Genomic DNA, 115,343 nt, shown 5'->3' with positions numbered 1-115,343 from the left:
CTACAACAGCACCGGCACGCAGACTTTCAATGGCGGGACGCGGCTCTTCTCCGACACACTTCTGTCGAGTTCCGGCGGCGGCAACATCACCTTCAATTCGACACTGAACGGCTCGCCTGTCCTGACCGTCAACACCTCCGGGACAACCGCTTTCAACGACACGATCGGCCTCTCGACCCGGCTCGGCGGCCTGACCACGGACGCCGGCGGCACGACCGCGTTCAACACCGGCGTGGTCAGTGGAGTCGACATTCAGGGCGATGCGCATTTTGGCGACAACGTCACCGTCTCCGGAGGCGGGCAGATCTGGGCGCTCCGCGGCAATTCCACCTTCGACGGGACGCTGATCGGCGACGTCGACGTTATCCTCAGGGCTTTCGACACGATCACCTTCAATGACGCGGTGTCGTTCAAGGGCCTTCAGGTCACCAGCGGAGGTCAGACCAACCTCAACGGCGGCTCGGTGACCACGACGGAATTCGGGCAGGCCTATTTCAACGATGTCGTTCTCGGCGCGGACACGACGCTGACCTCGAACGACTATGTCCGGTTCCACAACGCACTCGATGGCGCCTACGATCTGACCATCAACGCGCCGGGTGTAACCAATTTCCGCGGCGTGATCGGCGGAACGACCGCACTCGCCAGTCTGACGACGGACGCAGCAGGCACAACCCTTCTGGAAGGCGGTGCGCTCACGCTCTCCGGCAATACGCTGACCTTCAACGATGCCGTGACGCTGGGTGTCGACACGCTGATCACCGATGCCGGCGACGTGACCTTCAACAACACCGTCGACGGCGCTCACGATTTGACGGTGAATTCGGGCGGTACGGTCAGCGTCAATGGATTGATCGGAAGCACGACGGCGCTGACGTCTTTCGCGGCAAGCGCCGACGCCGTGACCATCGCCGCGACAGGCGGAATTGCCGCCGACAACGGTGCCATCGATCTGTCGGCCGACAGCATGAGTATTGCGGGCGCCGTCAATGCGGGCACCGGCATTGTCACGCTTGCACCGGTGACTGCCGGCGAGACCATCAGCCTCGGCACCGAGACCATCGGAAGCCTGAGCCTCACCGATACGGAGCTTGACCTGGTCACGGCTGGCATACTGCGCATCGGCAGCAGCGATGCGGGCAGCATCACCTTCAACGACACGATCAGCCCGGCCAACACGAGCACACTGTCGCTGATCACAGGCGATGAAATTCTCGACCTGAATCCCGGTGTCGATGTCCAGGTCTCCAACCTTGCCATTCAGTCGGTCAACGGGATTGCCAACAACGAGATTCTCGAAACCGAAGTTGACACAGTTGCCGCGCTCAACACGACCGGCGGCGGCATTGCGATCCTGGAGACAAATAACGGCGGCGACCTGACTATCGGTACCGTCGACGGCGTCGTCGGCCTGCGCAACACGGCTTCCACCGGGTTCAGCCCGTTATTGGCCATTCAGCTGGAAACGACGAACGGCGATCTCACCGTCAACAATGATATCTATACCTCTCGCCGCAACATGTTCCTCGTCGCCCAGCAGGGCAACGGTGGGGCGGGCGACAGTACCTTCATCAACAACGCCAACATCATCGACGCGGATTCCGGCATTAGTGCGAGCAACGCCAAGATCGATATCCGTGCCAACAACATTGAGCTGAACCAGGGCAGCACCATCTCCGCGGTGAACCGGGTGATCCTCGAGGATGATCCGTCTTCTACCGCAACCGTTGCCATCGATCTCGGCGGGTCGGATGGGGTCAATACACTGGGCCTGACCGATGCCGAACTCGACACGGTGACGGCACCCGGCGTGCTTCAGATCGGTCACTCAGGCTCGGGCGATATCACCATCACCGACGCAATTACCCTCGACCCTGCAAAGGTCGGAGCTTTGGAGTTGCGGACGGGTGGAAGCATCATCGACAGTAACGCCGCCGATCCGGACATCACCGTCGGCGACCTGACCATTGTGAGCGCGACCGGTATCGGTGCGGCCGACGATCTTAATGTCGATGCGACGTCGGTGACCTTTACCAACTCCACCAGTGGCGATGTGAACATCACCAATACGGGTTCGGTGACCGCAACCGGCACCAGCGCTGTCGGCTCGATGGCAATCGGCGCTTCCATCTTCAATGTCGCCAACAGCGCCAGCGTCACCGCAAGCGGTTCGATCTTTGTCGATGCGCCGACCGTCAACCTCGACGGCAATCTGACGGCACCGAGTGGCATCACCGGCACGGCGACGTCCGTTAACGTGCTCGGCTCGACCGGCGGGGCGGAATTGAACGACGCGGTTGACGTTGCCGCCATGGGTGCGACCGTCAATGTTCTGGGCGGGACGTACAACACGATCGGCGGTGTGGTCCTCGATGTCGCCGGGCTGACGATGCAGAACGTCGACGACGTCAGCAATCCGGTCAATATCGTCAACGACGCGGTTGTCGTTCCGGCGAGCCCGGGCTTCACCGTCAGCGCCGACGGCGTGACCCTGAACGGTTTTAGCTATTCCGGAACCGGTGGCGATCCCGCGATCCTGCTGACCGCCGGTGCGGATAACGTCACCATCGAGAACGGTACCGTTACCGGAACGGCCGCGGGCGGTGCGGGCATTCTGATCGACAACACTGTCACCACCGGCCTCGGTCTCACCGTCGACAATGTGACGATGAGCGGTGTTACCGGAAGCGGGATTGAGTTTGACAATGCGCTCAGCGGCGCCGATATCCAGATCCTGAACAGCGCCATCTCCAGCGATAAAACGGCAATTCTCTTTAACGGGAATATATCGAACGCGAGCCAGGTCACGATTCAGGGCAATAGCCAGATCGCGGCGCTGGTCGATGCCGGTGGCAATGACGACGGGATCAAATTCCTCGGCGACATCTCCGGAGCCTCCACACACATTCTGATCGAGGACAATACAGACATCAGCGGTGCGGATCGGGGGATCGCGTTCAGCGGCTCCGTGACGGATGCATCCGTCACCATTCGTGCCAATACGATTGAATCCCTCGATCTCGACGGCATTCTTTTCGATGCCTCGCTGACCAATGCGACCATTCTCATAGGCGGCGCCAGTGCGGCTGACGGCAACAGTATCGCCGCCGCTCAGGACGGAATGGACATCGACGTCATCTCCGGCGGATCGTTCACGATTGCCAACAACAGCCAGATCGTGGGTGCGGCCGGTGACGGTATCGAGTTCGAACAGCAGATCTCCGGCGGTGCGCAGGTCAATGTCAGCGACAACACGCTGATCCAGGGCCAGTCGCAAAACGGTATCGTCTTTGAGAGAAACATCAACGGCGCCTCGATGGTGACCATTGCGGGCAACACCGACATCATCGGCAATCAGGACGGCATTGCCGTTCGCGGCAATATCACCGGCGGCAGTGCGTTCACCGTTGGCGGAGCAACGTCTGCACAAGCGAACGGCATCCTGGGTCTTGGTGACGGTATTCAGATCGGCGAACTCGACGGTGGATCGGTTTCGATCCTGAACAACACCGGCATCTCCGGCGTTGGCGGGGACGGCATCAAGTTCTCCAACAACATTACCGACGGAATGATCGAGATTTCCGGAAACGGCCCCATCAACGGCTGGTATTCGGGGATCCTGTTTACCTATGACGGTCCGGCGATCATCGACAATTCCATGATTTCGATTGCCGGCAACACGGGCATCACCGGTCAACTGGACTCCGGCATTCTTGTCGATGCATCGCTTATCAACGGCACGCAGTTCGACATCACCGGCAACACGAATGCGGGCATTTCACCTCTGCCCGCCATTGGCGGTTTCTTCAACGGGATCGAATTCAGTGGCGATATTTCCGACAGCGGCGTGCTGATCAACGGCAACCAGCAGATCTTCGGAGGCTATAACGGCATCCTGTTCGGACCGCCCGAGGGGATCGGCAATATCGACAATTCGGTTATCACCATCGCCGACAATACCGCGATCGACGGCACGCTCGTGGACGGTGTCCAGGTGGCGTCCCGGGTGACGGGCGGCTCCGAATTCAGCGTGGCCGGAAACGACGCGGTCACCGGCGGCGAGACCGGTCTCGACTTCCTCGGCGTGGTGCTCGACAGTACCGTCAATGTGGCGGGCAACACCTCCATCGAGGGTACCATCGATGACGGTATCTGGTTCTATCGCACCGTCCGCAACTCCTCGGTGAACATCGGTCCGGCAACCATCGACGTCGGCGGCACCGCCACGACCTATGGCGGCAACGGCACCATCTCGGGCGGCACGACCGGCATCGAGACCTGGATCCTGAACAACACCGATTTCACCGTCGCCAACAACACCGAAATCACGGGCGGCTCGTCCGGTATCGATTTCGATGCCCCGGTTCGTGTCGGCTCGACCGTCAACATCGTCGGCAACACGTCGGTCAACGGCGGGGACGGCGGCATCGCCTTCTGGGCGCCGGTTACCCACTCGACCGTGAATATCGCCGGCAATGACGAGATCCGCGGCGACACTTACGAAGCGATCTACTTCGACTACGGCATCCGCCATTCGACCGTGAACATCGGCCCGGCCACGGTTGCCATCGACGGCACCGCGACCAGCTTCGGCGGTAACGGCACGATCCGGGGCGGGGACGACGCCATCGAGTTCATGTACATCCTCGACTCGAACGTCACCGTCGCCGGCAACACGTCGATCGAAGGCGATGATGACGGCATCGATGCCAATGACAAGATCGAAGGCGGGTCCACGCTGACCATCGCCGGGAACGGAAGCATCACCGGTCACGGTCTCTTCGCCGACCCCGGCAAGGGCATTACCATCGACGGTCCCGTGACCGACAGCACCGTTGCGGTGACCGGCAACACGACGATCCTGGGCGAAACCGGTGACGGTCTGCTTTTCTACAGCCCGGTCACCGACAGTATCGTGACGGTCGCCGGTAATGGCGCGATCACGGGTCAGGACGGCCACGGCGTTACCTTTGCCGGCCTGATCGATCCGTCCACCGTCGACATCAGCGGCAACACCCTGATCAACGGCATGAACGGCAACGGCATCGATTTTTCCGGCGGTCTGATCGATACGAATGTGACCATCGGCCAGAACGACCAGGTGACCGGAAGCCAGAACGCGGTGTTCTTCAACGGCCTTTCGGGCTCGACGATCTCGGTCAGCGATACCTCCGGCACGGGCGGAACCAACGGCTTCCTGCTGACCAACTATGGCCAGGGCGGATCCGCGAACACGCTGTCGTTCGCCAACTCGAGCTTCACCGGAACGACCGGGGCCGGGCTGTCGGTTATCAACGGCGACTTCTCGCCCGCACTGGACATCGACATCGCCTCGACCGGCGGCAACACTTTCACGGGCGCGCCTTCCATGTATCTGTCCGGTCCGCGTCTGTCGCTTGTCGGCGATACGCTCGGCGATACGGCCTTCAACGCGCCGGGCGGCGGCAACTTCATCGTTCTCGCCAATGGCGGTCTGTTCGAACCGGCCCGGCCGACGATCATCGACGGCAACAGCGCGACCTTCGACGGGGTTCCGGTTCCGGCTAAGTCCCTGCCGGCGCTGATCCAGTCGGTCGAGGACCGGATCATCGACTTCGATGACGACATGACGCTGGGCCAGATCTTCTTCCTGCCGCTGACCCCGGCCGACGTGATGAACCTGCAACAACGGCTCAACGAATTCTTCGGCTTCAGCATCGGCGATATCGAGACCACGAACATCCAGGCGCCGGGCGACTGGATCCTGCGTCCGCCGTTCCCGTGGATCCGGCCTTACGGCAATCCGGTCGACCGGACCTACCGGCTGGGCGGCTGCCGCCCGGTGCTGGACGATGCGGGGCGCATCCGGAGCTATGCCTGCGCATCCTTCATCGACGGACCCTATCCGCACATGTACATGAGCGCCCTGCCGTTCGACGTTGCGGCGGCAAACTAGGAACCCGCCGCAGAGGCGAACGGCCGGAAAATCCGCAGACGGCGGCGCTGCCGCGCCGCTGTCATGTACCGCCGCGGATTAAGGTTAAATTAGTCTTTCATTTGCGGTTTGGCGCTCATGTTGAGACCTTGCGCCGAAAGCTCCGGCACCGGGGGAGGCCAGACACGTTTTTCCGGTGCCCGCGGGCCGATCAGGAGGCATGAGATGTTTAGCTCTCTTTTTAAGGTATTTACCGGAACCGTAGCGGCGGCATTGATCGTGGCTTTGTCGTTCACACCGTCCTTCGCGGCGGAAGACGCGGATACGCCCTCGCAGACAACCGCGACCTTCGGCGACTGGACCGTCCAGTGCCGTCTTCTCGACGACAAGTCGACAAAGCTCTGCGAGATGCTGCAGGCCATTGCTGCGAAAGACAACAAGGGCCTGCTGGCGAAGATTGCCGTCGGCCGGCTTCCGGGCAAGGAGGCGATGCGGGTCGTCGTCCAGCTGCCGCTCGCCGTTCATCTGAGCAGTCCGGTCGAACTCCGCGTCGGTGACAAGGTCGCCGTCAATGCTGCCTATGAAACCTGTTATCCCGATTTCTGTATTGCCGGCGCTTCCTTCAGTGACGATGCGGCCCAGATGTTCAAGAAGGCCCAGGCGATGACCATCGTCTTCAAGGACCGGTCCGGTGCGGCCAAGGGCGTTCCGGTTTCGCTGAAGGGCTTTACCGCGGCCTTCAAGAAGACATTCGATACGCCATCCTGACGACGGCCTGGCCTGACCTTAATCGCGAAAGGCGGCGGCGAAGGGTTCGGGAAGGCCGAATTCTTCCAGAGCCCGCATGCGGCCGTCCGTTGACATCTTTCGGGCGGTCCTGGTCACGATCCGCAAAAGGGCGTCCGGATCCTTTCCCCTGGCGAAGGGCGTGAAGTACCAGCGCAGGAAGACAAAGCAGATCACGTCTTCCAGGCGCTGGACATCCGGATCCCGCTTCAGGCTTTCCTTGCGCAGCATGCGTTCGGCGGCGGCAATGTCTTCGGCACCGTAGCCGGCAGCGGCCATCATCGCGGCCACGCGGGCGGCGTGGCGCCGGCCCTGTTCGCGCCTCCAGGCGTAATAGCCTTCCCGGCCGTCCGGATAATCGCTTCGCGGCAGCAGCCAGCGTTCCACATGCTGGCCCCGTGCCGCGATCCTGAGCGCGTCCCGCGCATCCGGGAACAGCCGGTCAAGTTCTTCCGACATCCGTTCGCCATACAGAAGGGCGGCGGGACGACCCGCCTCGCGCGTCGGGTCTTCGGCATTGGCCTTGTCGATTGCGGCGATGACCGCTTTCAGGCGAATTTCGTTCGAGGGCATTCGTGCTTGGTCCCGACCTGCCAGATTTTCGTCAGCATAGCCCCTTTTTCAGGATAGGCATGAGGAATTGGAAAGGTCCCGGATTTGACGCCGGACGGCGGCGGTCAGAGGCCGGTTTCCTTGTCGACAGTGAGTGCGTCGAGAACGAGATCATGCAGACGCGAGGCCAGCGGATTGATGATCTGGTTCTTGCGGGTGATCAGGTAATACGGGTTGATGATGATCGGCTCGCGCAAATCGATCGCGGTCAGATTTCCGGCGGCAGCGCCGGTGCCGAACAGGTCCGCGACCTCGCGCGAGATCGGGGCAATGGCGTCGGAGGAAGCGAGATAGGCGATCATGACCAGGAGGGAGGTCGTGTTGACGATTTCGTCCGGCAGCGGAATATCCTCGGCGAGGAACGCCTCTTCGACCGCGCGCCGCATGGGCGTGTGCGGGGCCTGGATGACCCATTCGTAACCGGCCATCTCGCGCAAGCCGACCTGGCGGCCATGGGCCAGCGGATGATCCCGGCGGACGAGAAACCGGATCACTTCCACCCGGCCGCGGCGGATCGAGAATTGCCGTGCATCCGTGCCGGCCGGTATCCGGGACAGCACGAAATCGTATTCGCTCTTCAAAAGGCCGTCGATCAGAACGTCGCTCGGCGCGACGTCGACATGAATGTCGGCACCGGCCGCCGTCTTCTTCAGTTCCTGAACCGCCGGCACGACGAAGGCGACAGCGCCGCCGGTCACGGAGCCGACACGGGCGGTTCCGGCGCGCCCCGATCCCACTGCATGGGCTTCCTGCAGGGTCTGGTCCAACCCGTTTAGGAGGCCCATTGCGTTGCGCGCCAGGGTGTCGCCGACCGGGGTGGGCGTCATGCCCTTCGGGTGACGGACGAAGATCCGGGCGTCGATCAGGCGTTCGATGCTGGCCAGCATGCGCGAGGCGGCCGGCTGGGTCATGGACAGCCGTTCGGCGGCTAGGGCGAGCTGGCCGGTCTCGTGGATCGCCTGAATCAACCGGAGATCCTTAATCTGCAACCGATTGGTTAAATTCAGCATGATTTAGTTATCAGTTTTGGTATGCAGATTGTCAATCTAGGCATTTGCAATGCATGTAGCGACGCCGTTTAGTCGGCGCAGGATCAATGGGATCCGGCGCAAGCGCCGCCTGTGGGAGAGACATATGCAGGTGGCGCGCGTCAAAAATTCGGGAGGATTTTATGAGAAAGCTGATTTCCCTGCTGGCTTCGGCCGCGCTTGGCGCAGGCCTGCTGACCGCCCCTGCATTCGCTCAGGACAAGGGCACCGTCGGTATCGCGATGCCGACCAAATCGTCGGCCCGCTGGATTTCCGACGGCAACTCGATGGTGGAGCAGTTTACTAAGGCCGGTTATGAAACCGATCTGCAATACGCCGAAGACGATATTCCGAACCAGCTTGCCCAGATCGAGAACATGATCACCAAGGGCGTCAATGTGCTGGTGATCGCGGCCATCGACGGCACGACCCTGTCGAACGCGCTTGAAAACGCGGCCGCCTCCGGCATCAAGGTGATCGCCTATGACCGCCTGATCCGCGACAGCGGCAACGTCGACTACTACGCCACCTTCGACAACTTCAAGGTCGGCGTGCAGCAGGCGACCTCGCTGGTCAACGGCCTGAAGGAACGTTTCGGCGACGGGCCTTACAACGTCGAACTGTTCGGCGGGTCTCCGGACGACAACAACGCCTATTTCTTCTACAACGGCGCCATGTCCGTACTGCAGCCGCTGATCGATGCCGGCAAGGTCAATATCGTTTCCGGCCAGATGGGCATGGATACGGTCGGTACCCTCCGCTGGGACGGTGCCGTGGCACAGGCCCGCATGGACAACCTTCTGTCCGCCTACTACACCGACAAGCAGGTCAACGGCGTGTTGTCGCCCTATGACGGCCTGTCCATCGGGATCCTGTCCTCCCTCAAGGGCGTGGGCTACGGCTCCGGCGATCTGAAGATGCCGATCGTCACCGGCCAGGACGCCGAAGTTCCTTCGGTCAAGTCGATCCTGGCGGGCGAACAGTACTCGACCGTGTTCAAGGATACGCGCGAACTGGCCCGCGTGACCGTCGGCATGGTCGATGCGCTGCTGCAGGGCAGCGTGCCGGAAATCAACGACACCGAGACCTATGACAACGGCGTCAAGGTCGTTCCCTCCTACCTGCTCGAACCGGTCTCGGTCGATGCATCGAACTGGGAAAAGGTGCTGATCGGCTCCGGCTACTACACGATGGATCAGATCAAGTAAGCTCAAGGCTTCACGACACTCCCGCCCGCGTGGTCGCACGCGGGCGGACGATCCTGACTGCACATTCAGAGCTATCAAGGCCTATCGAGGCCAGGCATATCGAGGGTAGGCGATGACACCCCTGCTGGAGATGCGCTCCATCACCAAGACATTTCCGGGCGTCAAGGCGCTCGATGCGGTGAACCTTTCCGTCGCCGAGGGAGAGATCCATGCGCTGGTCGGCGAGAACGGCGCGGGAAAATCCACGCTGATGAAGGTTCTCTCCGGCGTCTATCCCGCCGGCAGCTATGACGGCGAAATTCATTACGACGGGCATCTGGCGTCCTTCGGCGGGATCAAGGACAGCGAATCCGTCGGCATCATCATCATTCACCAGGAACTGGCGCTCGTGCCGCTGCTGTCGATTGCCGAGAACCTGTTCCTGGGCAACGAGTGCGCGCGCAACGGTGTCGTCAACTGGCGCGAGACCTTCCAGCGGACCGAGGGTCTGCTGCGGAAGGTGGGGTTGGCGGAAACTCCCTCCACGCTGGTGGACAGCCTCGGCGTGGGCAAGCAGCAACTTGTCGAGATCGCCAAGGCGCTGTCCAAGGACGTGCGGCTGTTGATCCTGGACGAGCCGACGGCGGCCCTGTCGGAAAGCGACAGCCAGGCGCTTCTCGACCTGCTCCTGGAACTCAAAGCGCACGGCGTCACCTCGATCATCATCAGCCACAAGCTGAACGAGGTCCGCCGTATTGCAGACAGCGTCACGGTGATCCGGGACGGGGCGGTGATTTCCACCATGGATGCGCGCACCGAGGACATCACCGAGGACCGGATTGTGCGCGACATGGTCGGGCGTGACATGGCCCACCGCTATCCCGCGCGGCAACGGCGCGCCGGCGAACCGCTGATGGAGGTGCGCAACTGGAACGTCTGGCATCCGGAACATTCCGATCGCCAGGTGATCCGCAACGCCAACCTGACCGTGCGTGCCGGCGAGGTGGTCGGGATCGCCGGGCTGATGGGCTCCGGGCGGACCGAACTGGCCATGAGCATTTTCGGGCGCAGCTACGGCCGCAACATTTCCGGCGAGGTGCTGATGCGCGGCAAGCCGGTCGACGTTTCCACCGTTGACCGGGCGATCGGCGCCGGGCTTGCCTATGTGACCGAAGACCGGAAGAGCCTCGGGCTCATTCTGGACGAGACCATCGAGCGCAACATCACGCTTGCCAACCTGCCCGCTGTATCCGGGCGCGGCGTCATCAGCGAGGCACGCGAGACCCAGGTCGCGGAGAAATACCGCGAGGCGATGAATATCCGCACGCCGTCCGTGTTCCAGAAGGTAGTCAACCTGTCGGGCGGCAATCAGCAGAAGGTCGTCCTGTCGAAATGGCTCTTTGCCGGACCGGACGTCCTGATCCTCGACGAGCCCACCCGGGGCATCGATGTCGGGGCGAAGTTCGAGATCTACAACATCATCAACGAGCTTTCGGCGGAGGGCAAAGGGGTCATCATGATCTCGTCCGAGATGCCGGAAATGCTCGGCATGTGCGATCGCATCTACGTCATGAACGAGGGCGCCCTCGTCGGCGAAATGCCGGCGGAAGAGGCCAGCCAGGAGCGCATCATGTCGCTCATAGTCAGGGTATAGGGGAGAAAACGGATGGAAACGGCACAGGCGGCCGAAGGCCATACCGGGAAGGCAAACGGGATTGGTGCTTATCTGGCGAAGCATCTGCGCGAATACGGACTGCTGTTCGCGCTGATCGCCATCATGGCGTTCTTCCAGATCGTCACCGACGGGACGTTGCTGCGCCCGGTCAACATCACCAACCTGTTCCTGCAGAACAGCTACATCATCATCATGGCGCTGGGCATGCTGGTCGTCATCGTGTCGGGCAATATCGACCTGTCGGTCGGCTCGGTGATGGGCTTCATCGGTGCGCTTGCCGCGGTGATGATCGTGGAACTGGACTTACCCGTTTACATGACCATTCCGGCCTGCCTCATCGTGGGTATGGGCATCGGCGCGGCGCAGGGCTATTTCGTCGCCTACTGGAAAATTCCCTCCTTCATCGTGACGCTCGCGGGCATGCTCGTCTTTCGCGGCCTGTCCCTGTGGCTGCTCGAAGGCCAGTCGGTCGGCCCGTTCCCTAAAAGCTTCCAGTTGCTGTCCACCGGCTTCATTCCGGATATCTTCGGCATCGGCCGCCCGAACGGCACCGCGCTTGCCGCGGGTCTCGTCGCCGTTGCCCTGATCATCTGGCTGGGCGTGCGCGACCGGACCCATAACCGCCGCTACGGGATGGAACTTGAGCCGCCGGCGTTCTTCTTCGTCCGCAATGTCATCGTCGCCGGTGCGCTCTTGTTCATCGCCTACAAGCTGTCGACCTTCCGCGGGCTGCCGAACGTGCTGATCTCCATGGTCCTGCTCACGGTGATCTATGCTTTCGTCACGGAGAACACGACCCTCGGCCGCCGGATCTATGCGCTCGGCGGTAACGAGAAGGCGGCGAAGCTGTCGGGCATCAAGACGGAGCGGCTGACCTTCCTGGCGTTCATCAACATGGGCATGCTTGCAGCCCTTGCCGGCCTGATCTTCGCCGCACGCCTGAACACCGCGACACCCAAGGCGGGGTTCGCCGTCGAGCTGGACGTGATCGCCGCCGTCTTCATCGGCGGGGCATCCATGTCCGGCGGGGTCGGCAAGATCGTCGGCGCGGTGGTCGGCGCCTTCATCATGGGTGTGATGAACAACGGCATGTCCATCATGGGGATCGGCATCGACTACCAGCAGGTCATCAAGGGGCTGGTGCTGCTCGCCGCCGTCTTCTTCGACGTCTACAACAAACAGAAACAGGGCTGACGGTGATGTCGCCCGATGCCCGGGCGACGCCGCTGCCGCAGACCCTCAAGGGTGATCACATGAGTTTCAAGCCGGCACAATGGCCGCGCAAGCTGCGCTCGCAGGAATGGTATGGCGGGACCTCGCGCGATGTCATCTACCACCGCGGCTGGATGAAGAACCAGGGCTATCCGCACGACCTGTTCGACGGCCGCCCGGTGATCGGCATCCTCAACACCTGGTCCGACCTGACACCGTGCAACGGCCATCTGCGCGAACTGGCGGAAAAGGTGAAGGCCGGTGTCTGGGAGGCCGGAGGGTTCCCGGTCGAGGTGCCGGCGTTCTCCGCGTCGGAAAACACCTACCGGCCGACGGCGATGATGTTCCGTAATCTGGCGGCCATGGCTGTGGAAGAGGCCATGCGCGGCCAGCCGATTGACGGCGCCGTTTTGCTGGTCGGTTGCGACAAGACCACGCCGTCCCTGCTGATGGCCGCCGCCTCCACCGACCTGCCGTCGATCGTCGTCACCGGCGGGCCGATGCTCAACGGCTATTTCCGCGGCGAACGGGTCGGCTCCGGCACCCATTTGTGGAAGTTCTCCGAAGCGGTGAAGGCCGGGGAAATGACCCAGGAAGACTTCCTGGAAGCCGAGGCGTCCATGTCCCGCTCTTCCGGCACGTGCAACACCATGGGCACGGCCAGCACCATGGCGTCCATGGCGGAGGCGCTCGGCATGGCGCTTTCCGGCAATGCGGCGATCCCGGCCGTCGACAGCCGCCGCCGGGTGATGGCGCAGATGTCCGGCAGGCGGATCGTTGAGATGGTCAAGGACGACCTGAAGCCCTCCGACGTCATGACCCGGCAGGCGTTCGAGAACGCTATCCGCACCAACGGCGCGATCGGCGGCTCCACCAATGCGGTGATCCATCTCTTGGCGATTGCCGGACGTGTCGGCATCGATCTGACGCTGGACGACTGGGACCGCCTCGGCCGCGACGTGGCGACCATCGTCAACCTGATGCCGTCGGGCGAATATCTGATGGAAGAGTTCTTCTATGCCGGCGGCCTGCCGGTCGTCCTGAAGCGGCTGGGAGAGGCCGGCATGCTGCACAAGGATGCGCTGACCGTCTCCGGCGGGGCGATCTGGGACGAGGTGAAGAACGCGGTCAATCACAACGAGGACGTCATCCTGCCGCTGGAAAAGGCGCTGACGCAGCATGGCGGGATCGCGGTGCTGAAAGGCAACCTCGCGCCCAAGGGGGCGGTGATCAAGCCGTCGGCCTCTTCGGCCCACCTGATGAAGCACCGGGGCCGGGCCGTGGTGTTCGAGGATATCGACGACTACAAGGCCAAGATCAATGACGACGCGCTCGATATCGACGAGACCTGCGTCATGGTTTTGAAGAACTGCGGACCGAAGGGCTATCCGGGCATGGCGGAGGTCGGCAACATGGGCCTGCCGCCGAAGGTTCTGAAGAAAGGCATCACCGACATGGTGCGCATTTCCGATGCGCGCATGTCCGGAACAGCTTATGGCACCGTCGTCTTGCATACCTCGCCGGAAGCCGCGGCAGGCGGTCCGCTCGCGGTGATCCGCAACGGCGACATGATCGAACTCGACGTGGAGGCGCGCCGGCTTCATGTCGATATCCCGGACGAGGAACTGGCCGAAAGGCTGGCGGCCTGGGTGCCGCCGGCGGATCAGGCGCCTTCCGGTTATGCCTGGCTGCATCAGACCCATGTGCAGGGAGCGGACACGGGCGCCGATCTCGATTTTCTCAAAGGCTGCCGCGGCGCGCCTGTAGGCAAGGACTCTCACTGATGGCATTGAAAGTGGCACTCGTTGGGATCGGCAAGATTGCGATCGATCAGCACGTTCCGACGATTAATGCATCCGCGGACTGGGACCTGGCTGCGACGGTTTCCCGGCATGGAACCGTTGAGGGCGTGGAAAGCTACAGTGATTTTTCCGCGATGCTGAGAGACCGTCCTGACATCGAGGTCGTGTCTTTGTGTCTGCCGCCGGTGCCGCGTTTCGACTATGCGGCCGAAGCGATCCGGGCAGGGCGTCATGTGATGCTGGAAAAGCCACCGGGCGCGACCCTGTCGGAATGCCGGATGCTGGAGGCGATGGCACAGGACGCGGGCGTTTCGATCTATGCGACCTGGCATTCGCGGGAAGCGGCCCAGGTGGCGGCCGCCAAGGCCTGGCTTTCGACCCGGCGCCTGCGCAGCCTGACCGTGACGTGGAAAGAGGACGTGCGCCGCTGGCATCCGGGTCAGGTCTGGATCTGGAAGGCGGGCGGTCTCGGCGTGTTCGACCCGGGCATCAATGCGCTTTCCATCGTGACGGAAATCCTTCCCGTTCCGGTGCATCTTTCCGCAGCCGAGCTGTTCTTCCCGGAAAACTGCGAAACCCCGATTGCGGCGGACCTGGCATTCGTCCATCCGGACGGCGCCGAGGTCACGGCGGTGTTCGATTTCCGGCAGGAGGGTGAGCAGATCTGGACCATTTCGATAGAAACGGACGACGGCAGCCTCGAACTTGCTGACGGCGGCGCGAAGCTTGCCATCGACGACATCGTTCAGGCGGAAGTCCATGAAGAGGGCAACCCGTTCGCCGGCGAATATCCGCGTCTCTATGCACGTATGGCGAAGCTGGTGCGCACCGGCGGGATCGACATGGATCTCTCGCCCTTGATGCATGTGGCGGATGCTTTCCTGCTTGGCCGGCGGGTCACCGTCGAACCGTTCATCGAGTGAAGCCATGGCGGGAAGCAGCACCATAACCGCACCGGACTGGATTGCCGTCGACTGGGGCACCAGCACCTTGCGGGTCTGGGCGCTCGGACGCGAGGGAGAGGTGCTTGCAACGGCGGTGTCCCAGGAAGGCATGAGTGGTCTTGCACCTGCCGACTACGAACCTGTTTTGATGAGCCATGTCCGGACCTGGCTGCCGGAGACGGCGGCACGCTCCGTGCCGGTGATCGTCTGCGGCATGGCCGGAGCGAAACAGGGATGGAAGGACGCGGGTTATCGACAAGCGCCCTGTGCCGTTTTCGCTGGTGGCGAGATGACCCGCATTCCGACAAGGGATGCAAGACTGTCGGTCTCCATTCTTCCCGGCGTTTGCCAGATGGAACCGGCGGATGTCATGCGTGGTGAGGAAACCCAGCTTGCAGGACTGGCAGCAACCCTCGGTCCGGTGGATGCGACCGTCTGCCTGCCCGGGACCCACAGCAAATGGGTTCGTCTCGAAGGCGGACGGATTGCCGGCTTTCGGACCTTCATGACAGGTGAACTGTTTTCCGTGATCGCCGGCCATTCGCTCCTGCGCCATTCGATTGCACCCGAGGGCGAGAACGCGGCCGCCTTCGCAGAGGCGGTCGAGGATATGCTGGCCGATCCGGCCGGGCTCACCGGTGCCCTGTTTGCAATCCGCGCGTCCGGACTGGTGGGAAAGGCGGACGGGGCAGCCGCACGCTCCCGCCTGTCCGGCTTGCTGATCGGTGCGGAACTTGCGGCGACAAGGCCGCAGTGGGATGGGAAACCCGTTCATGTCGTCGGCAGCGGCGCCCTGATCGATGCCTATGCCAGTGCACTCGAGACGGCAGGGGCGAGCCCTGTGCGCGAAGATGCGGAAGCCCTGACGCTGGCCGGTCTGAAGCAGGCGCGCGCGGCAATGCTGGAGACCCAGTCATGACTCGGAAGCTTGTCGCCATCCTGCGCGGGATCACGCCCGATGAGGCCCTGGATATTGGAGCCGTCCTGCTGGAGGCCGGGATCACGATGATCGAGGTGCCGCTCAATTCGCCGAAACCGTTCGACAGCATCGGCCGGCTTGCGAAGGCCTATGGCAATGACGCCCTGATCGGCGCGGGAACGGTGATCGATCCGGCGGATGTGGAACGGGTGCGGGACGCGGGCGGGAAACTCGTCGTCTCCCCCAACTGCGACCGGGACGTGATCGCGCGGACTGTCGCGCTTTCCATGGTGTCCATGCCGGGGGTGTTCACGCCGACGGAGTGTTTCGCCGCGATCGGCGCCGGGGCGAAGGCGATCAAGCTGTTTCCGGCGTCTCTCGCCGGTCCGGACGGGCTGAAGGCCCTGAAGGCCGTGTTGCCGGAGGCGGTGGATGTCTATGCGGTCGGCGGCGCGTCCGCCTCGAATTTTTCCGATTGGCTGAAGGCGGGAGCGGCCGGGTTCGGCATCGGCACCGCCCTTTACAAGCCCGGCGATACGCCGGATGCGGTCGCTGCAAAAGCCCGCGAGATCGTGGCCGCCTATGACGAGGCCGCCCCTGATAGTTCTGGAGAGTGAATGACATGAGCGATGTTCTTGCCGGGATCCTGCCGGTTGCGCCAACTCCGTTTCACGACGATGGCCGTGTCGATGAAGACGGCATGCGCCGGGTCATCGACTGCATGATCGACCAGGGCGTCGACGCCATCTGCATCCTTGCCAACTATTCGGAACAGTTCCTGCTTTCCGATGAGGAACGCGCGCTGCTGATGCGGCTCAGCCTGGAACATGCGGCTGGCCGGGTGCCGGTGATCGTCACCATCAGCCATTTCTGCACCGACATCGTGGTGCGCCGGGCTCGGGACGCAGAGGCGATGGGCGCTTCCATGCTGATGATGATGCCGCCTTATCACGGCTCCGGGCTGTTCCCGGCGCCGCAGGGAATTTTCGAACATTTCGAGGCGGTCAACAACGCCGTTTCGATCCCGATCATGGTGCAGGACGCGCCGCTTTCGGGCGTCAACCTGTCGGTCGACCTGCTTGCCCGCCTGGCGCGGGAGCTGGAGCAGGTGTCCTATTTCAAGATCGAATGTCCCTTTGCCGCCGACAAGCTGGCGGCCCTGATCGACGTGGCGGGTGCTCATATCAAGGGGCCGTTCGACGGCGAGGAAGCGGTCACGCTGCTGGCCGATCTCGATGCGGGCGCGACCGGCACCATGACCTCGGCGATGTTTCCGGAAAAGATCCGGCCGATCGTGATCGAGCACCGGGCAGGCAATCTCGATGCGGCGCTCGCGCAGTGGCAGGCGTGCCTGCCGCTGATCAATCACGAAAACCGCCAGTGCGGCTTGCGGGCCGCCAAGGTCATCTTCAAGGAGGGGGGCGTGATCGGTAGCGATCATGTGCGGCATCCGCTGAAGCCCATGTCCGACCGCACCAGAACCCGCCTCCTCCAACTTGCCCGCGACCTGGATGTGATGGCGCTGTCCTGGGGCAAGTGAACACGCGCAAAGGAAGTTGACGACCGTGATGACCATGGCCCAAGCGATAACGCAGAAACTGCCCGCCGAGTGCTGCGAGCTCGGCGAGGGGCCGCATTACGACCGGTCAACCGACACGGCCTGGTGGTTCGATATCGTCGGCCGGAAGCTGATCGAATACCGCTTCGCGGAGAACCGGTCGCTGGTCCACGACCTGCCGCGCATGGGCAGTATGATCGCGCCCGTCGACGCGGAACGTCAACTGCTGGCCATGGAAGACGGGCTCTATCTCAGGACCAGGGCGGACGGTAGGCTGAACCTGCTCGCGCCGCTGGAAGCGGACAATGCCGTCACCCGGTCCAATGACGGCCGGGTTCATCCCTCCGGCCGGCTGTGGATCGGCACCATGGGCAGGAACGCCGAACACCAGGCCGGCAGCATCTACTGGTTCGACGGCAGCGAGCTGCGCCGGCTCTACGGCGACATTTCGATCCCGAACTCCATCTGCTTTTCGCCCGACGGGCGGACCGGCTATTTCGCCGATACCGCGCTCAACACGGTGTGGCGGGTCGCCCTTGATCCGGCGACCGGCCTGCCTGTGGGCGAGCCGGAGGCCCACCTGAGCGAAAAGGATCTGCCGCTCGGGGGAAGCTTCGACGGTTCGGTCATCGATGCGGACGGGGTGTTGTGGAACGCGTCCTGGGGCGGCGGGTCGGTCTCCGGTTTTGCGCCGGACGGGTCTCTCGTGCAAACCTTCGAGGTGCCGGCGGCCCAGACCACCTGCCCGTGTTTCGTGGGACCGGATCTGGACCGCATGCTCGTCACATCCGCCTGGCAGGGGTATTCGGCGGCTTCGCGCGCGGCCGATCCGGGTGCTGGATACACCTTCGTCATTGACGGCGATTTCAGGGGACACGCGGATGTGGCGTTTCAACTTCGCCATGAAATCGAACATTCGAAATGAGAGGCATCACATGCTGACAGGAAAACACCTCATTGCCGGCAACTGGACCGGTGGAGACGAAACCTTCACCTCGCAGCCTGCGCATGGACCGGCCCACGCCTTTTCGGTCGGAACGGCCGCCGATGTGGATGCGGCCGTGACCGGCGCGGAAGAAGCATTCTGGTCTTTCGGATATTCATCGCGGGAAAGCCGTGCGGCTTTCCTCAACGCGATTGCCGACGAGATCGAATCGCGCTGCGATGCCATCACCGAGGTCGGCACCCAGGAAACCGGCCTGCCGGAAGCGCGCCTGAACGGCGAGCGCGGACGGACGACCGGCCAGTTGCGGCTGTTCGCATCCCATATCCTCAAAGGCGACTATCTCGACAAGCGCCACGACGAGGCGCTGCCGGACCGCCAGCCGTTGCCGCGTCCGGACATCAAGATGGTCCAGCGCCCGGTCGGTCCGGTCGCCGTCTTTGGCGCCTCGAATTTTCCGCTGGCCTTCTCGACCGCCGGCGGCGACACCGCCTCGGCCCTTGCCGCCGGCTGTCCGGTGGTGGTCAAGGGACATCCGGCCCATCCGGGCACGGCGGAACTCGTCGCCCAGGCGATCGATGCGGCGATCAAAAAATGCGGCGTTCATCCGGGCGTGTTTTCCCTGATCCAGTCCAACGGCATCGAGGTCGGTGAAGCGCTGGTAAAACACCCGCTGATCCAGGCGGTCGGCTTTACCGGTTCCCTGCGGGCCGGGCGCGCCCTGTTCGATCTGTGCGCGGCGCGTCCGACGCCGATCCCATTCTTCGGCGAGCTCGGGTCGGTCAACCCGATGTTCCTGCTGCCCCATGCCCTGAAGAACCGCGGAGCGGAGATCGCCAAGGGCTGGGCCGGGTCGCTGACCATGGGAGCAGGGCAGTTCTGCACCAATCCGGGGATCGTCGTTGCGCTCGACGGCGACGATACGGATGCTTTTTCCGCTGCGGCCACGACGGCGCTGGAAGCCGTCAATGCCCAGACCATGCTGACCGACGGCATCGCTTCGGCCTACCGCAAGGGCCGGGACCAGGTGGCGAAGACGGCCGGGGTCCGGGAACTGATGACCTCGACCTGCGATCTGCGCAACGCGACGCCCTATCTCTACCGGGTGTCGGGTGAAGACTGGCTCGACAACCATGTGCTCGGCGAAGAAGTCTTCGGCCCGCTCGGGATCATCGTGACCGTTTCCGATTTCATCCAGATGCAGGCGATCGCCCGTTCTCTGCAGGGGCAGCTGACTTCTACCATTCATATGGATGATGCGGACATGGACGAAGCGAAAGCGCTGATGCCGGTGCTGGAACGCAAGGCGGGCCGCATTCTGACGAACGGGTTTCCGACCGGTGTGGAGGTTTGCGATGCCATGGTGCATGGCGGGCCCTATCCGGCTTCGACCAATTTCGGCGCCACGTCGGTCGGCACACTCGCCATCCGACGTTTCCTGCGCCCCGTCTGTTACCAGAACATGCCGGACGCGTTGTTGCCGGCGGATCTGGGGTAGGCCTGGCGGCGGTCGGGCCGGGGGCGGTTTAGAGGAAAATCGCCCCTTTGGCACCAGCCGCCTTCCGGGACTTGAAAACCTGTCCGCCGGTTCTTCGGACCGGGATAGAGGACACTGAAATACCGGTGCAGCCGAGCTCGGCTTGCGGCCGGCGTTGCCGTTTTTTTGGCTGCTCGAACCATGCCTTAAAAACCGCAGAAATCATTGCAATTAAAGGCGATTTTGGTCTCGCCGCCCCTTTACAAAAATCATAAAGTATTACTTAATAACGATTGTGAGAATTATAATCTCTCGTGGAGGAAAACGATGAAACTCAAGGCATTGCTCATTGCGAGCGTGATGGCGCTTGCCCCGGCCGCTTCGATGGCGGGCAACATGACGGTCGGCTTTTCGCAGATCGGATCGGAATCCGGTTGGCGCGCCGCCGAAACGACGGTGACCAAGCAGGAAGCCGAAAACCGCGGCATCAATCTGAAATTCGCAGACGCCCAGCAGAAACAGGAAAACCAGATCAAGGCGATCCGGTCGTTCATCGCCCAGGGCGTCGACGCCATCCTGCTGGCGCCGGTGGTTGCGACCGGCTGGGACGAGGTTCTCGAAGAAGCCAAGGATGCCGAAATTCCGGTGCTGCTTCTCGATCGGACCGTGGATGCGCCGAAGGATCTCTATATGACTGCGGTGACCTCCGATCTGGTTCACGAAGGAAACGTGGCCGGCCAGTGGCTCGTCGATGCCATGAACGGCAAGCCGTGCAACATCGTCGAACTGCAGGGTACGACCGGGTCGTCACCGGCGATTGACCGCAAGAAGGGCTTTGCGGAAGCGATCGCAGGCCATGACAACCTGAAGATCATCCGCAGCCAGACCGGCGACTTTACCCGCAGCCAGGGCAAGGTCGTGATGGAAAGCTTCCTCAAGGCCGAGGACGGCGGCAAGAACATCTGTGCGCTCTATGCCCATAACGACGACATGGCCGTCGGCGCCATTCAGGCGATCAAGGAAGCCGGACTGAAGCCGGGCGAGGACATCAAGATCGTCGCCATCGATTCCGTTCCGGACATGCACCTGGCGATCGCCCATGGCGAAGCGAATGCGACCATCGAGCTGACGCCGAACATGGCGGGACCGGCCTTCGATGCGCTCGAGGCCTATCTCAAGGACGGGACCGTTCCTCCGAAGTGGATCCAGACCGAGTCCAGGCTCTACACGGCCAAAGATGATAATATGGCCATCTACGAGAAGAAGAAGAACCTGGGATACTGATCCTGCGGATGTGCCGGGCGGCGGGAGACCGCCCGGCACCGACAATTGGGGGGTGAGACGACCCTCGGGGGGAGCCCGATATATGGCTGAGGACATGCGCCCGGTGCTTCACTGCACGGGCATTTCGAAATTCTTTCCCGGCGCCATCGCGCTGGATGAGGTGGAACTGGAACTTTATCCCGGCGAGGTGCATGCGCTTCTGGGTGAAAACGGCGCCGGCAAGTCGACGCTGATCAAATGCCTGACCGGCGCCTATCGGCGGGACGGCGGAACCATCCGGCTTGACGGCGAGGAGATCGCGCCGCAAAGCACCCAGGCCAGTCAGGACCTGGGCATCGGCACCGTCTATCAGGAAGTCAATCTGCTCCCCAACCTGACTGTCGCCGAGAACCTCTTCCTCGGCCGCCAGCCCATGCGACGCGGCTTCATCTCGCCGCGCCGGATGCGGGACATGGCGCGCGAGACGCTTTCGGAATTCGGCCTTTCGATCAATCCGGACGAGCCGCTTTCGGCCTATTCCGTCGCCGTCCAGCAGGTGGTCGCGATCGCACGCGCTGTCGCCCTGTCCGGCAAGGTCCTGATCCTCGACGAGCCGACGGCAAGCCTCGATCACGACGAAGTGGAACTCTTGTTCTCGGTTATCCGCAAGCTCAAGGACCGGGGCCTGGCGATCGTCTTCATCACCCATTTCCTGGACCAGGTATTTGCCATTTCGGACCGTGCCACGGTCCTGCGCAACGGACGCGTGGTCGGCACGCGGTTGCTTGGCGAAACCTCCCAGACGGAAATCGTCACCATGATGCTGGGCCGGCAACTGGAAAGCCGGATCCATGACCGGGCTCCCGCCGAAGCCGGCAAGACCCTTCTGCAACTGTGCGACTTCGGCCGCCGCGGCATGATCGACCCCTTCGATCTGGATGTCCGCGAAGGCGAGGTCGTGGGTCTTGCCGGTCTTCTGGGATCCGGGCGAACGGAAACCGCGAACCTGATCTTCGGCGCCGTTCAGGCAGATCAGGGAACGGTCTTGCTGCGAGACAGGAAGATCGGTCTTGGCAATCCGCGGGCTGCGATCGCGCATCGTTTCGGCCTTTGCCCCGAGGATCGCAAGACGGACGGGATTGTCGGCGATCTGTCGGTGCGTGAAAACATCATTCTGGCCCTGCAGGCCCGCCAGGGCTGGTTCCGTCCCTTGCAACGCGCCAAGGTGAACGAGCTGGTCGAGGCCTATATCAAGGCGCTCGACATCCGGCTGGCCAGCCCAGACATGCCGATCCGGCTGCTGTCGGGCGACAATCAGCAAAAGGCGCTGCTGGCGCGCTGGCTGGCGACCAACCCGGATTTCCTGATCCTGGACGAACCGACCCGCGGTATCGATGTCGGCGCCCATGCGGAGATCATCGCCCTGATCGAGAAACTGCGCGAAAACGGCATGGCGCTCCTGGTGGCCTCGTCGGAACTGGAGGAACTGGTTGCCTATTCCACACGGGTGATCGTCCTGCGCGATCGCCGTCACGTTCGCGAACTTCGGGGCAAGGAGATCACAACAGCGAATATCGTGCGGGCGATCGCCGACGAAACCGTTGAGGAGCCTGCGTGATGCGTCAGACCCTGCGTTCCGCATTCAAGCGCACGACACCGCAGCTTCTCATTCTGGCGGTGGTGCTCCTGCTCAATTTCCTGGTGTTCCCGGATTTCTTCAGCATCAAGTTCCAGCATGGCCGGCTGTTCGGCAACCTGATCGACGTCCTGAACCGGGGCGCGCCGACGGCACTCCTGTGCATCGGCATGACCCTGGTCATCGCCACAAGGGGGATCGACCTGTCCGTCGGCGCGGTCATGGCGATCGCCGGCGCCGTTGCCGCCTCGCTCGTCGTCGACGGGCACGGCTGGGGCACGGCGCTGATCGGGGCGCTCGCCGTCGGTTGCCTGTGCGGGCTCTGGAACGGGGTGCTGGTCGCCGTGCTTCGGATCCAGCCCATCGTTGCGACACTGGTGCTGATGGTGGCCGGTCGCGGGATCGCGCAGCTCATCACCGAAGGCACCATCCTGACCTTCGTCAATCCGGGGCTGATCCAGCTCGGCGCGGGGACTGTCGTGGGTATCCCGACACCGATCCTGATCTGGCTCGCCCTGGGCCTTGCCGTGACGGCCGTGGTCCGGCGTACCGCACTTGGCATGTTGATCGAGGCCATCGGCATCAACGAGGGCTCTTCGCGCCTTGCCGGTATCAACAGCCGCGTGTTGCTCGTCTGCGTCTACCTGATTTCCGGCTTCTGCGCGGCGCTGGCAGGCGTGATCGTGGCGGCCGACATCAAGGGGGCGGACGCCAACAATGCCGGGCTGTGGCTGGAACTCGACGCCATCCTTGCCGTCGTCATCGGCGGCAATTCCCTGCTGGGCGGCCGGTTCTCCATCATCGCGTCGCTTTTAGGCGCGCTGATCATCCAGTCGGTGAATTCCGTCATCCTGCTTTCCGGGATGCCGCCGGAATTCAACCTGGTGATCAAGGCGCTGATCATCATCGCGATCCTGGTCATCCAGTCACCGACGGTGAAACACGCGCTCTACATCATCCGCGCGTCCGCCCAGCCCATCGTGCCGCCCGAGACACCGAAAGAGCTGAAAGAAAGCACGCAATGATCCGTACGACCCATCTTCCGCTCGCGGTGACCGTCGCCACCTTCCTTCTCGCTTATACGCTGTGCGCCTGGCAATTTCCTGCGATGCTGTCCACGCGGGTGGTGGCCAATCTTTTGACCGACAATGCCTTTCTCGGGATAACGGCGGTGGGCATGACCTTCGTCATCCTGTCCGGCGGCATCGACCTTTCGGTCGGCTCGGTTATCGCCTTTACCGGCGTGTTCCTGGCCGTTATCCTGCGCGATACGTCGATCCACCCGGTCGTCGCCTTCGCCCTGGTTCTGCTGGTTACCGTGTCCTTCGGCGCCGGGATGGGCGCGATCATCCATTACCTGGAGATGCCCCCCTTCATCGTCACGCTGGCGGGCATGTTCCTGGCCCGCGGCGCGGCCTATGTGCTGTCGACGGACAGCGTGCCGATCACCCACGAATTCTACGACACGCTCCAGTCGCTTTACTGGAAGGCGCCGGGCGGTGGACGGTTCCGCCTGATCGGCGGCATCATGATCCTGACCTTCGTGGTCGGCGCTATCGTCGCCCACCGGACCAGGCTTGGCCAGAACATCTATGCGATCGGCGGCGGCCAGGCGACGGCGCGGCTGATGGGGGTTCCGCTCGCCCGGACCACCGTCAGTATCTATGCCATTTCCGGCGGACTGGCGGGGCTCGCAGGGATCGTGTTCTCGCTCTACACCTCGGCCGGCTATTCGCTGGCGACCGTGGGCGTCGAACTGGATGCCATCGCCGCGGTCGTGATCGGCGGGACGCTTTTGACCGGGGGAACCGGTTTCGTCGCAGGCACTTTCTTTGGCATTTTGATTATGGGGTTGATACAAACCTACATCGTGTTTGACGGGACATTGTCGAGCTGGTGGACCAAGATCGTGATCGGAGGTCTGCTGTTTGCATTTATCCTGCTGCAGAAGGGACTGACTTGGGCAACGACAGTGCGCAGAAAACCAGCGATCGATTTCGCCGCGCAATCATGACCTTCGTCGCCTCGGGTGGGCTCGGCAGCCGGATCGGCAATCACACGGCGCATGTCGTGGAACAGCTGGGCCGGGCCATCGTGGCCGGTGAATACCCGCCCGAGACCATGATCCCGCTCGATCCGGACATTTCTGAAATGTTCGACGTCTCCCGGACAGTGGTCCGAGAGGCGAAGAAGACGCTGATCGCGAAGGGCCTGATCCAGTCCAAGGCCAAGGTCGGCACCCAAGTGCGGCCTGCCGAACAGTGGAACATGTTCGATCCGGACGTGCTGCGCTGGCATGCGGCGCTGAAAAACGCCGGACCATTTCTGGACGAGCTGTTCGAGATCCGGCTGATCTTCGAACCGGCGGCGGCCGGGCGCGCGGCGGAACGGGCCACCGAAGAGGACTGCACCCGGCTGTTCAAGCTGGTCGACGACATGGAAACGGGCAATGACAGGGCGGCCATTGCGGTCGCGGACCTGGAATTCCACAAGGCGGTGCTGAAACTTTCCGGCAACCGGTTCCTGCAGTCCCTCGGCGACCTGGTGCAGGCCGCACTCTTCTCCCTGTTCAAGTCAGATATCCGGGAGCGCAACCCGGACGAGGCGGCCGAATTCGTCCAGAACCACCGGGCGATCGTGCGCGCGATCGCCGCCGGCTCCGCCGAAGAGGCACAGGCGGCCATGCATGCAGTCATCCTGGCCGGCCAGCGGGGTCTGGTGTCTTCCCTGAAAAGGTAATCGCCCGATCCGTCTGGGACCCTAAAGGACGGCGGTCAGCAGATTGTCGACCTTGGTTCCCTCCCGATAAAGGCCGCGTACGGCCACGGCGGCAATGATCCCGGTCGCGGCCCCGCCGAGGATGTCGGTGAAATAGTGGGTGCCGACGTAGACGCGTGAAAAACAGACAAGGAGGGCAACCGCGAGAAACGCCAGTCCCCGCCGCTTCGGGCCGTGTAGAAGAAACGCGGCGGCGATGGCGAAGGTTGCCGTGGCGTGGTCGGAGGGGAAGGACCAGTCGCCGCTTCGCTCGATGATGAGCTGGCTCACCCCGGCATCATAGGGCCGCACGCGATGCACAAAGAGCAGAATGACCTGATTGATGCCGAGCCCGATCAGAAACGACAGACCGGCCGCGATACAGGTATGGCGCACATGAAGCCGGTCCTGGCGGCTCCACCATTGTGCGATGACGATCAGGATCAGAAACGGCACGCCGTAACTGGTGAACGCGACCATCGCCGCATCCAGCACGGCGCTGTGGTTGGAAAGCGAATTGATCCATTGGGTGATTGCGACGTCCATGAAGGCGGCCTTTATTATTGATTTCTTTTAGGTGGGAAGGTGATGGAGGGTGAGTTCGATCCGGGTTGCAAAATTGACCGCAATGACGATCGATACGGTGTTCCTTCAGCGTGCCTTTGTCATCTTTTCAGGCGAAACCAGAGAGATTTCAAAAGGCGCTCCTGTTTCGATCATGAGCTCTTGGCCTAGCACCCGCCGGCGCTGGTCAGGGCCGCGCTTTCGATTGTTTCGGCGGTTCTCTGGTCGACGACGCCGGTGACCGGGATGTTGTACTGGGTCTGGAAGGACTCGACCGCCTTCGTGGTGGTTTCGTCGAAGACCATGTTCGGAAACTGAAGAAAGTGACCGAGACGGTTGAGCTTGGTTTCGAGTATTTTCACCCGGGGCGACAGGTCTCCGGCCTGCAGCGCCACGAAGGTCTGCTGCGGGGAGACCGCGCATTCCTCTCCCGGTTTACCGATCGGGGACAGGGCGAAAATGCTGCTCAGCGTCAGACCGTCGGCTTCCATGACAGGCGGCAGCAGCGAGTCAGGTCCCCGGGTCATGTCATAGCGCAGGCCGACGGCTTCGGCGAAGAGGCGGCCGTCTTTCGCCATCTGGAGCCGGAGCTGGCCACCGTCGCATTCGATGCCGCAGACAATCTCGCCGCCTGTGGCGGTGCAGTTGGCGGTAAAGCCATAGGTATCGTTCGGGACACCCCATTGGCTGAGCTGGAAGTCGACGAAGGTATTCCAGCCGTTCTCGTTTGAAGCCGACCGTCGAAAGGAGATGCGAAGGTCCTTCACAGGTCCTTCCTGGCGGGAATAGGACGCGCCGTAGCATTGGCCGGTCTTGGCCATGATATCGGGATCGTCTCCGGCACGGGCCGTTTCGGAGCAGAACAGGCTGCCCGCCAAAGCCGCCGGAATGAACGGCAGCATCATGGATTTCATCACCGATGTTCGGGTCATCGCCAATTTCCGGTCAATACGAAGGGAGCCCAGTAGGCCGGGTGGGAAAAGCCGGGATCAATGCCGTCGGCTGTCTCCCGGAAATTCTCATTGAACCTTTGCGCGGTCTCGTAGACCACGCTCCGCGTGGTGAGGTTTGCCGGGCTGCCGACATCGCCGTGGATGAACTCCCTTTGCACCATGGCAAGGGCCTGGGCCTTGGACATGTCGCCGAGTTCGCGCAGCTCATAGAAGCGCTGCATCAGGATCGCCGTGGAGCTGTCGGCCACGGGCCAGAGGCTGGCGATCGTCGACTTCGCGCCCCGGTCGCCGGTGATCTTGGCGAGGCTCTCGATTTCGCGGCCGTCCCTGTCCGGGTTCGCCCGCCCGGTTTCGCAGGCGGACAGGGTCAGCAACTCGACATGGTCGAAATTGAAATCCTTCGGGTCGTTCTTGATATCAGCGAGGCTCAGATGCTCGCCGGTTCCAAGCAGAAGGAAAGAATCCTTGTCGCTGTCGCCGAGACTGAAGTGCGATGAAATATGGACCACGCCAAGTCCCGACCGGGCGTTCTCGCCAATCCGGAGCGACTGGATCAGCGCCGGCTTGTTGAACGCCTTGTCCATGTAAACCTCGCCGTCGAAGAGGCCGAAGTTGTTGTCGCCCTTGATGATGCCGTCGAGCTCGACTGCGACACCCGGCAGGGCGAGGAAGTTCTCCGTCTCCTGGGTCATGCCGAGACCCGCAAAGGGGACGTCCGTGGTTTTCTGTCCGGAAATCTCGCTTTCGCTGCTGGTCAGAAGCGAAACCGCATAGCGTTCGATCAGGTATTCGCTGCCGTCATAAAGGCTCTGGTAGGGCAGGTACCTCAGCCGCTTGTCCAGGGAGACGAGCAGCATGGACGGTTGGGCGGCCTTCAGGTCCTGTTCCAGAGGCGCGAAGAGCAGGTCATACAGTTCCCGGCTTCGCTTCTTCGGATCATAACCGGGGTCGCTGACCACCGCATGATATTCTTCCAGCTTTTCGTTCAGGCCGGCTTCGGTGAAGGGCGCGCCGTTCCAGGTCCTGATCGTAAAGCTCTTCCGGTCGGAGGGCGTGGTCAGGATGATGTTGAGGCGGTCCGGCATGACCAGGTAGTGGATTGCGACCGCCTTTTCCGTCAGCTTGCCTAGCAGGGTCTTCTGGATCGATTCCGTTTCGGCAAGCGCTGCGGCCGGATCGGCTTTTCCTTTCAGGTTTGCCGCCGCCTCCAGGATCCGTTTGAGGCCGCTTTGATAACCGGCTTCGGCCGCCTGAAGGCGGGTCTGGATATCGGCAAGCTGCGCGGCTTCGGCCTGGGTGAGGCCCTGAAGCTGCTGTTTGGCGAGTAGCTCCTCCCTGCGGCGGACGTCCGTCACCGTCGGCAGCTGCAGGGCGTCGAGGGCGTCCTTCAGTTCCTGTTCTTCCGCCGAGTAGGGAAGCTGGCGGAAGGAATCGCCGGTGAAGTCGTTGTCGCGGCCTGCGAACTGGAAGGCCTCGAAATCTTTCAGAAGCGACAGCACGAATTCGGCTTCGCTCAGCCGGTTCTGGCGCACCAGGAGATCGGCGAGCCAGCGGTAGTTGTCGGCGACGAGATCGCGGAAGCAGCCCTGCAGCCGTTCGGGGATCGTCGACAGATCCCTTCGGATATTCTGAAGCTCGTTGATGGCGTCTTTTGCCAGAACCAGGGCGATGCCGTCGGCGCCGAGGCCGAAGACGCGCTCGCTGGCCTTGGACAGATGACACACGGTGGTCAGCTTGCCCTGAAGCGGACCGGATCCAAGGCCGACGACCTGGTCGAGCTGCCGTTCGGCAGCCAGTGCGGTCAGTTCCAGCTCAAGGGACTTGTTCGTATCGCCGGACGTCTGCAGCGCGGAGGAATAGACGCGTGCCGCATTGACCAGCGACATGCTGAGGCCGCCGCGTGCCTTGACCGCTTCGAAGGTTGCCTCTGCGGCGGAAATATTCGGCTGAACCGGGGCCGGGGGAACGGGTGGTGCCGCGATAAGCCGGAGATAGTCGCGCGCCTGAGTGTCGCCGTTTCGCGCCAGCAGGTTCAGGTATTCGGTAAAGCCTTTGGGCAGGGTCGACATGTCGGAGGGATCGCGCCGGGCGATGAGACGGCGAAGGGTCGGGGCACGCAGGTCGTTCGGATCGAGGCGCAAGCCTTCCTGATCTGACGTTTCCCTCGAAATGATCGAGGAAGTTTCCAGCTGCAGGTCCTTTTCCGCCCTCAAGCCGCGCGCCAGCGCGCCCTTGAAATCGCCATAGGCAGCGAGCGCATCGGTAAGCGCAATGGAGTCCGTCTCCTCAAGACGCTTCAGGCCGACGGCGACCAGATCGGCTCCAAAGGCGCCGGATGCCAGAAACTTGGCGGCTTCGTCGCAGTAGGACGGGCCGTTGTCCGACGGCTTGCACAGGTCGGCGAGCACGCTCTCCACGAAAGAGGGCAGCAGCTCCGGCTGCCCCTTGGTCTTCAGCCGGGCCTTGCCGCTTTCCACCACCAGCCCGATGAAGGCTGCGATATCCGCATCCCATCCGAGCGAGATCTTGCCGTTCTCATCGGCATTGGCGCGTATCAGGCCGTCGATCCCTTCGCGCCCGCTTTCGGCCAGGTCGGGGAACTTCTGGAGGAGGCGATAGAGAACCACGCCGGACTGTTTCACCTTGGCGTCGCGCATGAGGCGCAGCCACTTGGCCGCTTCGGCGTAGTCGATTGCGCCGCCGCAGTCGGCGCAAAGATACATGCTTGCCAGCAGCCCGGCGAAATCCTGTTTCCGTTTCGCCAGATCCTCGATCAGTTTCTTGCCCTCGGGGCTTGCCAGGGCAAGGCTGCCGGCCATGATCCGGTTGGCGACCAGGTCGGCGCCCGCGAAGGGGACATACTCGCCCGCGTCCTGGGCGAAGAGGCGTTTGTACCATTTCAACGCCTCTTCCGGCGCTTCCGGCCGGTCCCGTTCCGCCCGCCGGGCCAGCAGGTAAAGGGCGAAGGGGTCGTCCTTGCCGGCGGCGAACTTCAGAAGCTCCTGGACATGGGTCTGGTCGGCGGTTCCGCCATTGCCGTAGCTCAGCATGAAGGCCAGATGCGAAGCGGCATAGGGCAGGCTCCGTGACGCGGCCTCGAGCAGGACCCGGGCCTGGTCCGTCCCCTTGCCCAGTACACTTGCACCGTCGAGCAGCCGGACCGCGAGCATGTACTGGACTTCGGCGGGTGCGGTTTCGGCCACGATCCGCAGCGCTTCGGGATATTTCATCACCAGATGTGAAAACCGCGCCAGACCGGTCCTGCGCTCCAGGGTCAGCGTAAGCGAACTGTCGAAGACCATCGGGCCGGAGACCGCTTTCGAGCGATAGTCTTCGCTCCAGGTATAGGTCCGGATCAGGTCTTCGGTCAGCGGTTCCACGCCGTTGCCGGTTTCGATGGCCGTTGCATAGCGCTGGTAAAGAGACGGATCACGAGCTGCAGCACTTTGCCAGAAACCTGCGGCCTGGTCGTTCCGCGCAACGCCGATCCCATATTTGAAGATCTGCGCCAGCCTGCCAGCCACCGCGCTGTCGTTTTCCCCGTAGCTCTTGCCCATGACGGACAGGGCAAGCTGCTGCTGGAACGGTGTCCACTCGCCGGCCGCCGCAATCCGGTTCATCGCGTTTTCTAGCGTGGGTGTCCGTTTGCGGAGCCAGCCGCCGAAACCGTCGTCGACAAGAAATGGCAGAACGGCGATCCGGGCACCCGGTCCTTGCGCGCCGTTCGGGCCGCAGGCCGCATCCGAAACCGGAACGGCCGCCGTGTCGATCAGGTCGCTCATGGTCGGGGTGAAGTTATCACCGATCTGCGGTTTTCCGATCGCAGTCAGCAACTTGTTCCAGCTTGATCTGCTGGACGGACCGAAGGCGCCATCCGGCTCGGCGCTTGCGCACCCGTTTATCAGGGTCAGCTGCTGCGCGGCCTTCAGGTAGCCGTGGTAGACGGAGTTGAAGTTTTTCTGCTGCCCATAAAGGCTGTCGATCCGTTCGCCGAGAGCGATGTAGAGGACACCGCACACGCTTGCGCCATGGGTCGCAATATCATTCTCCAACCTTGTGACGGCACTGTCATTGGCGGAGACAGTCGCCTCGATCAGGTCGATATTTCCGGGATCGCCGGCCGGAAAATCGTAGCTGATGTGTGAGCCGAGAGAAGGAACGCCGGCGTTGCGGGCAAGGTCATCGATCTTGCGGCCGGTCCAGGCCGACACGAGCTTCAGGGCGCGGTCGGCCTCTTCGTTCTTGTCCTTGGCCGCGGGCATGCACGGGAGGGTCGCCAGTGCCGACGTGATCCGTCCGATGCCGTCCTTTGTCGCATTCTGGAATCCGTTTTCCCGGGAAACGGGTTTTGGCGCTGCACCCCCGGAGTTCAACGTTCCGCCAATCGCGGCGACCGCGGGCTCGGGCGCTCCGCCGTTGTTTTGACGGACACTTGCGACAATCGATGGGGCTGCGGCCGCAAAGTCCGGCCGGGCATTCTCCTTGAACCTGAAATGCAGCGCCGAATAGCAGTCGCAGTCATCGATGCGGATGTAAAACGAGGTGACCGTCTCGTCACTTGCCGGGTTATGGATCGAGATCGAACACTCGTTGGTACTCGCGTACCGGTCAGAGGCCTCGCTGAAGCCGTACTTCACCCAGTTCCGTTGCCGTTCGTCAATCAGGGCCGTACAGTCGCCATAGCTGTCCTGGATCAGCCGGAGATTGCCGCTGACGCCGCCGATCTCGAACTTCCGGTCGACGCCGTCTTCCCTGAAGGACGCACCGGAGGGGAGGCTCGCGGAAATGTCGTAACGGTGGCCGTTTCGGTAGACTTCAAGGGCCTCGGCAGAGAGGCTGAAATAAAACAATGCACACGCGGCAATGACTGCTTTGATCAACACGGTCAGTTCTTTCTTCTGCCTGTCCGTTCTGACGACGACCCGTTGAGCCGATACTAGTCAGCCGCCAAATCCCGATGAATTGAAGCGGGCTGTCTTCAGATTGGACCATTAGACGGCGAAAAAGGCCAGCTATTTGAAAATGCTAAAATTTGCAGAGCAACCCCTGCTCGAAAAAGCATTGCGATAAAACAGGACTATAGGAGCAAAGCGCAGGCCGGCCCGCAAGCGGAAAAAATCATGGTTCGGCCAAGTCCGTGATCCCGTGCCGACCATGGCCGCAATTGGAAACTAAGACTGGTGTACCATAAGAAATGTCAGCATGGGACAGTCCGTTCCATTCTGACGGCGCTTGCGTGGGTTTCAACGAAGCCCGCATCAATGATTTTCTAATTACGCTGATGTGAAAAATGGCTGATCTGAAATTGACGCTTGAAAGCACGATCACTTGCCCCGAATGCGGGCACGTCGCCGTCGAAACGATGCCCACAGATGCATGCCAATGGTTTTATGAATGCAAGTCCTGTGGCGCTGTTCTCAAACCCAAGCCGGGCGACTGCTGCGTCTATTGCTCGTATGGAACGGTGCCATGTCCACCCATTCAGGCGGGAAATTCGTGCTGCGGCTAGGCGGGATGCGGACCAGCGCGCGGGCCGGTGGGCAAGCTGAAAAATACCGGGTCCGGTCGGATTGAGGCTCGTGGAGTCTGTCAACCAAACAAGACCGGGTGACTCAAAAGCCACCCGGTCTTGCTGATCGCTCTCTCCGCCGAAGCTTACTTCGCGGCGACGATGATGATCTCGACCTTATAGTCCGGCGTTGCCAGTTTGGATTCGCCGCAGGCGCGGGTCGGCGGGTTGGTCGGGTCGACCCAGGCGTCCCAGACCGCGTTCATTTCGGCGAAGTCGGCCATGGAATCGAGCCAGATGGTCGTCTGCAGGATTTTGGACTTGTCGCTGCCGCAACGTGCCAGAAGATCCTCGATGCTTTTCAGGATGGCCTGGGTCTGGGCGGTCACGCTTTCGCCCGGTGCGCCGACCTGGCCGGCGAGATAGACCGTGTCGCCGTGAATGACGGCCTGGCTCATGCGCGGGCCGGAATCGAGGCGGGTGATGTCGGACATGATGTGTTCCTTAGTCTTGAGAAAATGCCGGGAAAGAATCAGGCGAAGCGGTTCGGATCAAGCGCCTTGATCACGTCCCGGTCAAGGGGTGAGGCGCGGCCCAGGCACAGGTCCGCGGTCAGCTGCGACAGGGCCGGCGCGGTCTGCACGCCGTAGCCGCCCTGTCCGGCCAGCCAGAAGAAGCCTTCGGTTCCCTGTGCAAAGCCGACGACCGGGGTGCGGTCGGCGACGAAATTGCGCAGGCCCGCCCAGCTTCGTTCCACCCGGGTGACCGGCATGGTGACCGCCTGTTCGAAACGGTAGAGGCCTTCCGCCAGCACCATGTCATCCGGCCAGGCATCGTGCGGCTCGACCGGATCCTCGTCGGCGGGCGAGACCATCAGCTTGCCCGCATCCGGTTTCGCGTACCAGGCCTCAGACGCACTTGCGACCAGCGGCCAGCGGGTCACGTCCAACCCGTCCGGGACGGGCAGGATAGCGGCGGAGCGGCGCATGGGTACAAGGCCGACCTTTGCCACGCCGACGAGGCCTGCGACCGCATCGGCCCAGGCGCCGGCGGCGTTGATGACGACGGGGGCCTCGAAGGTCCCGGCCGGCGTTTCGGCGGTCCAGGCGGTTCCGGACCGGGTGAGGGCGGAGACCGGCGCGTCGGTGACGATCTTCGCGCCGTTGCGCCGGGCGATGCGGACAAAGCCCTGCAACAGCCGGTCGACATCGATGTCCTGCGCGTCGCGTTCAATGGCTGCGGCCGCGATCGGTTCCGGGCGCAGCAACGGAAACAGGGTAACGGCGTCTTCTGCCGAAATGCGCTCCATGCCCTCCGCGCCATCGAGGTAACTGTCGAAATTCGAAAGCTCGTCCTCGGTGGCGATCAGAAGTTCGCCGCGCGGGGTCAGTAGGCTTTCCTCCGATATGCCTTCCGGCTCCTTCAGGACCGGTTCGGAGGCGGCGTTCAGGGCGCGTAGCGTCCGGTTGCCGTAGTTGCGGATGAAGATTGCCGCCGAACGGCCGGTGGAATGACGGCCGGGCGCGTCTTCCATTTCCAGAAGGATCACCTTGGCAGAAGGTGCGAGCCGGGCAGCCGCGCCCATTCCGGCAATGCCGCCGCCGATGATGATGAAATCCGCCTTTTCGGTCATGCGCTTTTGTATCCGTTCAGAACGCTGGTGAGATTGTGCCCGAGTTCTTCCGAGAGATAGCCGCCTTCCTGAACGAAGAGAACCGGCAGACCGAGGTTTGCAATGGCTGCACCGATCCGGGCGAAGCCGGGGATGGTGACCGCCAGTCCCTGGAACGGGTCGTGTTCGGAGGCATCGAGGCCGAGGGCGACGACAACCACGTCGGCGCCGAAGGCGCGGATATGGGAGAAGGCCGTATCGAGGGTTTTCAGATAATCGTCATCGCCGGTTCCGCGCGGCAGCGGCAGGTTGAGATTATAGCCGCGACCGAGGCCTTCTCCCCGCTCATGGGCATGACCCCAGTAGAACGGATAGAAGCGGATCGGGTCGGCATGGATCGAGACGGTGAGAACGTCGTCGCGCTCGTAGAAGATGCCTTGCGTGCCGTTGCCGTGGTGAACGTCGACGTCAAGGATCGCGGGCCGGTGGCCGAGCTTTCGCAGATGTTCGGCCGCGATGCCTGAGTTGTTCAGGAAACAGAAGCCGCCGGCCAGATCGCCGAAAGCGTGATGGCCGGGTGGGCGGCTGAGCACATAGACGGCCTGTTCGCCCCCGTGGACAAGATCCGCCCCCGACAGGGCGCTCTGTGCCGACCAGTAGGCGGCCTGCCAGGTACCTGCCGCGATCGGGCAGGAAGTATCGGCCTGATGGAAGCCGGCCTGACCAACGGCGGAGCGGGGGTAACTTGCCGTGCGCCGGTCCGGGTGGACGTTGGGGATCACCTCGTCGGAGGCTCCCTCGATCCGGCTCCAGCGGGTGTGGATCGTCTCCAGGAAGACGAGATATTCGGCGGAGTGAAGGGCGGCGATCGGGCCAAGCCCATGATCGTCCGGTGCCTGGAAGGAACAGCCGGCCTTCCCCGCGCCGTCCTGCAGGACCTCGATGCGGCGCGGCTGTTCCGGGTTGGGATAAAGCGTCCCGTTGGCCATGAAATGCTTGGGATCGTGCACCCATTGCCGTTCGTCGAAAATGGCTTTCATGGTGTTTCCTTCAAGTCTTTCAGCGCGGACCCGGCGAGTGTCAGATAGGTCTCGTTCGGATCGTGGGAGAAACCGAGCCGGTCGTAAAAGGCGCGTGCGGACGGATTGTCCTCATAGACGGCGAGCTTGAGGAAGCCGACGGTCCAGTCCTTTGGGGCCGCTTGAAGGGCTGCAGCCAACAGCCGTTTGCCGAGGCCGCTGCCGCGGGTTTCGCCGGAGACCCAGAGATCGGAAACGTAAAGGCCGGCGGAAGCCCGGACCGTGGAGAAGACCGGCGAATAGACGATGACGCCGACGACCGATCGACTGTCTCCCTGTTCCGCCAGCAGCGCATGGAACGCGGCCGACGGGCCGAAACCGTGCCGGATCAGGTCTTCCGTAGACGCCCCGTGATCGTCGCCGATGTCGTCCGACAGGCGCATCAGGGCCGCATTCAGCTTTTCGGCATCCGCCTTTTCGGCGCGCCGGATTGAAATTGTGTACATGCCTTAAAAAGCCGTCCTGTCGGCACCTTTCAGACCGAGCAGATCGCGCGCGTCACCCGGCGTCGCGACCTCGCGTCCGAGCCGTTCGACGATTTCCCGGATCTTGGTCACCTGTTCCGCATTTGACCTGGCCAACTCGCCCTTGCCGATAAAGACGCTGTCTTCCAGACCGACGCGGACGTGACCGCCCATGGCGGCGGCCATGGTCGCAAACGGGATCTGCTGCCGGCCGGCGGCGAGCACGGAAAACATGTAATCGTCGCCGAACAGCTTGTCGGCGATCCGCTTCATGTGCTGCAGATTTTCCGGGTCCGCGCCGATGCCGCCGAGCACGCCGAAGACGAACTGGATGAAGAAGGGCGCCTTGACCAGCCCCCGGTCGGCGAAATGGCGCAGCATGTAGAGATGGCTGACGTCATAGCATTCGAATTCGAACCGCGCGCCGCGTTCCTGGCCGAGACGGCTCAGGATCGTCGCGATATCGCGCGGCGTGTTCTTGAAGACAAGGTCGTCGGAATTTTCCAGGAACGGCTTTTCCCAGTCGTGTTTCCAGTCGTCGTAGCGGGCGGCCATGGGATAGAGCGCGAAGTTCATGGAGCCCATGTTCAGGGAGCACATTTCCGGTTCGGCCTGCGTGGGGGCGGCGAGGCGTTCGTCGAGCGTCATGACCGCGCTGCCGCCGGTGCTGATATTCAGAACCGCGTCGGAGCCCTGCTTGATCACCGGCAGGAAGGCCATGAAATGCTCCGGCCTTGCCGATGGCCGGCCCGTTTCCGGATCGCGCGCATGAAGATGCAGGATCGCCGCACCCGCTTCGGCAGCACCCAATGCCTGGCCGGCGATTTCCGGCCCGGTCACCGGCAGGTAGGGCGACATGGTGGGCGTGTGGATGGAGCCCGTGATGGCACAGGTGATGATGATCTTGTTGGTCATTTTCTATTCCGGTCAGCCGGCCTGAAGCCGGCGGTCGACAACCGTTTCCAGGAATTCGGCGAGCGATGCGTCGAGGGTTTCGATGATTTCGCCCACATGGGCGCTGGTGGCGATCATGGGCGGGCAGACCAGGAAGTGGTCGCCTTCGTAGCCGCCGCGGGTCCGGCGCGAATAGATGATCAGCCCCTTGTCGTAGGCGATGTCCACCAGCGTGTTATAGGCGTTCAGGTCTCGCGGCAGGGGTTTCAGGGTTTCGGGATCGCTGACCAGTTCGAAGGCAAGCAGCAGCCCCTTGCCGCGGACGTCGCCGATGACCGGGTATTTCGCCATCAGGCTTTCCAGACCCGCCTTGAGTTCGTCCCCGATCCGGGCGGCATTTTTCACCATGCCTTCGCGCTCGATTTCCTCCAGCACGGCAAAGCCGGCGGCGCAGGCGAGCGGATTGCCGGCATAGGTGAAGCCGTGCAGGAAGCCGCCGTCGTTGAGCACGTTTTCCACGATCCGGTCGCTTGCCACCATGGCGCCGAGCGGGGCGTAACCGGCGGCAAAGCCTTTCGAGATGACGAGAATATCAGGCGCCACGTCCCAGTGCTCGGCGGCGAAGAACTTGCCCGTCCGGCCGCCGCCGGACATGACCTCGTCATGGATCAGGATCACGCCGTATTGGGTGCAGATCTCGCGGATGCGTTTCATGTAGCCGGCCGGCGGCACCAGCGCGCCGGTCGAGGCTCCGCCCACCGGCTCGACGATGAAAGCGAGCACCGTCTCCGGACCTTCGGCAAGGATGCGTTCTTCCAGCATGTCGGCGTAGTGACGGCCGGTCGCCTCGTCGTCCGGGTCCAGCCGGTCGAGATAGGCGCGGGGTGCGGCGATCTTCGGCATCGGCTGCATCATCGGGTCGAAGGGCGCGGCCAGCGGCGCATAGCCGGTCAGCGCAAGCGCGCCCAGGGTGCAGCCGTGATAGCTGGGATAGCGGGAAATCACCTTGTAGCGCTGGCTTTCGCCGGTCGCGATCGCGTTCTGCCGGGCGAGCTTGATCGCGCTCTCCACGGCTTCCGATCCGCCGGAGACGAAGAACACCTTTTCCATGCCTTCAGGGGCAAGGGAGGCGGTCTTCTCCGCCAGTTTTTCCGCCGGCTCGGTCTCGAAATGCAGCCGGTAGCCGAAGGTCGACTTTTCCATCTGGCGGCGCATGGCTTCCAGCACGTTGGGATTGGAATGGCCGATATTGCAGACCATGGCCCCAGAGGAGCCGTCGAGATAGCGCTTGCCGTCCACGTCCCACATGTAGACGCCGCGGGCCTGGTCCAGCGTGGGCCGCCTCAGGCGGCTCTGGTAGAAGAGATGGGATTTGCCAGATTTCGACATTTCTTAGGTTTCCGGAAGTGCCGCGCAGTCGCGTGGCCTGAAGCGAAGGCTGACGGTCTCCCCTTCAGCGAAGGGGTGGTCGTCGATCATGTTGATGGCCTGGAGCCGGTGGTCGCCGATCCGAAGGAAATAGCGCGCGGCCTGTCCCTGATAATCGACGGCTTCAACGGAGCCGGTAAGATCTATTCGATCATCCTTGGGCGCATTGGAAGACGCCACGATCAGTTTTTCAGCCCTGAGCACCAGTTTTGCAGAACCTTCGGCGGAAAGATGCGGTGCGCGGTCCCGGGGCACCTGGATCGGTCCGATCCCGTTGACATCGAGCGCAACCGTTGAGCCGTCGAGACCGGTGCAGCGTCCGTCGAGGATGTTGGACGTGCCGAGGAACCGGGCGACGAATTCGCTCGCGGGGGTGTTGTAGACTTCTTCCGGCGCGCCGACCTGTTCGACGACGCCGTTCGACATGACGACCAGCTTGTCGGACATGGCAAGCGCCTCGGACTGGTCATGGGTGACGAAGACCGTGGTGACGCCGATCTGATGCTGGATGCGCTTCAGTTCCACGCGCATGTCCTCGCGCAGATTGGCATCGAGCGCCGACAGCGGCTCGTCAAGCAGGAGCACATCCGGCTCGATCACGATCGCCCGGGCGAGAGCAATGCGCTGCTGCTGGCCGCCGGAGAGTTCCTTCGGGTAGCGGTCGCCCACATGGGGCAGCTGCACCAACTCCAGCGCGTCGCGCACCTTCTTCTGCGCATCGGCCTTGGAGACAGACCGGTACTTCAGACCGAAGGCGACGTTCTCCGCCACGGTCTTGTGCGGAAACAGGGCGTAGTTCTGGAACACCAGCCCGAGATTGCGCTTGTGGATCGGAACGTCGTTGATCCGGTTGCCCTTGATGGTGATGTCACCCTCGGTCGGATCGAGCAGGCCGGCGATCATGCGCAAGGTCGTGGTCTTGCCGCAGCCGGAGGGGCCGAGCAGGGTGACGAAACTGCCGTCGGAAATGTCCATGGACATGCGGTGAACCGCGGTCACCTTGCCGAAGCGTTTCACGATATTGGTCAGGGATACAGCACTCACAAGCGTTCTCCGCATTGTGGGGAAAATGGCCTCCCGCGAGTTGCGGGAGACCAAGTTTGCGGGAGGAGGGGCTTAGTAGCCCTTCTGGATCCGGCCGAACATCTTCGACCATTCCTGCTCGTGTCCGTTCCAGTAATCCGGCTTGGCGAAGGTGAGACCTTCCAGGGTGCCTTTCGGATCGAATGCGGGCAGGGTCGGGATTTTCTTGCCGAGATCGACCTTGGTCGGGTCGAGCGCGGGCGGATAGTTCTGGCCTTCCGCGACGGCGATGGAGGTTTCCGGCGCCAGCATGAAGTTCAGCAACTCCTCGCAGGCTTCCATCGGCGAGCCCTTGATGACGAACAGGCACTCCTGCCAGCCGAAGCCGTTGGGCGGGTCCATGTAGCCGATGTCGTGGCCCTGTTCCTGCAGCGCGTAGATGCGGCCGGACCAGCCTTCGGTGACGTAGATTTCCTCTTCGGCGAGAAGGCTCATCAGTTCCGCACCGGAGGTCCAGTATTTCAGGGACAGGTCGCGGTGCTTGCGGATGGCATCCCAGATCGCATCCATGTCGGTGGCGCCGTTCGGGTCCTGACCGGTCTGCAGGGAGGCGTACCAGATGCGGGTGCGCCAGTCGCTCCAGCCGGCGATCTTGCCCTTGTACTTTTCGTCGAGCAGGATCTTGGCGCCCTTTTCCTTCATCTCGTCGTCGGAGATGTACTTGCGGTTATAGGCAAGACCGGTGGTGCCGTAGTCGTAAGGCACGCAGGAGAGCTTTCCGTCGGTCACGGCGCGGAAGACGTCGACCAGTTTCGGAATGACGAACTTCAGGTTCGGGATGTTGTCCTCGTTCAGCACCGAAGACAGGCCGAGATTGTGATAGCGCGCATAGTCGAAGACGCCGGAGAGGTGAGCGATGTTGTATTCGCCCGGTTGGCTCGCCTTGACGCGGGAGAGATATTCGTCGCCGCCGCCGAAGGTGCCGTCGACGACCTTGATGCCGGTCTTCTTGGTGTAGGGATCGAAAGCGTATTTGCGGAAGGCTTCGGAGACGACGCCGCCCCAGCCGTCGAAACGGACCTGTTCGGTTGCCGCCAGCGCCTGGCGGGCGAAGGGCGTTTGTACGCCATAGGCGAGGCCGGCCGCGCCGATCAGGCCCAAAAACTTGCGGCGGTCCAGGTCGCCGTTCAGATAACGTTCGCGGAGGCGTTCGTAACGTTTCGTGTTGTCCATTTTATTCCCCATTTCCGGTTGGTTTTTAATGTCTGTCTTGTGCGTTGCGCGCGGTTCTAGCTGCCGCGCTGGAGAGCCATGCGCCGGGCAACGGCCATGCCGAGAAGCGGCAGCCCGACGGTCAGGAAAATCATCACGGTGCCGAGCGCGTTGATCTCCGGAGAGATGGAATTGCGCAGCATGGCGAAGATCTGGGTCGGCACGGTCTCGACGCCGCCCGGCTTCCAGAACAGGGTGCCGGTGATGTCGTCGAAGCTGATGGTGAAGGCGAAGAGCATGCCGGCGAAGACGGCAGGCGCCAGCAGAGGCAGCGTGATCTGGAAGAAGGCCTGGATCGGATGCGCGCCGAGGCTGATCGCGGCTTCCTCATAGTCCCGGCGGATGCCGACGAGGCGGGCCTGAACCACCAGAATTACGAAGGGCATGGTGAAGATCACGTGGCCCATCAGGAGCAGCAGGAAGCTCTTGTTGAGCGACAGGGCGTTGAGAAACAGAAGCAGGGCGACGGCCAGCACCACCTCCGGCACCAGGATCGGTGCGATCAGGATGGTGGAGATCAGGTTGGAGCCCGGGACCCGGTAGCGGATCAGGGCAAGGCTGGCGAGCACGCCGAGCATCGTCGACACCAGGGCGGTGAGCGATCCGAGAAGGATGGAAGTCTCGAAGGCTCTGAGGATCGCGTCGTTGTTGGCGAGTTCGACGAACCAGTGAAAGGAAAATCCGGTCATCGGGAAGCTGCCGAACTGGCTGGCGTTGAAGCTCAGCATCACGACCACCGCCACGGGCAGGAACATGAAGATATAGACGAGCAGCGCCCATCCGCGGATCAGAAGCCAACCCATCAGCCGAGCCCCTTCATCAGTTGTCCCATGCCGAGGAAGTGGTTGTAGATCAGGACCAGCCCGCCCAGGATCGCCAGCAGCATCAGCGAGAGCGCGGAGCCGAGCGGCCAGTTGAGCTGGGTGATCACCGCCTCGAACACCAGATTGGCGAACATGGCGTCACGCGGGCCGCCGAGCACTAGCGGCGTGATATAGGTGCCCGCACTCAGGACGAAACACAAAAGGCCGCCCGCCGCGAGGCCGGGCAGGGACAATGGCAGTGTGACTTCCAGAAAGCTCTGCCAGCGGGTGGACCCGAGCGAACAGGCCGCGTCTTCCAGGGAGATGTCGATCCCTTCCAGCGCCACATAGACGTTCAGGATCATGAACGGCAGCAGGAAATGCACGAGCCCGAGGATGACCGTGGTCTCGTTGTAGAGCATCTGGATCGGTTCGTTGATGATGCCGAGCGTCTGCAACAGCCAGTTCAGGGCGCCAGAAACACCGAGGATGTTGATCCAGGACATGGTGCGGATGATGTAGCTGATCCAGAACGGCAGCATGAGCATCAGGAGCAGGATCGCCTTGTTGCCCCGGGAACGGGCGATGAAATAGGCGGCCGGATAGCCCATGACCGCGCAGACGACCGTGGTGATCGCGGCGATCCGGAGCGTGCTGAACAGGATGTCCCGGTAGAACGGATCGCCGAGCGCTTCCTGCCAGTTGTCGAGATAGAAGCCCACCTGGTCGGCGCCGGTCGCCGTTCTCAGCCAGAACGAATAGACCACGATGAAGGCGAGCGGCACGAACAGGAGCAGCGTGACCGATGTCAGCGCAGGCGCCAGCAGGATCCATGGCTGACGCCTTTCGCGCGCCTCGATACCCATCGCCGCCTCCCTCGTCAAAATTACCTTGACGGGAAGGTGACAAGAGACGCTTCATAGAACAAATAGATAATGGAAATTCTGACTATAGATCTGATCTATGACCTTGCTTCCCAAACCCCTCCATCCGGAACGGCTTGCTCGCGACCTGGACTGGAACCTGCTCAGAACCTTCATCGTCCTGGCTCGCTCCAGCAGTGTGACGGAGGCGGCCGACCGGCTCCGGCTCAAGCAGCCGACCGTTTCAAGCGCGCTCAAGCGTCTCGAGGAACGGATCGGAAAACGCCTGATCAACCGGTCTCCGGGCCATTTCGAACTGACGGAGGCCGGCCGGCTGCTGCACAAGGAGGCGGTCGATATCCAGGGTGCGATCCTGCGTCTGGGAACCCTGATGCGGGATGTTTCGGACGAGGTTCGCGGCCATGTGGACATCGCCATGGCGAGCCACGTGGTCAGCCCGCTGTTCGACGAGACGCTCCGGCAATTCCACCAGATGCATCCGGCGGCGACCATCTCCATCAACGTTTCCGCCAGCAAGGATGCCCTGGAAGCGGTGACGGGGCGGCGGGCTTCGCTTGCCGTCTGTCTTGTCCGGACCCGGAACCCGAAGCTGGAATATACGCGCCTGTTCCGGGAGTTCTTCGGCCTGTTCTGCGGTCCGTCCCATCCCCTGTTCGGCCGATCGGACCTGACCAAAGCCGACCTTGCCGGCCAGTCCTCGGTCAGCTTCGTTACCGACCGGCTGGAGGATGCGCTGAGACCGGTGACCCTGATGCGTGCGGAAGCCGACCTTGACGACCGCGTCGTGGGCACCTCCGCCAATCTGGAGGAAGTCCGGCGGATGATCCTGGCCGGTCTCGGCATCGGGCCGCTGCCGGTGCATGTGGTCCGACGGGATGTGGAAGATGGCATGCTCTGGCAACTGCCGCCCTACGAGAATCTGCCGGAAATCGACGTTCACGTGGTGTGGAACCCGAAGGCGAAGATGAACCGCGCAGAAACGGCCATGCTCGATCTGTTGCTGGAGCAGATCAAGCAGAGACCGATCGAGGAACGGACGTACCTTTGACGGCTAATTAAACTGACCAGAGTTGAGGGGCGGCGTTGGCCTCAGACGCTTAACGTTGCCTCGACCGCCCGTCTCCAGGCGGCGTAGGCGCTCTCGCGGTCTTCTTCGGCCATAAGCGGCTCGAAGGTTCGTTCCAGTTGCCAGTTACGGGCAAACTCGTCCTGTCCCGGATAGACGCCGGCCTGCTGGCCGGCGAGCCAGGCCGCCCCGAGGGCAGTCGTTTCGGTGATCACCGGACGGTCGACCGGAACGCCGAGGATATCGGCGAGGAACTGCATCGCCCAGTCCGAGCCGGTCATGCCGCCATCGACACGCAGGGTCTGTTCCACGTCCGTCGAACTGTCCCAGTCGGCACTCATCGCCTGCAGGAGATCACGGGTCTGGAAGCCGACGCTTTGAAGGGCGGCGCGGGCGAATTCCGCAGGCCCGGTGTTGCGGGTCAGGCCGAACATGGCGCCCCGGCAGGTCGGGTTCCAGTAGGGGGCGCCGAGCCCGACGAAGGCCGGGACGAGGATCACGTTCTGGCTCGGGTCGGCCGCATCGGCAAGGGTGTGGGTATCGGCAGCATTCTGGATGATCTTCAATCCGTCTCGCAGCCATTGCACCACGGCGCCGGCAACGAAGATGGAGCCTTCGAGCGCGTAGGTCGGCTTGCCGTCAAGCTGGTAGGCGATGGTGGTCAGGAGCCGGTTCTGTGAGGTGACCGCCGTCTCGCCGGTGTTCAACAGGGCGAAGCACCCGGTGCCGTAGGTCGATTTCAACATGCCCGGCTTGAAGCAGGCCTGGCCGACGGTTGCCGCCTGCTGGTCGCCGGCGACGCCCAGGATCGGGATAGAGTGCCCGAAGATGCTTGTCTCGGTCACCCCGTAGTCCGCACCGCAGTCCTTCACCTCCGGCAGCATGGCCATCGGGATGTCGAAGAGATTGCAGATCGTCTCGCTCCAGCGGCCCTTGTGAATGTCGTAGAGCATGGTTCGGGCGGCATTGGTGGCGTCGGTCGCATGCACCCTGCCGCCGGTAAGCTGCCAGATCAGCCAGCTGTCGACCGTGCCGAACAGGAGCTCTCCGCGGGCGGCCTTTTCACGGGCGCCGTCGACATTGTCGAGGATCCATTTCAGCTTGGTGCCGGAAAAATAGGGGTCCGCCAGAAGTCCGGTCTTGGCCGTGATCGTCGCCTCGTGGCCCTGGTCCTTCAGGGTGCGGCAGAAATCGGCGGTCCGGCGGTCCTGCCAGACGATGGCATTGTAGACGGGCCGTCCCGACGCCCGCTCCCAGACAACGGTGGTTTCGCGCTGGTTGGTGATGCCGATGGCGGAAATGGCCGAGGGGGCGATACCGGCATTCTGAATGGCATCGCTGCAGGTGAGGACCGTGGTCGTCCAGAGATCGCGCGGGTCGTGCTCGACCCAGCCGGAAGAGGGAAAATGCTGCGCGAATTCTTCCTGGGCGGTCGCGACCGGTCGCATGTCCTGATTGAAGAGGATGGCGCGGCTGGAGGTCGTGCCCTGGTCGATCGCGAGAATGTGGCTCATCTGCAGGTCGTCTTAATGCCCGTTAAGGGGGGTGGGGAGGCCGAGGCCCGTAGGCCCCGGCCAGGGAGGTTACTGTTTTTGCCAGCTTGCGACCAGCGTGTCGTAGTCGACCGTGATCGGCTCCGGCTTTTCGTTGGCAAGCTTCGGCTTCGGAGCGCCCTCTCGGCTGAGCCAGACTTCCGGATCTTCCGGTTCGTTCAGCTTCGGTCCGAGATCGCCCTGGACGCCGGCGCGTTCAAGACGCTGCAGGACGCGTTCCTGCTGCTGGCACAGGCTGTCGAGGGCTTCCTGGGCGGTTTTCGCACCGGACGACGCATCGCCGATATTCTGCCACCACAGCTGGGCCAGCTTCGGATAGTCCGGAACGTTGGTGCCGGTGGGCGACCAGCGGACACGGGCCGGCGAGCGGTAGAACTCGATCAGACCGCCGAGCTTCGGAGCGCGTTCGGTGAAGCTCTTGTCCTGGATGGTGCTCTCGCGGATGAAGGTGAGACCCACGTGGGACTTCTTCACGTCAACCGTCTTGGAGACGACGAACTGGGCATAGAGCCATGCGGCCTTGGCCCGGTCGGCCGGGGTCGACTTCATCAGCGTCCAGGAGCCGGCGTCCTGGTAGCCGACCTTCATGCCGTCTTCCCAGTATGCGCCGTGCGGGCTCGGAGCCATGCGCCATTTCGGCGTGCCGTCGTCATTGAGAACGGCCTTGGCGCCGTCACCCACCATGTCGGCGGTGAAGGCGGTGTACCAGAACATCTGCTGGGCAACCGCCCCCTGCGACGGAATCGGGCCGGCTTCGGAGAAGGTCATGCCCGCTGCTGCCGGCGGCGAGTACTTGTCCAGCCACTGGGTGTATTTCTCAATGGCATAGACAGCCGCCGGAGAGTTGGTCGCGCCGCCGCGGGCCACGCAGGATCCGGTCGGCTGGGACTTGTCGTTGACGCGAATGCCCCATTCGTCGACCGGCAGGCCGTTCGGCTCGCCCTTGTCGCCCATGCCGGCCATGGACATCCACGCATCGGTGAAGCGCCAGCCGAGCGACGGGTCCTTCTTGCCGTAGTCCATGTTGCCATAGACGGTCTGGCCGTCGATGTTCTTTCCGGTGAAGAACTCGGCGATGTCCTCATAGGCCGACCAGTTGACCGGAACGCCCAGCTCGTAGCCGTATTTGTCCTTGAACTCGGCCTTGATCTTCGGGTCGGTGAACCAGTCGTAGCGGAACCAGTAGAGGTTGGCGAACTGCTGGTCGGGCAACTGGTAGAGCTTGCCGTCCGGACCGGTGGTGAACTTGGTGCCGATGAAGTCGGCCACGTCCAGTCCCGGATTGGTGACGTCCTTGCCTTCGCCTGCCATCCAGTCGGTCAGGTTGCGGGCCTGCTGGTAGCGCCAGTGGGTGCCGATGAGGTCGCTGTCGTTGATGTAGGCGTCGTAGATGTTTTCGCCCGACTGCATCTGGGTCTGCAGCTTTTCGACCACATCGCCTTCACCGATCAGGTCGTGGGTGATCTTGATGCCGGTAATGGCCGTGAAGGCCGGCGCCAGCACCTTGGATTCATACTCGTGCGTAGTGATGGTTTCCGACACCACCTTGATTTCCATGCCGGCGAACGGCTTGGCGGCGTCCACGAACCACTGCATTTCCTTTTCCTGGTCGGCGCGCGACAGCGTCGACAGGTCGCCGATTTCCGAGTCCAGGAACTGTTTGGCCTCGTTCATTCCGGCGAAGGCCGGTCCGGTGAGCACCCCGAGGCTCAACGCGAGCGCCGTTGTCGATTTCAGTAGCAAGTTCATATTTTCCTCCCACGTGTAAACTGTGGTTTTGATGCGGCGGCCTGAGGATTGCCCGTCCCCGGACCGCCGGTTTTTCCCCTCAACTACACCCAGCGGAAAACCGCCGCGGCATAGATCAGGCAAACGATCAGCGCATAGGGTTGCGATACGCCGACAAGTCCGAGCCAGGCCAGGTTGATGAAGGCCGAACCGAGCAAGGTGATGAAGAGACGATCTCCCCGGGTCGTCTCTATGCGGAGCACGCCGACCCGCGGCGTTTCCGGAAACCGGATCGCCAGCACCGTGAAGGTGACGAGCAGCAATGCGATGACTGCGAAGAAAATCGCGGTCGGATATGTCCAGGCCATCCATTCCATGGGTCTGTCTCCTCCGGTCAAACCCGCCCGAGGGCGAAGCCCTTGGCGATGTAGTTGCGGACGAAATAGATGACGAGCGCGCCGGGCACGATGGTGAGCACGCCGGCAGCCGCCAGCACGCCCCAGTCGAGGCCGGAGGCGGAAACGGTGCGGGTCATGGTGGCCGCGATCGGCTTGGCGTTGACGCTGGTGAGCGTCCGGCTCAACAGCAGTTCCACCCAGCTGAACATGAAGCAGAAGAAGGCGGCGACACCGATGCCCGACGCGATCAGCGGCATGAAGATCTTCACGAAGAAGCGGCCGAAGCTGTAGCCGTCGATATAGGCGGTCTCGTCGATTTCCTTCGGCACGCCGCGCATGAAGCCCTCCAGGATCCACACCGCCAGCGGCACGTTGAACAGGCAGTGGGCCAGCGCCACGGCAATATGGGTGTCGAACAGGTCGATGGAGCTGTAGAGCTGGAAGAAGGGCAGGGCGAACACGGCCGGCGGGGCCATGCGGTTGGTCAGCAGCCAGAAGAACAGGTGCTTGTCGCCCATGAAATTGTAGCGCGAGAAGGCGTAGGCCGCAGGCAATGCCACGGTCACGGAAATCACCATGTTCATGACCACGTAGATCAGCGAGTTGACGTAGCCCATGTACCAGCTCGGATCGGTCAGGATCGTCGCGTAGTTGGCGAAGGTCAGGTTCTGCGGCCAGAGCGAGAAGGTCGACAGGATCTCCGAATTGGTCTTCAGGCTCATGTTCAGGAGCCAGTAGACCGGCAGCATCAGGAACAGCAGGTAAAGGGTCATCACGACCGCCTTGCTGTTGATCCCCGGCAGGGCGAGGCCGCGCGTGGCGGCAGGGCTGACGGCAACGTCGGTCATTGGACGCGCTCCGCTTTGTCGAGATTGGTCATCACGGTGTAGAACACCCAGGAAATCAGCAGGATCACCAGGAAGTACATGATCGAGAAGGCGGCCGCCGGGCCGAGGTCGAACTGGCCGAGGGCCATCTTGACGAGGTCGATCGACAGGAAGGTGGTCGAGTTGCCGGGGCCGCCGCCGGTGACGACGAAGGGCTCGGTGTAGATCATGAAACTGTCCATGAACCGCAGCAGGATGGCGATCATCAGAACGCCGCGCATCTTCGGCAGTTCGATGTACCAGAAGATCTTCCAGCGGCTCGCCTGGTCGATCTTGGCGGCCTGGTAATAGGCGTCCGGGATGGACTGCAGGCCGGCATAGGCGAGAAGCGCGATCAGCGAGGTCCAGTGCCAGACGTCCATGACGACCACGGTCGCCCAGGCAGCAAAGAAGCCTTGGGTGTAGTTGTAGGGGATGCCGAGCGCTTCCAGCGTGTAGCCCAGAAGTCCGATGTCGACGCGGCCGAAGATCTGCCAGATGGTGCCGACCACGTTCCACGGAATGAGCAGCGGCAGCGACATGACGACGAGGCAGAACGAGGCCCAGAAGCCGCGCTTGGGCATGTTCAGCGCAACCAGAATACCGAGCGGAACCTCGATGGCCAGGATGATCGCCGAGAAGGCCGCCTGGCGCCCGAGCGCATCCCACATGCGGTCGCTTGCAAGCAGTTCCCGGAACCATTCGATCCCGGCCCAGAAGAACTGGTTGTTGCCGAACGTGTCCTGGACGGAATAGTTCACCACGGTCATCAGCGGGATCACCGCGGAGAAGGCGACGAGCGCCAGAACCGGCAGGACAAGGAACCAGGCGCGCTGGTTGACGGTCTTTTCCATCACGCGGCCTCCCCTTCGACACGCCAGCCGTCGGCATAGACGTTCACCCGTTCGGGGACGAAGCTGATGCGGTTCATGTCCGCGCTGACCTGTTCGTTCTCTTCGGCGATGATGTTGATGTCGTTGCCGAAGAATTCCGCGCGGACGATCTTGTGGCGGCCGACGTCCTCGACCCGGCGGATCTTCACCGGCAGGCCCTCGCTCTGGGAGAGCCGCGCGAATTCCGGCCGCACGCCGATCTCCACCTTGCCCTCGAGCTTGCCGTATCCCTTGCTGAGCGGCAGCCAGGAGCCGTTGATATAGGCCCGGTTTCCCTCGATCTGCGCGGGCATGACATTCATGCCGGGCGAGCCGATGAAATAGCCCACGAAGGTGTGCTCGGGCGTCATGAACAGCTCTTCCGGCGTTCCGATCTGCACCACGCGGCCGTCGTACATCACGACAACCTTGTCGGCGAAGGTCAGGGCCTCGGTCTGGTCGTGGGTCACATAGATCATGGTGTGACCGAACTCGCGATGGAGCGACTTGAGCTGCGTGCGCAGCTCCCATTTCATGTGCGGATCGATCACCGTCAGCGGCTCGTCGAACAGGAGCGCGTTGACGTCTTCGCGGACCATGCCGCGGCCGAGGCTGATCTTCTGCTTGGCGTCGGCGGTCAGGCCGCGGGCCTTGTGGTCGAGCTCGGCCTCCATGCCGATCATCTGTGCAATCTGCTGCACCCGTCCGGCGACATAGGCGGCGTCCGCGCCGCGGTTCTTCAGCGGGAAGGCCAGGTTCTGGCGCACGGTCATGGTGTCGTAGACAACCGGGAACTGGAACACCTGGGCGATGTTGCGCGCCACGGTCGGCGCGCCGGTCACGTCCATGTCGTTGAAAAGGATACGGCCCTGGCTCGGTTTCAGGAGGCCGGAAATGATGTTGAGCAGCGTGGTCTTGCCGCAGCCGGAAGAGCCAAGCAGGGCGTAGGCCTCGCCGTCGTTCCAGACATGGTTCATTTCCTTCAGGGCGTAGTCGTCCTCGCCTTTTGGATGGGGCAGATAGGAATGCGCCAGATTTTCAAGGGTGATCTTTGCCATGGTCCCGTTCTCCTCAGGCCGCCAGGGCGTAAGCTGCGGGCGCGACCAGATGGCCGTCCTCGCCGAAAATGTAGACATGGGCCGGGTTCAGCCAGACCTTGAGCGGATTGCCCAGTTCCAGGTCATGAACGCCCTGCAGGAGGCCGACCCAGCGCTCGCCGTGGTGGTCCAGATGGACGAAGGTTTCCGACCCGGTCAGTTCGGTGACGGCGAGACGGGTGGTGAACTCCATGGCGTCCGGTGTGTGCTGGAAGATCTCCAGGTGGTTGGGACGGAAGCCAGCGGTGTAGCGGCCGTCTGCAAGTTCGGCGAGCTTGCCGGCGGCAGGTGTCGACTGGCCGTCGCCGAACATGAGCTTCCGGCCGGTCTTGGAGATCTGCAGGAAATTCATCGGCGGATCGGAGAAGACCCGCGCCGTGGTGGCGTCGACGGGCCGGCGGTAGACGTCCGGCGTCGGGCCGAACTGGGTGACCCGGCCTTCCCAGAGCGTGGCCGTATTGCCGCCGAGCAGCAGGGCTTCTTCCGGTTCGGTCGTCGCGTAGACGAAGATCGAGCCGGCTTCCTCGAAGATCTTCGGGATCTCGACGCGCAGCTCCTCGCGCAGCTTGTAGTCGAGGTTGGCAAGCGGTTCGTCGAGCAGGACGAGACCGGCATTCTTGACCAGCGCGCGGGCAAGCGCGCAGCGCTGCTGCTGGCCGCCGGACAATTCCAGCGGCTTGCGCTGGAGCATGGGCGTCAGCTTCATCAGGTCGGCCGTCTTGCGGACCGCGGCGTCGATGTCCGCTTTCGATTTTCCAGCAAGACGCAGAGGGCTGGCGATGTTCTCGTAGACCGTGATCGACGGGTAATTGATGAATTGCTGGTAGACCATGGCGACATTGCGCTTCTGGACCCGGACCCCGGTGACGTCCTCATCGTTCCAGAAGACACGGCCGGTGGTCGGCGCATCGAGGCCCGCCATGAGGCGCATGAGCGTCGTCTTTCCCGACAGCGTCGGGCCGAGCAGGACGTTCATCGTGCCGTTTTTCAATTCGAGGTCGGTGGGGTGGATGTGGGTCTGGCGACCCGCCACCTTTGACACCCCCTCCAGTCTCAAAGTCATTGTCGTCCTCCCAGACTATTCCGCCGCCGCTCTGCTCCGATGCGCGGTTTCGTTCTTCATCCATGCATCCAGCGTGGCGATCTCGTTGTCGGACATGCGCAAACCGAGCTTGCTGCGCCTCCACACAACGTCCTCGGCCGTCCGTGCAAATTCCTTTTCCATCAGCCATTCGACTTCGCGCGCCGTCAGCGTCGCACCGAAATCCTGCCCCAGGTCTTCCTTCGCCGTCGCAGATCCGAGCACCTGCCAGGCCTCGGTGCCGTAGGCCCTGACCAGGCGGCGCGCCCAGAAGTCGTTCAGGAACGGAAAGTCCGTCTTCAGGCGGGCGATCAGCGTACGAACGTCGCCGACGGGGAAGTCGCCGCCGGGCAGGGGAACGCCGGCCGTCCAGGGTCCCTTCCGGTCGGGGAAATAGCGGAGAATTTTCTCCAGCGCGCCTTCCGCCAGCCGGCGGTAGGTGGTGATCTTGCCGCCGAAGACGTTCAGGAGCGGCGCGCCGCCGGCATCGTCGATCTTCAGCGTATAGTCGCGGGTTGCGGCCGTGGCGGACGAGGCGCCGTCGTCGTAAAGCGGCCGGACCCCGGAATAGGTCCAGACGATGTCGTCGACTGTGATGTTCCGTTTGAAGTACTGGTTGGCGAAGTCGACCAGATACTCTTGTTCCTCGGGCGTGCAGACCGGATCGACCGACGGATCCGGGTGTTCGGAATCCGTCGTCCCGATCAGGGTGAAGTCGGTTTCGAAGGGGATTGCAAAAATGATCCGCCCGTCGGTTCCCTGGAAGAAGTAGCACTTGTCGTGTTCGTAGAGACGCCGGGTGACGATATGCGAGCCGCGCACAAGGCGGACGCCTTCGCGGCTGTCGACCCGGATCGTGTCGTGGATGATGTCGCCGACCCAGGGGCCGCCGGCATTCACCAGCATTTTGGCGTGGACCCGGCGGGTCTTGCCGCTGTCGGTGCCCTCGATCTCGATCTCCCAGTGATCGCCGACCCGTTCGGCGTTGGTCACTTTCGTGCGGACGAGGACCTTCGCGCCGCGGGCGACCGCGTCGCGGGCGTTCAGGACGACGAGCCGGGCGTCCTCGATCCAGCAGTCGGAATATTCGTAGGCTCGCTCGAACCGGTCCTGAAGCGGCGCGCCTTCCGGCGTGTCCTTGAGGCTGAGCGAGGCCGTGCCGGGAAGAAGCTTGCGGCCGCCGAGATTGTCGTAAAGGAACAGCCCCAGGCGGATCAGCCAGGCCGGGCGCCGGCCCTTCATCCAGGGCATGACGATGTTCAGGATGCGCGAGGTCGGCGTTGAGCCCTCGAAGCGCATGTCCGCGTAAAGCGGGAGGACGAAGCGCATGGGCCAGCTGATATGCGGCATGGCGCGGAGCAGGGTTTCCCGCTCGATCAGCGCCTCGCGCACCAGCCGGATTTCGAAATATTCGAGATAGCGCAGGCCGCCGTGAAAGAGCTTGGTCGATGCGGAGGAGGTGGCAGAGGCAAGGTCGTTCATTTCCGCCAGGACGACAGACAGGCCCCGCCCGGCCGCATCGCGTGCGATTCCGCACCCGTTGATACCGCCGCCGATAATGAACAGATCGCAGGATTGGCTTTCGCCTGCCGACTGCGTCACTGAGGCCTCCCACCCGAAAGTTAACGGCGTGATCGAACCACAGGGAGTTGCGGCGAGTCAATCGAATTTGTTCGGGATTTTTCGTTTTCTTTCCTTATGATCGAAAAATGTGCGACTCTACTTGCGTCATTTCGAAAAAAGAGAACTTTCCTGGTTGTGGCGGAATTCCGCGTATCAGATTTCAACGTCGGCACTGCTCTGAAGGCAATTCCGGGTTCGGATGACCGGTAAACCTCGCGAAACGGATCAATTCTTGCGTTGAATAGAAAAAATTCGCATAGTATTCGCGAAAAAGGGAAAATTGCATGTCTCAGGCATTCAGGCTGCCGGAAATTCTCGAAATCGCGCGCGCCGAAGGAAAGGTGACGGTCGAGGGACTGGCGGAACGTCTGGGCGTTACGGTGCAAACGATCCGCAGGGACCTTTCCGAACTGGCGGATACCGGCAGGCTGGAGCGGGTCCATGGCGGGGCCGTGCTGCCCTCGAGCGTTTCCAATATCGGTTACGAGGAACGCCGGAACCTGAACGATGCCGGCAAGGCGGCCATCGCCCGGGCCTGTGCCCGCGAAATTCCCGAGGGCGCGTCCGTGTTTCTCAACATCGGTACCTCGACGGAAGCCGTCGCCCGGGAGCTGCTGCGCCACCGCAGCCTGATGGTCATCACCAACAACATGAACATCGCCAACATCCTGGTTGCCAACAAGGATTGCGAGATCATCGTGGCTGGCGGCGTGCTGCGTCGGTTCGACGGCGGCCTGATCGGCAACCTGACCATCAACACGATCGAGCAGTTCAAGTTCGACCTGGCCGTGATCGGCTGCTCGGCGCTGGACGAGGACGGCGATCTCCTGGATTTCGATATTCAGGAAGTGGGCGTCAGTCAGACGATCATTGCCCGCTCGCGCAAGACCTATCTCGTCGCCGACCATTCCAAGCTGAAGCGCAGCGCGCCGGCGCGGATCGCGTCTCTTGCCGATGTGGATGCCTTCTTCACCGACCAGCCGCTGCCGGATCGTCTGGAAGCCCGGTGCCGGGAATGGGGCGTCGACGTGCATATCGCCGACTGACCGGAAACGTCCGGCGACTTCTTCGCCCTCGGGTCAGGCCGTCATTCGCCTTCGACCAGCCTTGTCTTCTGCGGCCAGAACGCGAAATACCCCCTGATCGCCGAGGCAACCTCGATCGGGTTTTCATAGGCCCAGCCGAGTTCCTCGCCCTTGAGCGCGATGTAGCTCGCATCGCCCTTGAGTGGGCAATGGGTCGATTTTTCCAGCCGGTCGAAATCCGCGACGAGGTCGTCGCCGGGGACATAGACCACCGGATCGTAGAGGCTCTTGCCGACCTCGATCACGCGCAGCGCCCGGGCGCTGTCGGCCAGAAGCGTGTCGCCCGCATAGATCCGCAGCCGCCGGTTAACGGGCTTCAGCACCATCAGGTGGCCGGGATTTGCCGGATTGCGGATGGCATCGGCGAATGCAGCGGAAAATTCCAGGGACTCGGACATGACTGGCTCCCTTCAGGTCATCAGACATAAATGGGAGCCGCACGCCTTCGGGTCAAATGCCGAAGCGGTCGCGGAAACGGTAGATCAGGACCGAGGGGGCGAGGAACCAGGGATTTCCGGTATAGAGCGGACGGGTCGGGAAGGAGATACGTTCCAGCGCGGAAGGTACGGTTTCCGTTCCCACCGCCTTTCGCCCCATCCGCATGCCCAGGTAACTCGCCATGCCGACGCCCGAGCCGCAATAGCCCATGGCATGGTAGAGACCCTTGTCCTCACCGCAATGGGCAAGCGTATCGAAGGTATAGCCGACGAAGCCCATCCAGGAGTGGCTGATCTTCACATCGCGCAGTTCCGGAAACAGGGCGACCATGTCCCGGTGCAGCTTGACGGCGCTCTTCCTCGGGTCGGTCTCGCTCAGGGAGACGCGCCCGCCGAACAGCACCCGCTTCCGGTCAGGGGACAGGCGGTAGTAGTAGACCAGCTTGCGGGTATCGGAGAGCATCCGGTCGGTCGGAAACAGCCGGTCGACCAGGTCTTGTGGGATTTCCTCCGTGGCAATCACATAGGACCCGATCGGGATGATCCGCCGCTGATGATGCGGCGAGACCGGGCCTGTGTAGCCGTTCGTGGCAAGAATAACCTTGCCGGCTTTGACAGGCCCGGCGGCGGTCGCGACCATGAAACCGGTGCCGAGGCGTTCCAGGGAGACGACCGGACAATGGCTTTTCACCTTCGCACCGGCCTCCAGAACCCGGGCGAGCAGGGCCGGGTGGTACTTGCCGACATCGATGCTGCAATGACGGGGAAAGACCATGCCGCCGTGATAGGCCTCGGTGCCGAGTTCGCTCGCCATCTCCGACTTGGGGACCATGAAGGCGTCCGTCGTCCAGACCTTGTGGCCGGCCGCGCATTCCTTCGCGAGCTTGTCGTAGAGATGCGGCATGTGCGCGCCGTGGAAGCGGCCGACCGGGCGGAAATCGCAATCGAGTGCCTCGTCGCGGACAAGGGCGTGCATGTAGTCCAGCGATGCCTGGCCTTCCTCGAGAACCGCGGTGGCGATCTCGGATCCGTAGCGGCGTTCGAGGGCGGAAAAATCCGGCTTGATGCTGGTGGAGACCTGACCGCCGTTGCGGGTGCTGCAGCCCCAGCCTGCCGCCTCGGCGTCGATAATCAGGGTGGACAGGCCTTCGCGGGCGGTTTGCAGGGCCGCGTTGAGGCCGGTGTAGCCGGCGCCGATCACGACGACATCCGCCTCCGCCGGCAGCTCCGCGGACCGGAAATCCGCCGCGCGGCCGGTCTCCCACCAATAGGGTTCGGCCTTGAAGTCTTGCGAGAAAAGGTCTGCGGCCTGCATCGGCTGTGTTCCTAAGAAACCTGGTGATCTTCCAGGATAAGATCGGCACCCTTTTCGCCGACCATGATCGTCGGGGCATTGGTGTTGCCGGACGTTACCGTTGGAAAGATGGAGGCATCAACCACCCGGAGATTGTCCACCCCGTAGACCTTGAGCCGGGCATCGACGACGTCCGTCTCCGGGTCCGGCCCCATCCGGCAGGTGCTGACCGGATGGAAGACGGTGGAGCAGCGGTTGCGGATATCCGCCACCATGTCCTCGTCGCTTTGAACCTGCGGTCCGGGCGCAATTTCGCTTTCGATGACCGCCTGCATGGCGGGGGAGGATGCGATCTTGCGCATCAGCTTGCAGCCTTCCACCATTTCGGTGACGTCATGCTCCGTGCTCAGCGAGTTCGGGTGGATTTCTGGCAAATCCATCGGGTCGGCGGAGCGGAGCGTAATGTGTCCGCGGCTGGAGGGACGTGTCGGCTGGAAGCCGAGCAGGAAGCCGGGAAACGGGTCCGGGTTCATCAGCGGGCGCTTGCCCTTCGGGGCCTTGGTGTAGCTCACGGGCGAAAAATAAAGCTGCATGTTCGGCCGCTTGCAGTCCGGGTTGGACTTCACGAACCCACCCGCCTGATTGACGCTCAGGGACAGAGGCCCGCGGCGAGTGAGGACGTATCGGGCCCCCTGCAGAAGCTTGCCCCACCACGGGTAAAGCAGGGTGTTCAGGGTCGGAACCCTGGAGCGGTAGAGATAATCGAGGCCGAGATGATCCTGCAGGTTCCGGCCGACGCCGTTGCGGGCAACCGCGACGTCAATGCCTTTCGCCTTGAGATCTTCGGGACGGCCGATCCCTGAGAGCATCAGCAGCCGGGGCGAGGTCACCGCGCCGGCACTCAGGATGACCTCGCGCCGGGCGGTGACGGTTTCTTCCCGGTCGCCCCGGCGATAGGCGACGCCGGTCGCCCGTTTTCCGTCCAGCAGGACCCGGGTCGCATGGGCGTGGGTCACGATGGTGACGTTGGAACGGCGTTTGACCCTGGGCAGATAAGCGCGGGCCGTCGACATCCGGAAACCGTTCTTCGCGGTGATCTGGTACAGGCCGACGCCTTCCTGGTCGGGACCGTTGAAATCGGGATTGCGCCGGAAGCCGGCCTGTTCGCAGGCGTCGATGAACGTGCCGCACAGCGGGTGGACGTCCCGCTTCATCGAGGAGACGTGGACCGGGCCGCTATCGCCGCGATAATCGTCGGCGCCGGCCTCGTTGGTCTCGAAGCGCTTGAAGACGGGCAGGACGTCGTTCCAGCCCCAGCCCGGGTTTCCGAGCGCCTCCCAGTCGTTGAAGTCGTCGTGCTGGCCGCGGATGAAGACCATGGCGTTGATCGAGCTGGACCCGCCCAGCACCTTGCCCCTCGGCCAGTAGCCCTGCCGTCCGTTCAGTTCCGGATCCGGCTCGGTGCGATACATCCAGTTGATCTTCGGATTGTAGAAGGCCTTGCCGTAGCCGATCGGCATCCAGATCCAGAGGTTCTTGTCCGACCCGCCGGCCTCCAGCAGGCAGACGCTGAATTTGCCGCTTTCCGACAGGCGGTCGGCCAGAACGGAGCCGGCCGAGCCGGCACCGACAACGACGAAATCGAACTCACGCATGGGGCGCCTACCGGACGGTCTTGTCGCGTTGAACGAGGATGGAAACGAGGGCGAGGAGTCCCGAGCCGATGATCAGGGCGAAGGAGACGGCGTTCAGGACCGGGGTGGAACCGACCTTGGCCACCCGGTCGTACATGGTGATCGTCAGCGGCGCTTCCGAGCCGACCAGGAACAGGGTGGTGTTGAAGTTCTCGAAGGAGACGAGAAAGGCGACGATGCCGGCCGCTATCATCGCCGGGCGCAGGAACGGCAAGGTGATGGTCCTGAGCACCCGGGCGCGGGAGGCGCCGAGGTTGAGCGCGGCTTCTTCCATGCTTTCATCGAATTTCTTCAAGCGCGCGGTGATGACCAGCGAGGTGATGGTGGTGATGAAGGAAAACTGTCCCATGACCACCAGGAATATGCCGGGTCTCAGCAGTTCCAGCTCCATGTCGAAGCGGTTTTCCAGAAAGTTCGCCGTGTTGCTGGCGAGCACCAGGATCGAGATGCCGAGGATGACGCCCGGGATCACGAGCGGCACGATCATCAGGATGTAGAAGAAGTTCTTGGCCGGGAATTGTCCGCGCACGAACAGGAAGGCGTTGGTCGTTCCGACGGTCACGGAAAGCGTGGACACAAAGGCCGCGATCACGAAGGAATAATAGATCCCGCGCAACAGCCGCCGGTCGTGGAACATGCCGAGCTTGGGCTCGCTGTCGTTGAAGAACCAGTCGAGCGTGAAGCCCTGCCAGGGCAGCGCGGGAAAGACACTGTCGTTGAAGGCGAATATGCTTGCCGCAACAAGCGGCGCGGCAAGAAAGACGAAAAACGCCGCCACATAAAGCCGGTATCCCCAGAGGAACGGCGTGGCCTTGTCCTGTGCAAGCATGCCTCGTCCTCCTCAGCTCTTCGCGACGGTGTTCGCGAGCGTCTGGCCGCTCAGCTTCAGGCCGAGCCAGATGACGATCGACGTGAACAGGAGCAGCAGGATGCCGAAGGCCGCGCCCGCCTCCCAGTTAAACCGGCTGATGAACTGGTTGTAGATCTGCTCGGTGAACCAGCTTGAATTCTTGCCGCCGAGCAGGATGGGCGTGAGGTAGGAGCCGGCGGTCAGCATGAAGACCACGATGCAGCCGGAGACGATGCCCGGCATGGCATAGGGAATGATGATCCGGCGCAGGACGGTAAAGCCGTTGCCGCCGAGATTGTAGCCGGCCTCGATCATGGAATTGTCCATGCCGTCGAGGGTGGAAACCAGCGGCACGATCATGAACAGCATGACCGTGTAGACGAGGCCGATGACGACGGTGACGTCGTTGTAGAGGAACTCGATCGGGTGATCGACGATGCCGGCCCATTGCAGGAACGAGGACAGGACGCCGGTTTCCCTCAAGAGCAGGATCCAGCCGTAGGCGCGGATCAGGTCGCTGACCCAGAGCGGGATCAGGCAGAGCAGGAACAGGGCGCCGCGGGTGCGGTTGCCGGCGAGCTTGGCGATGTAATAGGCGACCGGAAAGCCGATCAGCAGGGCAAGCGCGGTGACCAGGAGCGACATGGAGCCGGTGCGCAGCAGGGTGTTCCAGTAGATCGGCTCGTTCAGGAAATCCATGTAGTTGGCAAAGCCGTATTCATAGACCCTGGGCGCCACCTTCTCGCGCAGGGACAATGCGATCATGCCGATATGGGGCAGAAGGATCAGCAGGATGATCCAGAGCGCGAAGGGCGCGAACAGCAGGATCAGCGCCAGGCGCCTGAAGTCTTTCTGCAGCATCACGCCGATCCTTCGGATGGAAAGCACATGGCCTGCCGGGACGACCAGAACAGGCAGACCTCTTCTCCCGGTTTCAGATCGCCGTGGCCGGTCAGGGTGACATCCGCCTCGATCAGTTCGCCCCTGGAACTCCTGACGAGAACCCGGCTGTTGGCGCCGTTGAACAACAGGCTGTCGACCACGCCGTCCATGCGATTGTCCGCCTCGCCGGGGACGCCATCGGCCTCCGTTCGCCGGACCGTGTGAATGAATTCCGGGCGGACGAACACCTCGACCGCGGTCCCTTCCGCGATGGTCCTGCCGCCCGCGGCGGTGAAGACCATCTGGAGGCCCTGATCGGTCTCGACCGTTCCGCCGCTGCCGTCGCTCGCCTTCACCTTGCCGGACCAGCGGTTGCTGTCGCCGACGAAGCCGGCGACGAAGGCGGTCTCGGGGTGGTGGTAAAGTTCCTGGGGCGTACCGATCTGCTCGAACAGGCCCTGGTTCATGATCGCCACGTGGTCGGACATGACGAGGGCTTCCGACTGATCGTGGGTGATGTAGATGAAGGTCGTGTTGAACTGGTGCTGAAGCTGCTTGAGCTCGATCTTCATCGCCTCGCGCAGTTTCAGATCGAGCGCGCCGAGCGGTTCGTCAAGCAGGAGCACGTCCGGGTCGAGCACCATGCAGCGCGCGATGGCGATGCGCTGCTTCTGGCCGCCGGAAAGCTGATGGATCTCGCGCTCCGCCACATCGGGCAGGGCGATGCGTTCCAGGACGTCATGCACCTTGGCCTTGATCTCGGCGTTCTTCACGCCGTTGCAGCGCAATCCGTAAGCGATGTTCTCAAAGACGTTCATCATCGGAAACAATGCCAGATGCTGGAACACCATCTTGACGTTGCGCTTGTTGGGCGGGGTGCCGAGCACGGACCGGCCCTTGATCCTGATGTCGCCGCTGGCAGGTTCCTCGAAGCCCGCGATCATGCGCATCAACGTGGTCTTGCCGCAGCCGGACGGGCCGAGGATCGAGAAAAAGGAACCGCTTGGAATGTTGAAGGAGACGCCTTTGACGGCGCGGACGGCCCCGAAGGATTTGGCGATATCGATGCATTCAAGATCGTAGGTCGGGGTATTCGTCATGAGGTCTCGCCGGCTGCGATATAAAAGACAGACTGGGGGATGCCGCCCGGGAGCGCCATCCCCCATTTCGGGAGGTAAGTAGGACCGTTACCTTGACCCGGAATTATCCGCCGGTCGCCGCCTTGATCTTCTCAAGCGTGCGGCCTTCCATGTCCTCCACACCGGGAGGAATGTTGGCGAAGAATTTCAGATTGTCGATATCCGCATCGGTGAAGGCGGCGTTCACGGCTGCCTTCTTGTCGGCGGGCAGCAGATCCTTGGCGCCCTTGACGGAGGCGATCGCGCCGGTGCTTGCGGACATGATCGAGACGTTTTCCGGCCGCAGCACGAAGTTGATCCACTTGTAGGCGGCGTCATCGGCCTTGCCCTTGCGGGGGATGGCGAAGGTGTCGATCCAGGCCAGCGCACCCGTTGCCGGCGGAACGAAGACGATGTTCTTGTTCTGGGCGTAGAGCTTGTAAGCGGTGGAGTCCCAGGTCTCCGAGGCCACGATTTCGCCGGACAGCATCATGGCGGACAGGTCGTCGCCGCTGTTCCAGTAGGCCTTGATGTTGTCCTTGCAGGCGATCAGCTTGTCGGCGACCTTGTCGAGGATCGACTGGTATTTCTCCAGATCCGAATAGGCCTCGAACGGGTTGTCGCCCATGGCGAAAGCGGTGCCGAGCAGGATCGTGCGCTTCAGGCGCATCGAGGTCTTGCCCTTGTATTTCGGATCGCAGAGATCGCCCCAGCCCTTGACGTCGGGAGCCTTGGACTTGTCTGCCATCAGGCCCGAGGTGCCCCACTGATGCGGCACGGCATAGACTTCGCCGTCGATCGTGGTGTTGGCCTTCACGCCGTCCAGAAGCTTGGGCTGCATGACGTCGGTGTTGATCTTGGACAGATCGAGCGGCTTGTAGATGTTGTATTCCAGCTGCGCCGCGTAGATGCGGTCATGGCTCGGTTGGGCCAGGTCGAAACCCGCGCCGCCGGTGGCCCGGAGCTTGGCGATCATTTCCTCGTTGTTGGAAAAGGTCACCTCGACATCGATATCCGGATATTCGGCTTCGAACTTCTGGATCAGTTCTTCCGGCGCATAGGACCCCCAGGTCAGAAGCCTCAGGGTTTCAGCGTGTGCGGAGCTTGCTCCCGCGAGCATGGTTGCAGCCAGAAGCCCGGCCACGGTCGTCTTGATCGACATTGCTTTCTCCCTTCAATGCAATCGACACCGATAATTTCGTCTAATCAAATTTACCACTATGAGAAAAGCTTAGGTGCCAATTGGACTGTAAAATATATCCATTGCAGATATTTTTTCAGACCAATTCCGAGGCCGGGTATTCACAATCAGGGGAGGACCCTGCGAAGTGTTTCGATCCCCTTGCGGATGTCGTCGGGCGGTGTGCTGCCAAAGCCGAGAACAACGCCCTGTTGCGGGATCGGTGTCAGGGCGTAGCGGCCAAGGCCGGCGGTGACGACACCGGCGTCCTGGGATTTGCGCACCACCTCCTGCTCCGACAGGCCGTTCTTCAGAAAGCCGACCGCGTGAAAACCGCTCCTGGTCGGCCGGACATCGAGCCTGCCTTCCAGTTTGCGGGCCGCCTCGAGAAGGGTGTCGTGACGCTCCTTGTAGATCTGGCGCATGGTCCGGATGTGGGTGGCGAACATGCCCTCGTCCATGAAATCGGCGACGATCGCCTGGGTCGCGGTCGGCACACCGCTCTGCCAGGCGCTGTAGACCCGTTTGAAGCTGTCGACCAGGCCGACGGGCGAGAGGGTGAAGCCGAGCCGCAGGGACGGGAACAGCGATTTGGAAAAGGTGCCGACATAGATGACCCGTTCCTGCGTGTCGATGCTCTTCAGGGTCGGCGGCGGCTGGTCGCCATAATAGAATTCGCCGTCATAGTCGTCCTCGACGATCATGGCGTCGGCATCCTTGGCCGCCTGCAGCAATGCCAGACGGCGGCTCAGGCTCATGACATGCCCGAGCGGCTGCTGATGGGAGGGAGTGACGAAGGCCAGGCGGAAATAAGGCGCCTTCTCCAGTCCCTCGTGAACGCAGATCCCGTCTTCGTCGACGGGAACCGGCACCAGTTTGGCGCCATTTGCGATAAAGGCATTGCGGGCGCCGATCGCGCCGGGGTTTTCGAACCAGACCGCCTCGCCCGGATTCACCAGCATGGCACTGATCAGCGAGAAGGCATGCTGCGCACCGTTGACGATGAAGATCTGGTCCGGATCGCACTTGATGCCGCGCGACGCGTTGAGCTGCTGGGCGATCGCGGTGCGCAGCCGGCCATAGCCAAAAGCCTCGCCATATCCGGTCACGTGATCCCTGTCCTTGCGCCAGTGACGGGCGGAGAGCCTCGCCCACTGGGCCATGGGAAAGGCGTCGAGCGCCGGCAGGGCGGTGATGAAGGGGGCCGACTTGTGCGGCAGGCGGCTGCGCGGCGAGAACGCCGGCACCGCGTGGGTCGCCGCATGGGAGAGGCGCGGCTCGGCAAACTGTCCCTTCGAGCCGCTCGGGACCGCGGCCAGCTTCTGCTGGGCGGCGAGGGCCGCGCTGACATAGGTGCCGGCGCCGACACGGGATTCCAGCAGGCCTTCGGAGACGAGCCGGTCGATGGCGTCGATCACCGTCGTCCGCGAGACGCCGAGTTCCTGCGCCAGTGTCCGGGTGGCGGGCATCCGGTCTCCGGGACTGAGACCGCCCGATAGCAGCAGTTCCCGGAGTCCCATATAGAGCTGGACCGATTTTCGCCGGTCGGAGGCGTTGTCGATCCGGATCGACGAGAGGACGGCACCGGCATGGCGTTTCATGGCAGGCTCGCAAATTGGTATGACAGTTTCCCCAAAACGGATCTACTAACAGGGCCAATTCCGACTAGCTTTGCAAGCCCGAGTTGCCGAGCCGCATGAATTTGCGTGCCAGAAACGTGGACCGACCATGAAAATTCGTTCGATAGAAACCTTCACCGACCCGTTCGTCTGCTTTGTCCGTGTGACCTCGGACACGGGCGCTCAGGGCTGGGGGCAGGTGGCGCCTTACTACGCCGATATCACGGCGCAGGTGGTCCACCGGCAGGTCGCGCCCTATGCGCTCGGGCAGGACGCTTTCGATATCGCCCACCTGATGGAAATCATTCCGGAGAAGGAGCACAAGTTCCCCGGGTCCTACCTGCGCCGAGCCATGGGCGGGCTCGATACCGCGCTGTTCGATCTGCGCGGCAAGCTGGAAGGCAAGCCGGTGTGCGAATTGCTCGGCGGTACGCCGGGCAAGGTGCGCGCCTACGGTTCGTCCATGAAGCGGGACATCACGCCGGATGACGAGGTGGACCGGCTGAAAAGGCTGCAGAACGAGTGCGGCTTCACCGCCTTCAAGTTCCGCATCGGTGCCGAATGCGGCCACGACCAGGACGAATGGCCGGGCCGTACCGAGGCGATCGTTCCGGCCATGCGCGGGGCGTTCGCCGACGACACCCAGCTCATGGTCGACGCCAATTCCTGCTATTCGCCGGCAAAGGCGATCGAGACCGGAAGGTTCCTTGAGGACAACGGCATTTCCCACTACGAGGAACCCTGCCCCTACTGGCATTATGACCAGACCAAACAGGTGAGCGATGCGCTCAACATCGACGTGGCCGGCGGCGAGCAGGACTGTTCGCTGGTCGACTGGCAACGGATGGTCGACGGACGCGTGGTCGATATCGTCCAGCCGGACGTGTGTTATCTCGGCGGCATGCTGCGGTCCATGAAGGTGGCGCAGATGGCGCATCAGGCCGGCATTCCCTGCACGCCGCATTCGGCCAACCTGTCGCTGGTGACGCTCTTCACCATGCATCTGCTGCGCGCCATTCCGAACCCGGGCAAATATCTGGAATTCTCCATCGAGGAGGGGGATTACTACCCTTGGCAGTACGGCCTGTTCGCCTCCGAACCTTATGAGGTTGAAGACGGTCATGTCACGGTCACCGACGCACCCGGCTGGGGTGTGGAGGTCGCTCCGGAATGGCTGGCGAAATCCGCCTATCAGATCAGCGAGGTCGAAGCGTGATCATGTCGACAGCAGAAACGCTCGCCGCCGAAGTCCTCAAGACCGGGACGCTCGAAGGGCTTCCCGACGGCCACTTCATCGACGGTCAATTCTCCAGACCGTCCCACAACCAGAGCATGGAAAGTTTCGATCCGGGAAGGGGCGAGGCCTTTGCCTCGTTTGCCGCCGGAACGAAGGCGGATGTGGATCAGGCGGTCGAAAGCGCACGCCGTGCCTTTGAAAATGTATGGCGCGACATGGCGCCGGTGGAACGCACGCGCATCTTGCAGCGGGCGTCCGGTCTGATCCTGGAAAACATGGCAAGGCTCGCCGTGGCCGAAAGCCTCGACAGCGGCAAGCCGCTCAACGAAGCGCTGGGAGACGTGCGCGGCGCGGCGCGCTGCTTTGAATATTACGCAGGAGCCTGTGACAAGCTCCAGGGCGACAGCTTTCCGCTGGGCCCGGACTATCTGGGATATTCCATCCATGAGCCGGTGGGCGTGACGGCCCATATCATTCCGTGGAACTACCCGATCTCGACAACCGCACGCGGGCTGGCGCCGGCGCTCGCCGCCGGCTGCACGGTGGTGGCAAAGCCCGCGGAGCAGACGCCGTTTACCGCCCTGCTTCTGGCGGAGATCCTCACCAAGGCCGGGCTGCCGGACGGGGTATGCAATGTGGTGACCGGGACAGGTGCAGAGGTCGGCGCGCCGCTGACGAGCCATCCGGACGTGGATCACATCACCTTCACTGGCTCCGTTGCGACCGGCCAGGCGGTGATGAGCGCGGCTGCGCGCGAGGTCACACGGGTCGTTCTGGAGCTGGGCGGGAAATCGCCCGTGGTGGTCCTGGACGATTGCGATCGCGAGAAGGCGATGGAAGGGGTGATGGGCGCGATTTTCGAAAATGCCGGCCAGATCTGTTCCGCCGGTTCGCGGCTCGTGATCGAACGAGGCATCCATGACGATTTTGTCGAGGAACTGGTCAGGCGGACAAGACCTTTGAGACTCGGTCATGGCCTGCGCAATCCGGATGTGGGGCCGGTGAATTCGGCCTCCCATCTGGAAAAGATCGCCGGCTTTGTCGACCGCGCACGTTCGGCGGGGGCGGAGATTGCGACCGGAGGATCTGTCACCACGGATCCGGATACCGGCAAGGGCTGGTTCTTTGAGCCGACCATCATCGACAGGGCCGCGCCAAGCGACGAGGTGGTCCGGGAGGAAATCTTCGGTCCGGTGCTGACCGTGCAGGTGGCCGACGATGCGGATCATGCGCTGGAGCTTGCCAATGATTGCCAGTACGGGCTTGTTGCCGGCATCTATTCGAGCGATTTTTCAAAGGCGAACCGGCTCGCGCGCAGGATCGACGCCGGTCAGATCTTCATCAATGAGTATTTCGCCGGCGGTGTCGAGGTGCCCTTCGGCGGCAACAAGAAGTCCGGTTTCGGCCGGGAAAAGGGGATCGAAGGTCTGAAATCCTATTGCAAGACCAAGAGCATCGCGGCCCGGATCGGATAATCAGGCCACTCCGGTTCCCACAGAAGCCGAAAATGTCGAATTCGCGCCCGAAATTTGCCACAACAGTCTGTATTTTACGCGCGTTCTCAACGTGTAGATCGGTTAACCGGCGTAATAAGGCTTTGGATATATGCGGGCTCGGGCTCTCTTCAGTTTGGCACCCTTCTTTCTCGTCGGCGGTTTTCTGCCCCTCTCCGCGGCAGCGCTCGACTTGAATCCAACCAAGACCGAGATCAGCGCCTTTATGAAGGCCGACACGAACAAAGACAGGGTCCTGACGCGGGAAGAGTTCAGGACATTCATCCAGGCTATGGCCAGTTCCGGTTCGAAAACGGCAAAGAAGATCCGCTTCCTGCGCGCCTACAGCTATGCCTTTTCCATCGCCGATGCCAATCGGGATGGCGTTGCCACGCCCCATGAAATGCGCGCCGCCGACAACGCCCACGGCGTCGGCAGCAAGTAATCCGACGTTACCCTTGAACTGTTACGCCTGATCGGTCAGCGCTAGATCAACCTGCTTTCATGTAGGAATACATGAAAGCATAAAAGTTGATCGATCTTAAAACGTTAGAGCATCTGGTCTGCGTTCACTTGAACGCAGGATGCACTAGCCTCTGCTGCGACCGCGCCGAAATCCAGTGCCAGCCGAGATAGAGAGCCGCGACGGCCAGGGCCGGCAGTGCAATCATCGGATCGTGCATCATGACGAGCACGGCCAGTCCCATGCGCAGGACGACCTCGGCGCCTCCCATCTTCCGCGCATCGAAGCGGGCCAGTGCGCTGGACAGGAAATAGAGCGAAACCACCAGCCGGGCGAGAACATAGGTCAGGTCTCCCCAGTCGATCCCGGATGTGTAGCCCGCAATGAATTGCGCGCTGCCGGCGGTCGCGCCGGGGTCGAGCTTGGCGGCATCGATCAGCAGCAGTTCCGGATAAAAGGCGAAGATGAACGGCAGCACGAACATCACGACGCCTGACCGCACCGCCGAAAAGCCCGTCGCCATGGGATCCGCCCGCGTTATCGAGGCGGCGGCGAAGGCCGCCACCGCGACCGGTGGCGTGATGGCCGATGCCACCGCAAAGAAGAAGATGAACATGTGGGCGGTGAAGGTGGCGATGCCCAGCCCGACGATCATCGGTCCCATCAGCAGCGCCACGTTGATATAGGCCGGTACCGTCGGCATGCCCATGCCGAGCAGGATTGCCAGCACCATCGTCACGGCGAGCGCCAGGAACAGGAACACGCCACCGGACTGGAGTTCGGGTCCGAAGCTGCGCAGCACGTTCAGCATGTCGCGGGCGATGAAGCCGGACAGGCCTGTGAAGTTCAGGCAGAAGTCGATCACCGACACGGCCAGGAACATCAGGTAGAGCGTGCTGATCAGAATGCCCGCATCGGAAAAGGCCTTGAGCAGCTTCGATGGCTGCTTGCGGATGTCCTTGTCGAGGAAGAACAGGACGGCCAGCAGGGCCGTTGCCCACCAGCCCGCGGATCCTGCGTCGCCCGCGGAATTCTGGACCAGCAGGAACAGCCAGGGCAGGTGCTCCGCCCGGCAGACGCCGTTCTGCACGATGGTCTCGATACCGATCAGCGAGGCGATGGGGCCGCAGCCGATCGCTTCCTTCGGCGTGACCAGCAGAAACAGGATCAGGAGGATCGGCGCCACGATCATGATCAGGTGGATCCAGTCGTCGCGGGTCAGCTTCATGTCGGCGGTCAGTTCGCCAACCGCCTGAATACCCTGCTTGCGCGCCTGGAAGACGACGGACAGGAACAGGCAGCCGAAATAGGCGAGTGCCGGGATGACGGCGGCGATGATCACTTCCCGATAGGGTACGACCGTCATCGCCGAAAGCACGAAGGCGGCGACCCCCATCACGGGTGGCATGATCTGCCCGCCGCTCGAAGCCGCGGCCTCGACACCGCCGGCAAACACCTTGGAGAAACCGCGCTTCAGCATCATCGGTATGGTCAGGACGCCGGTGGAGAGCACGTTGACGACCGGACCGCCGGAAATGGTGCCGAACATGGCCGAGGAGACGATGGCCGCATGGGCCGGCCCGCCGCGTAAGCGCCGCGTGCACAGGAAGGCGATCTTGATCAGCGACTGGCCGCCTGCGGAAATGCCGAACAGGGAGCCGAGCACGATATAGGGGAACACGGTGTTCAAGAGGATGCCCATGAAGCGGCCGAGTAGCCCTTGGGCATTGTTGACCAGGATGTCCTCGACATTGGGCCGCCCGTCCATCAGCAACCTGGGTTCGCCGCCCAGCTTGGTGATCAGGTACTTGTTCATGTCATGGGCGCCGAACACGTACCAGATCAGAACGGTGATCATGGTGTAGGCGGCGATGGCGATGGCGACCGCGACCAGCGGGAAGCCCCAGACCCTGACGTTATAGGCAAGGAACACCGTGATCGCGCCGCCGACGACGGCGAAGATCCAGATGCCGAGATTGTTGATGCAGGCCGGATCGTCGACGCTGGTCGGAACGGGGAGGCCGTAGAGTTCGGCGAATTCCTTTTCTTCCCTCAGCGCCTTTGCGATCAGCTCGGCGCGTTCGCCGGTGAACTGGTCGATCAGGCAGACGGAATCGATCTCGATCAGATAGGACAGGGCAATGATGATGGCGGTTGCCACCAGGGCGATGTCCATTCCAAGCGACAGGGTCTTGTAAAGCGGGCTGCGGTTGATGGCGCTGCGATAGAAGGAATGCTTCAGCGCGACCACCGTCATCATGATGACGAAGGCGAGCGGATAGAGGAATTCGTAAGGGTACTTGCGGATCGCGAAATTCGGATTGCCGGTCAGGTTCTGGAAGAAGGCGTCCAGTCCGGGGATGGACGGGATGGTGTTCATCAGGCCGATGACGACGAGCACCATGCCGAGCATGGCCGCCCACCGGTCCGGCCGGGCAAACAAGGGTTGCGAATGTTCCGTTTCAGCGTTCATGTCCGGGCCTTGTCGCCGTCCGCCTGTGCGTTAAGACGCGCGTGTGTCGGGCGCAGTCGTCGCCCGGTAAATCATTTAGGAAAACGGGCGGGGATTTTACGCCCCGCCGCCTGTTGTCGTTATTTCGCGCAGTCCGGAACCGTGTATCCGGCCTCTTCCCAGGCCTCGACGGCGCCGGGATGGTACTTCAGCGACAAGGCTCCGCAGAAACCGGAATCCGCTGCATCCAGGACACCGATGTTGATGTTCTTCGCATAGGGCGCCTTGGCCTTCAGCTCTTCCATCGACTTGATGTACGAGGCGGTGATCGCCTTGGCCATCTCGTTGCTCATGTCCTTGTTGACGACATCGGCAAACGCCGTGCCCATGCCGCGGAAGGTTCCGTCTTCAGAGATCAGGGTCACGCCCTGGTCGTCGCCGTAGCCCATGTTTTCCCACTTCACGACGATCGGCACGTTGCCCGGCGCCTTGAGCAGTCTCTGAAAGGCCTCGCCCTCAAAGATTTCCTTCGGCGTGGAGACGATGTTCACGTTGCCGGCCGACAGGGCGATGGTGACGCGTTCGGACGGGAAGGTCAGGGGCACAACGAATGCATCAGCCGATCCGTCGACCAGGATGTTGGCAAGCTGACCCCAGTTGGCCTGCATTCCCTTGTAGTCCTCGCCGTCCTTGTAACCGGCGGCCATCTGGATCGCCTGGCGGGCATTGACGAGGGCAGCGCCGCGCGGCGGTCCGTTGAAGACCGTCTTGTTCTTCAGGTCGGTCCATTTCTCGATATTCGAGCTGGTATGGGCAATCAGGCCGTAGGCGCCGGCGTTATAGGGGTAAAGCGCGCGAAGATTGGCAGCGAGCTTGGCACCGTTTTCGCCCTGTTTCGAGTAGGGCCCGCGGCCCTTTTCCAGGAGGAAATGCAGCACGATCGGCAGGGCCGCGATATCGGTCTTGCCCTCGGCCACGTTTTGGATCGAGTTGGTGAGGGTCTGGCCTTCCTGGACCTGCAGATTGGCGATGCCGTCGCGACCGAGCACGTCGGCCAGATGCATGATCGAAAGGTGCGGTGAGTTCCCCGGGCTTGAGGTTTCGGCGGTCAGGTTGGCCTGCGCAAGGGCCGAACCGCTTCCGAGCGCAATCATGGCAGCGCAGGAAACAGCGCCGAAGGCCCGTCTGGTCAATGTCATCATGTTTTCCTCCCAATGATGAACGGTTTTTATTCTCTGATTGACGCCGGTGTTTATTCGCCGGCCTGTTTCATTGTCTCCCTGCGGTCCCTGGCCTTCCGCCCCACATAGTTGGCGGATATCGGCGATGGAACGTCGCCTTCGTCGACGATGCCGATCAGGACCCCCTTGGCGGAGCCCTTGCCGCGCGCGCCGATGAATTGACTTCTGGACATGGTCGTGCGCTGGGACGGCCGACGCGCCCAGGCAAACAGCTTGTCGTAGAGTTCGTCGATCACCGGCTGCAGTTGTTCGCTTTCTCCAAGGTCGACCAGTTCGCCGGGGTCGTTCTTGAGATCGAACAGCATGGGCCGGAAGCCGCCTTCGAAGTGGATCAGTTTCCAGTCCTTGTTTGCGACCATGAACATGCGCGCCTCCGCCGGGTCGAGGCCGAGCTTTCCGGCGAGCGGACTTGCGGAATAATCATATTCACAGATGACGTGGTCCCTGAGCGGCCCCTCCTGCGTGCCATGCAGGACCGGCATCAGCGACTTGCCTTCCAGGATGTGATCGACGGCGGCCACGTCGCCGCCGGCGGCTTGAAGAAAGGTCGGCAGCAGGTCGATGCATTCGACCAGCTCGTCGCACACGGTTCCGCGGGTAGCGTCGGCTTCGGCCGACGGGTCATAGATGATCAGCGGCACCCTGGTGGAGGCGTCCTGGAAGAAGGTCTTCTCGCCGAGCCAGTGATCGCCGAGGAAATCGCCGTGATCGGAGGTGACCACGATCATCGTGTCATCCATCCGCCCGGTCTTTTTCAGCCAGTCGAACAGCACGCCCATCTGATCGTCGCATTGCTTGATCAGGCCCATGTAGGCTTTCAGCACCTTGTCGCGGATGTCGTCGCGCGAGAACGCCCGGCCGACCGGCGCCATCATGAAGCCCTTGAAGACGGGATGGGCGTTGTCGAATTCCTCCTGGCTCCGGACGGCGGGGAGGAAGTCTTCGGGCCCGTACATGTCGTGATAGGGCGCCGGCACGATATAGGGCCAGTGCGGCTTGATGTAGGACAGGTGACAGCACCAGGGCTGGTCGCCCTGAGCCTCGATGAACTCCATGCCGCGCCGGGTCAGGTAGGGCGTTTCGCTGTCCTGCTCGGCGATGTTGGCCGGTTCGTCGGAATTCTTCAGGAACCATCCGGACAGGACATTGCCGCCGTCATCGATCCCGGAGTTGGCATAGTCGTGCCACGGGTTGTCGCCGTCATAGCCCTTTTCGCGGAGATATTCGTTGTACTTGAGCGCGCCGCCCGGATCGTAAAGGCCGTCCGGGCCTTCCGGGCGCATTCCGTCATCGCGCTCGTAGATGTCGAAGCCGCATTCGGCGACGCGGGCGCCGATGACGCTGTCGGGTTCCAGGCCGAGGCGGCGCATGCCTTCCGCATCCGCTTCCATGTGGGTCTTGCCGACCAGCCAGCAGCCCATGCCGTTGTCGCGCAGGTAGTCGCCCATGGTCCGTTCGCCGACCTTCAGCGGCACCTGGTTCCAGGAGGCGCCGTGGCTGTGGACGTAGCGGCCGGTATAGGTGGACATGCGCGACGGGCCGCACAGCGGTGACTGGATATAGGCCCTGTCGAAGCGCACGCCCTTTTGCGCCAGCCGGTCGATATTCGGCGTCTTCAGATGCGGATGACCATAACAACTCAGATAATCCCAGCGCAGCTGGTCGAACATGATGAACAGAATGTTCCTGGTCTTCCGCATGATCTCTCCTGGTTTTGAGGCGTGCAAAGACGGCCATGCCTCAGACTGAAAAGGGAAGAAAATCAGCCGGAACAATAGGATCCGGGCGCGTGATCGCCGGATTTACCTGATATGCCGCTTTTCCTCCCTGAGGCTTCTTTGAGCCTTTGAAATCAACCTAACCGCTGATGACCGGACGCGATAATAGAGATATCGTCCACAATATAACAAATATGTTATGGCCTTGTCCTGGGTCTAGGCGTAGGCGCGGGCTTCCTCGCGCAGGACCTCGACCAGTTGTGCGGCCGCAGGCGAGAGATCGCGGCCGGTCATGAACGACAGGCCGACCGACCCGGTCAGTTCCTCGCCGTGAATGTCGAGGACGACAAGCCGGCCGTCGGCGAGCTCCTGGCGTACAGACCCCAACGGCATGCAGGCGACGGCATCCTGGGCGGCCAGAAACGCCCTGGTGAATTCGAAGGAAACCGTTTCGATCTTGTTGGAGAACTCGGCCAGGCCCCGCCCGGTGGTGAACTTGCCAAGTTCCCGCCGGATGATCGTATTCGGCTGCGGCACGATCACGAGTCCCCGATCGATATCGTCTAGCGTGAGATTGGGTACGTCGGCGAGCGGATGTCCCTTGCGCGCAACAAAGATGAGGGGTTCGGAATAGAGGTGTTCGAAACTGACGCCTGCCATGTGTTCCAGTGACGGCAGACGGCCGACCATGCAATCGATATCGCCCTGGCGCAGCCGGTCGACGATCTCCGCGACATTGGCCCAATAGAGCCGGACGTCGATGTCCGGAGCGATCTCCTTGAACCTGGAAACGGCCTTGGGGACGAGGGTTCGCGACACATTCGGCAGCATGCCGACCGAAACCGTGTGCTGCTGCTCGTCGCCGCTTGCCAGTTGAATGCCGCGCTCGATCTGGGACATGCCGGTGAGCGCGTGACGGCGCAGCGTTTCTCCGGCCTGGGTCGGGACAAGCCCCTTGGCGGTGCGCTCGAACAGCGGCTGGCCCAGTTCCGCCTCCAGTTCGCGCAAGGTGCGCGAAAGTGCCGGCTGCACGGTGTTGAGTGCGGCCGCGGCCTTGGTCACCGAGCCGTGCTCGGCCACGCTCAGGAAACAGCGGATATGACGCAGGCGGACTCGGTTGGGAATTTTCATGAAGCAAGATCAACCCGAATGCGCCGCGTGGTCAATCCGGACATTCGCCGGATCCTGCCCGAATAACGACGAAACGGGCCGGTGCCGGATGAGGCACTGGCCCGCTCTTTGTTTTTTCCGCTGACCGATCAGAACGGATAATGCTGATGCGGATCCTCGATGGTGATCCAGCGCAGGTCCGTGAACTGGTCGATGGCCGCCTTGCCGCCGAACCGGCCGTAACCGGATGCGCCGACGCCGCCGAACGGCATCTGCGCCTCGTCGGCAACGGTCGGGCCGTTGATGTGGCAGATGCCGGAATGGATCTGCTTGGCGACCTCCATCGCGCGCATGATGTCCTTGCCGAAGACCGCAGCCGACAGGCCGTATTCGGTGTCATTGGCAACGGCGATGGCTTCCTCGGTCGACTTCACGCGGATGACCGGTTTGACCGGACCGAAGGACTCTTCGTTGTAGATGCGCATGTCCTTCGAGACGTTGTCGACGACGGTCGCCTGAACGATGGTGCCGTCACGGCCGCCGCCGGCGAGAACCTTGGCGCCCTTGGCCTTGGCGTCTTCCAGGAAGGCGTCCATGCGTTCGGCCGGTGCCAGGTCGATCAGCGAACCGAGGACGACATGTTCACGCGGGTTGCCGGCCGGCAGGCCGGAGGCCTTGGCGGCGAGCTTCGAGACGAATTCGTCGGCGACCTTTTCATCGACGATGATCCGCTCGGTGGACATGCAGAATCTGCCCCTGGTTCATGTAGCAGCCGAAGGCGGCGGCATTGACCGCGGCATCGATATCGGCATCGTCCAGAACCAGCATCGGGTTCTTGCCGCCCAATTCCAGCAGCGCGGGCTTCAGGTGGCGACCGGCGAGTTCGCCGATGATCCTGCCGACGCGGGTGGAGCCGGTGAAGTTGACGCGCTTGACGGCCGGGTGCGCAATCAGCGCTTCCACGATCTGCGGCGCGTCTTCCGGGGCATTGGTGACGACATTGACCACGCCCTTCGGCAGACCGGCCTCGTTCATGCATTCGCCGATGAGGCGGTGGATGCCCGGGCAGAGCTCGGAGGCTTTCAGGACGACCGTGTTGCCGCAGGCGAGCGGCATGGCGATCGCACGGGTGCCGAGGATGACGGGGGCGTTCCAAGGCGCCATGCCGAGAACGACACCGGCCGGCTGGCGGATGCCCATGGCAAGCGAGCCGGGCTTGTCGGACGGGATAACCTCACCGCCGACCTGGGTTGTCATGGACGCGGCTTCGCGCAGCATCTGGCTGGCGAGCATGACGTTGAAGCCGCCCCAGATCGCGGTCGACCCGGTTTCCTCAACGACGAGCCGCATGAACTCGTCCTTCTTTGCCGCCAGTGCCTCGGAGGCTTTCAGGAGCAGGGTGCGGCGTTCGTTCGGGCCGATCCTGGACCAGGCCGGGAAGGCGGCTGCGGCTGCATCGACCGCGGCGATGGCGTCGGCGACGGTGGCCGCCGGTGCGGTGGTGGCGGGCGCGCCGGTTACCGGATCGTTCCGGGTGAAGGTCGCTCCGCCGGTTGCGCCAACCGGCTCCCCGTTGATGAGCATGTCGATTTTCATGGAAACCTCCTTGGTGGTTTTGTTGTGGCCCGAAGACGTGCTGGAAACACGTTTCAGGTCAGGTGTTTGACGATGTCCTTGAGCAGCTCGAGAAGCTCGGCCTTGCGGTCGCCGACGATGGCATCGAGTTTCCTGTCATGTTCCTCGGCATGGGCCAGCAGCGACTTGAGCACCTCTTCCCCGGCGTCGGTCAGCCGCAGGGTGACCCGGCGCCGGTCGATTTCCGACGGTGTCCGGGTGATCAGGCCCTCGCGCTGAAGGGTCTGGACCAGGGGGGTCACGGAAGACTTGTCGCGCGCGATCGCCCGGCTCAGCTCCATCTGGGTGAGACCGGGGTTCTGGTGGATCAACATCATGGCGGCGAATCGGCCGGGTCTCAGATGGGGCTTGCCGACGTGCTGGGCATAGGTCTGGAACGAGGCATCCTGCGCCAGACGCAGGTTGAAGCCGATGAAGTTTTCCAGCGGGCCCAGGCGGATTTTTCCCTCTTCCTCAGACGGGGAGGCTTCAGGTTGCCCCTTGGTTTTGCTCATGCACTCATTCCTCCATCGACCATCAGCATGGCGCCGGTTGTAAAGCTGCTCTGGTCGGATGCAAGGTAAAGTACGGAACGTGCAATTTCGTCGGGGCTGCCGTGGCGGCCGAGCGGAATGATCTCGTTGAAGAATTCTGTTCCGTCCCGTCCGATCTCCTTAGCCAAACCTTCTTCCACGGAGAGCTGGAATGCGTTGTCGATCGGACCCGGATGGATGGTGTTGACCCGGATCCGGCGCGGGGCCAGCTCCTTGGCGAGACAGCGCATCAGTCCGGTCTGGGCATGTTTCGCGGTGATATAGGCATAGACGCCCGGATCGCCGCGGGTGCCTGCGACGGACGAGGTGATGACGATCGAGCCGCCGTCGTTCATGTGCGGCACCGCATGTTTTGCGGCCAAAAACGCGCCGCGGACATGGACAGCGTAGACCGCGTCGAAGATCCCGGTCGGATAGTCCTCGATCGGTGCGACCGTTCCGAAATTTCCGGCATTGGAGAACAGGACGTCGATATTGCCGAAGCGGGTGCAGGTCGCCTCCACATAGCGCTGAACATCGGTTTCGCTGGATACGTCGGCGCTGCAGGTATCGACATTGCCGCCGCCGCCGAGTTCGGCTTTCGCATCGGCAAGGGTATCCGGGTTCAGATCGACCAGCATTACCCTGGCGCCTTCGGCCAGGAACAGCTTCGCGGCCGCAAGCCCGAGGCTTCCGGCCCCGCCGGTGATGATGCAGGTCTTGTTGCCAAGAGCGTTCATGTTCCCTCCGGACTGCAGCGGTGATGTGGTCAGCGGATCAGAGCGTCGATCGCGGCGGCGCCGAGACCGACCTTTTCATAGTGCGCGCGGCACATGGCGAGATAGTCATGGACATCGAAATGACCGGCACTGTTGCCGTCCTCGTCGAGCCAGATCAGGGGACCCTTGACGATGAAATAGGCGCGCATCGGCTCTTCGTGATCGTAGGCGACCAGCGTGTGGCCTTCGCCGGGAGATTCGTAGACGAAGTCGCCGGCGGTTGCGATCCAGTCATGTTCCAGATAGCCCCATTTGCCGGAGATCGTGTAGGCGAAGACCTCGTGGGGATGATAGTGCCGGTTCACCAGGCCGGCGGCCTTGGCATAGAGGATGTCCGCCCATTTGTTCTGGCTCGGCGAGATCCACAGCGGTCGCGAGAACACCGTATCGGAAAACGGAACGTAGTAGCGCTCGTCCTCGGTCGGGGCGTTGGCGACATAGGCTTCCGGCTGGGCGTCGGCGCGGAAAACCTGCTCTATCGGCTTGATGCCGCGCCAGAATTCGCCCCCTTCGATTTTCGGCATGATCTCCTCCCTGTTATGGTTTGATTTCAAACTATATACACAGGCGATCCAGGTCTAGTCATCCAATTAGTTTGCCTTCCAACCATTTTCGCATTATCGTCAAAATTGTGGATCATATCCGTCGTGTTGGAGGAGCAGGGCGGGCGTCATTCCTGGGGAGGAAACATGACCAAGACACCATTTTCCATTAACCGCCGGCAGGCTCTGTCGGGTCTCGCCGCGGGTGCAGCCGCAACCGCCGCGCCGGGTTTCATGACCCGCGCCCTTGCCACGCCGAAGACCATCAAGATCGGCCTCGTGCAACCGAGCACGGGTCCGCTGGCCTTCTTCACCGAACACATACCCTTCGTGCTCGACCAGGTGCAGAAGACGCTCGGCGGCAGCATCGACGTCAACGGGACCAAGCATCCGTACGAGATCATCATCAAGGACAGCCAGTCCAACCCGAACCGGGCCGCGGAAGTCACGCAGGAGCTGATCCTGCAGGACGAGGTCGACCTGGTGGCGACCTTCGCCACGCCGGAAACGGTGAACCCGGTGTCGGACCAGTGCGAAATCAACGGCGTGCCGTGCGTCAGCAACGACGCACCGCTGGAGCCCTATTTCTTCGGCCGTAACGGCGATCCGGCCGTGGGCTGGGATTGGACCTATCACTTCTTCTTCTCCGGCGGCGGATTGTCCCGTGCGCTGGTGCCGTACTGGAAGCGTCTGGAAACCAACAAGGTGATCGGCGGGCTGTGGCCGAACGACGGTGACGGCATCGCACAGTCGGACAAGGCGCACGGCTTCCCGCCGTATTTCGAATCCGAAGGTTTTTCTGTGATCGATCCGGGCCGGTTCGACATGCCGGCGAGCAACTACAATGCGCAGATCGCCGCTTTCAAGGCCGCCAATGTCGAGATCATCCAGGGCGTGCTGCCGCCGCCGGAATTCACGACCTTCTGGAACGGTGCGGCCCAGCAGGGCTTCCAGCCGAAGATCGTCTATGTCGGCAAGGCCTGCGAATTCCCGCAGGCCATGGAGCCGCTCGGGGATCGCGCTTTGGGCCTCAGCACCGAAGTCTGGTGGAGCAAGTACCATCCCTACAGCTCCGGCCTGACCGGCCAGAGTTCGCTTGAGCTCGCCGACGCATACGAGGCCGCTAGCGGCCGGCAGTGGTCGCTGCCGCTCGGCTTCCGCCATGCCCTGTTCGAAGTCATCTTCGACACGCTGAAGCGGACCGAGAACCTCGACGACAAGGGCTCCATCCGCGACGCCCTGAAGACGACCAACTACAAGTCCATCGTGGGTGCGCTCGACTTCACCAAGGGGCCGTTCCCGAATACCGCGGAGACACCGCTCGTCATCGGCCAGTGGGTCAAGGGCGAGAAGTTCCCGCTCGACATGGTGATCGTGGACAACACGACCACGCCGGAAGTTCCGGTCAATGCAGAGCCCATGCTGATCAAGTACAGCTAGGCAGCCTGGACGCCGCGTCCGCTTCTCGGGCGCGGCGTTCCTTTTCGTCTCCCGCCTTGAAATTCCAACAGTTTCCGCAGCACAATGTTCGTATCAAAAGATGGATAGGCCGAGATGCTGAACCTGCATGCTCTATCCAAGAGTTTCGGCGCGCTCAATGTGCTGAGCAATCTCGACCTGAGCGTTCCTCAGGGAGAGGTTCTGGGCATCATCGGGCCGAACGGTGCCGGCAAGACAACGCTGTTCAATCTGATCGCCGGTGTCCAGACGCCGAGCAGCGGCGAGATCCTGTTCGAAGGCAAGGACCTGTCCCGGACAAAGGTGTGGGACCGTTGCCGCCTCGGCATCGCGCGCACCTACCAGGTGCCGAAGCCTTTCACCAACATGAGCGTGTTCGAAAACGTTCTGGCTGCGGGCCTGCACGGCGGCGGCCAGAAGATGCGCGATGCCGCCGAGCGCGCCGAAGAGGTTCTGGAAACCGTCGAGCTCGCCCACCGCAAGAACACGCCGGCGGGGGACCTGTCCCTGCTTGACCTCAAGCGGCTGGAGCTTGCCAAGGCGCTCGGCAGCAATCCGCGTATGCTGTTGCTCGATGAAATCGCCGGCGGCCTGACCGACGCGGAATGCGACAGCCTGCTCCAGATCATCGGCGGCGTGCGCGACAGGGGCACCACCATCGTCTGGATCGAGCATGTCATTCATGCGCTGCGGCGGCTGGCCGACCGGATCGCGGTGCTACATGGCGGCAATATCATCGTTTCCGGCTCGCCCGACGAGGTTCTGCAAAACGCCCATGTGAAACAGGTCTATCTGGGGGTCGAGGGGTGAGCGCAAATCCGCTTCTGAAAATCGACGGCCTGTCTGTTTATTACGGCAAGTTTCGCGCGCTCCTGGACGTCTCGATCGACGTCGGGGAAGGCGAGATCGTTTCGATCATCGGCGCCAACGGCGCCGGCAAGTCGTCGCTCTTAAAGGCTATCGTCGGCCAGGTGCCGAAGGTCGAGGGCGACATCCGCTTCGAGGGGCAAAGCCTTGTCGGCAGGGGAACGCCGGACATCGTGAAGCAGGGGGTGGCGCTGGTGCCCGAAGGCCGGCGGCTGTTTCCTTCGCTCACGGTCGAGGAGAACCGGACCCTCGGCTGGGAAACCGGGCGGCGCGGCGGGATGAGCCGGGAGGATATCTACGGCTTCTTTCCGGTGCTGAAAGAACGTCGCAACCAGCCGGCCAACCAGCTCAGCGGCGGCCAGCAGCAGATGGTCGCCTTCGGCCGTGCCCTGCTGGCGGATCCGAAACTTCTTTTGTGCGACGAGATCAGTCTCGGACTGGCGCCGGTGATCATCGATGAACTGTACAAGATCCTGCCGGATATCCGGGACCGGGGCGTTTCGATCCTTCTGATCGAGCAGGACATCGGCCGCTCGCTCGCGGTCGCCGACCGGTTCTACTGCATGCTCGAGGGCAAGGTGAACCTGTCCGGCAAGCCGGACGAGGTCAGCCGGGACGACGTCATCAAATCATATTTCGGGGGGCATGAATGACCGGCGTCTGGGTCAATCAGATCGTCCAGGGCATCCTGCTCGGCGGTCTCTACGCCATGTTCGCGCTGGGCCTGTCGCTGTCGGCGGGCGTGATGCGCTTCATCAACATCGCCCATGGCGACCTGATCGTGCTCGTCTGTTTCCTGGTGCTGACACTGACGACAAGCCTCGGCCTGTCGCCGCTGGTGGCAGCAGCAATCACGCTGCCGGTGGTCTTCGCCGGGGGGTATCTTTTGCAGCGTCTCCTGCTGCAAAGGGTGCTCGGCCAGCACGTGTTGCCGGTGATCCTGGTGACCTTCGGGCTGTCGATCATCATCCAGAACGCGCTTCAGGGAACCTACGGCGCCGATACGCGTAAAGTTCAGGGCGGGGTGATCGAATACGCCACGATCCATGTTGCCGGCGAGATCAATGTGGGCGTTCTGCCGCTGGTGATTTTCGTGTCGGCGATCCTCATGGTGTGGCTGCTCGACCGGCTCTTGTACCGCACCCGGATCGGCGCCCGCATCCGGGCGGTGTCCGACGATGTGGCGGCCGCCAATCTGATCGGCCTGCCGTCGCCGCATATCTTCGCCCTTGCCATGGGCTTCGTCGGCGTGACGATCGCGATTTCCGCAGGATTCATGTCGGTCTGGACCAATTTCGATCCGACCAGCGGACCGAGCCGGCTCTTGATCGCCTTCGAGGCGGTGGTGCTCGGCGGTCTCGGCAGCCTGTGGGGTACGCTCATCGGCGGAATCATCCTCGGCGTGGCGCAGGCGGTCGGCGGCCAGTTCGATGCGGCCTGGCAGGTGCTCGCCGGCCATATCGTCTTTCTGATCATCTTCGCACTGAGGCCGCAGGGCCTGTTCCCGAGGTACTGACCGATGAAGCCGACCATCCTTCTCGGGCGCCTTGCGCTGATTGCCGGTGTCATCTTCCTGATCGCGGCTCCTGCATTCCTGTCGTTGCGCGGCATGCAGCTGACAACGGAATTCATGTCGCTGCTGGTGCTGGCGATGATGTGGAACCTGCTGGCCGGCTACGCCGATATCGTCACCGTGGGCCAGCATGCATTCGTCGGCATCGGCGCTTATGCCTTCTTCGGCTTCCTGGTTCTGCTCGGCGTCGACCCCTACCTGTCGGTGCTGCTCGCCGGTGTCGTGTCGCTGATCTTCGCGATCCCGGTCATGGGCCTGATCTTCCGCCTGCGCGCCGGTTATTTGGCGGTCGGCAGCTGGGTGGTCGCCGAGACGTTGATGCTGGCGGCCGGGAAGCTGTCGGCCTTTGGCGGCGGCTCGGGCAAGAGCATGCCGGTTTCCTTCGTGAAGTCCTTCGGCGCCTCGACCCCGGACCGTTACGCGAATGTCTACTGGCTGGCGTTTGCGCTGCTGGCGGCCGCGTTCCTGTCCACCTGGTACCTGCTGCGCTCGCGGATCGGCGTCGGCCTGACGGCCATGCGCGACGACGAGGAGGGGGCCGGGGCCATCGGCGTCAACCTGCGCCGGGCCCGGGTGCTTTGTTTCCTGTGGGTCGCGCCGTTCCTCGGCATGGCCGGGGCGATCATCACCATGCAGAAGCTCAGGGTGGCGCCGCCGGCGTCGTTCAGCATCCTCGACTGGACGGTCTATATCATCTTCATCGTCGTCATCGGCGGGGTCGGCAGTTTCGAGGGCCCGATCATCGGCACCATCGTGTTCTTCCTGATCCGGGAATTCCTGAACGATCTGGGCGTCTGGCACCTGATCATTCTGGGCGTGATCTCCATCGGGGTGATCCTGGTCGAGCCGAAGGGGATCTGGGGCCTGCTGCGCCGGTTCGTTCCGGGCGACCTCATTCCGGTCGGGCACAAGCCCCGGCGCTGAGGCACGATCTGCGGTGGCTTAGCCGGCCGATTTAGAAGCCCGTACCCTATTTTTCCGCACCTGATTTCGCGGTCTTCATCGGTGCGCGGCTGAGGTCGTTCAGGGCAGAGGTTGCCTTCTCCAGGAGGCGCATGAATTCCTTCTGCTCCGGTTCGCTCAGCCCGCTCAGCATGATTTTCTGTGTTTCCAGGACGGCCGGCTGGATCTTCTGCAGGGCTGCAAATCCCTCGTCGGTAATGTGCAGAACACGGGCGCGGCGGTCCGTCTCGCTGACCTCGCGAGAGAGAAAACCCTTCTGCACCAGACGGTCGACCACGCCGGTGATGGTGGTCCGGTCATAGGCGATCAGGCCGGCAAGCGTCGCCTGGTCGATCCCGGGATGGGTATTGACCTTGGACAGGGCCGCATACTGGACGGACGTCAGATCGAAACCGGCCGCGCCGACTTCCGCATGAAATATCGCCACTGAGATCTGCTGCAGCCGGCGGATCAGGTGCCCCGGCATTTCCTCGATTTGTTGCACGGCCATCTCCAAAAAAGCGGTCTGCCGAATTGACAAACCAAAAATAGTCAGCATACTGATCATCAGTATACGGACTATATGATCCGCAGGAAAGGTTTTGTTCGAGCAAGGCTGGAACAAAGTCAAGCTCGGCGCCGGACGGGTACTGCTGCGCCGGAAAAATTTGGAGGAAACGCCCATGCAATTTCATCTGAACGGTTTCACCACCGGCGATCCGGAAGTCCTGAAGCAGACTGAAGATGCCGCCTATCTGGCGAACACGGACACGCTTCCCGACGAGGTCGATGTGCTGATCGCCGGCTGCGGCCCGGCCGGCCTGGCGCTGGCCGCCCAGCTCTCCAAGTTCCCGGACATCAAGACCCGGATCGTTGAGCCGAAAGCAGGTCCGCTCACCCACGGCCAGGCGGACGGCATCGCGTGCCGGACGATGGAAATGTTCCAGGCCTTCAATTTTGCCGAAAAGGTCGCCAAGGAAGCCTGCTGGATTTCCGAAGTCACCTTCTGGACGCCGGATGAGGCCGACAGCACGAAGATCACCCGCAGCGATCGCATTCAGGATGTCGAGGACGGACTGTCGGAATTCCCGCACGTGGTGCTGAACCAGGCACGCGTCCACGACAATTATCTGGACGTGATGCTGAATTCGCCGAACCGCCTGGCGCCGAACTACTCGCGCAAGGTGACGGATGTGAAGGTCGTCAACGGCGGCTCCAACGATGCCTATCCGGTCACCGTGACCCTGGAGCGGGTGGATGACGCCCACAAGGGCGAGATCGAAACGGTAAAGGCCAAATACGTGGTCGGCTGCGACGGCGCGCGCAGCGCCGTGCGGACCGCGATGGGCCGTTCGCTCAAGGGTGAAGCGGCGCACCAGGCCTGGGGCGTGATGGATATTCTCGCCGAGACCGACTATCCGGACATCCGCATGAAGTCGGTGATCCAGTCGGCCGATGAGGGCAGCATCCTGATCATTCCGCGCGAGGGCGGTTATCTGTTCCGTGTCTATGTGGAACTCGACAAGCTTGCCGAAGACGAGCGTGTCTCCAACAAGAACATCACCCTCGACTACCTGATCGACGCCGCCAACCGGATCATGAGCCCTTACAAGCTTGACGTGAAGGAGGCCGCCTGGTGGTCGGTCTATGAAATCGGTCACCGCATTTGCGACAAGTTCGATGACGTGCCGGCCGAAGAGGTCGCCACCCGCCTGCCGCATGTGTTCATCGCCGGCGACGCCTGCCACACCCACAGCCCGAAGATGGGTCAGGGCATGAACGTCTCCATGCAGGACACGTTCAATCTCGGCTGGAAACTCGCCTATGTGCTTCAAGGGCGCTCGGGCCCAGAGTTGCTGCACACCTATTCGGCCGAGCGCAAGGCAATTGCACAGGACCTGATCGACTTCGACAGCGCATGGGCAAGGGTGCTGAGCACGCCGGTCAAGTCTGCGGAAAACCCGGACGGGCTTGAGCCGGCCGAAGTCCGGAAGCATTTCCAGCAGATCGGCCGTTATACGGCGGGTGTCGCGACCGTCTACACGCCGTCGGTGCTGACGGGAGAATCCACACACCAGGATCTGGCGGAAGGTTTCAAGATCGGTTCGCGCTTCCATTCCGCGCCGGTGATCCGGCTCGGCGATGCCAAGCCGATGCACCTGGGCCACACGGTGGAAGCCGACGGCCGCTGGCGCATCTTTGCCTTCGGCAACAGGGAAGACCCGACGGGGGCTTCTTCGAAGATCCGCGCCCTGTGCGATTTTCTCGAGCAGTCCCCGGACTCGCCGGTGGTGAAATACACGGCTTCAGGCGCTGACCTCGACAGCGCGATCGATGTCCGTGCCGTGTTCCAGCAGTACTTCCGCGATCTTGAACTGGAAGCCATGCCGTCGATGCTGCTGCCGAAGAAGGGCAAGTACCAGCTGACCGACCGGGAGAAGATGTTCTGCGCCGACGTGAAGAGCGGCAACGACATTTACGACATGCGCGGCATCGACCGGGACAAGGGCTGCATCGTCGTCGTTCGTCCGGACCAGTACATCGCCCATGTGCTGCCCCTCGACGGCTATCAGGACCTCGCCGCCCTGTTCGACGGGTTTCTGCTGCCGAGGAACTGAGGCCACGGAGCGTCACCCCGGGCGAACGCAGTGAGACCCGGGGCCTACTCGTTTCCAGAGCCTTTGTGCTCCCGGTCAAAGCTGCGGCAGGTGGCTCTGCGAGTAGGTCCCGGATCTCCGCTTCGCTGCGTCCGGGATGACGGTCGGTGGGTGAGCAAGGTCTTGCCCCTTTCCATGAGTTCGAAGGGGACGTTGACGCTGTCTCACCCTCCGCTCAATACCCCGATAACGGCCTGGCCCAGAGCCAGGCCGCCGTCATTTGCGGGGACGTGGCGGTGGGAGAGGACATTGAGCCCCTTGCATTTGAGTTGCCTCTTCAGACCTTCGTGCAGGATCTGGTTCTGCAAGACGCCGCCGGAGAGGACGATCCGTTCGACTCCACAGGAAGCGCTAATCTGGCTGACTGTCTCCGCAAGACCATGGATCAGCGCTAGATGAAACCGTGCGGCGATGCGGCCGGTATCCGTCCCTGACGCAAGGTCGGCAAGGAGGTTCCGCCACAGCGGTTCCCACGATATCGACGCCTGCTCTCCCTGCTCAACCGCTAACGGATAGGGCGTTTCGCTGGCGAGGTACGGCCGGGCGAGGCATTCCAGGACGGTGCCGGCGTGGCCTTCGAAATCCTGTTTGTCGAAGCAGACACCGAGCGCCGCGGCGACGGCGTCGAACAGGCGGCCGGCGGAGGAGGACTGCGGTGCGTTGAGGCCGGAGGCGATCATCTTGTCGAGGACCGGAAGCTGCTTTGCTCTTAGTGCGTCGGCCAATTGGCCACTTGGTACGGAGGCCAGATAGCCCGGCCCGAAGGCGGCGGTGAGATGGGCGACCAGGTTCCGCCACGGCTCCCGGATGGCCTTGGCCCCGCCGGGGAGGGCCACGGGCAGGAAGTGACCTTTGCGTTCAAAGCCCCGATAGCCGCCGAGCAGGATCTCTCCGCCCCAGATGGTGCCGTCGTTGCCAAGGCCGAGACCGTCCAGAATGACACCGAGGGACAGGTCTTCGCCCGGAGCGATGCCGTTGTCGGCAAGACAGGCGGCGAGATGGGCGTGATGGTGCTGGACGGGGACAATGCGGGCACCGGTCTCGCGGGCTAACGCTTCGCCCCACTGGGTCGACAGGTAATCCGGATGGCAGTCGACGGCGATCACCTTCGGGTCGTGCCGGAAGATCTGCCGGTAGAGCGCAAGCGTCCGGCGGTATTCCGCGTGGGTGGCGGCTTCTTCCAGATCGCCGAGGTGCTGGGACAGGATCGCCTGACCGTCCTTGAGCAGGCAGAAGGTGGATTTCAGTTCGCCGCCCATGGCGAGCACCGGCAGGCTTTCCTGGAATGCGTCCGGGAGCACCAGCGGCGCCGGGGCAAAACCACGGGCGCGGCGCAGGATCTGGGGACCCGGCGCATCGATCCGTACGACGGAATCGTCGAGCCGGTTCACGATCTCCCGGTCGTGCATCAGCCAGACATCGGCAATCTCCGAGAGGCGGCCCCGGGCATCGTCATTATCGATCGCCTGTGGTTCGTCGGAGAGATTGCCCGAGGTGAACACGAGAGGTCCGTCGACTGCGGCCAGCAAGTGGTGATGCAGGGGCGTGTAAGGCAGCATGAAGCCGAGCCGATCCTGCCCGGGGGCTATAAAGGGGGCGAGGGGTTCCCCTTGAACTTCGAGCAATACGATCGGTGCGGCAGCGCTTTTGAGCTGCGCTTCTTCGGCTGGCGTGACCCGACAATATTTCCGGATCTCCGACAGGCTTGCTGCCATCAGGGCCAGCGGCTTGACCGGGCGCCGCTTGCGCCGGCGCAGTTCGGTGACAGCGGTCTCGTTGAGCGCGTCGCAGGCCAGATGAAAGCCGCCGATGCCCTTGATCGCCGCGATCTGTTCCTGACCGATCCGGCGGGCGGTTTCCTGCAAGGGATCGGCGCAATCGACGGGGCCGGTTTTGTCCTCCAGCCACAGCTTCGGACCGCACACCGGACAGGCGTTCGGCTGGGCGTGGAAGCGCCGGTCGCCGGGGTCTTCGTATTCCGAGCGGCAGGCCTCGCACATGGGAAACGCGTCCATGGACGTGTTGGCCCGGTCATAGGGTATGGCGCGCACGATCGAAAGCCGCGGTCCGCAATGGGTGCAGTTGGTAAACGCATAGCCGTAACGCCGGTTCTCGGGATCGCGGATATCGGCGAGGCAGGCCGGGCAGGTGGCCGCATCGGGAACGATCCCGGTCGAGACTGTGCCATCGACGCTTTTGACGATCTCGAAGGCCGTGCCGGGGGAAGGCTCGGAAAGGTCCTTGAAGGAGATGCTGTCGATACGGGCGAGCGGCGGCGCTTCGGAACGGATGGCGGCCAGAAACCGGTCGAGTCGGTCCGCCTCCGCCCAGGCGTCGATCTCGACCCCTTCGCCGTCATTGCGGACCGAGCCGGAAATGCCGTGGTCCGTGGCAAGGCGCCAGACGTGAGGCCGGAAGCCGACGCCCTGCACCAGTCCCTTTATCCTGATGCGCCGGCCGGTCCGCTCTGCCGTTTGCGTGCCCATGACCGCCTCAATGCACCGTGCAGACGAGGCAGGGGTCGAAGGAGCGGACGATGTGCTGGACCGCGACCGGCTCGGTCTCGCCTGGGCGCACCGGTGCGCCGGCGAGCGCCTGTTCCAGCGCGCCGGGGACGCCGTTTTCATCACGAGGCGAGAAGTTCCAGGTCGTCGGTGCGATGATCTGGTAGTTGGCGATCCGGCCTTTTTCGATCCGGAGCCAGTGGCCGAGCGATCCCCGTGCCGCTTCGGTCAGACCGACACCTTCGCCGGTTTCCGGCAGCTGTCCGTGCGCGATGAAGGGTTGTTCCGGCACCAGCTCATTGGCCCATTGTTCCATGGCGATCACGACCATCGCGATCTCCAGCACGCGGGCTACGACCCGGGTAAAGACATTGCCTCCCGAGGCCGCGACCAGATCGCGGATCAGCGGATGACCGTCGACGAGCTGGCGCGCCAGCGCGCCGACTTCGACAACGTCGCCACTGAGCCGGGGGGCCTTGCACCAGCTGTAGGCCTCGCTTCTCTCCGCATCTGGCTGGGTTGCGCCTTCGAACGGGGCCAGCGGTCCGTCGGAAGCCGCATACCAGGCGTGGCTCAGGTCTTCGGTGATCTGCTGCGGGTCGAGCTCGCCCGGAGCGCCGTTGACGTAAAGGCCTCGACCGAACAGGGGGCTGCTTTCCGTTCCATAGGCGCCGAAGCTCATGTAGCGGCCGGTGGAAGGGCCGAGGGCGGCCAGATCCAGTTCTTGCGCATACTGCAGGAAGCGGCGGAAGTCGCTGCTGATGGCAGGTTTTTCCTCCGCCCAGGCGGCAAGCTCGTCCGCCGACGACAGACCTGCGATCCGTTCCAGCCGGTCGCCGTAAAGATGCCGTTCCAGGAAGCGCCGGAAGGCGGCGAGGATCGCGGCGAGGCGTGCGACTTCTCCGGCTGCCACCGAGCGGGTCGATCCGCCGGGCTGGACAGTGAGCGTGTGCGGCCACTTGCCGGCAAGCAGGCCGAGGACATGCATGAACTGGGCGCGGGCGGGCAGCATATCCTGCGCCGCCGTGCCCTTGATGGCGGTGAACCGGTCGCGGGCGTCTTCGTACCAGCTTTCAGAGGCATACACCTCGCGGGCGAAGTCCGGCATGAAGAACAGGTAGAAATGGGTCAGGTGGTCGGCGACGTTTTCCGTTGCGTGGATCAGACTGACCGCGCGTTCGCCGTTCGCCGGCATGCCGAGACCCATGGCTGCCGACAGGGCCTTTGCCGCGGCGACGGATTGCGACACGGAACAGATGCCGCAGATCCGCGGCGCATAGACGAGGGCATCGAACGGCGCCTTGCCGGTGAGGATCCGCTCAAAGCCCCGGTACAGCGGCGAGACCACCTGTGCCTGACGAACAGCGCCGTCCTGGATGTCGAGCTTGACTTCCAGATCGCCTTCCACGCGGTTGAACGGTCCAACAATCAGGCGGCTCATGAACCCCTACTTCCCAAGGTCGTTACCTTTTCTTCTGTTTGTCGACGGGGGGCTGGCGGAAGTGATCGGCGACGGCGTTTTCCTTCAGGCGTTTCGGGGTCGCGGCCTTGGAGAGCGACGCAAGCGCCACGAACCAGGCCTTGGGCATGTCCGTCGGCAGGCCGACCGGAATGCCGGAGATCTTCGGCGTCTCGGTAAAGCCGTGGCCCGGTTCCTCGAAACCGGGAGCGGTGCAGTTGATGCAGGGGTAATTGCCGTCCAGACACGACCCGGCGCCGTTCCAGGCGCGCATGTTGCAATCGGCGCGGGCCTGGGTGCCCTTGCAGCCGAGGTTTTCCATCATGCAGCCCAGATCGCACAGGCGCTCCGCACTTGCCTTGAACTCGTAGAATTCGTTGCGGGCGCAGCCGTGGTGGACCAGATGCATGGTGTAGGACAGCGGCCGTTCCCACTCGTCGATGTCGCGGGTGGTAAAGCGGCCGGCGGCGATCTGGTGCAGGGTTTCGGTCAGCCAGCCGGGATGGATCGGGCAGCCGGCGACATTGATCACCGGCAGTCCGGCCGCGGACCGGAAATCGGCTCCGAGCAACCCGCCGGGTTTGCGTCCGTCATAGGAAAGGCCGCAGGCATCGACCTCGTTGGAGCCTGCCGCCGTGATGCCGCCGAAGGCCGCGCAGCTGCCGACAGCGATCACATAACGGGACTTCTTTGCCAGCGCCTCGACCCAGTCCATCACCGGACGGTCTGTTCCCGCCATGATGTGGAACTTCCCGGTGCCGTTCGGACCGCGCATGACGGACCCTTCCAGGCACAGGATATCGAGCGGTTCCGAGCCGTCAGAGATCCGTTCCATCAGGTCGATGACCTCGGCGCCGCTGGAAACGCTGAGCGAGGGATGCCACAGCACCTCGATGTTGGCTGCTTCCAGCACGGTCACAAGATCGGGCGCTTCCGCCCCGAGCAGGGACAGCGAACAGCCGCCGCAACCGCCGGACTGAAGCCAGAACAGGCGGACAGGTGCTTTTTCCTCAGCCTTCATTGCGGACATCCGCGGGGACCCTCAGGATGAATTCGGCGCCGCCTTCCGGGCGGTTCTCGACAGAAAGATGGCCGCCCTGTTTGGCCGCCATGTTGTAGCTGACGTAGAGCCCGAGCCCGGTGCCGGAGCCGATCGGCTTGGTGGTGAAGAACGGTTCGAAAATCTTGTCCCGGTGGGCATCGGCAATGCCGGTGCCGTTGTCGGCGACCCGGAGGACGATATCGTCGCCCTGGCGTTCGCCGGAAATGACGATTTCCCCGTCCGGACGGCCGTCGAGCACATCGGCGGCGTTCTGCACCAGGTTGACGACGATCTGGTGCATCTGGCCCTTGCGCCCGGTCATATCGAGACGATCGGGCAGCTCCAGCCGCAGCTCCGGCTTCACCCGCTGTGCCTTGATCACCCAGTCGGCCGCGGTGCGGATCAGCCGGACCACGTTGAAATCCTCGGGCTGTTCCTGCTGGTTGGAGGAGAACCGGCGCAGTTCCTGAACGATGTCGCGCACACGCTCCGCGCCTTCCAGGGTGCCGTCGACCAGCGGGCCGATGTCGCGCAGGACCTGGTCGATCTTCAGGTCCTTGCGCAGGGTCTTCATCTCGTCGCGGGTCTTTTCCTCGTCGCAGGCGGTCAGGTAGCGGGTGATCGCCGCGCCGTAGCGCTTCAGCGCATACATGTTGCCGAAAACGAAACTGATCGGGTTGTTGAGTTCGTGGGCGACCCCGGCGACAAGCCGGCCGAGGGCGGCCATCTTTTCCGACACGAACAGCTGCTGTTGCGTCCGGGTGAGCTTTTCCTGGGCGGCGTCGAGATCGCGATAGGCGCGTTTCAGTTCGCCGACGGGCCGGCCCACCAGCACCATTCCGACCAGGCGGCCGCGATGATCATGCCGGGCGGTGCAGATGGTCGAGATCAGGGCGTTCTGGCTGTCGGTCGCCGCCAGCGAGACGTCGCGCTGGGACACCTTTCCGCCAGTGCGCAGGGCCTGAAGGAAGCCTGTAACAACGCCTTGTGATTTTTCCTGAAATAACTCGGCGATCGGCTGGCCGATCAGCGTCCGCTCCTTCTTGCCGACGATGGCTTCCAGCGCCGGATTGACCTGCTGGATGCGGCCCTCGGTATCGCAGGCGACCAGCACGTCGGTCATGGCGCCGAGCACGGAGCCGATGAAATCCTGGGCTTCCTCCAGGCGCGCGTTCTGTTCTTCGAGCGCCGTCTGGGAATCGACGAGATCCGTATAGACCTCGTCCATCTTCTGGATCACCTCGATCCAGACATTGTCGCCGGTTCCCTCGATCGCGCCGCTCAGCTTCGGCACGACGAGATCGAGAGCGGCATGACTTCCTGGCAGACGCGTTACCATGATCCTACCCGGTTAGCTGGCTGCCCTGCGTACAGACGGCAGCGGCTTGATCTTTTCCAGCTCGTAACGTTCCAGCTTGCTGCGAAGGCCGACCCGTGACAAGCCCAGTTCGCGCGCTGCCTTGGACTTGTTCCAGCGGTTGCGGATCAGCGTCTCGCGGATGATCCGGCTTTCCACCTGGGCCACCCGGTCCTTGAGGGTGCCTTCCAGATCGTCGAGCATGTCTGCATCTTCCTGATCCTGGCTGCGGTCGGCGCGCAGGATGTGGCGGGACAGGAGATCGGCGCCGAGCAGGGTGTCTTCCTTGCCCATGACCAGCATCTGCTGGATCTCGTTCTGCAGCTCGCGCACGTTTCCGGGCCAGTGATAGGTTTGCATGCATTCCAGCGCTTCGTCGGAGAAGCCTTGCACCTGCTTGCCCAGATGATCCATGGCGCGGGACAGGAGAGCCCGGGCGAGGACGGGAATGTCGCCGCGCCGGTCCTTCAGGTCGGGCATGCGGATCACCATGCCGGCGAGGCGGTAATAGAGATCGGCGCGGAACCGGCCGGCCTTGACCTCGTCTTCCAGGTTCTTGTTGGTGGCGGCGATCACCCGGATGTCAACCTTGCGCGTCTTGGCGCTGCCGACGGGCCTGATTTCGCCTTCCTGAAGCACGCGCAGCAGCTTGACCTGGAAGGCGGGAGAGACTTCGCCAATCTCGTCAAGAAAGACGCTGCCGCCGCTTGCCCGTTCGAACAGGCCGACGTGATCCTCGACCGCGCCGGTGAAGGCACCGCGCTTGTGGCCGAAGAGTTCGCTTTCCAGCAACTGGTCGGGCAGCGCGCCGCAGTTTTCCACCACGAAGGGCTTGTTCCAGCGCAGCGAACCGTAATGCAGCGCGCGGGCCGCGAGTTCCTTGCCCGTACCGGAGGAGCCGCACAGGAGCACCGGCACATCATAGGGAGCGACCTGACGCAGGGTGGCGCAGACGTCGTTCATCGGGCTCGCCTTGCCGCGGATGATGCCGTCGTCGAAATCGTAATCCTTGCGCAAGGTCTCGCGGCGGTCGGCAACAACCTTGCGCGCACCGGAGGGAGACATCTTCAGCTCGATCGCGAGCAGCTCGTTCTCGCGCTGAAGCGCGTAGAGGCGGCAGGCGTTCTGCAGGGTCAGGATCAGGTTTTCCGGATGCCAAGGCTTGGTGATGTACTGGAAGATCCCGGCCTCGTTGATGCCGTCGATGATGTCATGGGCGTCCGTGTAGCCGGAGACGATCATGCGGATGATGTCCGGCCAGCGCTGGCGCACGGATTTCAGAAACTCCACTCCGGACTGCTGGGGCATGCGCTGGTCGCACAGGATCACCTGGATCCAGTCCTGTTCCAGAATGGCGTTGGCGTCCTCGATGGTCGCGGCGGTCCTGACCTCGAAATCGTCGCACAGGATCCGTTCCAGGGACTCCAGCGAGCGGATCTCGTCGTCGATCAGAAGGATCGTGGGCAGGTCGGTCATGAAGCAGCCCTCAACATATCCGCGGCAGCTGTTCGCCGGCTAACCAGTCGACGACGCGCTGTCCTCCAAACCCGGTTTTCATGCGCACAAGGCCGTTTTCATCCTCGACCACCTCGCCGATAACGGCCGCCTGCGCCCCGAGCGGATGGCGCCGCATGACTTCCAGCAGTCGCTCGGTGTCTTCCGCCTCGCACAGGCAGATCAGCTTGCCCTCGTTGGCGACATAGAGCGGATCGAGACCGAGCAACTCGCATGCGGCGGCAACATCGGGCTTTACCGGAATGGCGGCTTCGTCGAGCATCATGCCGACACGCGCGGTCCGGGCGATCTCGTTCAAGGTGGCCGCCAGGCCGCCGCGGGTCGGATCGCGCAGAACGGCGATGCCGGGCACTTCCGTGACCATGGCTGCGACCAGCGTGTGAAGTGCTGCGCTGTCGGAGCGGATCTCGGTTTCGAATTCCAGGTTTTCCCGTTTGGACAGGATCGCGACACCATGGTCGCCCATGGACCCGGAGACCAGGATCGCCTGGCCGGGCCGGGCATTGCCGACGGCGATATAGACATCGTCCGGCACGACACCGAGGCCGGTCGTGGTGATGAAAACGCCGTCGCCCTTGCCCTTTTCCACCACCTTGGTGTCGCCGGTCACGATCGGCACGTTGGCCTCGCGCGCGGCATGGGCCATGGAGAGCACGATCCGTTCCAGATCGGCGAGCGGAAAGCCTTCTTCCAGAATAAAGCCGGCGGTCATGTAGAGCGGCCTGGCGCCGGCCATGGCGACGTCGTTCAGGGTGCCGTGGACGGCGAGCGAGCCGATGTCGCCGCCGGGAAAGAACAGCGGCGAGATCACGTGGCCATCGGTGGACATCACCAGCCGGCCGGCGGGCACGCGGAAGCGGGCTGCGTCATGGCCCTGATCCAGGATCGGATTGGAGAGATGGCGGTGAAACAGGTCGCGGATCAGCTCCGCCATGGCCCGGCCGCCGCCGCCATGGGTCATGTCTACCGACCCGGTGCGGAACGAGAGACGATCGTCGATCTTGTTCATGCTGCCGCCTCCTTTTTCTTCGCCGGTTCGCGGAACCGTCCATAGCTCCAGTAGGCAGCGCAGGCGCCTTCCGAAGACACCATGCAGGAGCCCATCGGATTTTCCGGGGTGCAGACCGTGCCGAACAGCTTGCAGTCGGTCGGCTTTTTCGCGCCGCGCAGGATCGCCGGGCATTCGCACGACTTGACCTCGCGCGACTGCTTTTCGCTGACGGCGAAGCGCTTTTCCGCGTCGAAGGCGGCGTAGCACTCGCGGATCTTCAGCGCGCTGTCGGGTACCGTGCCCAGTCCGCGCCATTCGAATTCGTCGCGGCGCTCCATCACCTTGTCGACGAGCGCCTGGGCCTTCGTGTTGCCCTCACGCGTGACGACACGGGTGTACTGGTTCTCCACCTCGTACCGGCCCTCGTTGATCTGGCGGATCAGCATCAGCACGGACTGCATCACATCCAGCGGTTCGAACCCGCAGATCACCACGGGTTTGCGGTAGAGTTCGGCGCCCGCCTCGTAGGGTTTGGAACCGATGACCGCGCTGACATGGGACGGCCCGAGAAATCCATCGATCCGGACCTGTTCCAGATCCCGGGGATCGGGCGACCCGAGGACATGTCCGATGGCGGCCGGGGTGAGCACATGGTTGCAGAAGACGGAGAAATTGGTGAGGCCTTCGGCCTCGGCCTGCAGGATCGCAACGGCCGTCGGCGGGGTCGTCGTCTCAAAACCGATGGCGAAGAAGACGACCTCCCGGTCCGGATTGTCGCGGGCGATCTTCAGGGCGTCGGCGGTCGAATAGATCATGCGAATGTCGGCGCCGTCCGCTTTCGCCCGGATCAGCGAGCGCTGCTTGGTGCCCGGCACCCGCATCATGTCGCCATAGGTGCACAGGATGACGCCGTGGCGTTCCGCCAGTTCCACGGCATCGTCCAGGCGGCGCACGGGCAGGACGCAGACCGGGCAGCCGGGGCCGTGAACGAAGGTGACGTTGTCCGGCATCAGGTCCTGGACCCCATAGCGGAAGATCGCATGGGTGTGACCGCCGCAGAATTCCATCAGGTAATAGTGCCGCGACGGATCCGCCTCAGTGGCGATTGCCTTGGCGAGCTTTTCGGCAAGATTGCGGTCCCTGAATTCGTCGACGTATTTCATGCTGCGCTCTCCCCGATTTCGGCGAGTTCTTCCGAAAGCACGCCGGCCTCCGCCATCAGCTGCAGAGTCCGGGCAGCCTCTTCCGGGCTGACCTTGTGCAGCGCGTAGCCGACATGGATCAGGACATAGTCACCGACCTCGATGTCTTCCACGAGGGCGACGGAAATCCGCTTCTTCACCCCTTCGAGCGCGACGACGGCAATGTTGCCGTCTTCCAGTTCAACCACCCTTGCCGGAATTGCCAGGCACATATCGCTCTCCCTTATTCCGCGGCCGCACCGGCCGGATGGCCGGCAAGCTGCATGGCCCGCGCCGCCTCGATCCAGGCGCACCAGCCGGGCATGCCTTCGCCCGTGCGGGCGGAGACCTGCAGCACCTTGATTGCCGGATTGACCTTGCGGGCGTTGGTAATCGCTGCTTCCACATCGAAATCGAGATGGGGCAGCAGGTCGGTCTTGTTCAGAAGCACCAGGTCGCTGGCGGCGAACATGTCCGGGTATTTCAGCGGCTTGTCCTCGCCTTCGGTCACCGACAGGATCGCCACCTTGTGGGCCTCGCCGAGATCGAAAGCCGCCGGGCAGACCAGATTGCCGACATTCTCGATGAAGACAACGCTGCCGTCCGCCGGTGCAAGATGCTCCAGCGCATGGCCGACCATGTGGCCGTCGAGATGGCAGCCCTTGCCGGTGTTGACCTGGATCGCGGGCGCGCCGGTAGCGCGAATCCGGTCCGCGTCGGCCGAGGTCTGCTGGTCGCCCTCGATGACATAAGGCTTCAGCCGTCCGGCCAGCATTTCGATGGTCTTCACCAAAAGCGTCGTCTTGCCGGAGCCGGGGCTGGAGACAAGATTGAGCGCGAGAATGCCGCGGTCGGCAAAGAACCGGCGGTTTTTCGCTGCATAGGTGTTGTTCTTCGACAGGATGTCCTGTTCCAGCTGGATCAGCCGCGTCTGGCTCATGCCGGGCACGGAGGTTCCGGCCGGGCCTTCGCCGTAATGATGGGCACCATGATCATAGGAATGGTCGTGATGATGGTGGTGGTGGCCGTCGTGCCCATCGTGATGGTGATGATGGTCATGTGCGTGTTCGTGGATGTGGGCGTGACCGTGCTGATGGCCATCACCCTTGCCCTCGATGCGAACCTCGCCGTCGCCGCAACCGCAAACCGTACACATCAGTTGACCTCCAGTTCCTTGATCCGAAGTTCCTCGCCGCCCGTCACCTGCAACTGGTGCGAGCCGCAGAGAGGGCAGGCATCGAAACGCTCTTCGATGGCAACGCTCTGCCCGCAGGGCATGCACCAGGCCGTACCGGGTGTTTCGATAATCTCCAGCCGGGCGCCATCGGCGAGCGTGTCGCGCATGACCACGTCGAAGCCGAATTTCAGCGCCTCGATCTCCACGCCGGAGAGTGGACCGATCTCGAGGCAGACCCGCTCCACCTTTGAAAAATCCTGAGCTTGCGCCTGGTCCCGGAGAAGCCCGAGAATGCTCTCGCAAATGGACATTTCGTGCATCACCCGGTCCTCACTTCATAGGCGAAACAAGGGTCGATGGCATTGACGACCAGGTTGGCGCGCAGGCGCCGTTCGTCTTCATTCGCGGCACGAAGATCATCCAGACAGCGGGCGGCGATGCCGTGGCTCGCGAAATTCCGCTCCGTTGGCGGCAGCATCCGATAGGTGGTGACACGATCCTGCTCGATCGTCGCGGTATGGATCAGCGGGCCGCGCGCAGCTTGCACCGCTCCGTATCCCGTTCCGGTTTCGTCCCGGATCGCCGGGGCCGGACGGGTTTTTTCGGTCAGGACGGCGAGCATTTCACCCGGAAGCCGCGCCAGTTCGACCAGACGGGCGATAAAGCGGGCACCAAGGCCCGGCGTGCCGAGACCTGTCAGAAGCGGGTCGTCCGCGCGACGGATGTAGGATGTGGCTTCCGCCATTCCGTTTTCGCTTTCGGTTGAAAGCCAGGCCGGCAGGGTGCGGGCGTCGAACTCCGGAAGGCGGACCGGTGGGAAGGCGGCGACGCAGAAGCGGTCGGTCGCAAACAGCCACAAGATGAACCGGCCGGCCGCGGTCTTTGCAGATTCCGCCCAGCCGCGAAGGGAGTCAGGGCCGCGGCGCGACAGCCAGCGGTCAAGTGGCTCGCCGAAGACGGTCGCCTTCAGGAACTCTGCGGCTTCCGCGATGATCCGGTACAGCGGCTCCCTGGTCATGGAGACCTTTGCGCCAAGAGAGAAGGGTGCCGACGCTTCCGACAGCGCGGTCTGGAACCGAGGCAGGATGGTCATAGCCTGCCGTGCCGCCAAATTGTCTGCCGTCTGTCCCATGAGCCTTGGCCAGTCCATGATTGCCCGCAGTCCATGTTCCCGCAGACACTCCATCATCGTCAACGCCTGCCGTGCGCGAGCGGTCTCGTCGGCCACCGTTATGTCGAGCGCGCCTTCCAGGGCCAGAACTGCCGCATGGGTCTGGGCGGTCGCGCAGACGCTGTGAAGCGCCGGGACGAGCCTGAGTACCTCTTCCGGCGTCTTGCCGATGAAAAGACGGGTGACGTCGGCCGGCGGACGGAAGGTCACGCCAACCGGTGTGCCGGGCCTGGCCGGCAGCTCGATCAGGACTTTCCCTTCGGTGCTCACAAGTTCGTCTCCCGGAGTTTTCCGGTCAAAAGGCCGCGCCGGCTGAAGGCGGATGGCGCGGCGGCTTCGTCTTCATCTTCCAGGGCTGCCACAGGTTCGGCGTCTGCATCGATCTCCTCCTGGACGCCGCTTTCGGCATCCGGCCATTCGCCGCGCCAGATCTTCTGCATGTCGCGGTCGGCGTCGTTGTCTTCGTCCTCGGATTCGAACAATTCGGTCAGTGCCGCTTCGGCCGCGGCTTCAGCGGTTTCCATGTCCGTAAACTCGAACACCGGCGAGAACAGCGAGCACATCCAGATAGAACCGAGATCGTCCTCATGTCCACGGATGAATTCGAAGGATCCGGCGGGAAAGCCGAACATCCGCTTTTCGCCGGTACGGATTATAACCCCGTCCGTTTCCTGAGGCAGCAGGACCACATTGATGAACCAGGGGGTGATCAGGATGCTCAGCCAGAAGCCGTTCCAGGCATGCGTCCCGACGGCGCGTACCTCAAGCGCATCGTTCAGTATCGGAACCCCGTCCATGCGTTCGGAGTGCACCTGCCGGAAGCAGGTTTCCAGACGTTCGGAAATGGCTGCGGCATCGACCATGTCAGCTTTCCCCGATCACCATGAAGCCGTCCTTGCCGGCGTCGCATTCCGGGCAGGTCCAGTGATCCGGCAGGGCGGCGAACGGCGTGCCTGCCGGGATCTGCCAGTAGTCGTCGCCTTCAACCGGATCGTAGACGTGCCAGCAGATCTTGCATTCGAGCTTCGTCTTCGGCCCGATCTTGCTGGCGTCGCCGCCGTAGGAGCCTGCGAAAAAACCGGCTGTCATCGGTAGACCTCCAGAATTTCGTTCAGACGGTCTGCGGAGTCGGCGATGTCCTCCGGTGCAGCGCAGGCCACTTCGGGAATGCGGCAGATCTCGATCGTGTTCAGGATCAGCGTGTCCTGCGAATTGTAGAACTGGACCCACCACGCATTCTTCGTGGCCGTCGCCGTGATCCGGCAGTTGCCGTAGCCGCGCGACAGGATCGTGATTTCGCCCCGGCCGAGAAGGTCGTTGAGAAGGCCGAGGTCCTCCTCGGTATGCGGCAGCAGCGACAGGTTGATGACATGGGGCAGGGCCGCCCCTTCGGAGCGGGCGACGTAGTCATTGATTTCCGGCAGCAGCGGCGGCGCATTGAAGATATTGGGGCCGAAACGGTCGGGTATCGCGATCTGCGCCTGGGCGCCGTCGAAGGCTTTCGTCAGAACGCCTTCGGGAAAGGGAGAGACTTCCGCATAGTCGGCGACGAGCCTGCCGTCCGCATCGGCTTCCCGGACCCGCCATACACCGGCAAGAACGGATTCCTGCGCCTGCAGCGCCGCGCCGCCGATCACCGAGACCTCGCCCTCGCCAAGCACCTGGTTGACCAGTTCGAGATTGGCGGCATCGAGCTTGCTGAAGTCCGCACGGCCGGCCGCGGCGGACGGGTCGTAGCTTTCGAGCAGCTGCAGCAAGTCCTCCAGAGCGGCCTTGCCCGCGGCGAGATCTTCCGTGTCTTCCGGCTCCGGCAGGTCGGGCGCCGCGAAGATCATCATGCCGGATGGCATGGACATGTAGTCCAGAACGCCGCCGTCCTCATCCGCCGGCTGGCTGCCCGGCCCGACCATCGATCCGATTGGATTGCTCATGTTCCGTCCTCTCCCTCAAATTAGAAACTGTGCACCCGAAGATCAGTGGGTCAGGCCCTCTGGCGCTACGCCGCAACCGTCTGGGAATTTGAATGGCGGCGGATCGCTCGGCTCGCGCGCCAGGATTTCCGGGATCTGGACCTGGTAATCGGCCCAGTCGAGAATGCCCTGCAGGACGCCGAGATAGTCGCCGCGGCGCAGGAACACGATTGCCGGAAAGGCATTGAAGAGATAGCGGCGCTGCAACTCCCGCTCGCTGTCGCGGGAAACGATCAAGGGTGTGACATGCCCGCCGAGCGCCTTGTCGAGTTCCGGCAGGACAACGGCGACATCGTTGCTTTCCGCCAGACGCGCCGCGTCGCCGGCGAAGAACAGCATGACGAAGTCATGGGCCTGGGCGATCTCGTCCAGGGTGTCATGAGTGACGACGTCATAGCCTTCCCGGTCGATGATCGATTGCAATAGCGGTGAAAACATGAGTTTTGCCTCAAGGGTTGGAGGGTTTCGCAACGGCGGGCTGCAGGAAGTCCGGCAGGGTCGGTTCCCGGTCGATCAGGTCGGCGAAGAGATGCTCGAAATCCGTTTCTCCGCGCATGGCCATTTCCAGTGCTTCGATCGCGTCGGCTGATTGTCTTGCCGCTTCCTCGGTGAGGACCTCGCGGGCAGCGCCCAGAAACACCATCAGCCAGGTCCCCGGCGCGACCTCGCCGACGAGGCTGAGATCGATCACCTGTTCCGCGGTTCGGCTCCGGCATCGGGCGGTCAGTCCGGAAACGGAAAGCACCTGCATGGGGACGCCTATGCACATCAGGTCGACCCCGCCGTGGTGTTGACGAGCCGTTCCATTTCCGCCTCGAAGTCTTCCGGCCCGCGCCAGCGGTCATCGGCGATCACCCGGCTGTCACCATGGCGGACAGCCTGGGTCTCGTCCGGCCGTCCGGTCTCGTAGCGGCCTAGGGTCATTTCCAGGGAGGCAATGGTGTCGTCTTCGCCGAGCGGGCGGCTGCGCGGGGAGACGGAAACGCCATGTTCCTTCAGGAAGGAAAGGGCAAGATCGATGGAAGGGCCGATCTGCGCCTTGACCGCGGGCCTGAGGCTGCCGCCGTAGTCTTCGAGCTCCACCGGCTGGACGCCGATGAGCAGCAGATGGTCGGGGTAGTCGCCCAGCATCTCCGACATGGCGAGCACTTCCTGAAAGCCGGTCTGGTGCAGGGAGATCTTCTTGGCACCGAGGAATTTCGGGACTTCCGACCCTTCGACCCGCTTCAACGTTCCGGGCGGCAGGCCGTAGTCGACCGCGTCGAAGACGATCAGGATGTCGGCATCGCGTATGTGCTGGACGAGATAGACGCCTTGAGTGCCGCCGTCCATGACGCGGACATTGTCCGGCGTTTCGTAGTGGCGATGGAATTCCTCGACCGCGCGAACGCCGAAGCCTTCGTCGGCCCACAACAGGTTTCCGATGCCGAGAACGAGCACGGCAGGTGCGTCAGACGTCACAATGCATTCCTCCCTCTTGCAGTCACCTCCCAATGGGTGTGATGCAATCCTCTGCCCCGCCGGCGCATTCGAAGCGCTTCATGAACGTGCGGGACAAAACAGGTATCGCAAGAGCTGTGCCAGACCTTTGGCGGTTCTTATCTTGTTGTTTTTTCAGTATTTTTCATCAAAAGACGATATCTGTATGTTTAAATAGTATCCGTTTTGAAAAATAAATGGAAAGAAAGTATCCAATCGTGATTGAAGGCCGGTTCCAGGAAGCCGCCCAGGCAGCCCCGATTGGAAACGAGGAATCCAATCCGGAACAAAAAAGCGGCGGAACCGAACCGGTCCCGCCGCAGGGAACTGTGATGCGCACAGTCTGAATAAAGTCAGTGCCGGTCATCCATCGGCTTGTCATCCCGGAAGGTCCGCCAGCCGGAGAACATCGAGGAGATGATCGACTGCCGGGACATGATGTCCTCGCGGACAGCGGCATAGACGTGGACGATGACGAAGCACACGATCACCCACAGGCCCAGGTGATGCCAGGTATGAACGTCCTGGCTCTGGCCGAACAGGGGAATGACCCAGCTTGAGAACATCGTGTACTGCCAGGAGCCCATTCCGGTGCCTTCGCCGTAGAGCGCGAAGCCGGTGACGATCATGAAGACGATCGTCCAGACGAACATGACATGCATGACGATCGTCGCGAGCGGATTGTGGCCGGCGTATTTCATCGGCGCACGGGTGATCATGGCATACCACTTGACCTCGTGAACGAGTTCCTTCCAGAAGCTCCCCCGCCAGACCGGCGGCAGGAAGATCTGCCGGGCATGCTTGTTGCCGACGAAGGCCCAGTAGATCCGGAGCAGAATGCCGACGGCCAGGATGTAGCCGGCGGTAAAATGCAGGAACCGGATCCAGCCGAACAGGAAGTGGAACGACGGCTCGCCATGGATGGACGGCAACGGCGACCCGATCAGGTATCCGGTGACGCCGAGGACGAGGATCGCCAGGGCATTGACCCAGTGCCAGATGCGCACCGGGGCCTCATAGACATAGACGGCCTCTTCCTTGTGGGCGGTGGTCTCAACGGTCATCGCGCCCTCCTATCCGCCGGCGAGCACGAGGCCGGCGGTGAGAACCGCCAGGCCCGATGCGGCAAGGCCGTGCCGTGTGGTTGCGAGAACCCGGCCGACGCCATAGCCGGTCAGGTGCAGGGCGGCACTTGTGATAAGGAAACCGGCCATATAGGCGCCGATCGCGCCCGCGGCTTCCGCCCCATGAGCATGGCCGTGCAACAACGCGAAGATGCCGATGACGGTCAGTGCGAACGTCGACGGGATGCGGCGGCCTGCCACGAGCAGAACAGCGAGCCCGAAGATCGAGGCGAGAATGCCCGGCTCGACAAACGGAAGCGGCATGGCGGCAAGGCCGAGGCCCGCTCCGGCGGCAAGCAGGAGTACGAACAGGACCGGTGCCTGCCAGGCCTTTTCCCTTGGCTGTGCCGCCGACCAGAGCCCGACGGCGACCATGGCCAGCAGGTGATCGACGCCGAGGACGGGGTGGGACACCCCGGCCCCGAAGCCCGTGACGACGCCTCCGGTATGCGCCAGCGCCGGCGAAACGGCGACCGCGGCGATCCCGACGAAGGCGAGTGTGGTTTTCATTGCGTTCGACATGATCTTTCCTCCCTCAGCGCACCTTGACTTCGGCCAGTTCCTCGCCGTCCGGACCCATGACATGGGTGGAGCAGGCAAGGCACGGGTCGAAGGAATGCAGGGTACGCAGGATTTCGACGGGTTCTTCCGGCCGCTCCACCTTGGTGTTCATGAGCGAGGCTTCGAAGGCGCCGATGTTGCCGTCATTGTCGCGCGGGCTGCCGTTCCAGGTGGTGGGTACGACGCACTGGTAGTTGTCGATCTTGGTGTCCTTGATCTTGATCCAGTGCGCCAGTGCACCGCGTGGCGCTTCGGTGAAGCCGACGCCCTTGACCTCTGTCGGCCAGGTTGCGGGATCGAACTTCTCCACGTTGGCGGTGGCGGAGTCGCCGGCCTTGATGTTGGCGATCAGCTTGTCCATGAAGTAGCGCTGCATTTCCGCCGCCCACTCGCATTCCAGCGCCCGGGCCGCGGTGCGGCCGAGGGTGGAGAACAGGGCGGTGACCGGCACGTCGAGCGTCTTCAGCGTCCGGTTGATCTGCTCGGTGAAATATTCATGACCCTGGGCGTAGCCGACGACGTAACGGGCGAGCGGCCCGACCTCCATCGCGTGACCGCGCCAGCGCGGCGCCTTGATCCAGGAATATTTCGCGCTCTCGTCGATGTTGACGATGTTGGTCTTCGTGCCGATCAGGTTGGGCCCGAGCGCGTAGTTCGGCTCGGTGATGCCGTCCCAGGGGTGCAGCCCGCTCTTTTCGTCCGGATAGGCATACCAGGAGTGGGGCACGAATTCCTGGATCTGTTCCGGATCGCGGAGATCGATCTCGTGCACTTCCTTGAGGTTGCCGTCGATAATCGCGCCTTGCGGCATCAAAAGGTTGCCGGCCGAATAGTCGTTGGCCTTGTCCGGGATGTCGCCATAGGCAAGCACGCTCTGGCCGGACAGTCCGCCGCCGTAGAGCCAGCCCTTGTAGAACTGGGCGATGGCGAACAGGTCGGGGATGTAGACGTTCTTCACGAAGTCCAGAGTGCGGTCGATGACGCCGGAGACATAGTTCAGCCGGTCCATGTTGACCGGCGCACCGGCAGCCATGTCACCGTCGATGTTGATGGCACAGGGCACGCCGCCGACAAGCCAGTTCGGATGGGTGTCCTTGCCGCCGAAGATCGTGCGCGTGGTCATGATCTCTTTCTGGAAATCGAGCGCTTCCAGATAATGGGTCACGGCCATCAGGTCGGCTTCCGGCGGCAGCAGATAGGCCGGATTGGTCCAGTAGCCGTTCTTGAACGGACCGAGCTGGCCGGATTCGACGAACTTCTTCAGCCGGTTCTGGACGTCCCGGAAATAGCCCGGCGACGACTTGGGATTATGCGGCGAAATCGTCTGTTGTAGCTGCGAGGTCGCCTTCGGGTCCGCCTTGAGCGCATTGACCGGGTTGACCCAGTCGAGCGCGTGCAGGTGATAGAAGTGCACTAGGTGATCGTGTACCTGCAGCGACAGCTGCATGATGTTGCGGATCGAGTTGGCGTTTTCCGGGATGTCGATCTTGAGCGCATCTTCCACGGCGCGCACGGAGGTGAGCGCGTGGGTGCCGGTGCACACGCCGCAGATGCGCTGGGTGAAGGCCCAGGCGTCGCGCGGGTCACGGCCTTTCAGGATCACTTCCAGACCGCGCCACATGGTGCCGGTGGAAACCGCGTTGCGGATGACGTTTTCCTCGTCGATGTTCACCTCGCAGCGCATGTGACCTTCGATGCGGGTGACCGGATCGACGACGACGCGCTGGCCGGAGGTGTCGAGATTGAACCCGTTGGGTGTCTGCCTGGTTGTCATTATTCGTCTCCCCCCTTGTAGCGCGCGCGCTTGATGGCGCTGATCCCGGCATGGGCCGCTGCAGCCGCGCCGACGACGACGGCGGCAGTGCCGCCGATCTTGTCGGCGTTGGCCTCGATGCCGAAGCCGTGGATGTCGGTCAGGCGGTCATAGAAGGAACCCTTGTCCCAGAAGCCGTCTTCCGAACAGCCGAAGCAGGGATGGCCGGACTGGATCGGGAAGGACAGGCCGCCGTTCCAGCGCACGGTGGAGCAGGCGTTGTAGGTGGTCGGACCCTTGCAGCCGACCTTGTAAAGACAGTAGCCCTTGCGCGCGCCCTCGTCGTCGAAGGCTTCCACGAACTGGCCGGCGTCGAAATGGGGCCGGCGGTAGCACTTGTCGTGGATGCGCTGGGAATAGAACATTTTCGGCCGGCCCTGCCGGTCGAGTTCCGGGAACCGTTCGAAGGTCAGGATATAGGTGATCACCGCGGTCATGACCTCGGCGATCGGCGGGCAGCCGGGCACCTTGATGATCGGCTTCGGCGCCAGTCCCGGCACCTTGTGGATCGGCGTCGCCTGGGTCGGGTTCGGCCGGGCGGCCTGGACGCAGCCCCAGGAGGCGCAGGAGCCCCAGGAGATGATTGCCTTGCAGTGATCGGCTGCCTTCTTCAGCTGTTCCAGATAAGGTTTGCCGGCGATGATGCAGCTCATGCCGTCCTGGTTGAGCGGCGGGTTGCCCTCGCAGGCGAGAATGTAGTTGCCGTCGTATTTCTCGATGGTCTCGTCGATGATCGCTTCCGCCTGGTGACCGGCAGCCGCCATGATCGTGTCGTCATAGTCGAGCGAGATCATCGACAGGATGACGTCCTTGGCCAGCGGATGGGCGGAGCGGATGAAGCTCTCCGAGCAGCAGGTGCATTCCAGCCCGTGCAGCCACAGCACCGGAATGCGCGGCTTGTTTTCCATCGCCTCGGCGATCTTCGGCGCAAAGCTCGGGCCGAGCCCGAGCGCCGCCGCCGTCAGCGAACAGAATTTCAGGAAACTTCGGCGGGTAATCCCCTGCCGACGCATCACGTCGTAAAAGGTTTCTGTCATTCGGGCTTTTCCTCCGCTTGCCTCTTTTGGCCCCCAAAAAATGTGCGATGAGCTCGCACGCGTCCGGGAGGAGCAAAGCAACCGCTATGCCAGACCGTCTGAATTCATGTATTTCAATGGCTTATGGGTTTTTTGGCGCGATTGACGTCGATGGAGGGCGGACGCCGGCTGGCAGTTTTCCAGCCGAACTGGAAAGCGTGTTTCCAGCCTGAAACAGGATCTCAGACGTTTTTCGGAAGCGTTTCGGCGATCCGGGCGATCAGCTTTTCCGCCGTTTCCCGCACGGCCGGAGACAGGCGGTCGCCGGCGCTGAAATCGGCGCCTTCGATGCCGTAGACCAGCAGGCTTTGCGGCAGGGCGCCAAGGGCGCGGGCCGTCTCGACCGCTTCCGCAAGACCGAAACGGTGGGTGGAATAATGGAACAGGTCGGCCGGCAGCTTTTCCGCGATCGCATCGAGAACGATCAGCGTTCCGGCGTCAACGCCGCTGCGCGTCGCATCGACCAGGATAATCTCGTCATGGGTCTGAAACAGATCGATCAGTCCCGTACCGTCGCCGGCATGGACGTGGGCGGCAAGGCCCTTTGCGGCGAGCGCCTCGGCGACGAACGGTCCGACACCGTCATCGCCGCGCAGGGCATTGCCGACGCCGACGATCAGCGGCTGAGGGTTGCCGGGCACTTCTTATGTTCTCGCCGTATTCGGGGAAGGCCTTGCCGTTTCCCCCGTGTCATCCCTGCCAGGGTACGGACCGGGGACATAGCTGACAGGTGTTCGGAGACATGGTTGACACATGCCCCGGCGGCTTAAAGAGACACCGGGGGTACTGGATCCCGGTCTCTCGCTGCGCTCGCACCGGGATGATAACCGTGTGTGAGGAATGGACGTGCCACTTGCACCCGTCTCCCCCCTTAAGGGGGAGATGTCACCAAAGGTGACAGAGGGGGGGTGCGGTGTTTGTTTCGTATTCGGGCGTTGGTTCATGCCGGAAGGTCGGACACCTCCCTCTGTCCGCTTGCTCGGTGACATCTCCCCCTCAAGGGGGGAGAGGGGAGTCCAGGCAAAGCGGCCGTATATAAAACAACGCCAGATATGCCCCAAGTTACCTCTCCCATTGGGAGAGGTCGGAGCGCAGCTCCGGGTGAGGGGATGTAGCCTATCCGTATCCCTGAGAGTTTTGCGCCCCTCACCCCAACCCTCTCCCCATGGGAGAGGGGGCCGGCTTTGCCAAAGGAAAATCCCGTCTCAGACACGTTCGACCGTCAGCTTGAGGAAGTGGGTCGCGCAGGAGATGCAGGGGTCGTAGTTGCGGATGGTCTGTTCGCAGCGCCACTGCAGGTCGGCGTCGGTCATGGTCCTATTGGCGGCGACGACGCGGGTCAGGTCGGCCTCGATCTGCGGCTGGTTCTGTGAGGTCGGCGGCACGATCTGGGCGTGGGTGATGCGGCCGTCGTCGTCCACCTTGTAGCTGTGATAGCAGATGCCGCGCGGCGCCTCTGTGCAGCCGTGGCCTTCGCCGGCTTTCGGCGGGACGGGTACGAAGGCGGGACGCGGTTCCTCGTAGCCGCGCACGATCCGGGCGGCTTCCTCAAGGGCGTATTGCACCTCGACCATGCGCACTAGGATCGACTTGAACGGATTGCGCACCACCTCGCCGAGGCCACACAGGGCTGCGGTTTCTTTCGCGCCGTCCGTCAGCTGTGCGTAGTTGTTGGCATAGCGGGCCAGGGGGCCGACCAGATAGGCGGAACCGTCGCGCATGCGCCCGTGCAAGGCGTTGGAGCGCGCAACGTGCTCTTCCTCGAAATGGTCGTTGAACTCCGACACGGCGATATCGAGGCCGCGGTTGGAGGCAAGGCGGCCTTCGCAGATCGCGTAGGTGTCGGGGTGTTTCAGCGAGACGAAGTGATAGTCGTATTCGTCATCGGGAAAATCAAACTTTGCGAAGGCCAGCGCGACTTCGCGCGCGGCGGCAATGCCCCATTCCAGTTCCGGCAGCAGCGCCTTGACCTTGGCCTTGTCCGGTGCGGAATAGAAGCCGCCGACACGGGTGTTGACCGGATGGACCGAGCGGCCGCCGACCACCTCCATCAGGCTGTTGCCGATCTTCTTCAGCCGGAGCGCGGTCTTGACCAGGTCCGGATTGACCTCGGCGATCTTTATCGCGTCGTGCAGCCCGAGGAAATCGGGCGCGTGCAGCATGGCGGCGTGGAGCACGTGGCTCTGGATCCATTCGCCGCAATAGATCAGCCGGCGCAACTCATGGATTTCGGGTGTCACCGAAACCCCGGCGGCTTGTTCCACGGCCTGGCTCGCGCTCATGATATAGGCGATCGGGCAGATGCCGCAGATGCGCGAGGTGATGTCGGGCGTTTCATGGGCGTCGCGGCCCTGAAGAAAGGCTTCGAAGAAACGCGGTGGTTCGAAGATGCGGAACTCGACCTTCTCGATCTCGTCGCCCTTGAGACGCACATAAAGCGCGCCTTCGCCTTCCACGCGGGCCAGTGCGTCGACCTGGAGAATGCGCTCACTCATGCGACTTGCTCTCCTCGGCAAAGGCCGGCGCGCCGGCGTTGAAGGTGCGGTAGAAATCGCGGAGTTCTCTTGACGCCATGCCGAGATCGGCAAGCTGGGCGGACAGCGCCTGAGGGTTCGGATTTTCCTTCGGCCCGAAACAGCCGTAGCAGCCGCGCCCGTGCGCAGGGCAGAGATTGCCGCAACCGGCCTGGGTCACCGGGCCGAGGCAGGGCGTCCCCTTGGCGACCATGACGCAGACGGTGCCATTGAGTTTGCATTCGGTGCATTGCGAGACCTTTGGCACCCGGGGCATGCGCCCGGCGAGTGTTGCCGTGATCAGTTCCAGAAGCTGGTGCTTGGAGACGGGACAGCCGCGCAGTTCGAAGTCGACGGTTACATGATCCGAGATTGCCGTCGAGGTTTTAAGCGTGGAGATGAAGTCCGGGTGGGCGTAGACCGCGCTGGTGAAGGCTTCCACATCGGCGAAATTGCGCAGGGACTGGATGCCGCCCGCCGTGGCGCAGGCGCCGATGGTGATCAGCACCTTGGATTTTTCGCGGATCGCACGGATGCGCTCGGCGTCATGGGCGGTGGTGATCGAGCCTTCCACAAGGGAAATGTCGTAAGGCCCGTCGTCGATTGCGCTGGTCGCTTCCAGGAACTGGGCGATTTCCAGTGCGCCGGCGATTTCCAGAAGCTCGTCCTCGCAATCGAGCAGGGTGAGCTGGCAGCCGTCGCAGGAGGCGAATTTCCAGACGGCGAGTTTCAGCTTGGCCATCGTCACACCTCCTTCTTCGAAATCAGCCGCGAGACCTGGTCGTGGCGGAACACCGGGCCGTCGCGGCAGATGAAATCGGGCCCGAACTGGCAGTGGCCGCAAAAGCCGACGGCGCATTTCATGTTGCGCTCCATGGAAACCCAGATGCGCTCTTCCGGAACGCCGGCGGCGGTCAGGCTCATCACCGAAAAGCGCATCATGATTTCCGGCCCGCACAGGAAGGCGGAGACCTCCGCCTTGTCGATGCCGGCAAGCGCCTTGTCGAGGCCGATGGTGACCACGCCGACCTGTCCGGTCCAGCCGGGCGCGGCATGGTCGACGGTGATTTCGACTTCCGTGTCGAAGCGCGACTTCCAGGATTTGATTTCTTCCGCGTAGAGCAGATCGTCGGGCGAGCGCGCGCCGTAGATCAGCGTCAGGCCGGAATAGTGCGCGCGGTTCTGCAGCACGTGATAGATCGCCGGGCGCAGCGGCGCGAGGCCGAGACCACCGGCAACGAAGACGATGTTACGGCCGGTTTCCTGCGCCACCGGCCATGCCGTGCCGAATGGGCCGCGCACGCCGATGACATCGCCGTCGGAGACCTTCGTCAACGCCGCCGACACGGCGCCGACATTGCGGATGGTGTGGACCAGGCCGGAGCCGTCGGCCGGGTCGCCGGAAATGGAGATCGCGACCTCGCCGACGCCGAAGGCATAGAGCATGTTGAACTGGCCGGGCTGAAACGGCACCGGCTCGCCGTCGATGGGCTCAAGCTCCAGCGAGGCGACATCGCCAAGCTCCTTCCACACCCGCTTGACGCGGTAGCGGCGCGGCAGCATCGGGTCCTGGGCGAGCAGAGCCTCCACGGGTCAGCCCTTCCGTGTTCCGTAGACGTCGAGCAGCTGCAATCGCAACGCCCGGAAGCGCGCGGCAAGATGCGGCACGAAATTCTGGTACATCTGATAGCCGAGCTCGGGGTTCTGTCCGCACTTGGTGCGCAGGCAGTGGGCATCGAGGCTGACGGCGCGCACGCTGTTCAGGGCGCGGGCATCCGACATGTGTTTATAGGGCGGCATCAGCCAGGACCAGCCCAGCACATCGCCTGCGTTCAGGGTTTCGACGATCAGCGGCTCGTGCTGGGGCGCGGAGATCTCGATGGCGACATCGCCCTCGCGGATGAGGAAGACCTTGTCCGCGTCGTCCCCTTCCGAGAAGATCGTTTCCCCGGCGCGGAAGTGCTCGTTGCGCGCGCAGCCGGACAGCAGATCGACCGTGTCCTGGCCGCAGCCCTTGAAGACCGGGTGCTGAGCCAGGATCTCCTCAAAGCCATGAATTTTCATGTTTCCAACCCTCCTGCGTCAGCGGGTTCTGCCGGCTCCGCCGCAAAGGCGGCCGCCTCTTCGGTGATATCGATGCCGACCGGGCACCAGGTGATGCAGCGGCCGCAGCCGACGCAGCCCGAGGTGTCGAACTGGTCGTGCCAGCTGGACAGCTTGTGGGTCATCCACTGGCGGTAGCGTGACAGGGTGGAACGGCGTACCGCCCCGCCGTGAATGTAGCTGAAATCGAGGCTGAAGCAGCTGTCCCAGACGCGCCAGCGCTCGGTGTGGTCGCCGGAAAGATCATTAACATCTTCCACGTCGGAACAGAAACAGGTCGGGCAGGCGAGCGTGCAGTTGGCGCAGGACAGGCAGCGGTCGGCGACCTCCGCCCAGCGGGGGTGGTCGAGACTGTCCTTCAGCAGGCCCGCGATATTCTCCGGCATGGACCGCATCTGCATCTGCGCGGCCTGCTCGGTGACAGCCTGTGCCGCTTCTTCCGCCGCCGCATCGGCGGCCGTCGCATCAATGCGGTCCAGGATTTCGGCCCCGCGGTCGCTGCCGCATTCGACGAAAAATCCGCCGTCCTCAAGCTCCGTCAGCGCGATGTCGAAACCGGCCTCAGCCCGCGGTCCCGTGTTCATGGAAGAGCAAAAGCAGGTCGGCGCGGAACGGGCGCATTGGACGGCGACGATCAGCGTGTTTTCCCGCCGGTGCCTGTAACCGGCATCGGCGAAGTCGCCGTTGTCGAAGACCCGGTCCTGTATCTCGATCGCCGCGATTTCGCAGGCGCGGGTGCCGAAGAGCGCCGTCTTCGGGAACTCGACCTTTTCGGGGTCGATGTCAAAGCCGTCGGCAGTCCGGGTGGCAGACCACAATTTCTGGCGAGCGGGAAACAGCCATTTCTTCCAGTTCTGCGGCCCGACCACGTAGTCGAACCAGCGGTCGTTGCCGCTTTCCCGCAGCCGGTAGTGACCGCCGTCCTGTTCGTCGACAAACCCGCGCGGCAGATCGGCGGCGGTTTCGATTTCGTCGTAGACGATCGCGCCGTCGCCCTCACGCGGCCCGATGACGCGCCAACCGTCCGCGCGCAGTGCATCGACGAGCGGTGCCGGATCATCGAGGATGAAGCTGCCTCCAGTACGCGCTGTCATGTCCGGCTATCCCGCTACGACATAAGAAAATCGATGGTGGTGCGATGCACAGTTCACACCCATAACCCTAAAGGATCAAGGTTCTGCGACAACATGGCCGAATTACTTAGTCGCGCCGGGCGTGAAGCTCGGGCGTGCCTAGCCGGAGTAAAGTCCGCGATCCCGCGCCTGGCGCGTGACGATTGCGCTCAGTACGTCGAGGGACGGCGTCTCCACTCCGGCGGCGCGGGCGAACGCCTGGGGTGCACGGATGATCTCGTCGATTTCCATCGGCCGGCCCAGTTCGTAGTCCTGCAGGATAGACGGCTTGTGATCCGGTATCTGGGCAATCGTGGCCTCTGCGTCGACCTTGTCGTCGAGCGGGTAGCCGTGGGCCTTGGAAATCAGCAGACCTTCCGCCAGGATGCGGCGCAGGACCACGTTGAGATCCGGATCCACCCGCGAAATCGACGCCTTGTTCCGGGTCACCAGCGCAAGACCCGAGATGCTCACATTGAGCAGGAGCTTCGACCAGATGACCGCACGGATGCCGCCGTCCGGGGGCGGGGAAGCGATCCCGGCCTCGTCCAACAGGGTGCGCAAAGCGGCGACATCGGCCCGGCAGTCCGGCGTGACGCCTTCAATAGACATCCGGTTCCGGTTGGGGGAATTGTTCTGGACGACGCCGGGTTCGATCATGGCGTTGGCGGAATAGATGCTGCCGCCGATGATCTGTTTCGGTGACAGGTAGGACAGGAACCTGTCGGCAAGCTGGAAGAGGGGAATGACAGGCGGTTCCGGCTTGTCGGTCAGCCCGAGCGGATACCACCAGGGCATGCCGTTTTGCGGAAAGACGACGGATGTTTCCGGGCCGATCAGCGGTTTCAACGGGTCGGCGATTGCCGCCAGTCCGGTTGCCTTCGTGGCGACGATGACGAGATCCTGCGGCCCCGGTTCGGCGGCATCCGAATAGGCCGGCAGATCCACGCTCCACGACTGGTCCCCGGCCTTGAGTGTCAGCCCTTTTGACCGGATCGCCTCAAGCTGCGGTCCGCGGGCGATCACCGATACGTCGTGGCCGGCCCTGGCCAGCTTGACGGCAAAATGGCTGCCGATCGCACCGGCTCCGAAAATACAAATCCGCATGTAAACCTTCCGAAAACGTGACGACGCGCTGCGCCGCACTAGATCATGGAGCGGGCACCGGCGAAAAGTCCCATTGCGAAATTTCTCCGTGGCGATGGATCGACACGCGCAATCTCCGGCATCCAACCAGCAAAAAAACTTCAAACCTAAAATTTTAAGCTTGAAATATATTCCGGATCGCGCGACCATATTTTCACGAATTGGAGAGGAGATTGTCGCCGTGCGGATAGCGTGTCTGGGAGGCGGGCCGGCCGGGCTCTACTTTGCGATCTCGATGAAGCTTCGGGATCCGTCGCATGAGATCGTCGTGATCGAGCGCAACCGCGCCAACGATACGTTCGGCTGGGGCGTAGTGCTCTCCGACGATGCGCTGGAAAACCTCCAGAAGAACGATCCGAAGAGCGCCGAAGCGATCCGCGGCAACTTCGCCTATTGGGACGATATCGCCGTCGTCCACAAGGGCGTGCGCACCGTCTCCGGCGGCCATGGCTTTGCCGGCATCGGCCGCAAGAAGATGCTGATCCTGCTGCAGGAACGGGCGCGGGAACTCGGGGTCGACCTGCGCTTCGAGACCGAATTCGACGATGTGGAGGAATATCGTAAGGAGTATGACCTTGTGGTCGCCTGCGACGGCATCAACTCCCGGGTCCGCACTCAGTACGAAGAATTTTTCAAGCCGCAGATCGACATTCGCAAGTGCAAGTTCATCTGGCTCGGCACGCACCAGAAATTCAACGACGCCTTCACCTTCATCTTCGAGAAGACGGAGCACGGCTGGATCTGGGCGCATGTCTACCAGTTCGATGCCGATACGGCGACCTTCATCGTGGAATGCTCCGAGGACACCTGGAACAACTTCGGTTTCGAAGGCATGTCCAAGGAAGAGATCATAAGCACCTGCGAGGAAATCTTCGCCGATCATCTGGGCGGTCACGAACTCATGTCCAATGCGGCGCATCTGCGCGGCTCCGCCGTCTGGATGAATTTCCCGCGGGTGCTGTGCGAGCGCTGGTATCACGACAATATCGTGCTTCTGGGCGATGCCTCGGCAACGGCGCATTTTTCCATCGGCTCAGGCTCTCGTCTGGCGTTCGACAGTGCGATCGCGCTTGCCGACTATCTCCATTCCGAACCGGACATGCAGGCTGCGTTCAGCCGGTATCAGGAAGAACGGCGGCTGGAAGTGCTGCGGCTGCAGTCCGCCGCGCGCAATTCGCTGGAGTGGTTCGAGGAGGTCGAGCGCTATCTCGATCTGGACCCGGTCCAGTTCAACTATTCCCTGCTCACCCGGTCCCAGCGCATCAGCCACGAAAACCTGCGCCTGCGCGACCCGAAGTGGCTGGCCTCGGCGGAACGCTGGTTCCTGGATCAGGCGGGCGCACCGGCGACCGCACCGACGCGCGCGCCCATGTTCGCGCCGTTCAAGCTGCGCGAGATGGAGCTGAAGAGCCGCATCGTCGTCTCGCCGATGGCCCAGTACAAGGCGGTCGACGGCTGCCCGACCGACTGGCATTTCATTCATTACGGCGAGCACGCCAAGGGCGGCGCCGGGCTTGTCTATACGGAAATGACCTGCGTCAGCGCCGAGGGCCGGATCACGCCGGGCTGTCCCGGGCTTTATGCGCCGGAGCACGAGGCGGCCTGGAAACGGCTGACCGATTTCGTTCATGGCGAGACCGATGCCCGGATCTGCTGCCAGATCGGCCATTCCGGCCGCAAGGGCTCGACCAATATCGGCTGGGAGGGAATGGACAAGCCTCTCGCCCACGGCAACTGGGAACTGGTTTCCGCGTCCGCCATTCCGTGGTCGGAGCAGAACGACACGCCGCGGGAAATCACCCGGGCCGAAATGGACCAGGTGAAGGCCGAGTTCGTGGCTTCTGCGCAGATGGCCGAACGGGCCGGTTTCGACATGATCGAGCTGCACGCCGCCCACGGCTATCTCATTTCCTCGTTCATTTCACCGACGTCCAACCGGCGCACCGACGAGTACGGCGGCAGCCTGGAAAACCGCATGCGCTATCCGCTGGAGGTGTTTGCCGCCATGCGCGCCGTCTGGCCCCGGGAAAAGCCGATGTCGGTGCGTATCTCGGCTAATGACTGGGTCGGCGACGAGGGCGTCACGCCGGAAGAGGCGGTGGAAATCGCGCGCCTGTTCTGGCAGGCCGGTGCCGACCTGATCGACGTGTCCGCCGGTCAGACCTCAATCGATGCGAAACCGGTTTACGGCCGCATGTTCCAGACGCCGTTCTCCGACCGGATCCGAAACGATGCGGGCATCCGCACCATGGCGGTCGGCAACATCTACGAGGCGGATCACGCCAACTCGATCCTGCTCGCAGGCCGCGCGGATCTGGTGGCCGTCGGACGTCCGCATCTGTCCGATCCCTACTGGACGCTGCATGAAGCGGCCAAGATCGGCGACCGGAACGCGCCCGATTGGCCACTGCCCTATCTGGCCGGTCGGGACCAGCTCTGGCGGCTGGCCGACCGGGAAGCGGAAACGGTAGACAAGGTATGACGGCTCTCGCTGGAAAACATGTTGTTGTGACGGGAGGCGGAACCGGCGTCGGGGCTGCAACTGCGCAGGCCTTCGCATCCGCCGGCGCCACGGTCACGATCATGGGGCGTTCCGAAGCGCCCCTTGCCGCGCAAGAACTGCCCTACGAGACCTGTGACGTGACCGACCGGGACGCGGTCTTTGCCGCCTTTGACGCGGCACGCGCCGCCCGCGGGCCGGTCAGCGTCGTGGTCGCCAATGCGGGGGCTGCGGAAAGCGTTCCGTTCGCGAAAATGACGCCGGAGATGCTCAATTCCATGCTGGCCGTCAATCTGGGCGGGGTGGTCAATTGCTGGCAGGCCGCGCTCGCCGACATGAAGGCGGCCGGCTGGGGGCGGATGGTCGCCGTTGCCTCGACCGCCGGCCTGAAGGGTTTCGCGTATGTCAGTGCCTATTGCGCGGCCAAGCACGGGGTGGTCGGGCTGACCCGGTCGCTGGCCCAGGAACTGGCGAAGACCGGCATCACCGTCAATGCGATCTGCCCCGGCTATGTCGAAACGCCGATGCTGCAGCGGTCGATCGACAACATTGTCGCCAAGACCGGCATGAGCGCGGAAGAGGCTGCGGCCCAGTTGCGGGCCGGCAATCCGCAGGACCGTTTCATCCAGCCGGACGAAGTTGCCGGAACCGCGCTCTGGCTGTGTTCGGACGCGGCCAGGTCGGTCAACGGCCACGCCCTCAGCCTGACCGGAGGAGAGATTTAATGAAAAGCACGCCCCCATCTTCCCTGTCGAAGGACCGGTTGAGGCTCTGGCTGAAACTGCTCAAGACCTCGTCCGCCATCGAAGCGGAACTGCGCCGCCGGCTTCGCGACCAGTTCGGATCGACCCTGCCGCGTTTCGATGTCATGTCGGCGCTGGCGCGCAGCCCCGAGGGGCTGAAGATGAGCGAGATTTCGACCCTGCTGAAGGTTTCGAACGGAAACGTCACCGGCATAGTCGAACGCCTTGTCGAAGACGGCCATGCCTTGCGTCTGGCCGTTCCCGGCGACCGGCGGGCCAACCGGGTCAAGCTGACAGCCGCCGGTTCTAAAGCCTTTGCCGAACTGGCCGCCGAGCACGAAGGCTGGATCAACGAAATGCTGGGAGAGTTCGGCCCCGAGCAGATCGAGACCCTGAGCGATTTGCTGGAGGCGGTGCTTCACCCTGCCGAAAAAGACGAAAAATCGGGGAGCGCAGCCAATGCGGAGTGATGTGAGCCATTTCAAATGCGAGATCGACGGCGGCATCGCCCGGATTTCGCTCGACCGTCCGGAACGGAAAAACCCGCTGACCTTCGATAGCTATGCGGAGATGCGCGACTGGTTCCGCGACCTGCATTACGCCGATGACGTCCACGCGGTGGTGATCCTGCCCAACGGCGGCAATTTCAGTTCCGGCGGCGATGTCCACGACATCATCGGTCCGCTGACGCGCATGAACATGAAGGAACTGCTCGCCTTCACCCGGATGACCGGGGATCTGGTCAAAGCGATGATCGGTTGCGGAAAGCCGATCGTCTCCGCCGTCGACGGTATCTGTGCCGGTGCCGGCGCGATCCTGGCCATGGCGTCGGACCTGCGTGTCGCGACGCCTGAGGCAAAGGTCGCCTTCCTGTTCAACCGGGTCGGCCTTGCCGGCTGCGACATGGGCGCCTGCGCGATCCTGCCCCGGATCATCGGTCAGGGCCGCGCGTCGGAACTTCTCTATCTGGGCCGCTCCATGAGTGCCGAGGAAGGTCTGAACTGGGGCTTCTTCAACCGGGTCGTCGATGCGGCAGCACTGGAAGAAACCGCGATGGACTTCGCAAGCCGGATCGTTGCCGGACCGACCTTCGCCAATTCCATGACCAAGACCATGCTGGCGCAGGAATGGTCCATGACGCTGGAACAGGCGATCGAAGCCGAAGCCCAGGCTCAGGCGATCTGCATGCAGGGCAACGACTTCCGCCGGGCCTACGAGGCCTTCGTCGCCAAGCAGAAGCCGGTGTTCGAGGGAGACTGAGATGGCTGACCGCAGCTTCCTGAACTGGCCGTTCTTCGAGAACCGGCACCGCATGCTCGCGGAACAGGCCGATGCCTGGGCCGGAGCAAAGCTTGCTGCGATCGATCATTCGGATACGGATGCCGCCTGCCAGGCGCTGGTCGCCGCAATGGGCGAGGCCGGTTTCCTGCAGCATACCGGCGCCGAAGACGGCCGGCTCGACGTGCGCACGCTCTGCCTGATGCGC

101 protein-coding genes and 1 pseudogene (2 of these 102 only partly in view) are annotated in these 115,343 nt (G+C 62.8%); 34 read left to right on the top strand and 68 right to left on the bottom strand.

Annotation, left to right across the window (positions count from 1 at the left end):
• Together HK439_RS04670 and HK439_RS04665 are read left to right on the top strand one after the other, a co-directional pair.
• Window positions 1–5,935, top strand: the 3' portion of a protein-coding gene (locus HK439_RS04670; protein ID WP_190290205.1) for a hypothetical protein. The gene continues 2,078 nt to the left of window position 1, outside the view; only the last 5,935 of its 8,013 coding nucleotides appear in the window; its start codon lies beyond the left edge, outside the window; it ends in the stop codon at window positions 5,933–5,935.
• A 204-nt stretch (window positions 5,936–6,139) separates the two neighbouring features.
• On the top strand, window positions 6,140–6,682 hold the full coding sequence (locus HK439_RS04665) for an invasion associated locus B family protein (RefSeq protein WP_190290204.1): 543 nt from the start codon (window positions 6,140–6,142) through the stop codon (window positions 6,680–6,682).
• A gap of 18 nt (window positions 6,683–6,700) precedes the next feature.
• Here the strand turns inward: HK439_RS04665 and HK439_RS04660 are convergent, their stop codons facing one another.
• Window positions 6,701–7,273: a DUF4202 domain-containing protein gene (locus tag HK439_RS04660; protein ID WP_190290203.1), complete on the bottom strand. Its 573-nt coding sequence runs from the start codon at window positions 7,271–7,273 to the stop codon at window positions 6,701–6,703.
• Window positions 7,274–7,377: 104 nt separating this feature from the next.
• Window positions 7,378–8,322 carry a LysR family transcriptional regulator gene (locus HK439_RS04655; RefSeq protein ID WP_190290202.1) on the bottom strand — a complete coding sequence of 315 codons (945 nt, stop codon included), beginning with the start codon at window positions 8,320–8,322 and terminating at the stop codon, window positions 7,378–7,380.
• A gap of 161 nt (window positions 8,323–8,483) precedes the next feature.
• On the opposite strand from HK439_RS04655, the gene chvE reads away from it, so the two are divergent.
• From chvE to HK439_RS04580, 15 genes are all read left to right on the top strand, one after another.
• Window positions 8,484–9,548, top strand: a complete 1,065-nt coding sequence (chvE, locus tag HK439_RS04650; RefSeq protein WP_190290201.1) for a multiple monosaccharide ABC transporter substrate-binding protein — start codon at window positions 8,484–8,486, stop codon at window positions 9,546–9,548.
• A gap of 112 nt (window positions 9,549–9,660) precedes the next feature.
• Entirely contained in the window at window positions 9,661–11,181 is a 1,521-nt protein-coding gene (mmsA, locus tag HK439_RS04645) for a multiple monosaccharide ABC transporter ATP-binding protein (protein ID WP_190290200.1), read from the top strand.
• A 12-nt stretch (window positions 11,182–11,193) separates the two neighbouring features.
• Window positions 11,194–12,396, top strand: coding sequence for a multiple monosaccharide ABC transporter permease (mmsB, locus tag HK439_RS04640; protein WP_190290199.1), 1,203 nt, complete (start codon window positions 11,194–11,196; stop codon window positions 12,394–12,396).
• A 59-nt stretch (window positions 12,397–12,455) separates the two neighbouring features.
• Complete coding sequence (gene araD / locus HK439_RS04635) at window positions 12,456–14,198, top strand: L-arabinonate dehydratase (protein ID WP_190290249.1); 1,743 nt, start codon at window positions 12,456–12,458, stop codon at window positions 14,196–14,198.
• Window positions 14,195–15,139: a Gfo/Idh/MocA family protein gene (locus tag HK439_RS04630; protein ID WP_209011567.1), complete on the top strand. Its 945-nt coding sequence runs from the start codon at window positions 14,195–14,197 to the stop codon at window positions 15,137–15,139. Before araD ends, HK439_RS04630 begins: the two co-directional genes overlap by 4 nt.
• Window positions 15,140–15,143: 4 nt before the next feature.
• Window positions 15,144–16,079 (top strand): 2-dehydro-3-deoxygalactonokinase, encoded by a 936-nt coding sequence (locus HK439_RS04625; RefSeq protein WP_209011556.1) that lies wholly within the window; start codon window positions 15,144–15,146, stop codon window positions 16,077–16,079.
• The gene (locus HK439_RS04620; RefSeq protein WP_190290198.1) at window positions 16,076–16,696 is read left to right on the top strand and encodes a 2-dehydro-3-deoxy-6-phosphogalactonate aldolase; all 621 of its coding nucleotides are present in this window, start codon (window positions 16,076–16,078) and stop codon (window positions 16,694–16,696) included. Before HK439_RS04625 ends, HK439_RS04620 begins: the two co-directional genes overlap by 4 nt.
• Before the next feature lie 5 nt (window positions 16,697–16,701).
• Window positions 16,702–17,619, top strand: coding sequence for a dihydrodipicolinate synthase family protein (locus HK439_RS04615; protein WP_190290197.1), 918 nt, complete (start codon window positions 16,702–16,704; stop codon window positions 17,617–17,619).
• A gap of 34 nt (window positions 17,620–17,653) precedes the next feature.
• Entirely contained in the window at window positions 17,654–18,562 is a 909-nt protein-coding gene (locus tag HK439_RS04610) for an SMP-30/gluconolactonase/LRE family protein (RefSeq protein ID WP_190290246.1), read from the top strand.
• Window positions 18,563–18,572: 10 nt separating this feature from the next.
• Complete coding sequence (locus HK439_RS04605) at window positions 18,573–20,078, top strand: aldehyde dehydrogenase (NADP(+)) (protein WP_190290196.1); 1,506 nt, start codon at window positions 18,573–18,575, stop codon at window positions 20,076–20,078.
• A 306-nt stretch (window positions 20,079–20,384) separates the two neighbouring features.
• Complete coding sequence (gene ytfQ / locus HK439_RS04600) at window positions 20,385–21,341, top strand: galactofuranose ABC transporter, galactofuranose-binding protein YtfQ (protein ID WP_190290195.1); 957 nt, start codon at window positions 20,385–20,387, stop codon at window positions 21,339–21,341.
• Between the two features lie 82 nt (window positions 21,342–21,423).
• Window positions 21,424–22,938, top strand: a complete 1,515-nt coding sequence (locus tag HK439_RS04595) for a sugar ABC transporter ATP-binding protein (RefSeq protein ID WP_190290194.1) — start codon at window positions 21,424–21,426, stop codon at window positions 22,936–22,938.
• Entirely contained in the window at window positions 22,938–23,981 is a 1,044-nt protein-coding gene (locus HK439_RS04590) for an ABC transporter permease (RefSeq protein WP_190290193.1), read from the top strand. Before HK439_RS04595 ends, HK439_RS04590 begins: the two co-directional genes overlap by 1 nt.
• On the top strand, window positions 23,981–24,970 hold the full coding sequence (gene yjfF, locus HK439_RS04585; protein WP_190290245.1) for a galactofuranose ABC transporter, permease protein YjfF: 990 nt from the start codon (window positions 23,981–23,983) through the stop codon (window positions 24,968–24,970). Before HK439_RS04590 ends, yjfF begins: the two co-directional genes overlap by 1 nt.
• Window positions 24,916–25,695 carry a FadR/GntR family transcriptional regulator gene (locus HK439_RS04580; RefSeq protein ID WP_209011554.1) on the top strand — a complete coding sequence of 260 codons (780 nt, stop codon included), beginning with the start codon at window positions 24,916–24,918 and terminating at the stop codon, window positions 25,693–25,695. Before yjfF ends, HK439_RS04580 begins: the two co-directional genes overlap by 55 nt.
• A gap of 21 nt (window positions 25,696–25,716) precedes the next feature.
• Here HK439_RS04580 and HK439_RS04575 read toward each other — a convergent pair whose 3' ends face one another.
• The 3 genes from HK439_RS04575 to HK439_RS04565 all read right to left on the bottom strand — a co-directional run bounded on the left by HK439_RS04575 (window position 25,717) and on the right by HK439_RS04565 (window position 32,113).
• Window positions 25,717–26,259: a phosphatase PAP2 family protein gene (locus tag HK439_RS04575; protein ID WP_190290192.1), complete on the bottom strand. Its 543-nt coding sequence runs from the start codon at window positions 26,257–26,259 to the stop codon at window positions 25,717–25,719.
• 185 nt (window positions 26,260–26,444) lie between these two features.
• Window positions 26,445–27,209 (bottom strand): peptidoglycan-binding domain-containing protein, encoded by a 765-nt coding sequence (locus HK439_RS04570; RefSeq protein WP_190290191.1) that lies wholly within the window; start codon window positions 27,207–27,209, stop codon window positions 26,445–26,447.
• Entirely contained in the window at window positions 27,206–32,113 is a 4,908-nt protein-coding gene (locus HK439_RS04565) for a CHAT domain-containing protein (protein WP_190290190.1), read from the bottom strand. The genes HK439_RS04570 and HK439_RS04565 overlap by 4 nt, the downstream gene beginning before the upstream one ends.
• Before the next feature lie 407 nt (window positions 32,114–32,520).
• On the opposite strand from HK439_RS04565, the gene HK439_RS26790 reads away from it, so the two are divergent.
• Complete coding sequence (locus HK439_RS26790) at window positions 32,521–32,739, top strand: GDCCVxC domain-containing (seleno)protein (RefSeq protein ID WP_235987587.1); 219 nt, start codon at window positions 32,521–32,523, stop codon at window positions 32,737–32,739.
• 146 nt (window positions 32,740–32,885) lie between these two features.
• Here HK439_RS26790 and HK439_RS04560 read toward each other — a convergent pair whose 3' ends face one another.
• The 10 genes from HK439_RS04560 to HK439_RS04515 all read right to left on the bottom strand — a co-directional run bounded on the left by HK439_RS04560 (window position 32,886) and on the right by HK439_RS04515 (window position 42,180).
• A complete protein-coding gene (locus tag HK439_RS04560) occupies window positions 32,886–33,233 on the bottom strand; it encodes a RidA family protein (RefSeq protein ID WP_190290189.1) in 348 nt (115 codons plus the stop codon).
• 38 nt (window positions 33,234–33,271) lie between these two features.
• Window positions 33,272–34,372, bottom strand: a complete 1,101-nt coding sequence (locus HK439_RS04555) for an NAD(P)/FAD-dependent oxidoreductase (protein ID WP_190290188.1) — start codon at window positions 34,370–34,372, stop codon at window positions 33,272–33,274.
• Window positions 34,369–35,391 (bottom strand): histone deacetylase family protein, encoded by a 1,023-nt coding sequence (locus HK439_RS04550; protein ID WP_190290187.1) that lies wholly within the window; start codon window positions 35,389–35,391, stop codon window positions 34,369–34,371. Before HK439_RS04550 ends, HK439_RS04555 begins: the two co-directional genes overlap by 4 nt.
• On the bottom strand, window positions 35,388–35,876 hold the full coding sequence (locus tag HK439_RS04545; protein ID WP_190290186.1) for a GNAT family N-acetyltransferase: 489 nt from the start codon (window positions 35,874–35,876) through the stop codon (window positions 35,388–35,390). Before HK439_RS04545 ends, HK439_RS04550 begins: the two co-directional genes overlap by 4 nt.
• A 3-nt stretch (window positions 35,877–35,879) precedes the next feature.
• Window positions 35,880–36,809, bottom strand: a complete 930-nt coding sequence (locus HK439_RS04540; RefSeq protein WP_190290185.1) for a 3-keto-5-aminohexanoate cleavage protein — start codon at window positions 36,807–36,809, stop codon at window positions 35,880–35,882.
• Between the two features lie 12 nt (window positions 36,810–36,821).
• Window positions 36,822–38,177 (bottom strand): aspartate aminotransferase family protein, encoded by a 1,356-nt coding sequence (locus tag HK439_RS04535; protein WP_190290184.1) that lies wholly within the window; start codon window positions 38,175–38,177, stop codon window positions 36,822–36,824.
• 3 nt (window positions 38,178–38,180) lie between these two features.
• Entirely contained in the window at window positions 38,181–39,260 is a 1,080-nt protein-coding gene (locus HK439_RS04530) for an ABC transporter ATP-binding protein (protein ID WP_190290183.1), read from the bottom strand.
• A gap of 72 nt (window positions 39,261–39,332) precedes the next feature.
• Window positions 39,333–40,472 (bottom strand): extracellular solute-binding protein, encoded by a 1,140-nt coding sequence (locus tag HK439_RS04525; protein ID WP_190290182.1) that lies wholly within the window; start codon window positions 40,470–40,472, stop codon window positions 39,333–39,335.
• Window positions 40,473–40,528: 56 nt separating this feature from the next.
• Window positions 40,529–41,314 (bottom strand): ABC transporter permease, encoded by a 786-nt coding sequence (locus HK439_RS04520; RefSeq protein WP_190290181.1) that lies wholly within the window; start codon window positions 41,312–41,314, stop codon window positions 40,529–40,531.
• Window positions 41,314–42,180 carry an ABC transporter permease gene (locus tag HK439_RS04515; RefSeq protein WP_190290180.1) on the bottom strand — a complete coding sequence of 289 codons (867 nt, stop codon included), beginning with the start codon at window positions 42,178–42,180 and terminating at the stop codon, window positions 41,314–41,316. The genes HK439_RS04520 and HK439_RS04515 overlap by 1 nt, the downstream gene beginning before the upstream one ends.
• 97 nt (window positions 42,181–42,277) lie before the next feature.
• Between HK439_RS04515 and HK439_RS04510 the strand changes: the two genes are divergently transcribed.
• Window positions 42,278–43,246: a LysR family transcriptional regulator gene (locus HK439_RS04510; RefSeq protein ID WP_190290179.1), complete on the top strand. Its 969-nt coding sequence runs from the start codon at window positions 42,278–42,280 to the stop codon at window positions 43,244–43,246.
• Between the two features lie 41 nt (window positions 43,247–43,287).
• Here HK439_RS04510 and glpK read toward each other — a convergent pair whose 3' ends face one another.
• The 8 genes from glpK to glpD all read right to left on the bottom strand — a co-directional run bounded on the left by glpK (window position 43,288) and on the right by glpD (window position 52,461).
• On the bottom strand, window positions 43,288–44,778 hold the full coding sequence (glpK, locus tag HK439_RS04505) for a glycerol kinase GlpK (protein WP_190290178.1): 1,491 nt from the start codon (window positions 44,776–44,778) through the stop codon (window positions 43,288–43,290).
• 69 nt (window positions 44,779–44,847) lie between these two features.
• Window positions 44,848–46,566 (bottom strand): ABC transporter substrate-binding protein, encoded by a 1,719-nt coding sequence (locus HK439_RS04500; RefSeq protein ID WP_190290177.1) that lies wholly within the window; start codon window positions 46,564–46,566, stop codon window positions 44,848–44,850.
• A gap of 83 nt (window positions 46,567–46,649) precedes the next feature.
• Window positions 46,650–46,922, bottom strand: a complete 273-nt coding sequence (locus HK439_RS04495; protein WP_190290176.1) for a DUF2160 domain-containing protein — start codon at window positions 46,920–46,922, stop codon at window positions 46,650–46,652.
• 17 nt (window positions 46,923–46,939) lie between these two features.
• On the bottom strand, window positions 46,940–47,716 hold the full coding sequence (locus tag HK439_RS04490) for a carbohydrate ABC transporter permease (protein ID WP_235987610.1): 777 nt from the start codon (window positions 47,714–47,716) through the stop codon (window positions 46,940–46,942).
• A 71-nt stretch (window positions 47,717–47,787) separates the two neighbouring features.
• Complete coding sequence (locus HK439_RS04485) at window positions 47,788–48,663, bottom strand: carbohydrate ABC transporter permease (RefSeq protein WP_190290174.1); 876 nt, start codon at window positions 48,661–48,663, stop codon at window positions 47,788–47,790.
• Entirely contained in the window at window positions 48,663–49,739 is a 1,077-nt protein-coding gene (locus tag HK439_RS04480; protein WP_190290173.1) for an ABC transporter ATP-binding protein, read from the bottom strand. The genes HK439_RS04485 and HK439_RS04480 overlap by 1 nt, the downstream gene beginning before the upstream one ends.
• A gap of 13 nt (window positions 49,740–49,752) precedes the next feature.
• Entirely contained in the window at window positions 49,753–50,841 is a 1,089-nt protein-coding gene (locus tag HK439_RS04475) for an ABC transporter ATP-binding protein (protein ID WP_190290172.1), read from the bottom strand.
• A gap of 15 nt (window positions 50,842–50,856) precedes the next feature.
• The gene (gene glpD, locus HK439_RS04470) at window positions 50,857–52,461 is read right to left on the bottom strand and encodes a glycerol-3-phosphate dehydrogenase (protein WP_190290171.1); all 1,605 of its coding nucleotides are present in this window, start codon (window positions 52,459–52,461) and stop codon (window positions 50,857–50,859) included.
• Between the two features lie 305 nt (window positions 52,462–52,766).
• Between glpD and HK439_RS04465 the strand changes: the two genes are divergently transcribed.
• The gene (locus tag HK439_RS04465; RefSeq protein ID WP_190290170.1) at window positions 52,767–53,528 is read left to right on the top strand and encodes a DeoR/GlpR family DNA-binding transcription regulator; all 762 of its coding nucleotides are present in this window, start codon (window positions 52,767–52,769) and stop codon (window positions 53,526–53,528) included.
• A 41-nt stretch (window positions 53,529–53,569) separates the two neighbouring features.
• On the opposite strand, the gene HK439_RS04460 is transcribed toward HK439_RS04465, so the two are convergent.
• From HK439_RS04460 to HK439_RS04425, 8 genes are all read right to left on the bottom strand, one after another.
• Window positions 53,570–53,965: a DUF427 domain-containing protein gene (locus HK439_RS04460; protein WP_190290169.1), complete on the bottom strand. Its 396-nt coding sequence runs from the start codon at window positions 53,963–53,965 to the stop codon at window positions 53,570–53,572.
• 52 nt (window positions 53,966–54,017) lie between these two features.
• Complete coding sequence (locus HK439_RS04455) at window positions 54,018–55,319, bottom strand: NAD(P)/FAD-dependent oxidoreductase (protein ID WP_190290168.1); 1,302 nt, start codon at window positions 55,317–55,319, stop codon at window positions 54,018–54,020.
• Between the two features lie 11 nt (window positions 55,320–55,330).
• A complete protein-coding gene (locus HK439_RS04450; protein ID WP_190290167.1) occupies window positions 55,331–56,953 on the bottom strand; it encodes a GMC family oxidoreductase in 1,623 nt (540 codons plus the stop codon).
• A 7-nt stretch (window positions 56,954–56,960) separates the two neighbouring features.
• On the bottom strand, window positions 56,961–57,821 hold the full coding sequence (locus HK439_RS04445; protein WP_190290166.1) for an ABC transporter permease: 861 nt from the start codon (window positions 57,819–57,821) through the stop codon (window positions 56,961–56,963).
• A gap of 12 nt (window positions 57,822–57,833) precedes the next feature.
• Window positions 57,834–58,703, bottom strand: coding sequence for an ABC transporter permease (locus HK439_RS04440; RefSeq protein ID WP_190290165.1), 870 nt, complete (start codon window positions 58,701–58,703; stop codon window positions 57,834–57,836).
• Entirely contained in the window at window positions 58,703–59,824 is a 1,122-nt protein-coding gene (locus HK439_RS04435; RefSeq protein WP_190290164.1) for an ABC transporter ATP-binding protein, read from the bottom strand. Before HK439_RS04435 ends, HK439_RS04440 begins: the two co-directional genes overlap by 1 nt.
• 103 nt (window positions 59,825–59,927) lie before the next feature.
• Window positions 59,928–61,004, bottom strand: coding sequence for an extracellular solute-binding protein (locus HK439_RS04430; RefSeq protein ID WP_190290163.1), 1,077 nt, complete (start codon window positions 61,002–61,004; stop codon window positions 59,928–59,930).
• Window positions 61,005–61,150: 146 nt separating this feature from the next.
• Entirely contained in the window at window positions 61,151–62,623 is a 1,473-nt protein-coding gene (locus HK439_RS04425; protein WP_190290162.1) for a PLP-dependent aminotransferase family protein, read from the bottom strand.
• Window positions 62,624–62,750: 127 nt separating this feature from the next.
• Here HK439_RS04425 and HK439_RS04420 point away from each other — a divergent pair, with 127 nt between their 5' ends.
• The 3 genes from HK439_RS04420 (at window position 62,751) to HK439_RS04410 (ending at window position 65,816) form a co-directional block, all read left to right on the top strand.
• Window positions 62,751–63,857, top strand: a complete 1,107-nt coding sequence (locus HK439_RS04420; protein WP_190290161.1) for a mandelate racemase/muconate lactonizing enzyme family protein — start codon at window positions 62,751–62,753, stop codon at window positions 63,855–63,857.
• Between the two features lie 2 nt (window positions 63,858–63,859).
• On the top strand, window positions 63,860–65,353 hold the full coding sequence (locus HK439_RS04415) for an aldehyde dehydrogenase family protein (protein ID WP_190290160.1): 1,494 nt from the start codon (window positions 63,860–63,862) through the stop codon (window positions 65,351–65,353).
• 211 nt (window positions 65,354–65,564) lie between these two features.
• Window positions 65,565–65,816, top strand: coding sequence for an EF-hand domain-containing protein (locus tag HK439_RS04410; RefSeq protein ID WP_190290159.1), 252 nt, complete (start codon window positions 65,565–65,567; stop codon window positions 65,814–65,816).
• 124 nt (window positions 65,817–65,940) lie between these two features.
• Here the strand turns inward: HK439_RS04410 and HK439_RS04405 are convergent, their stop codons facing one another.
• The 8 genes and pseudogenes from HK439_RS04405 to HK439_RS04370 all read right to left on the bottom strand — a co-directional run bounded on the left by HK439_RS04405 (window position 65,941) and on the right by HK439_RS04370 (window position 75,805).
• Window positions 65,941–68,307 (bottom strand): TRAP transporter permease, encoded by a 2,367-nt coding sequence (locus HK439_RS04405; protein ID WP_190290158.1) that lies wholly within the window; start codon window positions 68,305–68,307, stop codon window positions 65,941–65,943.
• A gap of 119 nt (window positions 68,308–68,426) precedes the next feature.
• A complete protein-coding gene (locus tag HK439_RS04400) occupies window positions 68,427–69,485 on the bottom strand; it encodes a TAXI family TRAP transporter solute-binding subunit (protein ID WP_190290157.1) in 1,059 nt (352 codons plus the stop codon).
• A gap of 53 nt (window positions 69,486–69,538) precedes the next feature.
• Window positions 69,539–71,227 carry a sulfatase-like hydrolase/transferase gene (locus tag HK439_RS04395; protein ID WP_190290156.1) on the bottom strand — a complete coding sequence of 563 codons (1,689 nt, stop codon included), beginning with the start codon at window positions 71,225–71,227 and terminating at the stop codon, window positions 69,539–69,541.
• A gap of 234 nt (window positions 71,228–71,461) precedes the next feature.
• The gene (locus tag HK439_RS04390; protein WP_209011551.1) at window positions 71,462–72,376 is read right to left on the bottom strand and encodes a LysR substrate-binding domain-containing protein; all 915 of its coding nucleotides are present in this window, start codon (window positions 72,374–72,376) and stop codon (window positions 71,462–71,464) included.
• A 128-nt stretch (window positions 72,377–72,504) separates the two neighbouring features.
• Window positions 72,505–73,951 (bottom strand): annotated as a pseudogene (locus HK439_RS04385) (aldehyde dehydrogenase).
• 53 nt (window positions 73,952–74,004) lie between these two features.
• On the bottom strand, window positions 74,005–74,484 hold the full coding sequence (locus HK439_RS04380; RefSeq protein ID WP_209011550.1) for a MarR family winged helix-turn-helix transcriptional regulator: 480 nt from the start codon (window positions 74,482–74,484) through the stop codon (window positions 74,005–74,007).
• Window positions 74,481–75,242: an SDR family NAD(P)-dependent oxidoreductase gene (locus tag HK439_RS04375; RefSeq protein ID WP_190290155.1), complete on the bottom strand. Its 762-nt coding sequence runs from the start codon at window positions 75,240–75,242 to the stop codon at window positions 74,481–74,483. Before HK439_RS04375 ends, HK439_RS04380 begins: the two co-directional genes overlap by 4 nt.
• Window positions 75,243–75,271: 29 nt before the next feature.
• The gene (locus tag HK439_RS04370; protein ID WP_190290154.1) at window positions 75,272–75,805 is read right to left on the bottom strand and encodes a 2,4'-dihydroxyacetophenone dioxygenase family protein; all 534 of its coding nucleotides are present in this window, start codon (window positions 75,803–75,805) and stop codon (window positions 75,272–75,274) included.
• 165 nt (window positions 75,806–75,970) lie between these two features.
• Here HK439_RS04370 and HK439_RS04365 point away from each other — a divergent pair, with 165 nt between their 5' ends.
• The 5 genes from HK439_RS04365 (at window position 75,971) to HK439_RS04345 (ending at window position 80,645) form a co-directional block, all read left to right on the top strand.
• A complete protein-coding gene (locus HK439_RS04365) occupies window positions 75,971–77,263 on the top strand; it encodes an ABC transporter substrate-binding protein (RefSeq protein ID WP_190290153.1) in 1,293 nt (430 codons plus the stop codon).
• Window positions 77,264–77,377: 114 nt separating this feature from the next.
• Window positions 77,378–78,091 (top strand): ABC transporter ATP-binding protein, encoded by a 714-nt coding sequence (locus tag HK439_RS04360; protein ID WP_190290152.1) that lies wholly within the window; start codon window positions 77,378–77,380, stop codon window positions 78,089–78,091.
• Window positions 78,088–78,801, top strand: a complete 714-nt coding sequence (locus HK439_RS04355; protein WP_190290151.1) for an ABC transporter ATP-binding protein — start codon at window positions 78,088–78,090, stop codon at window positions 78,799–78,801. Before HK439_RS04360 ends, HK439_RS04355 begins: the two co-directional genes overlap by 4 nt.
• Window positions 78,798–79,664: a branched-chain amino acid ABC transporter permease gene (locus HK439_RS04350; RefSeq protein ID WP_190290150.1), complete on the top strand. Its 867-nt coding sequence runs from the start codon at window positions 78,798–78,800 to the stop codon at window positions 79,662–79,664. The genes HK439_RS04355 and HK439_RS04350 overlap by 4 nt, the downstream gene beginning before the upstream one ends.
• Before the next feature lie 3 nt (window positions 79,665–79,667).
• The gene (locus HK439_RS04345) at window positions 79,668–80,645 is read left to right on the top strand and encodes a branched-chain amino acid ABC transporter permease (RefSeq protein ID WP_190290149.1); all 978 of its coding nucleotides are present in this window, start codon (window positions 79,668–79,670) and stop codon (window positions 80,643–80,645) included.
• 46 nt (window positions 80,646–80,691) lie between these two features.
• On the opposite strand, the gene HK439_RS04340 is transcribed toward HK439_RS04345, so the two are convergent.
• Window positions 80,692–81,174: a MarR family transcriptional regulator gene (locus HK439_RS04340; RefSeq protein WP_235987585.1), complete on the bottom strand. Its 483-nt coding sequence runs from the start codon at window positions 81,172–81,174 to the stop codon at window positions 80,692–80,694.
• Window positions 81,175–81,346: 172 nt separating this feature from the next.
• Between HK439_RS04340 and HK439_RS04335 the strand changes: the two genes are divergently transcribed.
• Window positions 81,347–83,281 carry an FAD-binding monooxygenase gene (locus HK439_RS04335; protein ID WP_190290147.1) on the top strand — a complete coding sequence of 645 codons (1,935 nt, stop codon included), beginning with the start codon at window positions 81,347–81,349 and terminating at the stop codon, window positions 83,279–83,281.
• Window positions 83,282–83,484: 203 nt separating this feature from the next.
• On the opposite strand, the gene hypF is transcribed toward HK439_RS04335, so the two are convergent.
• The 28 genes from hypF to HK439_RS04195 all read right to left on the bottom strand — a co-directional run bounded on the left by hypF (window position 83,485) and on the right by HK439_RS04195 (window position 110,575).
• Window positions 83,485–85,806 carry a carbamoyltransferase HypF gene (hypF, locus tag HK439_RS04330; RefSeq protein WP_190290146.1) on the bottom strand — a complete coding sequence of 774 codons (2,322 nt, stop codon included), beginning with the start codon at window positions 85,804–85,806 and terminating at the stop codon, window positions 83,485–83,487.
• 7 nt (window positions 85,807–85,813) lie between these two features.
• Window positions 85,814–87,265, bottom strand: coding sequence for a nickel-dependent hydrogenase large subunit (locus HK439_RS04325; protein WP_190290145.1), 1,452 nt, complete (start codon window positions 87,263–87,265; stop codon window positions 85,814–85,816).
• A 22-nt stretch (window positions 87,266–87,287) separates the two neighbouring features.
• Complete coding sequence (locus tag HK439_RS04320; protein ID WP_209011549.1) at window positions 87,288–88,304, bottom strand: HupU protein; 1,017 nt, start codon at window positions 88,302–88,304, stop codon at window positions 87,288–87,290.
• Window positions 88,294–89,664: a sensor histidine kinase gene (locus HK439_RS04315; RefSeq protein WP_190290143.1), complete on the bottom strand. Its 1,371-nt coding sequence runs from the start codon at window positions 89,662–89,664 to the stop codon at window positions 88,294–88,296. Before HK439_RS04315 ends, HK439_RS04320 begins: the two co-directional genes overlap by 11 nt.
• 12 nt (window positions 89,665–89,676) lie before the next feature.
• A complete protein-coding gene (locus HK439_RS04310) occupies window positions 89,677–91,158 on the bottom strand; it encodes a sigma-54-dependent transcriptional regulator (RefSeq protein ID WP_190290142.1) in 1,482 nt (493 codons plus the stop codon).
• Between the two features lie 10 nt (window positions 91,159–91,168).
• The gene (gene hypE, locus HK439_RS04305) at window positions 91,169–92,206 is read right to left on the bottom strand and encodes a hydrogenase expression/formation protein HypE (RefSeq protein ID WP_190290141.1); all 1,038 of its coding nucleotides are present in this window, start codon (window positions 92,204–92,206) and stop codon (window positions 91,169–91,171) included.
• The gene (gene hypD / locus HK439_RS04300) at window positions 92,203–93,351 is read right to left on the bottom strand and encodes a hydrogenase formation protein HypD (protein WP_190290140.1); all 1,149 of its coding nucleotides are present in this window, start codon (window positions 93,349–93,351) and stop codon (window positions 92,203–92,205) included. The genes hypE and hypD overlap by 4 nt, the downstream gene beginning before the upstream one ends.
• Window positions 93,348–93,602, bottom strand: a complete 255-nt coding sequence (locus HK439_RS04295; protein WP_190290139.1) for a HypC/HybG/HupF family hydrogenase formation chaperone — start codon at window positions 93,600–93,602, stop codon at window positions 93,348–93,350. Before HK439_RS04295 ends, hypD begins: the two co-directional genes overlap by 4 nt.
• A gap of 11 nt (window positions 93,603–93,613) precedes the next feature.
• Window positions 93,614–94,525, bottom strand: coding sequence for a hydrogenase nickel incorporation protein HypB (gene hypB / locus HK439_RS04290; RefSeq protein WP_190290138.1), 912 nt, complete (start codon window positions 94,523–94,525; stop codon window positions 93,614–93,616).
• Window positions 94,525–94,866 carry a hydrogenase maturation nickel metallochaperone HypA gene (hypA, locus tag HK439_RS04285; RefSeq protein ID WP_190290137.1) on the bottom strand — a complete coding sequence of 114 codons (342 nt, stop codon included), beginning with the start codon at window positions 94,864–94,866 and terminating at the stop codon, window positions 94,525–94,527. The genes hypB and hypA overlap by 1 nt, the downstream gene beginning before the upstream one ends.
• On the bottom strand, window positions 94,866–95,987 hold the full coding sequence (locus tag HK439_RS04280) for a hypothetical protein (RefSeq protein WP_190290136.1): 1,122 nt from the start codon (window positions 95,985–95,987) through the stop codon (window positions 94,866–94,868). Before HK439_RS04280 ends, hypA begins: the two co-directional genes overlap by 1 nt.
• Window positions 95,984–96,580 (bottom strand): [NiFe]-hydrogenase assembly chaperone HybE, encoded by a 597-nt coding sequence (gene hybE, locus HK439_RS04275; protein ID WP_190290135.1) that lies wholly within the window; start codon window positions 96,578–96,580, stop codon window positions 95,984–95,986. Before hybE ends, HK439_RS04280 begins: the two co-directional genes overlap by 4 nt.
• A gap of 1 nt (window position 96,581) precedes the next feature.
• Entirely contained in the window at window positions 96,582–96,806 is a 225-nt protein-coding gene (locus HK439_RS04270; RefSeq protein WP_190290134.1) for a rubredoxin, read from the bottom strand.
• Window positions 96,803–97,648, bottom strand: a complete 846-nt coding sequence (locus HK439_RS04265; RefSeq protein ID WP_190290133.1) for a hydrogenase expression/formation protein — start codon at window positions 97,646–97,648, stop codon at window positions 96,803–96,805. The genes HK439_RS04270 and HK439_RS04265 overlap by 4 nt, the downstream gene beginning before the upstream one ends.
• Window positions 97,649–97,690: 42 nt before the next feature.
• A complete protein-coding gene (locus HK439_RS04260; RefSeq protein WP_190290132.1) occupies window positions 97,691–98,125 on the bottom strand; it encodes a hydrogenase-1 expression HyaE in 435 nt (144 codons plus the stop codon).
• A 10-nt stretch (window positions 98,126–98,135) separates the two neighbouring features.
• Window positions 98,136–98,456, bottom strand: coding sequence for a HypC/HybG/HupF family hydrogenase formation chaperone (locus HK439_RS04255; RefSeq protein WP_190290131.1), 321 nt, complete (start codon window positions 98,454–98,456; stop codon window positions 98,136–98,138).
• Window positions 98,456–99,148, bottom strand: a complete 693-nt coding sequence (locus HK439_RS04250; RefSeq protein WP_190290130.1) for a HyaD/HybD family hydrogenase maturation endopeptidase — start codon at window positions 99,146–99,148, stop codon at window positions 98,456–98,458. The genes HK439_RS04255 and HK439_RS04250 overlap by 1 nt, the downstream gene beginning before the upstream one ends.
• A 371-nt stretch (window positions 99,149–99,519) precedes the next feature.
• Window positions 99,520–100,230, bottom strand: a complete 711-nt coding sequence (cybH, locus tag HK439_RS04245; RefSeq protein ID WP_190290129.1) for a Ni/Fe-hydrogenase, b-type cytochrome subunit — start codon at window positions 100,228–100,230, stop codon at window positions 99,520–99,522.
• 9 nt (window positions 100,231–100,239) lie between these two features.
• On the bottom strand, window positions 100,240–100,812 hold the full coding sequence (locus HK439_RS04240) for a HupE/UreJ family protein (RefSeq protein WP_235987583.1): 573 nt from the start codon (window positions 100,810–100,812) through the stop codon (window positions 100,240–100,242).
• A 13-nt stretch (window positions 100,813–100,825) separates the two neighbouring features.
• A complete protein-coding gene (locus tag HK439_RS04235; protein WP_190290128.1) occupies window positions 100,826–102,625 on the bottom strand; it encodes a nickel-dependent hydrogenase large subunit in 1,800 nt (599 codons plus the stop codon).
• Complete coding sequence (locus HK439_RS04230) at window positions 102,625–103,701, bottom strand: hydrogenase small subunit (RefSeq protein WP_190290127.1); 1,077 nt, start codon at window positions 103,699–103,701, stop codon at window positions 102,625–102,627. Before HK439_RS04230 ends, HK439_RS04235 begins: the two co-directional genes overlap by 1 nt.
• A 221-nt stretch (window positions 103,702–103,922) precedes the next feature.
• Entirely contained in the window at window positions 103,923–104,381 is a 459-nt protein-coding gene (locus HK439_RS04225) for a hydrogenase maturation protease (RefSeq protein ID WP_190290126.1), read from the bottom strand.
• 564 nt (window positions 104,382–104,945) lie between these two features.
• Window positions 104,946–106,235 carry a Ni/Fe hydrogenase subunit alpha gene (locus HK439_RS04220; protein WP_190290125.1) on the bottom strand — a complete coding sequence of 430 codons (1,290 nt, stop codon included), beginning with the start codon at window positions 106,233–106,235 and terminating at the stop codon, window positions 104,946–104,948.
• Window positions 106,228–106,995, bottom strand: a complete 768-nt coding sequence (locus tag HK439_RS04215; protein ID WP_190290124.1) for an oxidoreductase — start codon at window positions 106,993–106,995, stop codon at window positions 106,228–106,230. Before HK439_RS04215 ends, HK439_RS04220 begins: the two co-directional genes overlap by 8 nt.
• Before the next feature lie 2 nt (window positions 106,996–106,997).
• Complete coding sequence (locus HK439_RS04210; RefSeq protein WP_328804102.1) at window positions 106,998–107,843, bottom strand: FAD/NAD(P)-binding protein; 846 nt, start codon at window positions 107,841–107,843, stop codon at window positions 106,998–107,000.
• Between the two features lie 3 nt (window positions 107,844–107,846).
• Complete coding sequence (locus tag HK439_RS04205; protein WP_209011547.1) at window positions 107,847–108,317, bottom strand: cyclic nucleotide-binding domain-containing protein; 471 nt, start codon at window positions 108,315–108,317, stop codon at window positions 107,847–107,849.
• Complete coding sequence (locus HK439_RS04200) at window positions 108,314–109,450, bottom strand: 4Fe-4S dicluster domain-containing protein (protein ID WP_190290123.1); 1,137 nt, start codon at window positions 109,448–109,450, stop codon at window positions 108,314–108,316. The genes HK439_RS04205 and HK439_RS04200 overlap by 4 nt, the downstream gene beginning before the upstream one ends.
• A gap of 138 nt (window positions 109,451–109,588) precedes the next feature.
• A complete protein-coding gene (locus HK439_RS04195) occupies window positions 109,589–110,575 on the bottom strand; it encodes a ketopantoate reductase family protein (protein WP_190290122.1) in 987 nt (328 codons plus the stop codon).
• Window positions 110,576–110,795: 220 nt separating this feature from the next.
• Here HK439_RS04195 and HK439_RS04190 point away from each other — a divergent pair, with 220 nt between their 5' ends.
• The 5 genes in view from HK439_RS04190 to HK439_RS04170 are tightly spaced (at most 1 nt apart) and all read left to right on the top strand, a layout consistent with a single transcriptional unit that may run on beyond the window.
• Window positions 110,796–113,096, top strand: a complete 2,301-nt coding sequence (locus HK439_RS04190) for a bifunctional salicylyl-CoA 5-hydroxylase/oxidoreductase (protein WP_190290121.1) — start codon at window positions 110,796–110,798, stop codon at window positions 113,094–113,096.
• Window positions 113,093–113,839, top strand: coding sequence for an SDR family NAD(P)-dependent oxidoreductase (locus HK439_RS04185; protein ID WP_190290120.1), 747 nt, complete (start codon window positions 113,093–113,095; stop codon window positions 113,837–113,839). The genes HK439_RS04190 and HK439_RS04185 overlap by 4 nt, the downstream gene beginning before the upstream one ends.
• A complete protein-coding gene (locus HK439_RS04180) occupies window positions 113,839–114,327 on the top strand; it encodes a MarR family winged helix-turn-helix transcriptional regulator (RefSeq protein ID WP_190290119.1) in 489 nt (162 codons plus the stop codon). The genes HK439_RS04185 and HK439_RS04180 overlap by 1 nt, the downstream gene beginning before the upstream one ends.
• The gene (locus tag HK439_RS04175; protein WP_190290118.1) at window positions 114,317–115,117 is read left to right on the top strand and encodes an enoyl-CoA hydratase family protein; all 801 of its coding nucleotides are present in this window, start codon (window positions 114,317–114,319) and stop codon (window positions 115,115–115,117) included. Before HK439_RS04180 ends, HK439_RS04175 begins: the two co-directional genes overlap by 11 nt.
• Window position 115,118: 1 nt before the next feature.
• A protein-coding gene (locus HK439_RS04170) for an acyl-CoA dehydrogenase family protein (RefSeq protein ID WP_190290117.1) crosses the window boundary here: on the top strand, window positions 115,119–115,343 show its beginning. The gene runs 933 nt beyond the window's last position; only the first 225 of its 1,158 coding nucleotides appear in the window; it begins with the start codon at window positions 115,119–115,121; its stop codon lies off the right edge, out of view.

This window comes from Roseibium aggregatum (assembly GCF_014692675.1).
In the GTDB taxonomy this organism is placed as follows: domain Bacteria; phylum Pseudomonadota; class Alphaproteobacteria; order Rhizobiales; family Stappiaceae; genus Roseibium; species Roseibium aggregatum_C.
Note: the sequence above shows the minus strand (reverse complement) of the source record. Positions and strands in the feature narration are given on the sequence as shown.

Bases quoted from the DNA above. Each gene is read 5' to 3' on its own strand.
- HK439_RS04665 (WP_190290204.1), top strand. From the start codon at position 6,140: ATGTTTAGCTCTCTTTTTAAGGTATTTACCGGAACCGTAGCGGCGGCA.
- HK439_RS04660 (WP_190290203.1), bottom strand. From the start codon at position 7,273: ATGCCCTCGAACGAAATTCGCCTGAAAGCGGTCATCGCCGCAATCGAC.
- HK439_RS04655 (WP_190290202.1), bottom strand. From the start codon at position 8,322: ATGCTGAATTTAACCAATCGGTTGCAGATTAAGGATCTCCGGTTGATT.
- chvE (WP_190290201.1), top strand. From the start codon at position 8,484: ATGAGAAAGCTGATTTCCCTGCTGGCTTCGGCCGCGCTTGGCGCAGGC.
- mmsA (WP_190290200.1), top strand. From the start codon at position 9,661: ATGACACCCCTGCTGGAGATGCGCTCCATCACCAAGACATTTCCGGGC.
- mmsB (WP_190290199.1), top strand. From the start codon at position 11,194: ATGGAAACGGCACAGGCGGCCGAAGGCCATACCGGGAAGGCAAACGGG.
- araD (WP_190290249.1), top strand. From the start codon at position 12,456: ATGAGTTTCAAGCCGGCACAATGGCCGCGCAAGCTGCGCTCGCAGGAA.
- HK439_RS04625 (WP_209011556.1), top strand. From the start codon at position 15,144: ATGGCGGGAAGCAGCACCATAACCGCACCGGACTGGATTGCCGTCGAC.
- HK439_RS04620 (WP_190290198.1), top strand. From the start codon at position 16,076: ATGACTCGGAAGCTTGTCGCCATCCTGCGCGGGATCACGCCCGATGAG.
- HK439_RS04615 (WP_190290197.1), top strand. From the start codon at position 16,702: ATGAGCGATGTTCTTGCCGGGATCCTGCCGGTTGCGCCAACTCCGTTT.
- HK439_RS04610 (WP_190290246.1), top strand. From the start codon at position 17,654: ATGGCCCAAGCGATAACGCAGAAACTGCCCGCCGAGTGCTGCGAGCTC.
- HK439_RS04605 (WP_190290196.1), top strand. From the start codon at position 18,573: ATGCTGACAGGAAAACACCTCATTGCCGGCAACTGGACCGGTGGAGAC.
- ytfQ (WP_190290195.1), top strand. From the start codon at position 20,385: ATGAAACTCAAGGCATTGCTCATTGCGAGCGTGATGGCGCTTGCCCCG.
- HK439_RS04595 (WP_190290194.1), top strand. From the start codon at position 21,424: ATGGCTGAGGACATGCGCCCGGTGCTTCACTGCACGGGCATTTCGAAA.
- HK439_RS04590 (WP_190290193.1), top strand. From the start codon at position 22,938: ATGCGTCAGACCCTGCGTTCCGCATTCAAGCGCACGACACCGCAGCTT.
- HK439_RS04575 (WP_190290192.1), bottom strand. From the start codon at position 26,259: ATGGACGTCGCAATCACCCAATGGATCAATTCGCTTTCCAACCACAGC.
- HK439_RS04570 (WP_190290191.1), bottom strand. From the start codon at position 27,209: ATGACCCGAACATCGGTGATGAAATCCATGATGCTGCCGTTCATTCCG.
- HK439_RS26790 (WP_235987587.1), top strand. From the start codon at position 32,521: ATGGCTGATCTGAAATTGACGCTTGAAAGCACGATCACTTGCCCCGAA.
- HK439_RS04560 (WP_190290189.1), bottom strand. From the start codon at position 33,233: ATGTCCGACATCACCCGCCTCGATTCCGGCCCGCGCATGAGCCAGGCC.
- HK439_RS04555 (WP_190290188.1), bottom strand. From the start codon at position 34,372: ATGACCGAAAAGGCGGATTTCATCATCATCGGCGGCGGCATTGCCGGA.
- HK439_RS04550 (WP_190290187.1), bottom strand. From the start codon at position 35,391: ATGAAAGCCATTTTCGACGAACGGCAATGGGTGCACGATCCCAAGCAT.
- HK439_RS04545 (WP_190290186.1), bottom strand. From the start codon at position 35,876: ATGTACACAATTTCAATCCGGCGCGCCGAAAAGGCGGATGCCGAAAAG.
- HK439_RS04540 (WP_190290185.1), bottom strand. From the start codon at position 36,809: ATGACCAACAAGATCATCATCACCTGTGCCATCACGGGCTCCATCCAC.
- HK439_RS04535 (WP_190290184.1), bottom strand. From the start codon at position 38,177: ATGTCGAAATCTGGCAAATCCCATCTCTTCTACCAGAGCCGCCTGAGG.
- HK439_RS04525 (WP_190290182.1), bottom strand. From the start codon at position 40,472: ATGGACAACACGAAACGTTACGAACGCCTCCGCGAACGTTATCTGAAC.
- HK439_RS04520 (WP_190290181.1), bottom strand. From the start codon at position 41,314: ATGGGTTGGCTTCTGATCCGCGGATGGGCGCTGCTCGTCTATATCTTC.
- HK439_RS04515 (WP_190290180.1), bottom strand. From the start codon at position 42,180: ATGGGTATCGAGGCGCGCGAAAGGCGTCAGCCATGGATCCTGCTGGCG.
- HK439_RS04510 (WP_190290179.1), top strand. From the start codon at position 42,278: ATGACCTTGCTTCCCAAACCCCTCCATCCGGAACGGCTTGCTCGCGAC.
- glpK (WP_190290178.1), bottom strand. From the start codon at position 44,778: ATGAGCCACATTCTCGCGATCGACCAGGGCACGACCTCCAGCCGCGCC.
- HK439_RS04500 (WP_190290177.1), bottom strand. From the start codon at position 46,566: ATGAACTTGCTACTGAAATCGACAACGGCGCTCGCGTTGAGCCTCGGG.
- HK439_RS04495 (WP_190290176.1), bottom strand. From the start codon at position 46,922: ATGGAATGGATGGCCTGGACATATCCGACCGCGATTTTCTTCGCAGTC.
- HK439_RS04490 (WP_235987610.1), bottom strand. From the start codon at position 47,716: ATGACCCTTTACCTGCTGTTCCTGATGCTGCCGGTCTACTGGCTCCTG.
- HK439_RS04485 (WP_190290174.1), bottom strand. From the start codon at position 48,663: ATGGAAAAGACCGTCAACCAGCGCGCCTGGTTCCTTGTCCTGCCGGTT.
- HK439_RS04480 (WP_190290173.1), bottom strand. From the start codon at position 49,739: ATGGCAAAGATCACCCTTGAAAATCTGGCGCATTCCTATCTGCCCCAT.
- HK439_RS04475 (WP_190290172.1), bottom strand. From the start codon at position 50,841: ATGACTTTGAGACTGGAGGGGGTGTCAAAGGTGGCGGGTCGCCAGACC.
- HK439_RS04465 (WP_190290170.1), top strand. From the start codon at position 52,767: ATGTCTCAGGCATTCAGGCTGCCGGAAATTCTCGAAATCGCGCGCGCC.
- HK439_RS04460 (WP_190290169.1), bottom strand. From the start codon at position 53,965: ATGTCCGAGTCCCTGGAATTTTCCGCTGCATTCGCCGATGCCATCCGC.
- HK439_RS04455 (WP_190290168.1), bottom strand. From the start codon at position 55,319: ATGCAGGCCGCAGACCTTTTCTCGCAAGACTTCAAGGCCGAACCCTAT.
- HK439_RS04450 (WP_190290167.1), bottom strand. From the start codon at position 56,953: ATGCGTGAGTTCGATTTCGTCGTTGTCGGTGCCGGCTCGGCCGGCTCC.
- HK439_RS04445 (WP_190290166.1), bottom strand. From the start codon at position 57,821: ATGCTTGCACAGGACAAGGCCACGCCGTTCCTCTGGGGATACCGGCTT.
- HK439_RS04440 (WP_190290165.1), bottom strand. From the start codon at position 58,703: ATGCTGCAGAAAGACTTCAGGCGCCTGGCGCTGATCCTGCTGTTCGCG.
- HK439_RS04435 (WP_190290164.1), bottom strand. From the start codon at position 59,824: ATGACGAATACCCCGACCTACGATCTTGAATGCATCGATATCGCCAAA.
- HK439_RS04430 (WP_190290163.1), bottom strand. From the start codon at position 61,004: ATGTCGATCAAGACGACCGTGGCCGGGCTTCTGGCTGCAACCATGCTC.
- HK439_RS04425 (WP_190290162.1), bottom strand. From the start codon at position 62,623: ATGAAACGCCATGCCGGTGCCGTCCTCTCGTCGATCCGGATCGACAAC.
- HK439_RS04420 (WP_190290161.1), top strand. From the start codon at position 62,751: ATGAAAATTCGTTCGATAGAAACCTTCACCGACCCGTTCGTCTGCTTT.
- HK439_RS04415 (WP_190290160.1), top strand. From the start codon at position 63,860: ATGTCGACAGCAGAAACGCTCGCCGCCGAAGTCCTCAAGACCGGGACG.
- HK439_RS04405 (WP_190290158.1), bottom strand. From the start codon at position 68,307: ATGAACGCTGAAACGGAACATTCGCAACCCTTGTTTGCCCGGCCGGAC.
- HK439_RS04400 (WP_190290157.1), bottom strand. From the start codon at position 69,485: ATGACATTGACCAGACGGGCCTTCGGCGCTGTTTCCTGCGCTGCCATG.
- HK439_RS04395 (WP_190290156.1), bottom strand. From the start codon at position 71,227: ATGCGGAAGACCAGGAACATTCTGTTCATCATGTTCGACCAGCTGCGC.
- HK439_RS04390 (WP_209011551.1), bottom strand. From the start codon at position 72,376: ATGAAAATTCCCAACCGAGTCCGCCTGCGTCATATCCGCTGTTTCCTG.
- HK439_RS04380 (WP_209011550.1), bottom strand. From the start codon at position 74,484: ATGAGCAAAACCAAGGGGCAACCTGAAGCCTCCCCGTCTGAGGAAGAG.
- HK439_RS04375 (WP_190290155.1), bottom strand. From the start codon at position 75,242: ATGAACGCTCTTGGCAACAAGACCTGCATCATCACCGGCGGGGCCGGA.
- HK439_RS04370 (WP_190290154.1), bottom strand. From the start codon at position 75,805: ATGCCGAAAATCGAAGGGGGCGAATTCTGGCGCGGCATCAAGCCGATA.
- HK439_RS04365 (WP_190290153.1), top strand. From the start codon at position 75,971: ATGACCAAGACACCATTTTCCATTAACCGCCGGCAGGCTCTGTCGGGT.
- HK439_RS04360 (WP_190290152.1), top strand. From the start codon at position 77,378: ATGCTGAACCTGCATGCTCTATCCAAGAGTTTCGGCGCGCTCAATGTG.
- HK439_RS04350 (WP_190290150.1), top strand. From the start codon at position 78,798: ATGACCGGCGTCTGGGTCAATCAGATCGTCCAGGGCATCCTGCTCGGC.
- HK439_RS04345 (WP_190290149.1), top strand. From the start codon at position 79,668: ATGAAGCCGACCATCCTTCTCGGGCGCCTTGCGCTGATTGCCGGTGTC.
- HK439_RS04340 (WP_235987585.1), bottom strand. From the start codon at position 81,174: ATGGCCGTGCAACAAATCGAGGAAATGCCGGGGCACCTGATCCGCCGG.
- HK439_RS04335 (WP_190290147.1), top strand. From the start codon at position 81,347: ATGCAATTTCATCTGAACGGTTTCACCACCGGCGATCCGGAAGTCCTG.
- hypF (WP_190290146.1), bottom strand. From the start codon at position 85,806: ATGGGCACGCAAACGGCAGAGCGGACCGGCCGGCGCATCAGGATAAAG.
- HK439_RS04325 (WP_190290145.1), bottom strand. From the start codon at position 87,265: ATGAGCCGCCTGATTGTTGGACCGTTCAACCGCGTGGAAGGCGATCTG.
- HK439_RS04320 (WP_209011549.1), bottom strand. From the start codon at position 88,304: ATGAAGGCTGAGGAAAAAGCACCTGTCCGCCTGTTCTGGCTTCAGTCC.
- HK439_RS04315 (WP_190290143.1), bottom strand. From the start codon at position 89,664: ATGGTAACGCGTCTGCCAGGAAGTCATGCCGCTCTCGATCTCGTCGTG.
- HK439_RS04310 (WP_190290142.1), bottom strand. From the start codon at position 91,158: ATGACCGACCTGCCCACGATCCTTCTGATCGACGACGAGATCCGCTCG.
- hypE (WP_190290141.1), bottom strand. From the start codon at position 92,206: ATGAACAAGATCGACGATCGTCTCTCGTTCCGCACCGGGTCGGTAGAC.
- hypD (WP_190290140.1), bottom strand. From the start codon at position 93,351: ATGAAATACGTCGACGAATTCAGGGACCGCAATCTTGCCGAAAAGCTC.
- HK439_RS04295 (WP_190290139.1), bottom strand. From the start codon at position 93,602: ATGTGCCTGGCAATTCCGGCAAGGGTGGTTGAACTGGAAGACGGCAAC.
- hypB (WP_190290138.1), bottom strand. From the start codon at position 94,525: ATGTGTACGGTTTGCGGTTGCGGCGACGGCGAGGTTCGCATCGAGGGC.
- hypA (WP_190290137.1), bottom strand. From the start codon at position 94,866: ATGCACGAAATGTCCATTTGCGAGAGCATTCTCGGGCTTCTCCGGGAC.
- hybE (WP_190290135.1), bottom strand. From the start codon at position 96,580: ATGGTCGATGCCGCAGCCATTTCCGAACGTCTGGAAACCTGCTTCCGG.
- HK439_RS04270 (WP_190290134.1), bottom strand. From the start codon at position 96,806: ATGACAGCCGGTTTTTTCGCAGGCTCCTACGGCGGCGACGCCAGCAAG.
- HK439_RS04265 (WP_190290133.1), bottom strand. From the start codon at position 97,648: ATGAGCAATCCAATCGGATCGATGGTCGGGCCGGGCAGCCAGCCGGCG.
- HK439_RS04260 (WP_190290132.1), bottom strand. From the start codon at position 98,125: ATGTTTTCACCGCTATTGCAATCGATCATCGACCGGGAAGGCTATGAC.
- HK439_RS04255 (WP_190290131.1), bottom strand. From the start codon at position 98,456: ATGTGCATAGGCGTCCCCATGCAGGTGCTTTCCGTTTCCGGACTGACC.
- cybH (WP_190290129.1), bottom strand. From the start codon at position 100,230: ATGACCGTTGAGACCACCGCCCACAAGGAAGAGGCCGTCTATGTCTAT.
- HK439_RS04240 (WP_235987583.1), bottom strand. From the start codon at position 100,812: ATGTCGAACGCAATGAAAACCACACTCGCCTTCGTCGGGATCGCCGCG.
- HK439_RS04235 (WP_190290128.1), bottom strand. From the start codon at position 102,625: ATGACAACCAGGCAGACACCCAACGGGTTCAATCTCGACACCTCCGGC.
- HK439_RS04230 (WP_190290127.1), bottom strand. From the start codon at position 103,701: ATGACAGAAACCTTTTACGACGTGATGCGTCGGCAGGGGATTACCCGC.
- HK439_RS04220 (WP_190290125.1), bottom strand. From the start codon at position 106,235: ATGAGTGAGCGCATTCTCCAGGTCGACGCACTGGCCCGCGTGGAAGGC.
- HK439_RS04215 (WP_190290124.1), bottom strand. From the start codon at position 106,995: ATGGCCAAGCTGAAACTCGCCGTCTGGAAATTCGCCTCCTGCGACGGC.
- HK439_RS04205 (WP_209011547.1), bottom strand. From the start codon at position 108,317: ATGAAAATTCATGGCTTTGAGGAGATCCTGGCTCAGCACCCGGTCTTC.
- HK439_RS04200 (WP_190290123.1), bottom strand. From the start codon at position 109,450: ATGACAGCGCGTACTGGAGGCAGCTTCATCCTCGATGATCCGGCACCG.
- HK439_RS04195 (WP_190290122.1), bottom strand. From the start codon at position 110,575: ATGCGGATTTGTATTTTCGGAGCCGGTGCGATCGGCAGCCATTTTGCC.
- HK439_RS04185 (WP_190290120.1), top strand. From the start codon at position 113,093: ATGACGGCTCTCGCTGGAAAACATGTTGTTGTGACGGGAGGCGGAACC.
- HK439_RS04180 (WP_190290119.1), top strand. From the start codon at position 113,839: ATGAAAAGCACGCCCCCATCTTCCCTGTCGAAGGACCGGTTGAGGCTC.
- HK439_RS04175 (WP_190290118.1), top strand. From the start codon at position 114,317: ATGCGGAGTGATGTGAGCCATTTCAAATGCGAGATCGACGGCGGCATC.